Source organism: Hymenobacter translucens (genome assembly GCF_020685205.1).
Classification (GTDB): Bacteria; Bacteroidota; Bacteroidia; order Cytophagales; family Hymenobacteraceae; genus Hymenobacter; species Hymenobacter translucens.
The window spans coordinates 568066-679367 of the sequence record NZ_JAJERB010000003.1 but is presented as its reverse complement, the minus strand read 5'-3'; the positions used below and the strand labels follow the sequence as shown (position 1 = coordinate 679367).

The window sequence follows — 111302 nt, the reverse complement described above, 5'->3', positions numbered from 1 at the left end:
TGCAACACCTCGGGGTTGATGCTGTGAAAGGGCCGCTTGGTGATAAAGAACATCACTACGTTACCGTCGAGCCCGGCCTGCTGGATGCGGTAGTTAAGGCGGGCCAGGGCCTCCAGCGTCAGGTCGAAGCCCTTGTTGTGGTACTCGTAGCGGCCGGAGGTAAACAGGTACAGCGTTTTGTCGAGGTCGAAGGCGTAGCTCTGGAAGAAGTGCGCCATCACGAACTCGTTGATCTTGTCCTTGTACAGCTTGTGCAGGTTCTGAAACTCATGCAGGGCCACGAACCGCTCGATGTTGAGGCCGTTGGGCAGCACCGCGTCCGGAATCCGGTCGAGCAGGTAGATGCACTCCCGCACCGTCAGCTCGCTCACGGTGGTAAACACGTGGGCGCCGTGAGCGGCGGCCCGCTCTACCCGCACGGCCGTTTCAATGTTGAAGTGCCGGGCCTCGGCCATCCAGTCCACCAGCATCAGGTGCTCGTAGAAGGCCGCGTCGTTCATGGCCAGGTAGCGGCCCAGCAGGGTGGCGTGGGTGGTAAAGACGATGTGGACCGGCACCTGCTCCCGACGCAGGTCCGGAATGGCTACGCCGGTCATCCACTCGTGAAAGTGGGCCACTACGGCCTGCCCCGCCGCTTTTTCGGCTGCGAGAGTCTGAATAAACAGCTTGGCCAGCAGCCCGAAGGCTTCCACCTGATGCAGCAGGTCGTCGTGGTCGGGGGTGGGAATGCCGTGGTGCTGCCAGAGGTCGGCTTTTATCTGAGGCAGCCGGTCGTATGCCTGGAAAGGATTGATGAGCACAACCCGGGGGTTGCCGGTTACAATCCAGTGGCCGAGGCACACGTCGTAGCCCTGGGCGCGCATCCGGCGCACGGCGGCGGCAAACGGGTCGGTGGCCCGGTCCAGCTCGGCGTCGGAGAGGCCCTCAAACTCGCTCTGGGCCTGGTGGGCAAAGTAGGGGCCCAGCAGGCAGTACCGGTCGTCCCAGCCCTGCACCGTGGCCGGCACCTTGGAGCGAATGACGGTGTAGATGCCGCCCACCTGGTTGCAGACTTCCCAGGCGACTTCCACCAGCAGCGCGTCGGGGGAAACTTGTTCGGGGGTAGGGGCGGGGCGTTCCACGGCTGGAAAAGTTAGGTGTGGGGCGAAAGATAGATAAGTCGCCGGAAGTGGCGGCATGGGGCGGGAACCAACCGCACTGGGGAAGCGGGGAAATTTTCCGTGCTTCGCCGGCAGGAATACCGCGCCTGACCCTGCTTCGGATTCCCGCACTACCCTGTTCCACCGAAATCACGCCTGGCAGCGAATCACCGGCCTCCACGACGTCGTGCCGGGCGGAAGAAGCGCATCAGCTTCCGCATCGTTCACGACGGCGCTGCCCTACGTGTGCTGGCCCACGCTGCCAGCCGGGGGCTGCCCGCCCGTCCTGATCGGGTCCGGCGCAAACCAAAACCCGCCGCCCGGTGTTGGGTGGCGTATTTATCTGCTTTTTCGTGTCCCGACCCCGCCCCCAACCCGTCCGCTACGGCCTGTACTCCTGGACTCCCGACTACGGCCTGCGCTATATTCACCCGGCTAACCGCCGAACCTTCGAGTGGCTCGAGCCCCTGGGCAAGGTGTTCGAGAAAATTGACGAAGCCGAGGACTGGATCCTGCTGCGCTACGACGAGCAGCAGTTCAAGGTGAGCGGGGAACTGTTCAGCGAGCTGCCCGACAAGCCGCCCTACAGCTTCGGCGACCTGGTGGAGGAAGTGGGGGCCGAGCCGGGCCGCCCGCCCCACCGTGGCCTGATTTCCGACGTGTTCTGGAACGAGCGGACCCATACGGCCCGCTTTCAGATCGTGGAAAAGAAGCGCAAGATCAAGCGGGTCTTCGAGCCGGACGAGCTGCGCCTTGTTTAGCGGTCAGCCATTCGCTTTTTTGTGCCGGCAGCCTGATGTTAGGACAAAAGCTAACGGCTAGCAGCTATCAGCTAAGAGCTGACAAACTTACTGCAGGCCGATGGCAATGCCAATGACGACGGCCGTGGCGCCCAGGGCAAAAAGCAGCAGGTACAGCGGCAGCACAAACTTCCACCACTGGTCGAAGCGCACCCCGCAGGCGGCCACGATGGCGACCAGGGCCCCGTTGGTGGGCGTGATAAGCTCGCACAGCCCGGCTCCGTACTGGTAGGCCAGCACCGTCACCTGCCGGGGCAGCCCCAGCAGGTCCGACAATGGCGTGAGGATGGGCATGGTCAGCACCGCGTGGCCGCTGACGCTGGGCACGGGCAGGTGCAGGGCGGTGTGCACACCCATCATGCCCAGCGCCGACAATGCCACCGGCAGATGGGCCAGGGGGGCAGAAAGGCCGTTCACGAGTGTATCGACGATGTGGCCCTGCTCCAGCACCACGAAGATGGCCCGGGCAAAGCCGATCAGCAGGGCGGAAAACGCCAGGTCGCGGAAGCCGGTGATAAAGCCTTCGGCGGTGCCGTTCAAGCCCAGCCCGCCGAGGAGGCCGGCCAGCACGCCCAGTACGAAGAACAAGGCCCCCATCTGCTCGAACTCCCAGCCCAGGTTAAGTACGCCGTAGGTGAAAGCGGCAAAGGTGAGCAGCAACAGCAGCAGGACGATGCCCTGCCGGGCGGCGCTGCCCGGGGCCGCTTCCTCATCGGCGGCCAGCAGCTCCGGGGCCACCCGATGCCGGGCCGCGTAGCGCATTGTGCCCCCAATCCAGATAACCAGGGCCAACGCCAGAAAGATTAGCCGGAACCCGCTGCCCGACAACAGCGGCAGCTGGGCCAGCTTCTGGGCAATCTGCACCTGGAAGGGGTTCAGCGGACTAAACGATGCGCCCACGGCGGCGGCTCCGATACTGACGGCCGCCGCCGTGATGACCGGGTAGCCCAGGCGGCGCATCACCACCAGCAGCACCGGTATCAGCGGAATGATTTCCTCCTGCATATTTTCCAGGGCCCCCATGGTGGCAAACAGCAGGGAGATGATGGGAATCACGAACACCTCCCGCCCCCGCAGCTTGGTCAGCAGCCAGTCGACGCCCCGGCGCAGCGCCCCGGTCTGGTCGATGACGGTAAAGGCACCCCCGGTCAGGAACACGAAGAAGATAACGCCGGCCGCCTCGGCCATGCCTTTCGGAATGCCGACCAGCGCCTGGGCCAGGCTGACCGGCGACGCTGCCACGCGGTGGTAAGAGCCGGGTACGACCACGTCGCGGCCGGTGGCAGCGTCGTTTACCCGGGTGAACTCCCCGGCGGGCAGCACGTAGCTCAGCAGCATAGCCAGCAGGATAAAGCCCACGAGCAGCACCAGCGGGTGCGGAAAGCGAATCGTCTTCATGGCGGCAATATGCACACAGATGCCGGCGAAACCCGCGTTGCACGTTCCGGGGGCGTTTCCGGGCCGGCGCAGCCCTTTGGTAACCGGCTACTTGGCCCTGGTAGGGCTTGCCACTGACGGCGTACTTTTGACGGGCCGCGCCGGAACCCGAGCCCGGCTTCGTGGGGTTTACCTCCTCACATTCTATGAACCTTCTTGCCTTCAAACAGCTTCCGATGGGCCAGCAGGCCCGCTGCCTGCACCAGACAGGGCACCTGCTCGCCGAGCGCGGCCAGGACTCCTTCCGGCTGACTCTCTACGCCCTGAGCGACTTCTACGCGGAGGTCTGGCGCGTGCGGGACGAAGAGCACATTCTGTTTATTCACCTGTTTCAGCACCCGGCAGGGCTGGCCGGCTACCTGGACCGGATCCGGCTGCCGGAATTCTAGCCCGGTGCGCGCCAAGAAATAAAGGCGCATTGCAGGGCAGGCAGCAACGGGTAAGCCGCTAAGTGGAGCCGAGGGGCCGTCCCGGCGCGCATAAAAAAAGGCCGCTGAATTTTCAGCGGCCCTTTTCATGTGGCTGGCGGAGTCGGCTACGACTGCCGGTTGGTGTCATTGTCGGTGGAAGTGCGGCGGTTCACGTCGTCGCCGCGCAGCTGCTCGACTTCCACGTCGGTGCGGCGCACGGTGTCGCGGACGGTTTCGTCGCGCTCCTGCACTTCCTTGCCCAGGGTTACTTCGCCTACTACGCGGGCTTCCTTGGAAACCACGGGTACTTCGGCGTGCTCGGTGATTTCGATTTCACCTTCCTGGAAGTTGCGCAGGTCGGCCTCGGTAGCGGGGCGGTTTACGGCAGTGCGCTCCACGTGCACGTGCTCTTCGCGCAGACGGAGGTGCTCCTCTACGGGGCGCTCAATGATGCGGCTGCGCAGGCGGGCCCCGCCGGTTTCCACCACGCGCTTGCCCACCTGCAGGTTTTCCTCAATGATGGGAATAGCGCCGCTGGTCTGACCGGTCTGCGTGCCGGCGGCCAGGTTGTTTTGCTGACCACTGTTCTGCTGGTAGTACTGAGCCCGCTCGTTCACGTCCACGGCTCCGCACTGGTCGAGGATGTCGCGGGCATTTTCCGCCAGCTGGGGGCTTTGGGCGTGTACTGTGATTACCGTGCCGCGGCGGGCCACCTGGGAATAAGTGTTGGCTTCGTCGTCGGAATCGAACAGGTTACGGAAGAAGCCGCCGATGCTGTCGTCGGAGCTATGGCTGGTGGCATCGCCCGTGCTGCTCTGGCTCGACACGTCAATGTTGTCGCGCGTGATGCCTTTAGCGGTCAGCTGGTCAATGGCTTGCTGGGCGGTGCTGCCGCTTTCGAATACTCCAATTACGGTCTGTGACATGGTTGTTGGGGTTTTGGTTGTTGGGATGGATTGGAAATAAAAAGGGTACTCTAAAAATCAGCGGGTGGGCTGAGGGGCCGGGTTATCCGGTGCCGTGGGTGCAGCGCCGGCCCGCAGGTCGGTTCGCTCCACCACAATGTCTTCTTTAAGCAGGGTCACCTGCACCGCCTCAGTGGTCTGCACCTGGCGCTTGGTGACCCGGATTTCCTCGACGACCAGCAGGCGCTTGACAACCACTTCCTGCACAACGGGCATAATCATCGTCTCGCCTTCGTAGCGCACGGCCGGTGGGGCCACGTCCACGAACTGGTTGACGGGTACGCGCTCCACGTTTACTTCTTCGTGGGTGAGGGGCACCTGCAGGCTCTGGGGCTCTTCGCGCACCACTTTGGCGATGCGCACCCGGCCCGACTCCACCACTTCCTTGCTGAGCAGCGCCTGCTCCTCAATGAGGGGGATCGTGCCGTACTGGTGCTTGGGCTGATCGGGGATTGATTCTTCGGGGGTCGGCATGGCAGAATCGGTTAACGCAGCGGCGGGGTGCCGGCACGGGCAATTTCCACGGCCCCGGGCGGTCGGGGTGGGGTAAGCCTACGGTAAAATCACCGCAGTTAGTTACGTCCGGACCATGGGGTAGGGGCACTGTACGGACGAGCTTAACTGCCTTGAATACAATATTTTATAATTTTTATATAGCGTACCTGGTAATGCTTTTTTCAACCGTTGCCGGCTCATTCGCCCCTAAATGAGCCTGGCCCGCAACCCTGTCGGGCTAGGCAGGGTGCAGTTTGCAGAAACCTGCGGAATCCGTGTTTTTTCGGTTATTGGCTTTCCCCTATGTTTGTCAACCTGCTCTTTCCCACTTACCAATGAAGCGTCTGATCCCGCTGCTGCTGGCCTTGCTTAAGTTTTTCATCGGCTACCTGCTCGGCAGCGGCGCCTACGAGCTGCAGCGCGACGAATACCTCTACCTCAACATGGGCCACCACCTGGCCTGGGGCTTTATTGAGGTGCCGCCTTTGCTGGCGGCGCAGGCCTGGCTAACCCAGGCGCTGGGCGGGGGCTACGTATGGGTGAAGTTCTGGCCGTTTCTGTGGGGTGCCCTCACCATCTACCTGGTAGCCCGGCTAACCCAGAAGCTCGGGGGCGGCTGGTTTGCGGTGGTGCTGGCCGGCACCTGCTACCTGGCGTCCGGCTTTGCCCGGCTCAACTTTTTGTTTCAGCCCAACTCCTTCGAGGTGCTGGCCTTCACGGCCGTGAGCTACGCGCTGGTGCGGTACTGGCAGCGGCCCCGGCCCGGCTACCTGTATGCGGCGGGCGTGGTGCTGGGACTAAGCTTGCTGAACAAGTACACCACCTTCTTTTTCCTGGCCGCCGTGCTGGGCGCGGTGCTGCTCACGCCCCACCGCCGCCTGCTTACCACCCGCCCCTTCTGGAGCGCCGCAGCCCTCGTGCTGCTCCTGTTCCTGCCCAACCTGATCTGGCAGCTGCGCCACGGCATCCCGTTTCTCAACCACATGAGCGAGCTGCACGGCACCCAGCTGGTGCACGTGTCGGTGGCCGACTTCTGGAAAGACCAGCTGCTGATGTGCTTCCCGGCGGTGTGGGTGTGGGTGCCAGGGCTGCTGGCGCTGCTGCTCTACCGCAAGTTCCGGCCGTTTCGCGCGGTAGGCTGGCTTTACCTGCTGGGCCTGGGCATCCTGACGGTGCTGCACGGCAAAAGCTACTATGCCCTGGGCTATTACCCGCTGCTCTTCGCGTTCGGGGCGCTATGGCTGGAGCGGCAGCTAAGCCGGCTGCGGGGCGCGCGCTACGTGCAGCCGGTGGTGGCCGCCCTGCCCGTCCTGATCATGCTGCCCCTGCTGCCGTTTGTCTACCCGGTGCTGTCGCCGGCACCGATGCAGGAGTTCGGGGCCCGGTACCGCGACCTGGGTATGCTGCGCTGGGAAGACGGAGAAGACCACGCCCTGCCCCAGGACTACGCCGACATGCTGGGCTGGCAGGAGCTGGCCGACAAAACCTACGCGGCCTGGCAGGCCCTGCCTGCCGCCACCCGGCCCCGTACCCTGATTGTATGTGCCAACTACGGGCAGGCCGGGGCCATCAACTACTTTAACCGCAACCGGCTTATGCCGGAAGCCCACAGCCGGAACGGCAGCTACCTGTACTGGTGGCCCGACCTGACCGCCCTCGCCAGCTTCGAGCACGTTATCCTGGTGGACGACGAGCCCGATGACGATGTGCCTGCTCTGTTTGCCCGCTACAGCCGGGCCGGTACCATCGGCAACCCATATGCCCGCGAAAAAGGAACGGCTATCGGGGTGGGCACCGGGCCGGGGCCGGCCGTGCTGCCCCGGATCCGGCGGGAGCATCAGGCGGCCCTGGCGGTGTGGGAAGGAAAGAAGTGGTAGCAGGCTACAACCCGTGGTCCCGGGCAAACTGCGTGAGGGCGGCCACGTTGTGCAGCTCCAGCTTGTGCAGAATGTTGCGCCGGTGAGTTGTGACAGTAAACTCCGACAAGGACAGCTTGTCGGCAATGTCGCGGGTGGTCAGCCCCTCGCAGACCAGGCTGACCACTTCCCGCTCCCGGGCGCTCAGGCGGTGCAGCTTAAGCAAGGCCGTGGGGTCGGAGCTGGGCGTGGTGGGAGCGGGCCGCAACAGCGTCGGGAACGACCGGCCACCGGCTGCCACCGCCCGGATAGCCTCCAGCAGCTGCCCCGCGTCGGCTGACTTGGGCACGAACCCCCGGGCCCCACCGGCTTCCACGATATTCATGATTTCCGGCGTGGCCAGGGTGCTGAACACCAGCACGCGCAGCTCCGGCCACTGCTGCCGCAGCTGGGGCAATAGGGTGAGGCCGTCGGGCGGGGGCAGGTGCAGGTCCAGCAGCAGCACGTCGGCGGTAGCAGGGGTACCGGGTTTCGGCAGCCAGGCCAGCAGCTCCGACCCCGATGCCAGCTGCCCGACTACGTGCAGGTCCGGCTGCCCGTCGAGCAAGGCGGCCAGGCTTTGCGTCAGCATCTGGTGGTCGTCTACAATCAGCAGGCGGCAGGGTGAGATCATACGGCAGGTGGTTACGGTGGGAGGAGCGGGGTGTTGGCTGATTGTTAGCCTTGTTAAATGTTGATTGTTGGTGAAGGCGGGCCTTTCAACAATCAACATTTAACAAGGCTAACAGGGAATCTGAACGACGATGCTGGTGCCCTGGGTGGAGCTGTCGATGTGTACGTGGCCCCGCAGGTATTCAACGCGGGCCTGCACCCCACGCAGGCCGATGCCCCCGCCGGGTGCCCGGGGCTCCATACCCCGCCCGTTGTCTTCCACCAGCACTTCCAGGGTGCTGGGGTGGCGCAGCACCTGCACCAGCACTTTGGTAGCCCCGGAGTGGCGCACGGCGTTGTTGAGCAGCTCGGCGGCAATCCGATAGGTGGCCTGCTGCAGCGGGATGGGCAGCTGGTCCACGGTCTGGTCGCAGTAGGTGCGCACCTCGGGCCCGCCGTGCAGGTTGATGAGGCTGCCCAGCTGCTGAACCGACTCCGTCAGGCTGCCCTGGCCGAGCCGGGCGGGGAGCAGGGTGTGGCTGAACGTGCGCACGTCATCCCGCAGACGGCGCAAAAGCTGCTCGGCCTGCTGCCCGGCCCCGGCCGCCGCGGGCGAGGAAGCCAGGGCCTCGCGCACGGCCGGTCCCTGCCAGGCCAGGTGCAGGGCCATCAAATTAGGGCCCAGCGCGTCGTGCAGCTCCCGGGCGAGCTGCTCCCGCTCGTCTTCCTGGGCTGCAATCAGGCGGGCGCTCTGGGTGTTGCGCAGATGCAGCTGCCGGATGCGCAGGCGGGCAATCTGGCGCAACGTGTAGTGGAACCGGCCGGTGAGCAGGGCACTCAGCACCAGCAGCTCCAGAAACAGCCCCCAGGCCAGCGTATTCGGGTACACGGGGTTGAAGCTGGTGATGCCGAAGTGGTTGAGCCAGAACACCGCGAAGCCCGTGAAAAAGAAGAAGTAGGTCAGCGCGTAAAAGGCCGCCAGCTGCCGGCGCCGGCGGGTGAGCAGCACGGCCAGCAGCGTTGCCCAGCCGTAGCCGAACACGACCACCAGCAGGGCCTCCCGCACCCAGTTGAGCACCCGCACCAGCGTCAGGCTGTGGGCCACAGCCCAGGGAAACAGCGCCGCGTAAAAGACCACGAATACCACCGCCAGGCCCGCCAGCCAGTTGCCGGCCCGGTGCAGGCGGGGCCAGCCGCTGCGCAGGCGCAGAAACAGCTGCATGATCCGGATGCCGGCCGCCGCGGCCAGAATCATCAGGTTGTACTGCCCCACCGACCATACCAGGCGGTAAAGCCCGGCCGGCATCATCAGCGCATCGAGGCCGTCCTCCATCATCAGAAACAGGCTTACGCCCACCACGTAGCCCACGTACCAGAGGTGAATCCGGTCCCGCAAAAAGGCAAACAGCACCAGGTTGAACAGGGCGCTGCTCAGGTAGAAGCCCAGCAGCCACACCCAGTGCCGTTCAAACGGAAACCCCATTTCCCAGGCCAGGAAGTGCTCCACCGTTTCGATGTAGGTGGGCAGGTACACGCCCCCGGTGTGCACGTCGGCGCGCAGCAAAAGCACGGCCGACTCCCCCGGTTCCAGCGTGAAGGGCAGGCTGACTGAACGGGCCGGGAACTGCCGGTCGGCGGCCGGCACCCAGGAGCTGCCCGCGGCCAGGCGGGTAAAGCGGGTTTCGCCCTGCCGGCGGCAGTACAGCGCCGCGCTATCGGTAAAGTTGAAGATGCTCCACACGAAGCGCAGGCGCTGGGCTTCGGTGTTGCGCACGGCCAGCCGCATCCACACCCGCTCGTGCACGGTGCCCAGGTTCAGGGTTTTGTGCCAGGGCCCGGTTTTAAACTTTCCGTCCCGCCACCGGGCTTCTGCCTGCTCAGGGTTGGGAGCTACTTCGAACGGCTCGGTGTAGTAGCGGTAGGCTTCCGAGATGTGCGGGCCTTTGGGGTCTTTCAGCAGCAGCGTGTCCCGCACGACGTGGGGTGGGTCGGGATCCTGCGCGGCGGCGGAATGCACCAGCAGCCACCCCAGAAGCAGAGCACAAACGTAGCGGAACCGCATAGGCACAAAAGCTAGAATACCCCGCACTCGAGGCGGGCCCATCGGTACCCGACGGGTGGAGGGCAATACGTATCTTTTTTAAAATTAATTGTCGGATGCGGGGCTAAAACGGCCAGACAGGCCCCGCGCACGACAAAAACGGGCAGCCGGATCCGCATTTTCCGTATATCTACGCAGCCGGTCGGCTAAAAGAAACTGCGTCGGCCCCGGCGCTGGTACGGGAGGGGACTGACGGGCCGCTGCAAGGTCGTTGCGGAACGCACCCGGGCCAACCCCAACGCGTTCCGCAAGGCGGCCGGCTCCTGGGCGGGTCAGGACCAGCGGCTCAGGAACTGCATAAACGCTTCCTTGTACTGCTCACTCACAGTAATGGCCGCCGGGCCGATGTGCACGGTGTTGCGGCGCACCGCCTCGATCTTGTCGAGGGCTACGATAAAGGAGCGGTGGACGCGCAGAAAGCGCCGGGCCGGCAGCTTTTCCTCCATGGCCTTCAGGCTCATGAGCGAGAGCAGGGCGCGGGAGGTGCTGTGCAGGTGCACCTTCACGTAATCCTTGAGCCCCTCCACGTAGAGAATGTCGCTCAGCTCGACCCGCACCAGCTGGTACTCGACTTTCAGAAAGATAAAGTCGTCTTCCGCCGGGGCCGGCTCCGCGGGCGGGAGGGTGCGTTCGGCGTAGGCCCGGGCCTTGGTGGCGGCCCGCAGAAACTCCTGGTAGTTGAAGGGCTTCACCAGGTAGTCCAGCGCATCGACGCGGTAGCCGTCGAGGGCGTATTGGTGGTAGGCAGTGGTAAAGATTACCCGGGGGCCGGTGCCGGGCTGACCATTTTCGAGCAGCCGGGCCAGTTCCATGCCGCTCAGCCGGGGCATCTGGATATCCAGGAACAGCAGGTCCACGTCGGGGTGCTCGTGCAAACCCTGCAGGGCTTCCACGGCGCTGGCGTAGCGCCCGATCAGCTGCAGAAAGGGCGTCTGCTCGATAAACTGGCAGACCAGCCCCAGAGCCAGGGGCTCGTCGTCCACGGCAATGCACTTCAGTGTGGTCATACGTGCAGCAGTAAGTGAACCCGGAAGGTGCCGGTGCCAGGCTGCTCGCCCACCTGCAGGCGGTAGCTGCCCGGGTAAAGCAGCTCGAGGCGGCGGCGGGTGTTGGCCAGTCCGATGCCCGGCCCTTCGGCCCCGCCGCCCAGTTCGGGGCCAAAAAAGGAGTTGCGCACGTCCAGCTCTACGGTGTGGGGGCCGGGCTGGCGCACGGCAATGTACACGAAGCTGGGCTGCCCCGCGTCGACGCCGTGCTTGAAGGCATTTTCCACGAACGGCAGCAGCAGCATGGGCGCCACCGCCAGCTCTTCCTGGCCGGAAGCGGGCCGCTCAAACGTGACGGCGACTTTATCGCTCAGGCGAAGCTGCATCAGCGTTACGTAATCCTGCACGAAGTCCAGCTCCTTGCGCAGGGGCGTGGTGCCGGCCGGGGTTTCGTAGAGCACGTAGCGCATCATCCGCGAAAGCGTGTGCAGCGCCTGCCCGGCTTTTTCCCCGTCGATGACCGTCAGGGCGTAGATGTTGTTGAGCGTGTTAAAGAAAAAGTGCGGGTTGATCTGGGCCTTCAGGTACGACAGCTCGGAGGTAACCTTCTGCTGCTCCAGCTCCTGGCGGCGCTGGTCGTCGTGCTGCCACTTCCGCACCACCGACACCGCCGTGCTGATGCCCAGCACGAGCAGGATGGTCAGCATCCCCTTCATATCAACCCGGAACAAACTTTCCCCGCCGGCGCGGTAGGACGGGCGCCAGCCCTCGGCCGCCTTTTTCGCCGCAAAGGCCTGGTCAAGCAGGGCCCGCAGGTTCAGGGCCGCCTCCAGCAGCTGCGACAAAATCACCACCACCGCGGCCGTAATCAGCAAGACCACCACAAACCGTCCGCTGTGGCCCCGAAACAGCAGATTCGGTACGCTGACCCGGGCCGTGAAGTAGAAAGCCGCCACCCAGAGCCCAAACACCACGGCCTGCTTAACCCAGAACTGGGGCGGCACGGTGATGCGGCCCAGCAGGGGGTTAAGCAAAATCAGGGTGAGTCCGAACAGGCCCCAGACCAGCACATGAATCAGCGGTGTGATATGGCGCCGCAGGTTGAAGGTTGCCATCAGCAAGGGAAAGCGAAGTACAAACATACCAGCTCCCGCGCCCCCGGCCGCCGCTAACCGACTGCGGCCGGCAAAGTCTCGACCGGCGCTGCGCTTTCATCGGCGGGCGGGAGCACCGGCAGCCGGCGGCCCAACTTTTACGTTCCGGTTGAGTTTAACAGGTCACCGGATTTTTCCGGAAACCTAACGCCCCGACTTTGGCCGATCAGACCACTACCAACCCGCAGCAGCCCGACGCCGCGTCTGCCCTCATCATTCTGGCCGGCGCCACCGGGGATTTGGGAGGGCAGATTGCCGAGCGGCTGCTTGGCCACGGTGCCCGGGTGCGGGCCCTGGTGCGCAAAGGCAGCGCCGGCGCAAAGCCGGACGGGTTGCGCCGGCGCGGGGCTGAGGTGGTGGAAGTGGATTTTGGCAGCGTCGAGGACCTGACAAAGGCCTGCGCCGGCGGTACCTGCGTGGTGTCGGCGCTGTCGGGCCTGCGCGACGTGATTGTGGAAGCCCAGGGCCGGCTGCTCCACGCGGCCGTGGCCGCCGGGGTGCCCCGCTTTATTCCGTCCGACTACTCCATCGACTACACCAAGCTGGCCCCGGGCTCGAACCGCAACCTCGACCTGCGCCGGGAATTCAGCCAGCGTCTCGACCAGGCGCCCATCCGGGCTACCTCGGTGCTGAACGGCATGTTCACGGATCTGCTGACGGGACAGGCGCCGGTGGTTTTGTTTAACCTGAAGCGCGTCGTGTACTGGGGCAGCGCCGACCAGCCCCTGGACTTCACCACGACGGCCGATACGGCTGCCTTTACCGCAGCCGCGGCCCTGGACGCTACCACGCCCCGCTACCTGCGCGTGGCCGGCGAAGTGGCGACCATCCGGGACATGCAGGCCGCGGCTTCCGCCGCCACCGGCGAACAGTTCAAGCTGCTGCGGGCCGGCGGGCTGGGGTTTCTGGCCGCGATGATCCGGTTTACCCGGGCCGTGATGCCCAAGAGCGACGACGTGTTTCCGCCCTGGCAGGGCATGCAGTACCTGCACAACATGTTTACCGGCCTGCCCAAGCTGGCGCCCCTCGACAACGCCCGCTACCCCGCCATCCGCTGGACGCTGGTGCAGGAAGTGCTGGCCAGCCGGCCGGTGCAGTAAGTCCGCGCAGTTGCTGGAACCGATGGCGAACCTGTGGGACGGGAAGTTGACCCGAGCCCCGGGGGTGGCTTAGCGGCGCCCTCATTTTCTGTAACCAGCCCGGGCAATGACCGTTTAGAAAAAAGCCGGCTGCAGCGTCTGATGCCCGGGCAAGCTGCCTGATTCCGACCTCAGCCTTGTGGTATTCCTTGCAGACCGGAACGCTTTTCTACTAATGCACAACCTCATGAAAAACAAGAAAGGAAACCCCTACGCCAGCGGGGCCAGCTACGGCAGCCACGCCAACGCCGACAATTACGAAACCGGCAGCCCGGCCACGCCGACGGCCGGAAACATCGATACGAAGGCCCGCAAGTCGAAATCCGGCAACACGACCAAGATTCTGGTCGGAGCCTCCCTGGCCGTGCTCGGCGGAGCGGCCGTGCTCAGCTACCGCAAGAAAAGCTGGCCGTTCCAAGGCGGCAATGAGGGCGGCAACGGCCGGACCACTACGCCGGCCAAGAGCCCGGCATCGGCCGACAAGGGCCGTCCGGGGACGAAAGGCGGGCCGAAGGTAGACGTAGCCCTCACCAACGAGGTAGCCGAAAGCACCCAGTCCACCCCCAAAAGCGAGAAAAACTTCACCGACGAAGGCGCCACCGGCAACAACGATTAGCCGATCCGGGCACCACTACCCAGCTGCCGCTGTTGCGTATGGATCGTACGCGGCAGCGGCAGTTCTGCAAATGACCCGTCCGGCTATCCTCCTTATCTAACCTGATACTGCAATGCTAAATCCTGTGAAAACGTCTTTTTTGTTCCTGCTGCTGGCCCTGGCGGCGGCCTGCTCGCCAGTGCGTGTGAAGTCGGCGGAGCAGGCGCCGGGGGTTGACTTCACCGCCTACCGCACCTACAACTTTATGGATGCCGCCGCCCGCAACGAGGCCTTTTACCTGGCTCCCGGCACCGGCATCGACGAGCTCAAGGCGGCCGTGAGCCGGGAGCTGGAAAGCCGGGGCTACCGCCGTTCCGAGAAGCCCGACCTGTGGGTGAACATCGGGGTGGTAACCCAGGAGCGGGTCCAGACCCGCCAAACCAACTTCCAGGACGCGCCCCGCTACATGGGGCAGCGCAACTACCACTGGAAAAGCGAGGATGTGGTGGTAGGCCGCTACGAGGAAGGCACCGCCACGGTGGAGGTAGTGGATGCCGCCCGCAACGAGCGGGTGTGGCAGGGCGTGGCCAGCAGCACGCTGTCGAAGGACCCCGAAAAAGTGGCCCAGCGCATCGACGAAGGCATTCAGCGGATGTTTGTGAAGTTTCCCGTCCCCGTTCGTCCCTAGACTCAGAAGCAGCCGGGCTATCTGGTTTTGATGACCATCACGCCCGTGGCGTACTTCGGGTTTCCGTACTTGTCGGCGGCTTCCTTGCCCGAAATCAGGGTGCGGGTGCCGCCGGCTTTTAGGCGCAGGGCCTTAAACTCCTGGAGCGAATAGAGCGTGCCGTCCACGTCGTAGTACTGGATTTTACCGCCCGGCGCCCGAAACGCATGGGGCCTGCTGGCCACGTACTCTTCCCCGTACAGAATCACCTCCACGTAGTCGCCCAGCGCTTCGTCGGCGACATATTTGAGCCGGTCGACCCGGGCGGAGTTGATGCCGGGAATAACGTTGTGGTCGTAGTACTTGCCTTTGTAATACAGGCGGGCCTTGTTGGCAAAGTAGCGCAGCATGACGTGGCTCTTGTCCTTGACCTCAATCTTCATGGTCATCCGCTCCATGCTCTGGTTTGCCGAGCGGGGCGAGGTCATCACGATTTCCTCGGGCTTGAACAAGCCCAGCACGTTGGCTGAAGTCGGGTGCCCGTCCACGAAGGCATCGATTTTATCGTTGGTATAGCGTGGGCCCACCGCCCGGCGCGTTATCGTCGTACGGGAGCCACTTGGGGCCGGATCCGCGGTTTGGGCCAGGAGGGAAGTTGCGCCGAGCAGCAAAAGGGCGGCGGCACTGCCCAGGCGAAGTATCAAAGCAGGCATAGCTGGTAGCCGGATAAAGGAAGTTGTAAGCACAACGAAAGATAGGCCGGCCGGAACCGGGGCGGAGGTCAGGCCCGCAGCATGTAGATGTGGGGAATGCCGTCTTCCAGGTAGCCTTCCCCGAGCTGAGCAAAGCCGAAGCTTTCGTAAAAAGCCTTCAGGTACAGCTGGGCCCCGATTTTGATGGGCTGGGCGCCATACAGCCGCTCGCACTCCGCCAGGGAACGGCGCAGCAGCTCCCGCCCGTAGCCGAACCGCCGGAACGCCGGACTCGTCACGACCCGGCCGATGCTGACCTGCCCGTAGCTCAGCCCCGGGCCGAACAGGCGGGCATAGGCAGCCAGTTGCCCGGTTTCCGCGTAGCCCAGCAGGTGGTCGGCCTTTTCGTCGAGCCCGTCCATATCCTGAAAAGCGCAGGTCTGCTCCACCACAAACACCTCACTGCGCAGCTGCAGCAGGGCGTAGAGCTCGGGCACGGTAAGGTCGGAGTAAGGTTTGGTAGTCCAGGTAAGCGGCATGGCGGCAGGGTTTGCGTGAGGCCGGCAAAGGTACGGGCGGCCGCCACGCTCGGACGACTTTACACTTCATCCTCCTGATCCGACGGTTCGGCAACCTTTAGTTTCAGCGCGGGCGGCAGCCGGTGACTTTTGATCATCACTTCGCTGCTACCCCGATGAAACACCTTTTCCTTTCCCTGCTGCTGGCGCTGACGGCCCTGCGGCCCGCCGCCGCCCAAACCTCCACTACGCTCAGCGGCACCGTGCGCGACGCCGCGGGCCACCCGCTGCCAGGCGTGAACGTGTTCCTGAAAACCACGTTCGACGGGGCCAGCACCGATACGCTCGGCCGGTTTCGGTTCAGCACCCGGCAGACCGGCACCCTGCCGCTGGTCGTGACGCTGCTGGGCTTCCAGCCCCTGGAGCAGCCCGTGGAGCTTAACGGCACCGCCCGGCACCTGGCCCTGGTGCTGAAGCCCGTGCGCAACCAGCTGGGCGATGTGGTCATCACCTCCGGCACGTTCGAGGCCAGCGACAGTCGGCGCAGCACCGTGTTCAACGCCCGCGACGTGGTCACGACGGCCGGGGCTTCGGCCGACGTGGCCGGGGCGTTCAACACCATGCCGGGCACCACGCGCAACGGGGAGGAAGGCAAGCTGTTCGTGCGGGGCGGGGCCGCCGGCGAAACCCGGCAGTACCTCGACGGCGTGCCGCTGCAGTCGCCCTACAACGCTACGGTGTCGGGCATGCCGGCCCGGGGGCGGTTTTCGCCGATGCTGTTCAAGGGCATGGCTTTCAGCACCGGGGGCTACTCGGCCGAGTACGGACAGGCGCTGTCGGCCATCGTGGCCCTGAACTCCTCGGATCTGGTGGAGGAAACGCAGACGGGCATCTCCGTTTTCTCCCTGGGTATGCTGAGCTTGTCGCACCAGCAGCGCTACGAGCGGTCCTCGGTGGCCGTAACGGGCGACTACACCAACATGCGGCCCTACATCGGGCTGGTGTCCCAGCGTATGCTGACCGGATTTGAGACGGTGGGCGGGTCGGTGGCCTTCCGGCAGAAAACCGGCGACATGGGCATGCTCAAAACCTACGGCGCCGTAACGCAGCAGCGCATCGGGGCCCGTCAGGCCGAAGCGGGGTCCTCCGCCAACCTGCCCGTGGCCCTGCTTTCCCGCAATGCTTACCTGAATGCCACCTTCCGCAGCCCGCTCTACCGGGGCTGGTCGGTGCAGAGTGGCGTGGCCGCCACCCGCGACGTGCAGTCGGCCAGCGTGACGACCTGCGATGCGCAGTCGGGAGCCGGTCGGGAGCAGACCCGCCGGGACCTGGAGCAGTCGGTTGTGGGCCGGCTGGTGCTTATCAACGACTCGGCCAGCGCCTACTGGAACCTGAAGCTGGGTCTTGAAGGTCTGGCGCAGGGCAACGAGCAGCGCTACCTGGCCGTGCCGCGCGACACGGTGTTTCAGTTCGGGGAGCAGCGCCTGGCCGGCTTTGCCGAGTCCGACATCTCCTTCAGCAACCAGCTCGTAGGCCGGGTAGGGGGGCGGGCCGAGTACTCGGCCGTGCTCGGCCGCTGGAACGTGGCGCCCCGCCTGGCCCTGGCATATCAGCTAAACGAGCAAAACCAGCTTTCCGGGGCCTGGGGCTATTTCTATCAGACGCCCGGCACCGACATTCTGCTGCGCGCCGCTCATCCCGGACAGCTCCGGTTTGAGCAAGCCCAGCACGTGCAGCTCACCTACCTGCGCAGCCACGACAACCGCACGCTGCGCCTGGAAGCCTACGCCAAAAGCTACGCCCAGCTCGTGCGCTTCGACGTGAGCCCGCCCGCCAGCGCCCTGACGCCCTACGACCCGGCCAGCTACCGGAGCGGGGGCAGCGGCTACGCCCGGGGCGTGGACGTGCTGTGGCGGGACAAGAAGACGGTGAAAAACGGCGACTACTGGATCAGCTACGGCTTTCTGGACACCCGGCGGCAACAGCACCTCGACCCGGTGCGGGCCGTGCCCACCTTTGCCGCCCGCCACAACCTGAGCGTGGTCGGCAAGTACTGGGTGCCCCGCCTGCACACGCTGTTCGGCGCGACCTACACCTACAACAGTCCGCGCGCCTACCACGACCCCAACCGGGCCGGCTACAACCAGGGCCGCCTGCCCAGCTTCCAGGACGTCAGCCTGAACGCCAGCTACGTGACCACGCTGTGGAAAAACTTCACCATCGTGCACGTGTCGTGCTCCAACGTGCTGGGCCGGCAGAACGTGTTCGGCCACCGCTACGCGCCCACGCCCGGGGCCGACGGCAAGTACGCCAGCGTGGCCGTGCTGCCCTCCGCGCCGCGCTTGGTGTTCGTGGGCGTGATGGTGTCCATCAACAAGAAGCGCCCCGCCAATACCGACGAAGCTCCGGAGTAGCGGCCCCTACGCTTCATCCGCCTGATCTGACGCTTCGGCAACCTAAACTTTCCGCCGCCCGCGCCGCCGCCCACCTTTGCATCATCACGCCAACCCCCGTCTTCCTTTCCCCATCAACCTCTTTCCAACTTCCATGAAAAAGACCCTGCTTTTCCTCGCCCTGGCCTGTGCCTCCCTTTCGGCCACCGCCCAGCAAACCACCCCGGCCACTGCCCCTAGCGCTGCTCCGGCCGGCTACACCGACCTGATGGCCGCAGCCGTCAAGGAGCTGTACCGCACCGGCGACCCGGTGCAGTTAAAGGAACTGGCCAGCAAGTTTGAGCGGGCCAGCGCCGCCGCTCCCGCCGACTGGCTGCCCGCCTACCACCGCGCCTACGCCCTGCTCATAGCCACCTTCCAAGGTAAGGAAAGCAGTGACGTGAAAGACAAAAACCTGGACCAGGCCGAGGCTTCGCTGGCCCAGGCCCGCAAGCTGAAGGGCGACGAGTCGGAGCTGCTGGTGCTGCAGGCCTACATCCACCAGGCGCGGCTGGGCATCAACCCGATGGCTCGCTCGGGCAAGTATTCGCCCCAGATCAAGGAAGCCCTGGACCAGGCCAAAAAACTGAACCCGGCCAACCCGCGCATCTACCTGGTGCAGGGCAACCAGCTGTACTTTATGCCCAAGATGTTCGGGGGCGGGGCCGACGTGGCCAAGCCGGTTTTCGAGGAAGCCAAGGTCCGCTTCGCCGCCGCCCGGCCCGCCAGCCCGCTGCTGCCCGCCTGGGGCGAGCGGCAGGTGCTGAGCCGTCTGAAATCCTACGAAGCCCAGGCGGCGAAATAACGAGCCAGGAGTCGGAGCCGGGTCAAACGCGCCGCCTGATCCCGGGAGGCGTGTTTTACCAACTTGCTTTCTCCAGGCTTCCGGCTCCTGACTCCTGTATCCAGACCGTATCTTGCCCGTCTTCCCATGCCGGCCCTACCTCCTGATTCCTGCTCCATGCCTGCCCGACACGCTCCCACGATGCCGCCGCTCCGCGCTTTGCGTCCCTGGCTGAAAGTGGGGCTGATATTGCTGGGCGTGTCCGTGACGATGACGCTGCTCACCTGCCTGGAGTGCCTGAGCAGCCCACGGGAGCTGCTGCTGAGCTTTACCCTAACCACGATCTACACCTGCGGGCTCTGGCTGGCCAACGGCTACTCCGTGGACTGGCTCGACAAATACGTGCGCTGGAAGCAGTCGCCCGGCAAGCGTCTGGTGCTCACGGTACTGGTGTCGCTGGGCGGCTCCCTGGTGGTTATCTTCCTGGTACGGCTGGGGTTTGTGCTGTACCGGGGCAAGAGTCCGGCGGTGCTGTTCACGGCCCCCTACGTGCAGGGCTACGTGTTTCCACTGGTTATCACGGCCCTGATTTCGATGTTCATGCACAGCCGCTCGTTTCTGCTGGGCTGGCGGGAGGCCGTGGTAAGCAACGAGCGGCTGCAAAAGGAAAAAGCCCAGGCTGAGGCCGAGTCCCTGCGCCAGCAGCTCGACCCGCACTTCATGTTCAACGCCCTGAACGCGCTGACGTCGCTCGTGGAAGAAGAGCCCCAGCTGGCGGTGCGCTTTATCCGGCAGCTTTCCCAGGTGTACCGCTACGTGCTCGACGCCCGGCAGCGCGAGGTGGTGCCCCTGGCCGACGAGCTGGAGTTTGCCCGGTCCTACCTGTTTCTGCAGAACATCCGCTATGGCGAGGCCCTGCGCACCGAGTTGCCCGACCCGGCCGCCGTGCCGGCTAACTGCGTCGTGCCGCCTTTGAGCCTGCAGCTGCTGCTGGAAAATGCCCTCAAGCACAATGCCGCCAGCGTCGATCAGCCCCTGCACCTGCGCATCACCCTCGACCCGGAGGCCCAGACCCTGAGCGTCCAGAACACCTTGCGCCCCCGCCGCCTGGGCCCCGAAGAGTCGCTGGGAATCGGGCTGCCCAACCTGACGGCCCGCTATGCCCACCTTACCGACGAGCCCGTGCGCGTGGCGCGCACCGATACCGAGTTTACCGTGACCTTGCCGGTATTAAGTCTGATGTGAGGATAGCGTTAGGTTTAGCTATTCCACCGTTTTCCTGAACTAGTCCTATCCCCTACAAGCATTGCCGCTAAGTGCCGTATCTCCCAGCAGTCATTACGCTATTACATGTATGGTTGACTTAGTTAAGATGACCTGTTAGATAGATGACCTGTTGTAAGGGGTTGTCATTCCTCATCAGGTGCTTTCGATCGATCTGTAGATTTCCGACAATGTCGTCGATGAGGTCGCCTTGATAGGCTTTTAATCGGCTCTTCGCCAAAATGATGCGGAAGTGGTACAGGTTACGATCATTCACATACACTAAGCAATAGGCGTGAAAGTCCCGGCCCTTAGCACGTAAGCTTACATCTCGTTCGACGGCGAAATCATGCTGAAACATCAGCTTCTTGACTGTATCCCCTTCTGCCAGCTGGAAGCCGGGAAAGGGTGCATTTATTAGTTGCTGAGCCAGGGCTGGATAGTCCAACGAAGGTGTATCTTTCTCAAAGCGAGTGAAGCTGATCCGCTCCGTACTATCGGCGTTATCAGGCGCAAGGATGACGAGCGTTCCATCCTCTCGGTGAGGCGTCCAGCCAGGCGGGGTACAGATTATTTCCCGGCCAGCTTCCACTGCTGTCCATTTTGCCAGCGCCGGGCTGTTTTCCCGCTCGATGTCAAATGACGTGACGTCAATGGTGTCGTCATGCAACTGCTCAGCAGCCTGCCGTTCTTCTTCGCTGATAGTTGGGCCACAATATGTGCAAGTGACAATCAGAATGAGGTGCAGAAGCACGCGTAAGCACAAACGAGTAGGCATAGGGTGATCTATTATAGCGAAGCAGGACTTACCGGCAAAGGTCTATAAAAACAAACCCTCCTTTGAGTGAACTGCTGCCAAGGGGTGCTCACAAGACTACCAAAAGCCCGCTACGGTTCAGTTTGAGTTCAAAAAACTCGTTCACGAAATCAAAGTTCAATAAACGCGATGGGAGATGAGTTTCGTGAACTCGATGGAGAGGGGTTTTCGTGCCAAAGAGTAGCAATCCGCCATATTCCCCACCTTTGTCAGCGCAACCCCCTGTTCCCCATTCGATCGGAATGACAGCCTACGTTATCGAAGACGAGCCCCTGGCCGCACGACGGCTTACCGACCTGCTGCGCCGGCAGTACCCACCCGTGGACGTGCGCGGCACCGCCGACTCGGTGGAAGCCGCCGTGGCGTTGCTCCAGGGGGCTGCCGAACGGCCGGACGTGCTGTTTCTCGATATTCACCTGGCGGACGGACTGAGCTTTGAGCTGTTTGATCGGGTGGAGGTGCGCTGCCCGGTTATCTTCACCACGGCCTACGATGCCTACGCCCTGCGTGCGTTCAAAGTGAACAGCATCGACTACCTGCTCAAGCCCATCGACGAGCAGGAGCTGCAGGGAGCCGTCGACAAGCTGCGGGCCTTGCGGGCCTCGGCTCCCACGGCGCCGGCCCCGGCCTTCGACCCGGCTTTGCTGACTCAGGTGCTGCAGCAGCTTCAGCCCCAGAAACAGTACAAAAAGCAGTTCGTGGTAAAGGTGGGCGAGCACCTGAAGATCATTCCGGTCGAGAACATCAGCTACTTCTTCAGCCTCGAGAAAGCCACCTTCGTGCAGACCCGCGAGAACCGTCGCTTCGTGGTCGACCAGACGCTGGAGCAGCTGGAAAAGCTGCTGGACCCCCGTCACTTCTTCCGGGTCAACCGGGCGTACCTCGTGCACCAGGATGCCATCCAGGACATCATTCACTTCACCAACTCCCGCCTGAAAACCGTGCTTTCGCCCCCCGCGCCCGAGGGCGACGTGCTGGTCAGCCGGGAAAAGGTAGCCTCCTTCCGCGCCTGGCTGGACCGGTAAGGCTTGAAGGTGCTACTGTGAGCAACGTGCTGCTGGGTTGAGCTTTAATGCGCGGAACAGGAAACTTTCCTATCCAGCTTCATCAGCTCCCGGCCCCGCTCACCATTTCTTACACACTGCTCATCCAGCGTCAGTGTATTAGCTTCCTTCCAGCCAGGTTTTAAACGCCCCGGCTTTTTCGCGGCTGACCAGCACGTCTTCGCTGGGCGCGGGGGTGAGGTCGAGCTTGAGCTTTCCGTTGAAGTGGGGGTGCAGGCGCTGCACGGCCTGCAGGTGGGCAATGAACTGCCGGTTGAGCCGGAAAAACTGCTCGGGGCTCAGCAGCTGCTCGAGCTGTTCGAGCGGGTAGTCGACCACAAAGCGGCGACCATCGGTAGCCACCAGGGTCGTGACTTCGTGCCGGCTCTGGAACCACGCCACCTGGCTTACCGGGAGCGGTAGCAGCTGCTCCCCGCTGCGTACCAGAAACCGGTTTTTAAACTGGCGCTCGGGCCGGGGCAGACTGTCGCGCAGGGTTTCCAGACGCTGGGCCGGCGCCTGGGGCGTACGCCACTCGGCGAGCTTGCGCAAAGCTGCCGTCAACTCGGCCAGCTTCACGGGCTTGAGCAGGTAGTCGACGCTGTTGGCTTTAAAGGCGCGCAGGGCGTAGGCATCGTAGGCCGTGGCGAAGATAACCGGGCTGGGCACCAGCACCTGGTCGAATACATCGAGGCTCAGGCCGTCGGCCAGCTGGATGTCGGAGATGATAAGGTCCGGAGCCGGGTGCGAGGTCAGCCAGGCTACCGCGCCGGCCACGCTGTCGAGGGTGGCTACCACCTGAGCGTCGGGGGCGGCCTGGCTGAGCAGCCGCTGCAGCCGCTCGGCGGCGGGGTACTCATCTTCCAGCAGCAGGACGGTCATGGGTTTCAATTAAGAATTGATTTAAGGGAATCCGCCGCTATTTTCCTTAAACAACCAACAACCAACAACCAACAACCAACAACCAACAACCAACAACCAACAACCAGCCTAGGCCGGGAGCAGGGGCAGCCAGACGGTGAAGGTGGCCGCAGCGGCTTCGATGCGGACGGGGTGCGGCGCCTGCAGCAGCTCGTAGCGGTGCACGGTATTCTGCAAGCCCAGGCCCGTGCTGGCGCCGAGGCCACTGGCCCGGGGCCGAAACGAGTTCTGCACCCGCAGAAACCCGTCCTCGGCCGTAATGCTGACCGACAACGGGTGCTCCCGGCTCACTACGTTGTGCTTAAGCGCGTTTTCCACCAGCACCTGCACGCTCAGGGGCGCCACCCGGTGGCGGAGCAGCGCCGCCGGAACGTGCTGCTCCACCCGCAGGTTGTCGCGAAACCGAACCTTCTGCAGGGCCAGGTAGGCATCCACGAAGGCCAGCTCCTCGGCCAGGGGCACCGTGGGCTGGTTCCGGCTTTCCAGCACGTAGCGGTACACGTCGGCCAGCTGCTCCACAAACTGCTGGGCCGGCTCGTTCTGGGCGTCGATTAGCGCGGAGAGGGTGTTGAGGCTGTTAAACAGAAAGTGCGGGTCGAGCTGGTTCTGCAGGGCCTCGAGCTGACTTTGCACCCCGGCCCGGCTGAGCTGCTCGGCCCGGCGCAGGTTGTGCTCCCACTGCCCGAAGAAGTGCCGGCTTTCGTAGATCAGCTGCACAATCAGGGTCGGAATAAGGTCGAAGGCAATCTGGTTGAACAGAAACCGGGGCGTCAGTGAGAAATAGGCCGGCATCAGCTGATGAAGCAGCACCACCAGGGCCAGGGTGGCCACGCTGGTATACAGCAGGCAGGCCCCGACCAGCCACCACAGCCGGCGGGCCGTCTGCTCCACGCCCGGAAACCGCTGCAGCAGTACGCCCCACAGCGCCCGGTTGCCCAGCCACAGCACCAGGGTGAACAACAGCGAAATGGTAAACTGCAGCAGCACCATGCCCGCCCGGAGCGGATGAGCCTGGCCCGGCAGGGAAAGCAGCACAATCAGCACCGACAGCAGCGGAATGCCCAGCAGGCGCAGGCGACGGTCGTTCATGGCGGGCCGGGAAAAGGCGAAGCGGCGGAAAAGGAAGTTTACGCTTTGCGCGGCAGCTTGCTGATAAAGGTCCGCACGGCCTGATTAAACTCCGTGGGGTTTTCCAGCATCGGGTAGTGCCGGCCGGGCAGCACCACCACCTGCTGCCGGGCAAACCGGAAAGACTTGTAGTGGTCGGGCCCGGTGATGTAGTCCTCCTTGCCCGTCAGCACCAGCACGGGCATGGTCAGGCCGGCCGTGCCCTCGGTCTGGTCGGCCACGTAGGCGCCGGGCGAGCGGAACACGAGGCTGCCGAACTCCTGGTTGCGCGTTGTGCCTTTCGTAGCCCGGCCCACGCGCGCGGCGGTCGAGTCGTGGGCGTACTGCACCTTGTTGTAGAGACCCTGCTGGTGCAGCAGGCCCATTACCATTCCCCAGCGCTGGGGCAGGGGCGTGGCCGGGTCCAGGGGCGGGCGGGTGGCGGCGGGCAGCACGCCGTAGCCATAGGTCGTAAACGTCTCCATCGTGGCGGGCAGGTTCAGGATGCAGTTCGATAGAATCAGGGCCTGTACCCGCTCGGGGTGCTTTTTGGCGTAGGCCGTAGCCACGATTCCGCCAAACGAGTGCGCCATCACCACCCACTTGTCGAGGCGGAGCTGCTGGCGCACTTCTTCCAGGTCCTGCACCTGCCGCTCCAGGGAGTAGTCTTTTTTAGGGTCGCTGGCCGAGCGGCCGCTGCCGCGCGGGTCGAGGTAAATCATCTGCAGCTTTTCCTCCAGGGGCTTGCCCGCCAGGGCCTCGTAGGCGTAGGTGCCGGCGCCCGGTCCGCCCGGCACCAGCACGCAGGGCAGCCCCGAACCGGAGATTTTAACGTACAGGCTTACCCCGTCGGCCGTGGTAACCGCCGGGGTGCCGTTGGTTAGCGCACCTTTCCTTTGGGCCGCGGAGGGAAAGGACAGGTGCAGGGCAAAAAGCAGTCCGAAGAGGAAGAGCAGGGGGCGCGAAATAAAAAGCATGGCTTGGTAGAAGAAACGAATAGAAGCTGGAAAGATCAGGCAGAAGGAGACGACGTCCGGAACGAGTGGCGCAGCAGAGCCGGTACCACCAGGTGGTGAAAAAGCCGGACGAGCGCAAAATACAGGGTTCCGAACCAGTTGTGAAACCATACGGCCGTTGAAACCACTACCTCGGTGCCCTCCACCAGTACCGACACCCGAAAGTCAAGGTGCCGGTCGTTCTGCCCCAGCACTACTTCCTGCTGGCTAACGGAATAGACCCGAAAAGGCCCCACGATGGCATTCGGAAGCAGGGCTGCGCTGGGGAGGACCGCTTTATCTGCCGGATACGTACGCAGGCCGAACGGGCGAACCAGGGTGTCGCGCAGGCGCATCAGGGCGCCGACCCAGGCTGGCGAGCTGCCGAACAGCTGCCGGCCAGCGGCTTCCGCCGAGTCCACGCCGGAGCATTTCACCCGGTAGGCATCCACGTAGCCGGCCCGGGGGTGGGCGAGTCGGAGCGCACTGTTTACGGGCAGGGGGCTGGCGGTAACGACTGGCAGTTGTGACATGGGCACAAGGTTAGGAATTACGGTTGACTGAAAGGCTGACTGCTCCGGCCACTTTTACATGGGGCATCCGGAAAGGCCGGTGGGCGGGCTAGCGTAAGCGGGCGGCCGCTCCCTGACCTAGCGCAGCGCCAGCAGGGGCAGGCCGGACACGGCGCGCCAGTAAAGCAACCCCACTGCCCCGGCGTACAGCAGTGCGAACAGGAAAATAGCCAGGGTTTGCGCGGAGCGGGTGAGGTTGGGCCGCCAGCGCGCCAGTAGCCAGCCCGCCAGAGGCAGAACCTGCAGGGCGTGCAAACCCAGGAAGTGTGCGGCCCGCAGGTCGCCGTAGCGGGTGCTCCAGCCCAGAACGGGCAGGCCGGGGCCGCCGTCAGGGGCTCCCACGGTGTGGCCCATCCGGCTGACCATGCTGCTGCCCACGGCGCTGCCCACCAGAAACAGCAGCAAGCCCAGGCGCATTCCCCACACGTAGGCAGCCGGGCCAAAGGGCCGGTAGCGCAACATCAGCACCAGCGCCCAAAGCAGCAGACCAGTGCTCAGCGTAATGAAAATGCCCATTACGCCGAAGATCATCCCGTCGAAGGCCGAGCCCAGGTTGAAGTGCGACGTGGTGCCCCGGGCCGCCTGAATGAAAATGCAGACAATCTCGACTACCATGCTCAGCGCTACGCCCCGGCTGATCCAGCGGACGGCCCGCTGGGCGGCCCCCGGCAGGTCGGCCAGCAGCCAGGCCAGGCTCCAGAGAAAGACAATGCCGGCCAGCGCAAACTTGATAGGCTTGATCCACACGTTCAGGCCGGTTACGGTTCGGTCGTCGAAGGGCAGCAGCAGGAGCGCGGCCAGCAGCAGGGGCACGTGCACCCACCCGCCCCACGACAGTGCCGGGTTGCAGCGGTGCAAAACCAGCAGCCAGCTGCGCAGACCGGATGGCGGATCAGCTTCAATCGAAGCCGGGGACTGGGCCAGGGAAAGCTCAAGCGTTTTCATAAGGCAAGGCGTTAAGCGTGATTGGATTTTGCAAGGATCAGGCGGCCGTCGTCACGCGGCCGGCCGGGTTGAAGAAGGTTCGTAGTCCGCAGTAAAGCAGCAGCCCGATGGGACCGAGCAGGAAAGTGAGCAGCAGGGCCGGCACCAGCAGCATGTGGGGCAGGCCCCGGCGCTGGGCGTCGCGCACCTGCCAGGCTCCCACCGCGAGGTCGAAGCAGAGGTAGTGCACCCAGCCCGCCAGCAACGCCCACGGGTCGCGGAACAGCGCCGCCACCTCGCTCAGCGAGTTAAACCCGCCGGTGCCGCCCGCCGGGCTCAGGTAGTGCCAGCCAATGAGCAGCAGGTACAGCAGCGCCAGCAGCAGGGGCAGCGCGCCGCTCAGCACCAGCCGCCGCGTGCCTAGCCAGCGGGGCAGCAGCACCAGCAGCACCCAGCCCAGCGTGGCCAGGGCACCAGCCAGCGAAAACAGAAAGTCGGGAGTCAGCGAAGTCATAACCAGCAGTAGAGAGGACCTAAAAGTAGGCTGACGGCCAGGCGGGGCCTACCCAAAACCAGGCGAAGCGGAGCCCTGCCGGGGTGAACCGTAGCCGGAGCGGGGTGAGCTGACCTGGGAATGTGCCGACGCTAGAAGAAGGAGCTGGTCTTAACGCCGGCACCCCCGGGGTCCTGGCCTTGCCCCGACCAGCTGTTCCCCCGGGGTCATCCGACCCCTAATCCCCACTAAGCGGCACTGCTGCCACCAACCTCCCTTGCCGCCATGCGTAGGCGTAGTTCGTGCGTGCCCTGCTACTCCGGCTTGTTTTAGTTGCTTCCCTGCTGGCCGGGGCTGGCCACGCCATGGCTACCGGTGGCCGGCTCGGCCTGGTTCCCGACGATGATACCAGCCGGGTGTGGCAGCCCCACCGCCGGCCGGTGTTTCAGTTTGACAACCGCTACTCTATTCTCACGCACCGGCTTGTGGGCATCTACGGGCTCAAGCTTGGGCTGGAATGGCGGGGCCGGTGGCGGGCCGGGGCCGGCGGCTACCTGATGAGCAGCGGCATCCCGGCAGTGCGTCCGGTGCCGGCCGAGCTGCCGACCGGTTCGGTGGCCGAAGACCGGCTGCGCTACGTGGTGGGCTTCGGCGAATACGTGCTGGTGGGTACGCCCCGCTGGGAGGTTAGCCTACCGCTACAGGTAGGCGTGGGCACCCACTTTTCCCGCTACATTCTGCCCGACGGCAGCCGGACCAACTCCGAAAAGACCGTCATCTGGCTGCTGGAGCCCTCGGTATCGAGCCACGTGCGGGCGTTTCGGTGGTTTGCCGTGGGGGCCGGGCTGGGCTGGCGGCAGCCCGTGTTCGTCTCCGGCGAGCTGCAACGGGAGCTCAACGGACCCATCTTCTACGGCCGGGCCAAGCTCTTTCTCGGCGACCTGTACAAAGTGGTGCGCGGTCGGCAGCGGCTGTTCAGCCAGCAGGGCCTCGATCAGCCTTACGGCAATTAACGAAACCGCCCGCTCCAAACGCAAAACGCCAGCCCTTCCGGAAAAGAGGCTGGCGTGGTGGGTAACCCGATAAAGGCCGATTGCTAGCGCGGTCCGGAGGCCGTGGTCAGGCGGCGCAGCATAATGTGGGTGGTCTGCTGGTTTTTGTTGCCGTTGGGCAGGGAGTAGATCTGCACCACTTCCCAGCCCAGCTTGCCCATGTAGTTGAGCGTGCTCAGCGGGGTGCTCAGGACCTCGATTTTTCCGACCTCGCGCTTGGCCATGTCACTGTCGCTGAACTTCTCGAAGCCGAAGCCAAAGTCCACGTAGATGTCACTGCCCTTGGTGTTGGTCGGGTTGAGCAGGTTGTCGGTCTTGAGCAGCTCGCAGTACTCGTAGCGCGGGCTGGTGCCATTGGTTGTCTGCGCGAAGCTCAGGGCGGGGAACGCCAGCAGGCCGGTCAGCAGGGCAGGGAGGAGAAGTTTTTTCATAAGGGGGAAGGTTGCTGATTGTTAATGCTGATTGTTGATTGCTGGGAGGGTATGGTTGGTCGTTCTGATACGACCTGAAACAATCCGCAATCAACAATCAGCAACTAACAACGAGTCTAGTTCACGTTGGGCAGGTACTTGTACTTACGGCCGTAGTCCAGCATCTGCTGAGCAAAGTCGGAAGGGTATTCCACGCGCACGTCCACGATTTTACCCTCGCGCTCTACCGGCACCAGGCGGGGCTGAATAAAGCCGGCGTAGGGTGCGATGTTGAGCTTCTGGTAGCGGGCCAGCACTTCCTTGTGCAGCACGGGGTCTACTTTCACACCGTAGGTTTCAATCAGGTTTTTGGCCGCGTTGTAGTCGCCCTCACTGGTGATGCGCTGGGTTTCGCGCAGCAGCTGTCCGAACAGCACCCGCAGGCGGGCGTAGTCGTTGACGCGGAAAAAGGTTTTGCCGTCGCGCACTACCTTTTCAATCACCTTGTCCTTCTGGCCTTTCTCGTACGCCCACTTGGCCACCATCTGCCGGTTGCGCATGTGGGCTTCCTCGATGGATTCGCCTAGGGGCAGGCGGGTCAGCTGGGCCATCAGGCCGTTGCGGATATAGCTGTCGTACTGGGTTTTGCCTACTTCCAGGGAGGGCATCACGCCCAGCTGCACCAGCTTGGGGTCCATCAGGTAGTAGAGGGCTACCAGGTCGGCGCGGCCTTCCTCGATGGCAGAGTTGTAGCTTTTCAGGGTTTCCTTGGTAGTGCCCACGCCTTTGTTGATCTGACCCGAGGCGTGCCCGATTACCTCGTGCATGTCGGTGTGCAGCTTGCCGGCCAGGCCGGCGTGCTTGCGGGCGCGCTGCTTTTCCTCGTCGGAAAACGCAAACTCGTCGAGCATGCCGCCCGCGTCGGCCTTGCCGTTGGCCTCCACGATGTTGCCCAGGTTGACCGACTTCGAGCCGTGCTCCTTGCGAATCCAGGTGGCGTTGGGCAGGTTGATGCCGATGGGCGTGGACGGGGCCGCGTCACCAGCTTCTACCACCACAGTAATAACCTTGGCGGTGATGCCCACCACGTTTTTCTTTTTGTGCGCCGGCAAAATGGGCGAGTTGTCCTCAAACCACTGCGCCTGGTCGCCGATGGCCTTGATCCGCTTGCTGGCTTCGATGTCCTTGAACGATACCACCGACTCGTAGGCGGCGCGGTAGCCCAGCGGGTCGCCGTACGTCTCAATGAAGCCGTTTACCACGTCGGTGCGCGACTGCGTGTCGCGCACCCAGGCCACGTTGTACTCGTCCCAGGTTTTCAGGTCGCCGGTAGTGTAAAACTTAATCAGCTTGCTCAGCGCGGCCCGCTGCTGGGCATTCTCGGCCACGTCCACCGCCTTGCCCAGCCAGTAGACGACCTGCGTCAGCGCGCCGCCATACAGGCCGCCCACCTTCCAGACCCGCTCCGAGATGCGTCCCTGCTGGTCTTTTACCAGCCGGGAGTTGAGGCCGTGGGAAATGGGGCGCAGGTCGGCCTTGTTGATTTTCTTGGCGTAGAACTCCTCGGCTTCCTTCTGGGTCACGCCGGAGTAGTAGTTGTTGGCTGAAGTCGTGAGCAGATCCTGCCCGGCCGTCTGATTAACGCGCTTGGCGGCAATGTTGGGGTCGAAGATGATAGGAAGCATCGTGGTCAGGAACGAGCCTACCGACTCGCCCGACTCCAGCGGCAGGGTGCTCGAATCCACGCTTTTCACCAGGTCCCGGAAGTAGTCCATGGTGCACTCCGGCACAAATTTGCGGGTGGAGTAGTGGTGGTGAATGCCGTTGGAAAACCACACCCGCTTGGTGTACACATTCAGCTTGTTGGCCTGGTCGATCAGCTGGGAGTTCGACGTGCTGCCGAGCTTTTCCTGATTGGCAGCCCAGATGGCTTCCAGGGTGCGGCGCACCCGCAGGTTATACTTGTAGTTCTGGTCGTAAGCAATGTCGCGCCCGCTCAGGGCCGCTTCGTAGAGGTAGTAAAGCAGCTCTTTCTGCCGGGGCTCCAGCGTTTCGAAGCCGGGAACCTGGTAGCGCAGCACGCGCAGGTCGGCAAACTGCTCACTTACCACCTGAAATGGCTTGGCGGGGTCCTGGGCTGCTTCGGCTGCCGGGGCGGGGGCAGCAGCGGCCGAAACAGCGCCGGCATTCATGCTTTCGGCCGAGCTCGTGGCCACCGGGCTGCTTTCGGCCGGGTTAGCGGAGCGGGCACAGGCGCCCAGCAGCTGAGCGGCCACCAATAGTGCCGTGGCCGTGCTTGTTGTTTTAATCATGAAAGGCAACAGGGAATAGAAACAGAGGGTGGAGCAAGGTGGAATGCAAAGCAACGGCTTTTTTTACACTCTTGACTGAAAACAAGTTAGCTGCCGTCCGGTACCGGCCGGCACGGGGTTGCGGACCGTGAGTACGCATTTCCGGGGCAGACGTTGGCTCCGGCCGGCCAGCCCGGGCAGGGAAGCGAAACGGAGGGCCGGTACCGGTAGTATGTCCCCGGAGCCCGTACCCCCTGCCCGACTAGTGGTTGCCCGTCCACCGGGGGGCTTTGGCGATTGAGCGAATGGTCGTGAGGCGGTCGAGCTTGCCGGAAGCAGTGGTGCGGAACTGGGGCACGTACACCAGCTCCCTGGGCCGCTCGTAACGCTCCAGGCGCTGGTCCAGCAGCACCTTCAGCTGCTGGGCCTGGGTTTCCTTCAGGGGCTGTCCTTCGATAAACGCCGTTACCTGCTCGCCCAGGCGGGCATCGGGGCGGCCCGCCACGAAGGCCCGCCGGTCAGGCATCCCCAGCTCGGCCAGGGCCACTTCCAGCACCTGCTCTACTTTTTCGGCCTGCACTTTCACGCCCCCGGAGTTAATCACGAAGTCGGCCCGGCCCAGCCACTCGAAGGTATGGGCATCGATAAGCCGGATCCGGTCATTCGTAGTAATAAGCTTGTCGTCGGTGACGTCGGCGCGCACCGTGAGGCAACCCCGGTCGTCCTGTCCGATTTTGATGCCGGGCAGCACCCGGTAGTGGGGCGAGGCGTCCGGACCGTTGAGGCGGCGCAGGGCAATGTGGGAGGCCGTTTCCGTCATGCCGTAGGTCTGGTACACCGGCACGGTCAGCACCTGCAGGGCGCGCTCCAGGCTGCTTTCAACGGGCGCTCCACCCACCATAATAGCCTTCATCTGATTAAGGCGCTCGGCGTGCCCGGCCGTCAGCACCGCCCGCAGCTGCAGGGGCACGAAGGAGGCAAACGTAAATTCCGCTTCGGGCGGCACCAGCGCCAGGGGGTCGGCGTGGGGCTCCACGATGGTCAGGTGCATGTTCAGCGCCAGTCCCCGCACCAGCATCATCTGGCCGCCGATAAACTCGCAGTTCAGACACACCAGGGACCGGTCGCCGGGGCCCAGGTCGAAATAGTCGCCGGTGCGACGGGCACTGGCTTCAAGCTGCCGCCGCCGCATCCGGATCAGCTGGGGCGCCCCGGTGGAGCCGGACGTGCGGTGGCTGAACTCCAGCGCCCCGTTCAGCCACTGCCGGCAGAAGTCCAGCACCTTGGCTTCGTACCCGTTCACCTCCACCGGACTGCGGTAAGGGTACTTCCGCAGGTCGGCATAGTGGAATTCATTGCCGTTGAGGAGAAGGGAGGTGGGCAGCAGGGGCGTGGACATACGGAAAAGCGGAATGGCGCGGGGCAAAGATTCAAGGATACAACCAGAACGGCATACGAAGCTCCCGCGGGAAAGCTGGGCAAAGCCGGTTCGGCCTGATTTCAAGCCGGATAAAGTCGGGTAGCGGCCTACTGCTGCTGCCCCTGCCACCCGCCTGCGGCAGGCGAATGTCCGGGGGGCAGGCAGTTTTCGCTTATTAATGATGTGCCCCAGGTGAAGGAGAGACCAGTCAACAGATGCGCCAGCAGGCACCTCACAGACGTCTCTTTCACCAAACCTAAAACCGGAAACTCATCAGCGAGAGCACGTTGATCCGGGCTGGCAAGCGACTCGTCTGCAACGCGGAGGGCGTTGTCAACCCTGTAGATCAGCTCCTGCCGGGATACGCCTTTTACCGGGACCTCGGGCTCTCTGTTCTGACGTAGCCGGTTTAGATTTTTCGTTAACCGAGGGGCAAGGCCGGCTGACTATGCTTTGAACTGTCCTTCAAACGTAACCACCGCTTCGCCGTAAATCAGGACCTTGTCCGCCAGCAGCTCGGTTGTCATCATGCCGGTTCTGTGCGAAGACTGGAAGGCTCTCAGCCGGCTCTTGTTGAGCTTCAGTGCCCAGTACTTCGTCAGGAAAGTTTGTACTCCGCCGGTTACGGGGTCTTCATTTGTGCCCGCCCAGGGCCAGAAATACCGGTAATGAAAGTCGAATTCATCGTCGGGGGACCGGGCGGTAATCAGCACCCCGTTGATGCCACTGTAGGAAGCCACTAACGCGGGAAAGTCCGGCCGTAACCGGGCCAGCCGGGCGGTGTCGGCAATCTGAAGCAAGATAATCTTGTTTTTGGGGCTGTACCGGCAGTCAAGGGCTTCAACGATACCAAGGGCATCCAGCATCGGTTGCGGTACCTCTGTTTCCTGGGTATCGTAAACCGGAAACTGCATGACGATCTTCCCTTCCCGCTTCGTGATCTGCAGCTCAACGCCTTCCGTGTTCAGGAAGCTGATTTCTTCCAGACTTGTCGTGTCGAAGAGAATTTTTGAGGAAGCCAGCGTAGCGTGGCCACACAGCGGAATCTCCTGCTTGGGCGTGTAAAATCGGATGCCGTAGAAACCCTCCGCCTGCGGTCTGATAAATGCAGTTTCTGAAAACCCGATTTCAGTCGCTATGCTTTGCATCGTTGCGCTGTCCAGTTTCTGCTTAACGATACAAACGGCAGCCGGATTTCCTTTGAACTTCTGGTTTGTAAAGGAGTCGACGAAATAGGTCTTCATGCCAAATTGATTTGTGGCCGCGAAGCGTACGCGGTGAGAGACCTGCAATGGCCGCCAGCTGCCAAGAAAGGCCACCAAGCCCTGGTACGCAAGTATGCGCCATCAATTCGACTGCTACCTGGCGCTGGCGTCGCGCCCGTGCTACTTTGCCTTTACCGCATCCGGCAGCAGCCGGAAATAGGTAGCCTTGAACCGATTGTCTACCAACTCGCCCTGCACCTCGGCCTTGCGAATCGTCTGGCAAAGCCCGTCGGGGGCGTGCGCGTCGCCGTGGGAGTCAACCGTGGTGCCGTCCACGAAGTAGGCCTTGCCGTCGAGGCGCACGGCCAGGTCGCAGCTTTGGCCCGGCAGCCCCAGCCTGCACTGACCGCAGGAGGCGTCAACTACCATCGTCTTTTTCCCGGCGTCGGGCGAGTTAATCGAGCTAGTCGTGCCCTGCTGGGCATAGGCCGCGGCGGTCGGCAGGCTTAGCAGGAGAATCAGGATGAATTTCATCATAATGCTGGTCGGGATGAACGTAACTACTACCAGGTTAGCAGCATTTTGTTAGCCGGAAAACAGAGCAGCCCGCCCATGTAGGGCGGGCAGCTTGTCTACAGAGCTACCGCAACGGCTTACGGGAACTTGGGATACTTGTCGAAGTCGGGCTTGCGCTTTTCGATAAAGGCATTGCGGCCTTCCTTGGCTTCCTCGCTCAGGTAGTAGAGCAGGGTCGCGTTGCCGGCCAGCTCCTGGATACCGGCCTGCCCGTCCAGCTCGGCATTAAACGACGACTTGAGCATGCGCAGCGCCAGCGGGCTTTTCTCCAGAATCTTGCGGCACCAGGCCACGGTGGTTGCCTCGAGCTTTTCCAGCGGCACCACCTTGTTCACGAGGCCCATGTCGAGGGCTTCCTGGGCGTCGTACTGGTCGCACAGAAACCAGATTTCGCGGGCCTTTTTCTGCCCCACTACCCGGGCCAGGTACGAGGCGCCGAAGCCTCCGTCAAACGAGCCGACTTTCGGGCCGGTCTGCCCGAAGCGGGCATTTTCAGCGGCAATGCTCAGGTCGCAGACCACGTGCAGCACGTGCCCGCCCCCAATGGCCCAGCCGGCCACCATGGCAATGACGGGCTTGGGTATCGAGCGGATCTGCTTTTGCAGGTCGAGCACGTTCAGGCGGGGCACGGTGTCCTCGCCCACGTAGCCCCCGTGTCCGCGCACGCTCTGGTCGCCGCCCGAGCAGAAGGCCTTGCCGCCTTCGCCGGTCAGGATGACCACGCCGATGTCGGTGCGCTGCCGGCAGATGTCCATCGCCTCAATCATTTCCTCCACCGTGAGCGGGGTGAAGGCGTTGTGAACCTGGGGACGGTTGATGCTGATTTTGGCGATGCCCTCGTGAAAGGAGAACAGGATTTCGCGGAATTCCTTGATCGGTGTCCAGTTGATTTGGTCGGCCATAAGCGTGGGGTTATTCAGTTGTTCGTTGTTTGTTGTCAGTTGTCCGGGAAAGTTGTTCTGACAACAAACAACTGACAACGAACAACTAAAAAATCAGCGTCGGCTTCGCGAGGCCTTGCTCTACCTCGCGAAACCTTGCGCTCAAAGGGCACTACGCACCGCAGCGCGGTAGTGCTCAAAAAACGCGGCGTTGGTTTGGCTGTCGGTAAATACTTCCAGCAAAGCCGCGCCGCCGGGTGCAAAGAAAGTGGGTAGCGCCGATTTCAGCTCCGCAAAGGAGGAAACCGGCAGGTAGCGCAGCCCGAAGTCCCGGGCGGTATTCTCGGCCGTCAGGGGCTGGCGGGTCTCGAAAAACTCCTCCAGCTCGGGCTGCTGGCGCGGGCCATCAATCATGCGGAAGATGCCCCCGCCGTGGTTGTTGAAGAGCACCACCCGCAGATTCGGCACGGGGTAGTTGTGCCAGAAGGCGTTGCGGTCGTAGAAGAAAGCCACGTCCCCGGTCAGCAACACTACTGGCCGGTCGGGCTGGGCCAGGGCGGCGCCCACGGCGGTGGAGTTGCAGCCGTCGATGCCGCTGGTGCCGCGGTTGGCAAACACCTCGATCCGGCGGTTGCCGGGCAGGCCGATAATGTTGGCGTAGCGCACCGCCATGCTGTTGGCCAGGTGCAGCGCGGCGTGGTCGGGCAGGAGCTGCAAAACCTGGTGAAAGCCGCTAAACTCGTTGAACGGCTGATCCGCTTGCCCTAGGAATTCCTGTAAGAAGCCTTTGGCCCAGCTTTCGGCTTTGTACCAGGGCGTGGCGTAGCCGGTTTTGGCCTTTGCTTCCTGCTCGCTCAGGCCCCGGCCCAGGGCGGGCCACGTCAGCCGGGCCGGCGCGCCGGAAACCGGACGGTCGGCCGGAGTAGCGGCGGTAGAAGCCACCTCTGTGCCTGCCGGGCTGACGTATTCCGATTCTGCCGCAGCGGTGTCTTCCGCCGAAATCGACCCGCCTAAGGGAGCATTGTCGGTGGCGACGAGCTGCTCAAACAGCCAGGCTGGGTCGACGCGGATGATGCGGGTCAGGCTCTTGAACGTGTCGGCTACCGGCCCGGCCGCCTGGATGTGCCAGTGCTGGGCCGGGGCCGCCTCGCGCAGGTAGAGCTTCAGGGCCTTGGAAATCAGGGACTGCCCGAAGGTAATGAGCAGATCGGGGCGAAGGGGCGCCTTCAGTCCGGGTACCGACAAAAACACGTCCTGGTGCCCGATGGGCGCCGTGCGCTGGTCGAAGCTGTGGCCGGTGGGCTGGTGCACGTTGGCAATGACGTCGCCCACGACGGGAATCTGATAAGCGGCCGTGAACTGCCGCAAGGCCAGTAGCAGGCCATCGTCGTGCGGGTGCTGACCGGCTACCACGAGTACCCGGGGCGTTTGCCGGAGCGCATGGCGCAAGGTCACCAGCTCCGGACCCGGCAAAACCCGCTGCCCGGCTTCCTCCCGGATCACCTTTACCGGCTCGTAGCGCAGCGCTTCCCCGGCCTTGGGGTAAAACGGCTCCCGCAGCGGCACGTTGATCTGCACTGGTCCGGCCGGAAACTGCTGAGCCAGGTTGATGGCTTCCGATACCAGCCGGGTCGAGTGCCACTGGGCATCGGCATGGGTGAGGTCAGCGGGAAAAGTAAACGTTCCCTTCGCGTGGGCGCCGTACAGATCGGCTTGGCGGATGGTCTGCCCGTCGAGCTGGTCAATCCACTCCGGGGGACGGTCGGCGGTGAACACGACAAGGGGAATGTGCTGGAAATAGGCTTCGGCTACGGCAGGGGCGTAGTTCAGGCCCGCAGTGCCGGAGGTGCAGACCAAAGCCACTGCCCGCTTTTGGGCCTGGGCAATACCAAGTCCGATAAAGGCGGCGGCCCGCTCGTCGGGCACCGTGCGCACCGTGATTCGGGGGTGGCGGGCAAAGGCCAGGGTAAGCGGCGCGCAGCGGGAGCCCGGCGACAAAACCACGTCGGTAATGCCCAGCTGGGCGCAGATTTCGGCGATGTTGTGAACGGACTGCAGCGACATGAGAAACGAAAAAGTCGGTACCGGTTTACGCACCGGCGGGCGAGGCGAACGGGAAGAAAGCCGGAAAGGACGACAAATGTTTGGCTTGAGCAGTGACTGCACCGGTTGGGCTTCACCTAGTAAAAAGTTGGAAGCAGTCGTCTGACAAGTCCTAAAGCAAATATTTCTGTCCAAATTAACCAGCTGTCATCCTGAGCTTGCGAAGGACCTTATCCGGTTTGGACGACTGGCGTTAGAACGATTGAAGTAGCAACGACTCGTTCTGGGGTGGTAAGGTCCTTCGCAGGCTCAGGATGACATTTTGAGCAGTTGTGCTAAAAATGCGAGTTACCTGGCTTCCAGCACCGAGCCGATGGTCTGCATTTTCAGCTCGGTTTCCCGCCATTCCCTTTCCGGCTCGGAGTCGATGGTGAGGCCAGTGCCGGCGTAGAGTACCGCTTCCTCCCGCCGCAGCTGCAGGCAGCGCAGGTTTACAAACAGCCGGGACTGCCCGGCCTGGGGCAGGTTCACGGGGCCCAGGAAGCCACTGTAGTAGGCGCGGTCGTAGCCTTCGCGCTGGTGCAGAAACCGCAGGGCCGCCTCGCGGGGCATGCCGCCCACCGCCGAAGTCGGGTGCAGCAGGCGCAGCATGTCGGTAGCCAGGGTCGGGAAGGGCACCTGGCGCAGGTTCACGGCGAAGTCGGTGCGCAGGTGCAGCAGCTGGCCGGCTTCCACGGTGCGGGGGCCAGTTTCCTCGTACTCCCGCAGCCGCAGCTGCTTAAAGCAGCTCACGATGTAGCGGGCCACCAGGGCCTGTTCCTCAATGTCCTTCTGCCGCCAGATGGCCGTCCGCGGACTCAGACCCGGCGTCAGGGGCTGGGTGCCGGCCAGGGCCATGGTGCGGAACACGCCGTCGGCATCCACTTCCACCAGCACCTCGGGCGTAGCGCCCAGCCAGGTACCGGCGCCCGGCGCGCTCACCAACGACACAAATGCCCGGGGAAAGAGCGTCAGCAGCTGCTCGAAAGCGGCCAGGGCGTCGAACCCCGGGGGCAGGGGCCGCCGCGTGGCCCGGGAGCTGACCACCTTCAGTACCTGACCCTGCTCGATAGCCGCCACGCCGTCGGCTACCAGCGCCTCGTACTCCGCCCGGGTAGCGCAGTGGGGCGGGGTCTGGGGGCTTTCGTGCCAGCGCAGCGGGTCCACCGCGTTGGGGGCCGAAGCCAGGTAAGCATGCAGCGCCTCCAGCCGGGCCGCACTGCTGGGCTGGTGGGCAAACTGCAGCTCTCCGGGCCGGCTCAGGTCCAAGAGCACGTCGGCGGGCAGAAAGAGGGCGGGGTTGTGGTCGGAGTCGCGGAAGGGGAAAAAGGCAAAGCCGGCCGGGGCGCCGGGCTCCAGCGCCGGGGACAGTCCCGTCAGCGCGGCGTCGGCCGACAAGCTCATACACAGCTGGGGGGAGGCGGCGCCGGGCAGGCGCCACAAGGCTACCGGCAGGCCCGCGTGTAGGGCAAACGCCAGCAGCTGCCGGATCTGGGTGAGCGGGGCAGGAGCGGAGCCAGGCCAGGGCATCAGCACGGGCTCGGTCATGCCCTCGGCGCCGGGCCGGCCGGCAGGTCGATGACGGCCATGGTAATGCGGCTGATGCACACCAGCGCGTCGGTTTCCTCATGGGTGATGCGGATTTCCCAGACCTGGGTGGTGCGGCCCACGTGCACGGCCCGGGCCTCCCCCACGACGTAGCCGGAGCGGACGCCTTTGATGTGGTTGGCATTGATTTCCAGCCCTACGCAGGCCTGCTTCTGCGCATCCACTTGCAGCATGGCGCCGATGCTGCCCAGCGTCTCGGCCAGGGCCACCGAGGCCCCGCCGTGCAGCAGGCCCATCGGCTGGTGGGTGCGGTGGTCGACCGGCATGCGGCCTTTCAGCAGACGGTCCCCGACCTCCGTGATTTCCATTCCCAGGTGCTCACCCAGTGTGTTGCGGCACCAGGCATTGAGCTGGGCAAGGTCGGGCGAAGTGGGAGGGGCGGGGTTCATATGGTATCTTTGAACAGAAAAAACGACAGAGTGGCGCTGAAAACGCTATTTTGACCACCGGCAAACAAAACTAGCGGGAAATTGGCCGTCAAAAAAATATACCTGATCCGGCACGGACAAACCTACTTCAACGTGCGCGGCATCGTGCAGGGCAGCGGCGTTGATGCCCCGCTCAACGATGCCGGCCACGCCCAGGCAGCCCGGTTTCACGCGGCATACGGCCATCTGCCCTTCGATAAAGTCCACACCTCCACGCTGGTGCGCACCCACCAGTCGGTGCAGCCGTTTCTGGCGGCCGGCATTGCCCACGAGCAGCACCGCGCCCTCGACGAAATCAGCTGGGGCGTGCGCGAAGGCACGCACGTGACGGCTGAGGAAGACCGGGAGTACCACGGCATCCTGGAAGCCTGGCGCCGGGGCGAAACCCACCTGCGGATGCCCGGGGGCGAAAGTCCGGATGACGTGGCGGAGCGGCAGCGGCCCTTTATTGAAGTGCTGCGCAGCCGGCCCGAAGAGGAAACCGTGCTGGTGTGCATGCACGGGCGGGCCATGCGGGTGCTGCTCTGCCAGCTGCTCAACTACCCGCTCAGCTGCATGGACTCGTTCGAGCACCGCAACCTCTGCCTGTACAAGCTGCACTACACCGGCAGCATGTTCAGCGTGCGCAGCTTCCTCGACGTGCGCCACCTGGCCGACTAGCCCGCCTGTGCTTAGCCGCCCCGGCACGACCAGGCCGGTTCCGTACTATTTGGCTTTTGCGAAAGCGTAGCTGGCTGAGTTGCGGCAAAGTACCGCAGGGGCGAAAATTCGCTGAAAACACCACCGTTTCATTCGGGGGAGGATAGTTTGCGACACCGGATTTTCGGGCTAATTTTGACGCTCAACACAATTGCGACACGCTGATGGCCGAAATCATTAAAATGCCCAAGATGAGCGACACGATGACCGAAGGGGTCATTGCTGCCTGGCTCAAGAAAGTGGGTGATAAAGTTAAATCCGGCGACGTGCTGGCCGAAGTCGAGACTGACAAGGCCACCATGGAGCTGGAAAACTATGAAGAGGGTACCCTGCTGTATATCGGCCCGAAAGAAGGCGAAGCAGTGGCCGTCGATGGTATTCTGGCCGTGGTTGGGAAAGAGGGAGAAGACTTCTCTGCTCTGTTGAATGGCGGCGGTGCCGCCGCTGCACCCGCACCTGCTACGGCACCGGCCCCGGTGGCTGCCGCTCCCGCCCCGGCTCCGGTCGCGGCCCCTGCTGCTCCCGCACCCGCGGCTCCGGCCCCCGCTGCTGCCCCGGCCGCCCCGGCCAATGGCAAGCAGGCAACCGTGATTCGCATGCCCAAGATGAGCGACACGATGACGGAAGGCACCATTGCCTCCTGGCAGAAAAAGGTAGGAGACAAAGTAAAGTCCGGCGACATGCTGGCCGAAGTCGAGACCGACAAGGCCACGATGGAGCTGGAAAACTACGACGACGGCACGCTGCTCTATATCGGTCCAAAAGAAGGCGAGGCCGTCGCTGTTGACGGTATCCTGGCCATTATCGGCGAGGAAGGCGCCGACATCCAGGCCCTGCTCGGCGGTCAGTCGGGTGGCGCCCCGGCCGCCGCTCCCGCACCTGCTGCCGAAGCGGCTCCGGCGGCTGCCCCGGCAGCAGCTCCGACCACTGCAGCTGCCCCGGCTCCGGCCGCTGTGGCTCCGGCGTCCGGCAATGGCCGTTTGCTGGCTTCGCCTCTGGCTAAGCGCATGGCTAAGGAAATGAACATCGACATCAGCCAGGTGCGCGGTTCCGGCGAGAACGGCCGTATCGTGTCGCGCGACATCGAAGGCTTCCAGCCGGGTGCCGCCGCGCCTGCCCCGGCTCAGGCTGCCGCCCCGGCTGCTCCGGCCCCGGCGGCTGCTCCCGTTGCCGCTGCTGCCCCCGCCGCACCTACGCCGGCTGCCGCACCGGCCGATGGAACTTATACCGACACGCCGGTAACGCAGATGCGCAAAGTCATTGCCCGCCGCCTGTCGGAAAGCCTGTTCACGGCTCCCCATTTCTATCTGACGATGGAAATCCTGATGGACCGGGCCATGGAAGTGCGCACCCAGCTCAACACCCTGTCGCCGGTCAAGCTCAGCTTCAACGACCTCGTCATCAAGGCCGCTGCCGTGGCGCTCAAGCAGCACCCGGCCGTGAACTCCTCGTGGCTGGGCGACCGGATCCGTCAGAACCACGTGGTCAACATCGGCGTGGCCGTGGCCGTGGACGAAGGCCTGCTCGTGCCCGTGGTGCGCAACGCCGACGGCAAAGGCCTGTCGACCATTGCTACCGAGGTGAAAGAGCTGGCCGGCAAGGCCAAGAGCAAGAAGCTGCAGCCGAGCGAGTGGGAGGGCAGCACCTTCACCATCTCCAACCTGGGCATGTTCGGCATCGACGAGTTCACCGCCATCATCAACCCCCCGGATGCCTGCATCCTGGCCGTGGGCGGCATCAAGCAGACCGCTGTAGTTAAAGACGGTCAGCTGGCCGTCGGCAACATCATGAAGGTGACCCTGAGCTGCGACCACCGCGTGGTGGACGGTGCCACCGGCGCCGCCTTCCTGCAGACGCTCAAGAGCCTGCTCGAAGATCCGCTGCGGATGATGATCTGATTTTTAGAGTCTTAGGGTATTGGTTTTCGACCAACGAAACCCGCTAACACAGAAGCGCCTGCTGGATTATCCGGCAGGCGCTTCTCTTGTTATGGCCCTGCTGTTTGAGGAGGCGGTTTGGCGAACCAGGGTAACTGCCTTATTTTCTACTGTAACCCCAACGCTTGCCGCTTGAAGCCTACAGCTTGAAGCCCAAAACCCTTAGTCGCGGTGCCAGAGGCCGGCGCGCTTGGTCATGAAGCCGATAACGCCCTCGTAGCGGGAAATGTAGACGGCCGTGACGGTGTCGGTGGGGTGGGCCGTAATCGGGCCCCGGATGCGGCCCACGAACCGGTACTGGCGCCCGGCCAGGGTGGTATCCTCGGCCGCCATGCTGCCCGTGATGGTGGTAGCGTTGCGGTACGACTCGACATAGGTTTTGCGGCCGTTTTCGTGGGTGTTGATAGCGCCCCAGGCTACGCCGTGGTGGGAAACATTCACTTTGTTGGAGTTGCCTTCCAGGGACACGCTCAGCAGGGAGTCAGGGGCCGTATCTTCGATCCGGACATTGAGGACCTGGTAGTAGGATGTGCCTGTTCGGCCCGAGCTCGTCATCAGCTCTTCCCGGCGGCGGACGCGCAGGGTGCGCGTTTGCCCGGCACCGTTGCGAAACGTGAGCGTCTGGCCCTGCTCCCCGCGCAGCCAGTCGCGGGTGTAGCCGGGAATTTCGGATTCATCGAAGGAGTCAAAGAAATTTCCGCACGAGGATAGCAGCAAGGCCAGGGCGGCACAGGATAAGAATAGCTTCATGGATCTAAGGTAGGTAGAATAGAACCGGGGCGGGAAGGCGGCTTCGGGCCACCCGGGAGCAGAACTGCCTCTTTCAAAAGCCGAGTGGCCCGGCCGGGTCCAAACGAACCGTCCGCTCAGGTTCGGTTTCCGGAGCGGGTGGTGTAGCTTTGTACCCCGCCAGCAGACGGGTGTCCTCATTCCAACTACCGACTCATGACTAAAATCCGCTCTACCACCGTGCTTGGGGTTCGGCACAAGGGCCAGATTGCCCTCGGCGCCGACGGGCAGGCTACCATGGACAAGCACGTGGCCAAAAGCAACGTGCGCAAGGTGCGCAAGCTGCACGACGGCAAGGTCGTGACGGGCTTTGCCGGCTCTACCGCCGACGCGTTCATGCTGCTCGACAAGTTCGAGGAAAAGCTCGGCGGCTACGGCGGGCAGCTCCGCCGCGCGGCCATCGAGCTGGCCAAGGAGTGGCGCAAAGACCAGTACCTGCGCAAGCTCGAAGCCATGATGGTCGTCTGCGACAAAGACGAGCTGCTCATCATTGCCGGCACCGGCGACGTGCTCGAGCCCGACTCCGACGTGGCCGCCATTGGCTCGGGTGCCATGTTTGCTCAGGCGGCCGCGCTGGCGCTTAAAAAGCACGCTCCCCACCTCACGGCCCGGCAGATGGTAGAGGAAGCCCTTCACATTGCCGCCGACATCTGCATCTACACCAACCACAACCTGATGATTGAGGAGCCCGGCTAGGGCCGTAGTTGTGAGCAACCCAGCCGCAATGGTACGCTATGCAGAATCTTCGATATAGAAGCCCTGCCATGAACGATTTTCGGCTTTAAATTGATTGTAAACCGCACACCCCGACCAGGTTTTCTGGTCAACATTGTAACCCACTTCGATGACCGTAACCAACTTCCTCAAGCACCACTACCGCCACTTCAACGCTGCTGCCCTGATTGATGCCGCCGAAGGCTACAACAAGCACCTGGCCGAAGGCGGCAAGATGATGATTACCCTGGCCGGCGCCATGAGCACCGCCGAAATGGGCATTCAGCTGGCCGAGCTGATCCGTCAGGACAAAGTCCAGATCATCAGCTGCACGGGCGCTAACCTGGAGGAGGATATCTTCAACCTGGTAGCCCACGACTTCTACGAGCGGGTGCCCAACTACCGCGACCTGACGGCTGCCGACGAGCAGGCCCTGCTGGAGCGCCACATGAACCGCGTAACCGATACCTGCATTCCGGAAGAGGAAGCCATGCGCCGCCTCGAGCACTCGGTGCTCAAGTTCTGGGAGCAGGCCGACAAAGCCGGCGAGCGGTACTTCCCCCACGAGTTCTTCTACCAGATCCTGAAGTCGGGTGAGCTGGAGCAGTACTACCAGATTGACCCCAAGGACTCCTGGATGCTGGCCGCTGCCGAGAAGAACCTGCCCATCATCTGCCCCGGCTGGGAAGACTCTACGCTCGGCAACATCTTCGCCGGCCACGTCATTTCGGGCGACATTCAGAACGTGCACACCGTGCGCACGGGCATTGAGTACATGATCTACCTGGCCGACTGGTACACCAAGCAGGCCACCGAGGAAAGCAAGGTGGGCTTCTTCCAGATTGGCGGTGGCATTGCCGGCGACTTCCCGATCTGCGTGGTGCCGATGCTGCACCAGGATCTGGGCCGCACCTCGGTGCCGCTGTGGGGCTACTTCTGCCAGATTTCGGACTCGACCACCTCGTACGGCTCCTACTCCGGCGCCGTGCCCAACGAGAAAATCACCTGGGGCAAGCTGGGTCAGGACACGCCCAAGTTTATTATCGAGTCGGACGCTACCATCGTGGCCCCACTGGTGTTTGCCATGGTGCTGGGCCAGTAATTGCCGCTTAACACGTATAGAAAAGCCGCCGCTGGATTCCAGCGGCGGCCTTTTTCATTTCGGGCTGACGGCAAACGCGGTCTATTGATGCGCCGGAACCGTCCGGGGGGCGGGAGCAGGGGCCGATTTCGCCTGTTGCGCCTGTAGTTGCTGCTGTTTCCTGATGCTTTGCTTGATAGTGTCCCACTGCAGGCCCACGGCAACCATTCCGAGCAGCATAGGCGGGATAATAACTCCCAGCACGAAGGGAAAGAAGCCCCGCACCAGACGGCCGGCCAGGCTCAGGCCGGTATGGGCCAGCATGGCGCTATACGCCCAGGTAGCGTACCCAATGCTTATTACGCTGACTACGTAGGCTACTTTTTGAATTGCCGGAGTGCCGGAGTAGTAATACGACACGGGCAGGGAAAACAAAGTCAGGGCATTGCAGACAGCCGTAATAAATGCGGCAATGACGAGGCACTCGGCGTAGTTGTAGCCCCCACGGCGCAAAAACAGGCGCGCAAACCCGGCTATAACCGGCACCAGCCCCACATAGTACCAGCTCAGGTATTTTGACAGCGCTTCGATGGCCGACTTCTGCGTCTGCCACACGGCCTCGGGCATCGCAGGGTCGCGGGGAGGAAGCATGTCGATGTGCAGTACGGAGGCAATAAACGAGTACAGACCGGTCACGAGCAGCAGCAGGGACAAGGGCCGGAAGTGGTCGACCCGCTGCCCGGCCAGGTAGCTGCGAATGGTGGTTCCGGGACGCGTGACAATCGTGCGGATCGAGTACAGAATGCCTTTATCGACGTGCCACACCGAGTGCGGAATGTCGTGGAGCATGTGGGCCATCGTGAGCCGCTTGGTATGGTGCGCGTCCTGCCCGCACTTGCCGCAAAACCGGTCGGGAACGAGGTGGCCGCAGTTCAGGCAGGCAGTGGGTGCATGCCCGTGGGCCGGAGCATCCGTGGCCAGGCTGTGCACGGAGCGGGCCAGGGCGGGGTCAATGGTAACCGGTGAAGTAGTGGTTGACTGCATAGAGCGAGAAATATAAGGAGGGATAGGACCGCCCTGAAATAAAGACAGTTAATCGAGAATAGCAAGCCGTGGAGCCGGCCTTACAGAGTAGCATACTATCCAGGGAGCCGGTAACAACTACCGGGGATGAGCCACGGCAGGCGCCGTCTTCTGCCGGACCAGGGCCGTAAACTCCTTCCGGTTTACCAATACCAGGATGGTCAGAGCCGCTGCGAGGGTAATAAAGTAGGTGCTAAGCGTGGCCGCCAGCCCGCGCAGGTAGCGCCCGAACGTCGAAAGGCCGAAGGGTTCCAGCAGGCTGGCATAGGCCCAGGTCTTGTACCCAAACGAAACCAGCAGCACGCCCATCATCAGCTGCTGCCCGCCTCGGGTGCCATTGAGCAGGTACAGAAACGGCAGGGCCAGCAGGGCAAAGAAGTGAAAGGTGCCCGTCACGAAGCAGGCAATGGTGATGTACTCGGCGTAATTGTAGCGTGCCCGGCGCAGAAACAGCCGGAGCACCCCCGCCGAAAGCGGCAGCAGCAGTACCGCAAACCAGTTGATGTACTTTGAGAAGAAAGCCAGAAACCGCTCCTGCACGGCCCGCAGGGCCGGTGGTACCGCCGGGTCGGCTACGTTGTAGGGGCGCAGGCGCAGCACGACGTAGCACAGCGTGATAAGTCCGGTAATCAGCAGCAGGTAGGAGAGGGGCCGGAAATAGGGAGCCCGCTGCCCCGCCAGGTAGTTGCGCAGCGTAGCACCCGGGCGGCGCAGCATCTGCTTGAGCGTGTAAGGCAGCCCCCGGTCGACGTGCCAGATGCTGTGGGGAATATCGTGCAGCCAGTGACCCAGCGTGATGCGGTGGGTGGCTGCGGCCTGACCGCACCGGGCGCAGAACTGGTCGTGCAGCGGCTGGCCGCAGTTCAGGCAGGCCGCCGGGGGGTGGGCCTCCGGGGCGGGATGGGGCGTCGGAACCGGTGGGGCGTAGCTATCCATCAGATTGAATCAGCGGCAGCGCCGTACCCAAGCCAGGGTCCCGCCCGCTGCCAAATAGATGCGGCAGCAAGGTAGGCGGACAAACCGGCTTTTTCTACAGCCGCTTCAAAAGCAGGAGGTACAGGCGAGCAAAGCTACTGGCCGGGCAGCCAAGGCTTAGTGAAGCCGGGAAACGGGCTTGTTGGTTTTGTACGCTTCCAGACTGCGGCGCAGGGCCATCAGCACCGCGCTGTACTGGGGCGCGGTCGTGGTCCGGACTTCCAGAGTCTGTAGCTGTGCATCCATCAAATGGCAGAATTCCTCCCGCGAGAAACGGGGCTTTGGAACTGATTTTCGCACGGAATGGAAAAAGGAAAGGCAGTGGGCGGGAAGATGGCAATCTTAACCAGGCCGGCTGAGGGAAGCAGCCCCTGGCATAACGCTGTAATAATAATTAATTAACCCAACAACAGCCGGCAAAATTCAACTTCGCATCTCTTCAGACGACTCTACCAGCACAGCCCGGCTGTTCGCAACAGGCGGGGCAGGCTCTAAGGTATACAAAAAAGCCGACCCGCCGGGTGGGCGGGTCGGTGAATGCGGTGGGCAGCGGGGCCGGTTACAGCCGGAACAGGGGGCGGGCCGGGTTCCAGACTCCCCACGGAATCATGAGCAGCACCAGCACCAGGGCAATCAGAAACCAGATAAAGGCTTTCTTGTGCTTGACAACCGGGTCAGCTGCTTTCTTGGACAGGGTACGCCCTACCTGGGCCGCTATTACGGCCAGCACCATGGCCGCAATGTGCTCCACGCCCCAGAAGCGTCCGGCCGGGTCTTTCATCACGGCGCCGCCGGCAGTTTCAAAGGCTTTCATCCCGAATGGGCTCAGTCCGAAATACAAAATCAGGCCCAGCAGCATCTGCAGGTGCATCGAGCCGATAAAGGCGGCGCCCATGCCGTTGTCGGCCCCGGTGAAGGGACGGCGGCCCTGCCAGCCGCTAAAGGCCCGGAACAAAGCAATCAGACCGAAAAGGAGGACCAGCCAGCGCGTCCAGGAGTGCAGGATGAGTACGGTGGAGTACATAGCAGTTGGGTTGATGAGCGGGTAAAGGTCGGGTACGGGGCGGAAACGGCCACATCACCCACCGAAAAAAAGCCGCTGCCTGCCGGGCTTAGTCGCCGCCGGTAAACGCAAAGGCGTCCTCCCGCACGAACTGCTCCCCGTGCCGGCGCAGAATCGTGATGTTGTCGATTTCCAGCTTCAGGTTAAAGGTCTGCTGATTGAGATACGTCAGCACCGGGCCCAGCAGCTCCGGGGTGGTGTCGTGCAGGGCCAGGGAAACGTGGGGCAGCCAGCACTCCGGTCCGCTGTACTTGTCGGTGCGCAAACACAAGGGAGCCGTGGCGTCGAGCACGCGGTGGTGCAGGCGGTTAAGGGCGTCGGAGCGCAGCACCGGAATGTAGATAACCGGGTTGGGGCCCGGAAACAAGCCCAGCCCCGTGGTATGGGCCGTGAACGGCGCGGTGGTGCTGGCCACCCGGCGCAGCGCCGACTTCAGGGCCGGCAGCTTGGCTACGCCGGCCAGCTGGTAGGTGATGTGCGGATCGGGGGTGGCCTGCACGTCGTCGAGGCCGAACTCCTTTTCCAGGCTCTTGATGATACGGTTGATGCGGGCCGCGTTGGGGGCAATCAGCAGGGAGGTAATGGCAAGCATAGGTTGCTTAACTGTCTGCGGGCCCCGGGGGTTGGCAAAACCGGCGCAAACTTGCCGGCCCGGCGTTAGCCGTTGCCCCCGCCGCCCTGCTTGAGGTCGTCGTTGCGGATGCTCTTGACGGGCCGGGCGGGCTTGGTATCCAGGGAGCCGAACTTGTAATTGAAGGTGAGCCGGATCTGACGGTTGTAGAAGTAGCTGTCCGATACGTAGGCAAACTGGGGCGTGTCCAGCTCCTGATGAAAGGTGAGGCGGCGGTTAAAGGGGTTGATGAGCCCTACGGCTATACTGCCCTTCTTGTCGAATACCTCTTTCTTAATGGCCAGCGTGTAGGTGCGGTAGCCCGCCGAGCGGCCCTGCAGCTCGGTGCGGGGTGAGTTGAAGAAGCCGTTGAACTGGGCGCTGAGGCCCTTGCCGAACTGGTAGGACGAGCTCAGGTTGAAGTTGTACATCAGGCCTCCGTTGGCAAGCTGCAGGGCCTCGCTGCGCAGCCAGAGGTAGTAGAAGTTGGCGTTGCCGCTCAAACTCCACTTCGGCGTCAGCTTGGTTGAGCCGTAGGCACTCAGGCCGTAGGTGGCGTTGCGGGCCACGTTCTGGTAGGTGGTAAACAGCGTGCGGGTAGAGTCGGAAGAGGGCAGGGTCCGGGAAATGGCCTCGATGGCGTTGTTGGTCTGCCGGGTGTAGAGCGAGAGGTTCAGCGAGTTTTTACCGAAAAAGCCGCTGTAGCCCAGCTCGTAGGCGTTGCTCAGCTCGGCCTGCAGGTCGGGGTTGCCGCTGGTGATGTTGCGCGGGTCGCTCAGGTTCACGTAGGGGTTCAGGTAGTAAATGTCGGGGCGCTGAATGCGGCGGGTGTAGCTGAGCTTAAGCTTCTGGCTGGGTGTCACGTCCCAGGCCGCCACCAGGCTCGGCACCAGGTTGGTGTAGCTGCGCTGTAGCTGGGTTTCGCTCGACAAAAAGTTGCCGTCGATGCGGGTGTGCTCCACCCGGCCACCAAGCTTAAAGCTCAGGGTTTTGCGCAGCGAAAAGCCGTAGGACAGGTAGGAAGAGTACACCTGCTGGAAGTAGTCGAACTCGTTGGAGCGGGCCGGCTGGCGCTGGGGCCCGCGGCCGTCGAGCTGGTCGGCGTCAATCTGGTAGTTGCTGCCCACGGCCCGTAGGATAGTCTTCAGTCCCAGCTCCACGGTGCCGGTGCTGTCGGTGGGATGAGCGTAGTCGGCCTGGATGGTGGTTTCCTGGTTGCGGTTGTCGTTTAGGCTGGCTTCGCGGTAGTCTTCCCGCTCGGTCCGCCGCTGACTCAGGTCGTAGTCGCTGCGGCCCCGGTTGACGGTGTGCAGGGCCAGCACGCTCAGTTCCTGCCGGGGCCTGGGCAGGGTCCGGGTGTAACTGAAGTTGAGGTCCAGGTTCTGGTTGCGGTTCTTGGTGATGATGTCGCGGGTGAAGTCGTCGGTTCCGGCGGGCAGGGTGTAGAGGCTGCGTTGGGTGCGGTCCTGGGTGAACTGGAAGTGGTTGCCCCGCCCGCTCAGCGTCAGCGCGTCCTTGGGCGTGAGGTCGTAGTCGAGGCCCAGCTGCCCGAACACGCCCCCGCCCAGGTTGGTGAAGTTGCCGCGCTGGCTGAGCACGCTCTGCCGGTCGCCGGGCAGCCGGTCGGTGCGGGTGGAGGCGCTGGTGGCCACGTTGTAAAAGATGTTCTGACCCAGGCTGGAGCTGATGCCGAGCTTACCGCGGCGGCTGTTCAGGGAGCCGTTCACGTTGGTGCCCCGGTTGCCGGCCGAAGCAGCGGCCGTGCCGTTCATGCCTTCGAGGTTGTTTTTCTTCATCACAATGTTGACGATGCCGGCCGAGCCCTCCGCATCGTACTTGGCCGAGGGGCTGGTAATCACCTCCACGCTCTTAATCTGGTCGGCCGGAATCTGCTTTAGGGCTTCGGCCAGGTTGCTGGCCATAATGGCCGAGGGCTTGCCGTTGACGAGCACCCGCACGTTCGACGAGCCCCGCATCTGCAGGTTGCCATTGATGTCGACGGCCAGCATGGGCACTTTCTGCAGCACGTCGGCAGCCGTACCACCGGCGTTGGTGGCGTCCTTGTCGGCATTGTACACGAGGCGGTCGACCTTGTTTTCCACCAGCTCCCGCTCTCCCGTCACCTTCACCTCGCCCAGCTGCCGCACGGTGGGCTGGAGCAGCACCTCGCCCAAATCCACGGTGGCGTTGTCGGTGGCGAACTGTACGTTGTCGAGCGTTTTCTCCTCGAACCCCACAAAGCTGATCCGCACCCGGTACGTGCCGGCCGCAATCTTGCCAACCGTAAACCGGCCCCGCTCGTCGCCCATGCTGCCGTCCAGAGGCTTGTCACCCGTAGCTTCCAGCAAAGCAACCGTAGCAAACTCCACCGGCTTGCGGGTGCCCGCGCTGAGCACGACGCCGGTCAGGCGGCCGCTGCCGGTGCGGGCAGCGGCCGGCGCCGGAGTAGTCTGGGCGCTAACCGGCAGCGCGGCCGTCAGCGCCGCCGCCAGCAGCAGAAACCTGGCGTAGAAGCAGGGGCGGGAAAGCAGGGTTGGCTTCGGCACCATGGCCCCGTAAGCCGGGGCGGGGAGGAAATCTGCACACATGAAAATCGGCCGGTGAAGTAATACGAACTATTTCGTAGAGCAAACATATACGAAGGACTTCGTATAGTCAATGTGGATTACGAATTATTTCGTAATTAATTTGTGAAACCCCGGCCGGCCCGGGGAAAGAAAGCAGGACAAAGACTGTAGGCAGGTAGCTGAAGCTGCATCCCGGGCCGGCAGCCGTCGAATTTTCGGTTGCCGATGAGGAGCCGCATCCCAACTTTCCAGCGCCGGACAGGTTGGTTGGAAGCCCGTCAGTAGTAAGTCAGCCCACAATCTGCCGGAACCAGGCTGGCGAAGGCAACCGCCGGCCGGCGGTTTGCCGTTAACACCACCTCCCCGCCGTAACTGCCTTGTCACCTTCTCCCGTTGCCACTTCCGCCACCCCGGTCAAGCACCGCCCCCGTCCCTGGAAGTGGGGAGCCGGAATCCTGCTGGTGCTGGTCGGGCTGGGCCTGGCCGCTGCGCTGCTGCTGGACCCCTGGCTGAAGCGCACCCTGGAGCACCGGGTAGCCAGGCAAAGCGCGGGGCGGTACCAGCTGCAAATCAGCGGGCTGCGCACCAGTTTGTGGCAGCGCAGCCTTACGGCCCGGGGCATCAGTCTGCTGCCCGCCCCCGGCGCCCGTTTTACCGCTACCGACACGCTGCCCCACCTGGCATTGTACCTGGAGCGGTTCCGGGTAGAGGGAATTGGGGCGCTGGCGTTGCTGCGGCGCGGCGTTGTACCTATTGATAGTGTCGCGCTGGCAGGCATGCAGCTGCGGGTGTACACCCTGCCTGCCAGACCGGGCCGCGACACGTCCGGCCTGCCCCTACACCGGCGCCTGCCGTTCCGGCTGGCCGGCCTGCGTATTGCCCACTTTGGGCTGAGCCGGGTGGACGGGCAGTACGGACCTACCGGCCGCCCGGTGGGGCGGCTGGAGCAGGGAAGCCTGGCCCTGGATGATGTGCTTATCAGCGCTGCCGGGGCCGCCGACACCCAGCGGATTGCCTACGCTGCCGCGCTGCGCTTTGGCGCCCGGGGAGCCGGAGCTACGGTGGCGCAGCATCGGGCTGCTTTTCGGAAAGTTCAGTTCGCTTCAGGCCCGCAAAAACTCGTTCTGGATTCCCTCCGCATTATTCCGGTGGTAGGCCCGGCCGGTCGGAAAGGAAAGGTGCAGGTGGACCTGCGGCTGGTACGCCTTACCCTTACCGGTCTTCGTACGCCGGCGCTGCTGCGCCGCCGCTTTCAGGCTGATTCGCTGGTGCTGACCCGCCCGGCGCTGGTGATGACCCCCCCGGACCAGCCGCCCCCACCGCCGCATCAGCTGCTGGCGCCCTACCTCGACCGGGCCCACCTCCGGCACTTCGTCCTGCACGACGCCCGGGCCCGACTGGAAGGTATTGCGCGGGCACCACGGGTGGAAAATGCAATGGTCAGCGCCCGCGACCTGCGGGTGGATGCAGCGGGCTATGCCAACCAGAACCGCATTCTCTACGCCCACGCCTGGAGCGCCCGAACCGGCGTGGGCTCGCTGATGCTGGATGCGCCGTATTACCGCCTGCGCTTCGAGAAGATGCAGCTGGCCACGGCCTACGAAACGCTGCAGCTGGAAAACACCTCATTCACGCCCTCCTTTACCGTGACCGAGCAGAACCGCCGCAAAGGGCACCAGTCGGCCCACATTGCGGCGCGGCTGCCCCGGGTGCAGGTAACCGGCCTCGACTATGCGGCCCTGGCCCACCGGGGCGCAGTCCGGGCCCGGCAGCTGCTGATAAGCCGCCCCCTGCTCCGGTTTGCCGGCGATGGGCGGTTTCCCACCAACTCCAAGCCATCTATTGCCACGCCCGAAAGCTTTCGGAAGCTGCCCTTTCCGCTGGACCTGCGGGAGCTGAAGGTGACCGACTGCAATCTGTACTTCACCTACCTGTCGCCCGCGACCCTCCAGACCGGGTTTATGGCGCTGAACCGGGTGAATGGCACGATCCGCAACATCACCAGCAACCCGGCCCACATGACGGTCAGTAACCCGGCGGTGCTGCACGTGACGGGCTGGATTCAGAACCAGGTGCGGGCCGAGGCCACCTTTTGGGTACCCCTGCTCGACCCTCTGGGCCGGCACCGGGGCAAGGGCACCTTTGGGCCCGGCCCCATCACCATGCTCAACACCATCACCGAGCCCACCCGCCTCGTCCGCTTCGAGCGGGGCAACATCCGCCGGGCAAAAGTGGCGCTCCGGCTCGACCGGCGGCAGGCTACCGGCACCATGCAGGCCGAGTACGACAACCTCAAGCTGACTTTCCTCAGCAAAAAGGGCGGAGAGAATCAGAAAACGTTGTTTACCAAGGTGAAATCAAAGGCCGCCAATGTGCTGGTTATCCGCGACGAAAACCCCCGCAAGGGTGGGCGACTGAAAGAAGGCATTATCAAGAGCAACCGCAACCTGCGCTACTCGGTGTTTTCGCTGTGGCGGCAGGGTCTGGTCAGCGGGATGCTCAACAGCATTGGCGTGCCGCAGAAGATGGCTCAGAAGTTTAGTGAAGCGGAGTAGCTGATAGCTGTTGGCTTATGGTTTTTGCCTCTTCGTCTGACTACTCCACTTCTTAAACGCTTTATGCCGACCGACCTGCCCCGTAAGCTTACCAAAGGCAACCTGCCGACCAAGATCTGCCTGACCTGCGGGCGGCCGTTCGAGTACCGCAAGAAGTGGCGCAACTGCTGGGCGGAGGTGAAGTACTGCGGGGAGAAGTGCCAGCGCAACAAGGGCACGGCCGTTTCGGGCTGATGGGAGAGGGGTGGTAGCCTAGCCCCAACGCCTGGTGCGCCAACCTGCTTTGAGAGCCGAGCTGGTGCTCGTCCATTACAGATCATTGTATCCTGGGACTAGCCGCAGAACTGCCTGGCTAGAGAACACTCCTGCGCTTTCGGTCAAGCCACTCGGAGTAGGACGGCCCGACCAGCCGCCGGTTTACAGTGTTCGGCAACGTTGCCGGCATCGATTGCATAACTATATACGGACGTTACACTTTCTAAAGGCTCATTTACTGGAGTTTAACAGGTAGGTTTAGAGACTATTGCCACTGGTGCGCCGGCACGGCCCGCCTAATTATCTCCGCTTATGAAGCACTTGCTCTCTCTACTGTTGCTGTTCTTGCCGTTGGTTCTGCGGGCTCAGACCTTAACAATTCTCGAATCCGCCGGCTGGCTGGAGTCGGCGTACGTGCGGTGGCAGCCGGTGGCCGGGGCCCAGAGCTATAATGTGTACTACAGCGGTGCCGGCGTCGTCAACCAGCGGATCGACAACCAGCTTATCCGAAACTACGGCTCCTTTTACCGGGCTGATGCCCTGGGCCTGGCTCCCGGCGCGTACACGCTCCGGATTGTGCCCGTCCTCTCGGGAGTGGAAGGTACGGCTACGGTAACCGGCTCCCTTACCGTGCAGGCCCAGGACCGGGCCGGGTTTGCCTTCAGCGGCGGCCGGATTCCGGGGGGCTACAACCTCGACGGCACGGTGAAGCCCAACGCGGTGATTCTCTACATCACCCAGAACTCCAAGAATACGGTCTCCCTCAACGTAACCGGGGCCACGGTGAACCCGTGTGTGGGTTTGCAGGCCATTCTGGACGGATTCAAGAAGGGCCGCGATGCGCGTCCGCTGCTTATTCGAATGGTGGGGCAGATTACCGACCCGAGCTACCTGCTGGATGGCGACCTCGTTATCGAAAACGACAACCTGGCAACCAGCTCCATCACGCTGGAAGGCGTGGGCAACGATGCCGTTGCAAATGGCTGGGGAATCCGGGTGAAGAATGCGTCCAACATTGAGATCCGCAACATCGGCTCGATGAACTGCAACAGCAACGAGGGCGACAACATCGGCCTGCAGCAGGACAACGACCACGTCTGGGTGCACAACGTCGACTTCTTCTACGGCGCGGCGGGCAGCGACCCCGACCAGGCCAAGGGCGACGGGGCGCTGGATGCCAAGCGGTCAACCTACGTGACGTTCTCCTACAACCACTTCTGGGATACGGGCAAGTCGAACCTGCTGGGTTTGAGCGAAACCACGACGCAGGGGCTCTACATCACCTACCACCATAACTGGTACGACCACTCCGACTCCCGCCATCCCCGGGTCCGGTTTTACTCAGCTCACGTCTACAACAACTACTACGACGGCATTGCCAAATACGGGGCCGGCTCTACGCTGGGCTCCTCCGTGTTCATGGAAGGCAACTACTTCCGCAACTGCAAGTACCCAATGCTGACCTCCATGCAGGGCTCGGATGTCTACAATCCGGCTACGCGGGTTAATGACTATGGGAACATGCCGATTTTCTCGAACGAGAACGGGGGCACGATCAAGGCGTTCGACAACTACATGACCGGGCAGCTGCGCTTTGTGCCCTACGGCGCGGCCGGCTTTCCCAACTCCACCGTTGACTTTGACGCCTACGTGGCGACTACCCGGGGCGAGGTTATCCCAAGCACCGTCGTTTCGGCGTACGGGCGCAACACCTACAACAACTTCGACACCAACCCGGCCGTCATGTACGCCTATACGCCCGACAGCCCGGCGGGGGCTCAGGCCAAGGCCATCCAGTACGCGGGTCGCGTAAAGGGGGGCGACTTCCGGTGGACCTTCAACAATGCCGTCGACGATGCTGCGCATGCGGTGAACGTGCCTCTGCAGACTGCGCTGGTCAACTATACCACCGGACTCGTCTCGGTTCAGGGCGATGCGCCCGCTACGCCCGGTGGCCCCGGTACCACGCCCGGCCCTTCCGACATGGTGCATAACTTCACCCTGGACGGATCAACCAGCCTGTTTTACACCATCGTCGGAAACCTGTCGACTTCGCAGGGAACAGTCACCTACAACGGCCTGACGCTGACCAAGTGCCTGAAGATGGAGTCGTCCACCAGCGTTTCATTTACCACCACGGCTGCCGCCACCCTGACGCTGGTCTTCAACGATGCGTTCAGCGGCACGGTGAAAGTGGACAACGTCAACCAGAGCGTAAGTGCAGGCCGACTAACGATGACCCTGCCGGCCGGCCCTCATGAAATCCTTAAAGGCACCACGGCGAACCTGTACTACATGAGCACCGTCTACGCCGGCCCACTGGCGGCCCGCAATCAGCGGGAAGAGGTGTCGCTGAAGGTGTACCCCAATCCGGCCGCTGATGAGATAATGGTCGGGTGGAAAAGCCAGCGGGAGTTTTCACTGTATACCGCCACGGGCAGCCTGCTCAAAACCGGGCTCACCAATCAGGCAATTGACCTGAAAGACGTGAAGCCGGGCCTGTACCTGATTATAATCCGGGACGAGGACGGTCACCTGCGGACGAGCCGCCTGGTGAAGCAGTAGCGCGTCAGGCGCGGCCTTAGCCGGCTGAAGCCAAAACAGTGCGGTCTGGCCGCGAGGGAATCCAACAGGGGACTTTCGCCACCAGGCCGCTTGGCTTTTCGACACTGTCGGCCAGCCGAGCGCCGGGCCTGCTTCGATTGATAAGAAGCTGAGGTACTTAGAAATGTGCAGGTTCAGTAGGATTGCTGGGGGGGCAACCGGAGTGGTTTGCGTATAGGCAGTGTTTACCCACCCTTTACCCCCTCCGAAAGCAGCATCCAGTCAGAATACAAAACGGCCGACCCCCTGCAGGTTGCCGATAGGCGCCCGGCGCTTAACTTGGCGGGCCAAACCTTCCCGCTCTCATGAACCGCCGTATCTTCCTGCACACCGGCTCCCTGGCCGGCCTCACCCTCGCCACGCTTCCCTTCTCTGCCTGCTCCACCGAACCCGACCAGAAAAAGGCAGCTGCTGGCAGCGCCGGCCCGGCCGCGGAAGCCGACCGCTTTGAGCTGCAGGAAGCCACCATCGCCCAGCTCCAGGAAAAGATGCAGAGCGGGCAGCACTCGGCCCGCTCCCTGACCGAGTTGTACCTGCAGCGCATCGAGGCCATCGACAAGGGCGGGCCAAAGCTGAACTCCGTTATCGAGGTAAACCCCGACGCGCTCAGCATTGCCGATGCGCTGGATAAGGAGCGCAAGGCCGGCAGGCTGCGCGGCCCCCTGCACGGCATCCCGGTGCTTGTCAAGGACAACATTGATACCCGGGACCAGATGCAAACCACCGCGGGTTCCCTGGCGCTGGCGGGGCACAAGGCGGTGCAGGACGCGTTTATCGTGCAGAAGCTGCGGGCGGCGGGGGCGGTGCTGCTCGGCAAAACCAACCTGAGCGAGTGGGCCAACTTCCGCTCGTCGCGCTCCACCAGCGGCTGGAGCAGCCGGGGCGGGCAGACCAAGGGCGCCTACATCCTCGACCGCACGCCCAGCGGGTCCAGCTCCGGCTCAGGCACGGCGGTGGCCGCCAACCTCTGCGCCTTGGCCATCGGCACCGAAACCGACGGCTCGGTGGTGTCGCCGGCCTCGTGCGCGGGTATTGTGGGCGTGAAGCCGACTGTGGGGCTGCTCAGCCGCTCGGGCATCATCCCGATTTCCGCTACCCAGGACACTGCCGGCCCCATGGCCCGCACCGTGCGCGACGCGGCCATTTTGCTCGGTGCGCTGGCCGGCGAAGACCCCGCCGACGCCGTGACGAAGGAAAGCGCCGGCAAAGTCCAGCCCGACTACACCACGCTACTCGACGGCGCTACACTGCGCGGTAAGCGCCTGGGCGTGGAAAAGCAGCACCTCACCGGCACCTCCGACGCCGTGCCGCTTTTCAGGCAGGCCGTGGAGCTGCTCCGCGCCCAGGGCGCCATTATCGTGGAAGTCGAGCTGCTCAAGCAGACCGACCCGCTGGGCGGGGCCGAGTACGACGTGCTGCTCTACGAGTTCAAGGAGGGCGTCAACAAGTACCTCTCGACGGCCAATGCCCCGGTCAAGACGCTGACCGACGTTATTGCCTTCAACCGGCAGAACGAGGCCAAGGCCATGCCGTTCTTCAAGCAGGAAACCCTGGAGCTGGCCGACAAAACCGAGGGTTTGGGCAGCGCCAAGTACCAGGCGGCGCTGAAGAAAAGCCACCTCGGCGCCCGCCGCACCATCGATGCGGTGCTCGGCCAAAACAAGCTCGACGCCATCATCGGCGTCACCAACGGCCCCTCGCCCTGCATCGACCTCATCAACGGCGACTCCTGGAGCGGGCCCGGCTTTTCCTCGCCCGCCGCCGTGGCTGGCTACCCGCACGTAACGGTACCGATGGGCCTGGCGCACGGCCTGCCGGTAGGGCTGTCGTTCGTGGGCCCGGCCTATGGCGAGGCGCCGTTGCTGGCTTTAGCCTACGCCTACGAGCAGGCCTCGAAAAAGCGGGTCGCGCCGGAGTTCCGGGGGCCGCTGCTGGGGTAGGAGAGTAGCGCTGGCTTCGTGTGTCAGTGCAACTGTATAGGAGTGGGTGGTTCTCTCAGTGAACTGCCAGTCGAGCTGATTGGTAATTGGTAGTGGGCTCGAACTCATGCTGCTGATTTCGCTGTTTAAAACCCGTCTCCAAAGGGTGAGCGTGGGTTTGGCGAATGTAGGCTCATTGTTGAGCATTCCTCAGGTCTGAGCCCTGCAAACCCTTACCTTTGCGCTCTTATAGCAAAAGCAGGAAATGATTTCCATCAACGACTTAGACTTTCACTTCGGCTCCCGGACGCTCTACGACAAGGCCAGCCTTCACATCAAGCCCAAGGATAAGATTGGCCTGATCGGGCTCAATGGTACCGGCAAATCGACCTTGCTGCGCATTCTGGTGGGCGAGTACAAGCCCGACGGGGGCAGCATCCAGATGGGCAAGGACGTGAGCCTGGGCTTCCTGAACCAGGACCTGCTCAGCTACGACACGCACGAAAGCATCCTCAACGTGGCCCTGCAGGCTTTCGAGGAAGCCCTGGACGTGCAGAAGAAGATTGACCAGATCCTGGTGGAGTTCGAGAACAACTACCACGACGACCTCGTGCAGAAGCTGGCCGACTACCAGGAGCGGTTTGAGGCCCTGGGCGGCTACACGATGCAGGCCGAAGCCGAGGAAATCCTGGAAGGCCTGGGCTTCACGACCGAAGAGCTGCAGAAGCCGCTGAAAACCTTCTCGGGCGGCTGGCGCATGCGCGTGATGCTGGCCAAGATCCTGCTCCAGAAGCCTTCCCTGCTCCTGCTCGACGAGCCGACCAACCACCTGGACCTGCCCTCGATCAAGTGGATCGAGAACTACCTGGCCGACTACGAAGGCGCCGTTATCATCGTCTCGCACGACCGGGAGTTCCTGGACCGCACCATCACGAGCACTGTGGAGGTGTCGGGCGGCAAGCTGGTGCCCTACGCCGGCAACTATTCCTACTACCTCGAAGAGAAAGAAGAGCGCAACGCCATTCAGAAGGGTGCCTTTGAAAACCAGCAGGCCCAGATCAGGCAGGCCGAGCGGTTTATTGAGCGGTTCAAGGCCAAGGCTTCCAAGGCCAAGCAGGCCCAGAGCCGGGTGAAGGCCCTGGACAAGCTGGAGCGCATCGAGGACGTGGCCAACGACGCGGCCCGCGTGAACATCAAGTTCAACTTCACCGTGCAGCCCGGCCGCCACATCCTGCGCATGGAGCACGTGAGCAAGAAGTACGGCGAGAAGCTCATCTTCCGCGACACCCACGTGCACATCGAGCGGGGCGACAAAATCGCGCTGATCGGGGCCAACGGCAAGGGCAAGTCCACGCTGATGCGCCTCGTGGCCGGGCAGGAAGCGCCCACCACCGGCAACCACCAGCTGGGCCACAACGTGATTATGTCGTTCTACGCCCAACACCAGCTGGAAAGCCTGAACGTGGAGAACGAGATTCTGCAGGAGATGAACGAGGCCGGCTCCAAGCGCAACGAGATGGAGCTGCGCTCCGTGCTGGGCTCCTTCCTGTTTACCGGCGAGCAGGTCTATAAGAAAATCAAGGTGCTCAGCGGGGGCGAGAAAAGCCGGGTGGCCCTGGCCAAGACCCTGATTTCGGAAGCCAACTTCCTGCTGCTCGACGAACCGACCAACCACCTGGACATGCAGTCGGTAAACATCCTGATTCAGGCCCTGGAGCAGTACGAAGGCACGTTCATCGTTATCAGCCACGACCGTTTCTTCGTGGAGAACGTGGCCACCAAGATCTGGTTTATCGAAGACTACCAGCTCAAGGAATACCCCGGCACCTACGCCGAGTACGAGCAGTGGCAGGAAGACCGGGAAAAGGCCGCCAAGAAGGCCGGCCTGCCCAGCCCCTCGGCGCCCAAGCCGGCCCCGCAGGCAGTCAAGGAGGTCAAGGTGGATAGAGCGGACAAGAGCGCTAACCCCGTCAGCAGCCACGAGGCCAAAAAAGCGGCCCGTGAGCTGCAGGAGTTGGAGGCCCGCATCGAGTCCCTGGAAAAGGAGCTGGCCACCTACGAGGCCCAGCTGGCCGACCCGGCCATCTATTCCAACGCCTCCCAGCTCAAGGACGCGACGCTTAAATTGGAGGCGGTGAAAAAGGAGCTGGCCGCCCAGACCAGCCGCTGGGAAACCTTGGTGTAGCAGCTAGGGGAACGATAGTTAGAAAACAAAAGCGGCGCGGCTTCTCAAAGGAGGCCGCGCCGCTTTTGGTAAACGGTAGATTTTCCTGAAAAAACGGCCAGCAGGCAGTGCTTCAGCCGCAGCAGGAGTACTTACTGATACCGGTCAAATAGTGACTGCTTAAGCGTGCAGGTGGATTCATCGGTTGAGCCGTCGTAGTCCACGGTATCGACGTAGTAGAAATTGCCCTGGTGTACAACGGCTTCGTTCTGAAGCTTTCGGCCGGGTATCTTAACCGTTATGGCGGGCTGGGAGCCCAGAAAGGGGGAGGGGGGCGGACTTTCCCAGCCTGCCACGGTCCGGCGCTGTTCAAACTGGGACTCCGAGGGGTTCGTCGGATCCGGTGACTTCTTCATCCGTTTTACGGGCCTTTCGGAAGGAAACGAATTTACGGGTTGCTTGACATGGTTACGAAGGACCGTATGCTTCCTTTTTTTGCCATTCGTAACCTGCCCATAGCCGCTTGCTGATTGATTGTTGAAAACGAAAGCTTCTTCCGTTCCCGTGTTGCGGGTCAGTAGTCTGATTTCGTCCGTCATGGGAATACCCATGGGAGTAGCGACTTGGGGGGCGCTGCTGATATTTACCTGATTGAACGGGGTCATGCTGGTAATTGCCGGCTTCTCGATCTGGGAATAGCGAAAGGTTGAGAAACCGGAGTCTTTGGTACCATCCGACTCATTGGTGTACAGCATCGGGTTATCGTCGAACGTAGAGTTGTCGTTGGGGTCGGTAGCATGTTGGGTTTGCTCTACTGCAAGCGGATGGCCCCGTACTCTTCCTGTCTCGGTCTGCAGTCCTGCCAAAGTGGACTTAAATCCTGAGGAACGACTGTTCTTATCGGAATTGGTTGTGGTGGGCTGAACCCGCATTCCCATATTGAAAATACCCTGCGAGGTAAAGATCGATGGGTTGTTTGGGTTCCCATAGGTGCTGATCTGGGTTGGCAGCGTCGGTGGGTTGTGTTTGGTTTGCCAAAGGGTGGTTTCCTGGGTATTCCCATTTTGGGTCTTTGCCCAGGTGTGGCTGGGGCCCGAAGGGGGCAGCTGACCGTCCGGGACCGAATGGGCGCCGGGGGCATGGTCGCCGAACTGGCTGGGAGCCGGTTCGAATAGCATACTGTGGCGGATGGCTTCGGCGGATTCATGGCCGCTCTCAAGCTGCGTATCGGTGTGGGTTTCCTTGTGAGGAGCTGCTACCCCGGATTTGCCTTTCAGGAAGTCCACCAGGTGGGCTTCATCCGTGAACGTATAGGTTGCGTCACGTTGGCCATGCATCTGCTTTAGCGAATCAATTTCCTGTTGAGATAATCCCAGCTTATTGATTTTATCAGTCGGGAATGCACGCGGCATAATCAGGGTGCCGACCCGGACAGCTCGCTGTACAACACCGCGAGGAAGATGAGAAGCGAAAGGGCGGGTGCCATTGGCTGCGTGCTGGTTGCCGACGCCTGGTATCGATGCGACGGCACCGAGTGCCCGGGCGCCCATTACGTCCGCCTCCTTTTCCAGGCCGGCATCATCGTTCACGCTTACCTTGCCCTTGAGCTGCATGGTCGGCTTCACGCGTCCCTGCTTTTGCTGCACCACGTGCCAGGCCTCATGGGGCAGGTGCTGCTCCTGGCCCGGGGCCACGTGGATGTCGGTGCCCTGGGCGTAGGCGTGGGCCTGGAGCTGAGCCGGCTTAGCCGAGTTGTAGTGCACCCGAACGTCATCCAGCGAGTGGCCCGATAGGCTTTCCATACCAGCCTTCAGATTGTCGGACAGGCCGGTTCTATTCTCTTTCTTTTGCACGGGAGCCGGGCCAGCCGCCAGCGTGCCTGCCGCATTGCCGGGTGCAAAGCTGCCACTGCCGCCTTGTTGCGAGCGGGGGCTGTTGTTGATGGACTGCTGCAGATTTCGTTGCGCAACCGCCGTGGGGCGCTTGTCCATAAACTGCATTGTGCTGCCCGCATTCTGCCGGGTACCGGCGCTACTGGCCGCTTCGGTACTTTTATTTGCTTCTGCTTTATTCGCGTGAGTAGCCATAATTCACGTTCATTTAAAGTGACCCTTCTACCGGTTGGTCAGATGCACACAACCGGTTGCCGCCTGTTAATCAGCCGGAAGTCAGCAAGCTAACAGGATCATATAAATCAACCTAATCCATCTCGCCATTCCCGAAAACGCCTTATGCTGACCCTCAACTTCACGCCGTTCCCGGTCCTGACCACACCCCGCCTCATGCTGCGGCAGATGGTTCCGGCCGATGCCGAAGACCTGTTTGCCATGCGCTCCGACCCGCAGGTGATGCAATACATTCCGCGCCCCCTGGCTACGTCGGTCAAGGATGCTGCCGAGCATATCGAGATGATGGCCGGGCTGATTGCGAAGAATGAGCTGCTCAACTGGGGGATGGCCCTGCGCGACACCAACCAGCTGGTGGGCACCATCGGCTTTTTCCGCTTGCAGCCCGAGCACTTCCGGGCCGACGTCGGCTATATGCTGAATCCGCGCTGGCAGGGGCAGGGTCTGATGCAGGAAGCCGTCGGCGCGGCGCTGGACTACGGCTTTCAGACCCTGCGGCTGCACTCCGTCGCGGCTATCATTGATCCGCGCAACGGGGCCTCGGCCCGGGTGCTGGAGCGCAGCGGCTTCGTGCGGGAGGGCTATTTCCGGGAGAATGAGTTTTTCAACGGGCAGTTTCTGGACACCGTTTATTATTCGCTGCTCGAGTCGGGGCGCTCCTGACGGAAAGGAAACTCCGCTACTTTTGGGTTGTACAGAAGGCGAAGCACCCGCTTCGCACCCGAGCCTCATGCGCCTTTCCCTGCTCTTTGCCAGCCTGCTGGCCACCGCCTGCGTTCCGCTGGGTACGCCTATTACCGACCCCAACGCTGCCCGCGGCAGTCAGCAGCGCCCGGCCGAGTATTATGCCGACCGCGTGCTGCGCTATCAGGACTACATCTACGACCCCGACATCCGCTCGGTGCAGTGCTACGTGCCCACGGGCCAGCCCAACGAGGTATTTACCCCGCCGGTGGTGCCGCTTAGCCAGGAGCAGCCCGTGATGCTGGAGTTCGACCTGATCGGCTCCACTTCCCAGCGCCTTACTGCCAAGCTCGTGCACTGCGACATCGACTGGAAGCCTTCCGTGCTTACCGACATGCAGTTTCTCAGCGAGATAAACGAGTTTCTCATTACCGACTACCGCACGGCCGTGGGCACGGCCGTGCCTTACTTTCACTACAAGCTGCAGCTGCCCCGGGTAAAGCTCAGCGGCAACTACCTGCTGGTCGTGACCGGCACCGGCGGCACGCCCCTGCTCAGCCGCCGCGTGCTGGTGTACCAGAACACGGTGGGCGTGACCCTGGCCCCGGGTACCCTGGTAGCAGGGGCGGAGCGCTACACCATGCAGCAGCTCGACTTTGCGGTGCAGTACGGGGGCATGGAGCTGGTGAACCCGGCCCAGGAGGTAAAGGTGATTCTGCGCCAGAACTTCCGCTGGGACAATGCCAAGGCCAACCTGCGCCCGACGTTCGTACGCGACGCCGACCGTCGCCTCGACTACCAGTACTTCAACTTTGAGAATGCCTTTCCGGCCAGCAGCGAGTTTCGGTTTTTCGACCTCCGCTCCCTGCGGGCTCCCGGGGCCGGGGTTTCGCGCGTCGATGTTCAGGCAACCCCCCGGGAAGTGGAGCTGACGCTGGAAGGCAGCCGTGCCGGGCAGGGCTACAGCCAGTACGACGACATCAACGGGCAGCGCGTGTTTGAAAACCGCGAGTACGGCAACGGCGACACCAACGCCGACTACGCCAACGTCACCTTCCAGCTCCGGGCCGAGCAGCAGGCCCCCGGCCCGGTGTACGTGTTCGGCGCCCTCACCGACTGGCAGCTTAAGGACGAGTTCCGCCTCACCTACGATGTGGACCGGCAGCAGTACACCGGCCGGGCCCTGCTCAAGCAGGGCTACTACAACTATTACTACGTACTGGGCGGGCAGCCCGTAAACCAGGTGTACTTCGAAGGCAGCCACTACGAAACCGAAAACCAGTACGACATCCTGGTGTATTACCGCCCGCCCGGCACCCGCGCCGACCTGCTCATCGGCTACCGCAGCCTGAACGTGAATGCCCGCACGCGGTAGCGGAGGGAGCTGGTAAAGGATGTGGCTGGCCCGGTAGTTGAGAGCCGGATGGGAACCGCCTGTGCAACCGTCGTACCGTTGGGTTCGTTGCAGGGGCATCCACCGCGCCTTCGCAGCGCCGTTAGCCTTTCCTACTATGACATTCTCCTCTCTTTCCCGCTTCCGCCTGCCCGTGGGCGGTCTGCTGATCTGCCTGCTTCCCCTGGCCGGCTCCAAACCGGTGCAGGGCCCTAACCCCGACCCCCAGATCGTAGCCCAGTTTGGCCTGCTCAACAACGCCGCCCTGCAAAGCTACATCGATGAGAAAGGCCAGCAGATGGGCCGCATCTCCGACCGCCCGGACGACGTGAAGGGCTTTACCGTCGTTGACTCGCCCATTATCAACGCCTTTGCCACCCCCGATGGCCACGTGTACTTCACCCGCGGTATCCTGGCGCACTTCAACAACGAAGCCCAGTTTGCCGGGGTGCTGGGCCACGAAATCGGTCACATCACCGCCCGCCACGGCCGGAAGCAGCAGACGCGCTCCACCGTCGCCAATGGGGCCCTGATCCTGGGTTCCCTGCTTTCCAAGCGTGTAGCCTCTATTGCCCAGCCCGCCTCCCAGGTGGTAGGCCTGGGCCTGCTCAAATACGGCCGCGACGATGAGAACGAGTCCGACAAGCTGGGCGTGAAGTACTCCAGCAAAATCGGCTACGACCCGGCCTCCATGGCCGACTTCTTCCTCACGCTGCAGCGGACCTCCCAGAGCAGCGGCGCAGCCTCCATTCCCACTTTCCTCTCGTCGCACCCCAACTCGGCGGACCGCTACCAGAACGTGAAGCGGATGGCGGCGCAGGCCGAGCAGCAGTCGGGCCGGCAGCTGGCCGTGAACCGTGACCAGTACCTGCGCCGCATCGAGGGCCTGGCCTACGGCGACAACCCGCGGGAAGGCTACGTGGAAGGCAATGTCTTCTACCATCCCGATCTGAAGTTCCGGTTCCCGGTCCCGTCGGGCTGGAAGACCCAGAACTCGCCGAGCCAGTTTCAGATGGCTGAGCCCAGCGGCAAGGCCGTTATCGTACTGCTGCCCGCCTCCGGCAACTCGCTTGATGCCGCTGCCGAAGCGCTGGTGCAACAGCTCAAGCTGCAGTCGCCCCAGGCCAGCCGCACGACCATCAACTCATTTCCCGCCATTGCCATTCAGGCCGACCAGGTAGGGCAGGACCAGGCCGGTAATCAGGGCATTACGGCCCGTACCCTTACCTTCCTGATTCAGGACGGCAACTCGATCTACGCGCTGATCGGCCTGACCTCGCCGGCCGCCTTCAACACGTATGCGCCGGCGTTCAACAACACCGCCCAGGGCTTTGCCCGCCTCACCGATGCCAGCAAGCTGAACCGCCAGCCCGAGCGGATTCGCATCAAAACGGCCCGGGCCGGTCAGACGCTGGCCCAGGCTCTGGCTGCCAACGGCATTCCTTCGAAACGCTATGAGGAAATGGCCATCCTGAACGGGATGAAGACCACCGATAAAATGACGGCCGGCATGCTGTTTAAAGTAGCCGGAAGGTAAGCCCCGGCCACCAGGGTCAAAAAGCAACGCCCCGACCGGTATTCGGTTGGGGCGTTGTTGTTACAGGGGCAGTAGCATAATTACCACACCAGCAGCCGGCAGCCTAAACTTAGCTGACTAATCAGCTCGGTAAGGGCCCCGGCTGCCTGGTAAGCAGCGTCGGCTGCTAAGCCTTCTTCAGAAACTCGGTTTTGAGCACCATCGTGCTGCCACCGGCCCGGCCCTCGATTTCCTGGGCGCTGTTGGTCAAACGGATGTTCTTAACCACCGTGCCGCGCTTGAGCGTGAGCGACGAGCCTTTCACTTTCAGGTCCTTGATAAGCGTAACCGAGTCGCCTTCCGCGAGCAGGTTGCCGTTGCTGTCTTTAACGTCCATGAGTTTTTACTATTCGCTAACAGCCATCAGCTAATAGCTTAAAAAACCTATACGTTGAAGCGGAAGTGCATAATGTCGCCGTCCTGCACCACGTATTCCTTGCCTTCCACGGCCATCTTGCCGGCCTCCTTGATCTTGGCTTCGGTCTTGTACTCCTGGTAGTCGGCCAGCTTGATTACCTCGGCCCGGATAAAGCCTTTCTCGAAGTCGGAGTGAATGACGCCGGCCGCCTGCGGGGCTTTGTCGCCGCGGTGGACCGTCCAGGCCCGCACTTCCTGCACGCCGGCGGTGAAGTAGGTAATCAGGTTCAGCAACTCGTAGGATGCGCGGATCAGCCGGTTCAGGCCCGACTCCGTCAGGCCGTACTCGGCTAGGAACATCGTCTTCTCCTCGGGGTCCTCGATTTCGGCAATCTGCGACTCAATGGCGGCCGATACGAGCACCACCTGGGCGCCCTCCGCCTTCACGTGCTCCCGCAGAGCGTCGACGTGGTTGTTGCCGTTGGTAATGCTGGCCTCGTCCACGTTGGCCACGTAGATAACCGGCTTGATGGTGAGCAGCTGCAGGTCGGCCACGGCTTCGAGGTCCTCGGGCGAGGCCTGCAGGGCGCGGGCGTTCTGCCCGGCTTCCAGGGCCTCCTTGAAGCGCTGCAGCACGGCTACTTCCTTTTTGGCTACGGCATCGCCACCCTTGGCGCTGCGCTCCGACTTGGCCAGCTTTTTCTCCACGCTTTCGAGGTCCTTGAGCTGGAGCTCGGTGTCGATAACGTCCTTGTCGAACACGGGGTCTACGCCGCCGGCTACGTGCACGATGTTGGGGTCGTCGAAGCAGCGCACCACGTGGATGATGGCGTCGACTTCGCGGATGTTCGCCAGAAACTTGTTGCCCAATCCTTCGCCCTTGGAGGCGCCTTTTACGAGGCCGGCAATGTCGACGAACTCGATGATAGTCGGCAGCACTCGCTTGGGATTTACCAGCTGCTCCAGGATCTGGAGCCGCTCGTCGGGCACGGTAATCACGCCCACGTTGGGCTCGATGGTGCAGAACGGATAGTTGGCCGATTCGGCCTTGGCGTTCGAAAGAGCGTTGAACAGCGTGGACTTACCCACGTTCGGCAAACCGACGATTCCGCAGCGGAGACCCATATGGTGAAATGGTAAAGTTGGGATGAAGTGAAGCTACGCCCCGGGGCGCAATTCGAGGGGCAAAGGTACGGAGCTTCCGCCGGCATTGCGAACGGGCCGGAAATATTGGGCTGTTGACTTCTAACGGAAGCAGAAAGCCAGTTCCCCTCCTTTAATAAGGAGGGGTGCCCGCAGGGCGGGGTGGTTGACGTCGTTGGAGCTATTAGCTGATGGCTGTAAGCCTTTCGTGCTGCTGTTTATTCAGTGTCATCCTGAGCCCTGCGAAACGAAGTTCGACGTAGCCAAGGCCCCTAGCACCGAGGAACGAGTCATTGTTACATCATCCGTCCTGGCGCCAGACGTTCAATCCCGATAAGGTCCTTCCTTCGTCAGGATGACATTGCTTTTATTGAGGCACTTGGTATAAGCAAAACAGCGCGCCCGGAATGGAAATCCGGGCGCGCTGCGCATGTCTGGTGCCGATGCGAAAGCAGCGTAAGCGTGCTTCAACAGGCAGGCTAGAACTTGTCTTCGCTGTTGTACGGTTCCTCGCTGTAGGTGCGGGGGCGGTCCAGCTCGGCTACTTCCTCGGGGGTGAGCAGCTCTTCCCGTACGTACTCCACCGCATCCTGCAGGGCATCCACGAACTTGAGGAAGTCTTCTTTGTAAAGGAAGATCTTGTGCTTCTCGTAGGAGAAGGTATCGTCGTCACGAACCTTGCGCTTACTCTCCGTGATGGTGAGGTAGTAGTCCTGCCCCCGGGTAGCCTTCACGTCGAAAAAGTACGTGCGCTTGCCGGCTTTAATGCGTTGGGAGTAAATTTCTTCCTGATCGTGACGGTCTTCCACGGTAAATTTTGTTATTCCGAGATGATTGAATTTCAGGCTAAAGTATAGCTATGCTACGGGATTTAAAAATTTGGCTGGCAAGATTTTCGGCCGCGCCGACGGTATCTTTGCCTGGTCTCCGTCCCGCCGGGGCAGGCCACCGGAACTAACCCGGTCCGGCTTCCTTTATCAGCCAGGGAATCTGGCCGGGCGGGGCTGCTTTCACCGGGCTGAACCGAAGGAAGTCCTCCCTGTTTGAATAACGGCTGTCCCTAACCGGGGCTGGCAGCGCCCATCACCGGTCCACCTTACTACTTCACCTCTTTTCCACATGGCTCAACCCCTGGACCTGGCGGCTGTTCGCTCGTTTGAAAACCTCGAATTCCTGGCCCGGCAGCTGGTCGAAGGCTTTATCACGGGCCTGCACCAGTCGCCCTACCATGGGTTTTCGGTGGAGTTCTCGGAGCACCGCCTCTACAACCCGGGCGAAAGCACGCGCCACCTCGACTGGAAAGTGCTGGCCCGCACCGACAAGCTGTTCGTGAAGCGCTACGAGGAGGAAACCAACCTGCGCTGCCACCTGCTGCTCGACGTGAGCCCGAGCATGTACTACCCCAAGCCCAGCCACGACAAGCTGCGGTTTGCCATTCTCTGCGCGGCGGCCCTCACGACCCTGCTGCAAAAGCAGCGCGACGCGGTGGGCCTCGTCACCTTTGCCGACACCGTGGAGCTGCAGACGCCGGTGCGCTCGACCACCTCGCACCGCCACACGCTGCTGCTTACCCTGCAGCAGCTGCTCGACCGCCCCGCCGCCGAGCGTCGCTCCACCGACGTGGCCGGGGTTATCCACCAGATTGCCCAGCAGATTCCCAAACGCTCCTTGGTTGTGCTGTTCAGCGACATGCTGGGCCGCTCGCCCGAGGAGCAGACTGCCGGCCTGCAGGCCCTGCAGCACCTGCGCCACCAGCAGCACGAGGTGCTGCTGCTGCACGTGATGGACCGCGCCACCGAGGCCGACTTCGACTTTGCCGAGCGCCCGTATCTGTTCGAGGACATCGAAACCGGCGAGGAAATCAAGCTGCAGCCCAACCAGGTGCGCGACGCCTACCGCACGGCCATGAAAGCATATGAGCAGGAGCTGGTGCTGCGCTGCGGGCAGTACAAGATTGACTTCGTGCCGGTCGACATCCGGGAGCCATTCGACAAGGTGCTGTACGCCTACCTCGTCAAGCGCGGCAAGGTCCGCTAGGTCGTATGTGGAACTGTCGCGTATGCGGGCTCGACTACGACGCCTCGCCCTGGGGCCCCGCCGAAAACGAGCCCGACCACAGCAGCTGCGAGTGCTGCGGGGCCGAGTTCGGCTACCACGATTATTCCGTGGAAGCCGCCCGGCAGTACCGCCAGCAGTGGCTGGCCGGCGGGGCCCGCTGGTACTATCCCCGGCTCCGGCCCGAGGGCTGGCAGCCCGAAGCACAGCTACGTCAGGTGCCGGAAGCGTACTGGTAGGCTAAGGCCGGCACCTTGTCGTAACAACGCTTCCGGCACCTGCTTTCTACTTTCTTTTCCTGTTCGAACCCACGCCGAATGCTAATTGACGCTCTGTTCTTCGTGTTCATCCTGTGTATTCCGTCGTCGCTGATTACGGCCTACATTGCGCATATGAACGACCGTTCCCTGTGGCGGTGGCTGCTGATCGGGTTTTGCCTGCCGTTTGTGGGCATTTTCGTGGCTATGATTGTCACGTACTTCGACCAGAAGCGGGCCGAGGCCAACGGCCAGGAGCCGGAATAGCCGGGGCTATTTGGTCGGCGTGTTGTCCAACGACTGCCACAGGTACTTGCTGGCCACGGTCCGGTAGGGACGCCAGGCTTCGGCCAGCTGGCTCATGCGGGAAAGCAGGGCTTTGCCGGTTTCGGTGAGGCCGTAATACCGCCGCATTGCGTTCTGAATGCCCAGGTCGCCTTCGGGAAAAACATCGGGCTGGTCGAGGGCGAACATCTGCAGCATCTGCGCCGTCCAGCGGCCCACGCCCTTGATGGCGGTGAGGTGGCGGGTAAGGGCATCTTCGTCGAGGCCGTTGATAAACGTGTAGTCGAGTTGCCCCCGCAAAGCGAAGTCGGCAATGGCGCGCAGGTAGCCCGCTTTCTGCCGCGAGATGCCGGCGGCCCGCAGCTCCTCATCCGACATAGCCAGCAGTGCGGCTGGCTCGGGGTAGCCGTCGGGTGGAAACAAAGCCTGCACCTTTTTCCAGATGGCGGCCGCGGCCTTTACCGAAATCTGCTGCCCCACGATGGCGGTGAGCAGGGCGTGGTAGACGTCTTCGTGGGCACTGGGCTTTAGCGGTCGCCCGTCCCGGATGATGGCGGCCAGCACGGGGTCCGCCTGGCTGAGGTGGCGCAGGGCGGGGGAGAGGTCAGGCTCGGGCACGGTCGATGGGGTGAGTGGGAATTGAAATCAGCTCCCGGATCATTCCGGTGGGCGAGAGGCGGGCGGCGGACAGGCAGCGGCCATACACGGCCCCGGTGTCGAGGTTTAGGGTGCGGGATTCCGGGTCGAAGGCCGGGCGGCCGTCGGGCGTGGGCGTGTGGCCGATTACCTGCACCTTGCCCACGTCGAGCAACGGGCCGCGCCGCCACAGGATTCCGTCGGGGTTGTCTTCGTCGAGCGGGTTGGGCGTATCGGCAAACCCGGCGTGGCTGACTATCACGTCGTCGTTTTCCCACACAAGAGGCCGTTCGGCCAGCCAGGTCAGGTGGTCGGGCAGCAGCTCGGGGTAGCTGCGGTACTGCCGGATCGTGTGCTGCCCGCCCCACAGGAGCCAGTTGGGGTAGGGGCCCTGGGGCCCGTAGTAGCGCAGCATCCCGACTTCGTGGTTGCCTTTCAGAAACACGACCTGTTCGCCGTGCCGGGCTTCGAGCTGCCTGGCCAGCGCCACCGTTTCGGGGGCAAAGTTGCCCCGATCCATCAGGTCGCCGACCTGCACCAGCCGCTCCTGATCAGGCCGCCAGTATGTCAGGAGCTCTTCCAGCGTGTGAAAGCAGCCGTGCACGTCACCAATAACAAACAGGTTCATGGGCCAAGGCGGGAATAAGCAAGTAAGCAGGGGAGATCCTGCCACTACGGGGCGGGCAAAGATGCGGAAAGCCGTCCGGACGGTATATACGAGGAAGTAGCCGTAAGCAGTGCTGCCGCCTTCCCCGCTGCTTCCGTAAAAACCAGCCAACTTTGGGCGGCAGAGACTTCCTGCCCCTTCCGAATGCCCTTACGTCAAATTATCCTGCCGATCCGCGAACTTTCCGAAAGCGGCAAGCTGTCGGGCCTGCTGCTGCTGCTGGCCACGGCAGTGTCGCTGCTGGTAAGCAACTCTGCCTGGGGCGGCTCTTACCTGCACTTCTGGGAAACCCACCTGGGCTGGGGCCCTCTGGAGAAAACCATGGCCCACTGGGTAGACGACGGACTGATGGTCGTGTTCTTCTTTCTGGTAGGACTGGAAATCAAGCGTGAGGTATTGTACGGCGAGCTGGCCGACGTGCGCCACGCCCTGCTGCCGGTACTGGCCGCGGTGGGCGGCGTAGCGGTGCCGGCCGGTATCTACCTGCTCTTCAATGCCGGTACGCCCACCAGCCACGGCTGGGCCACGCCCACTGCCACCGACATTGCCTTTTCCCTTGGAATTCTGTCTTTGCTCGGCGACAAAGTGCCGTTCGGCCTGCGGGTGTTTCTCACCGCCCTGGCCATCATCGATGACCTGCTGGCCGTGGTCATCATTGCCCTGTTCTACACCGCCGAGCTGCACACGAGCTACCTGCTGGGCGCCGCTGGAATATTCGGGGCGCTGGTCGTGCTGAACCGCCTGAAGGTAAGCTGGCTGCCGCTGTACTTTCTGCTGGGGCTGGGGCTGTGGTTCTGCGTGCTCAAATCCGGCGTGCATGCCACTATTGCCGGCGTGCTGCTGGCCCTCACCATACCGACTGCTTCGATCGAGCAGCTGGAAGGCGCGCTGCACAAGCCCATCAACTACCTGATTCTGCCGGTTTTCGCATTGGCCAACACCGCTATTGTGCTTTCCGCCGGCACCTTTGGGGAGCTGCTCAGCCCCCTGGGCATAGGCATCGGACTGGGGCTGCTGCTGGGCAAGCCGCTCGGCATCTTCGGGGCTACCTGGCTGGCGGTAAAGGCCGGCATTTCAACGCTGCCGGAACGGGTAACGTGGTTTAAGCTGCTGGGGCTGGGCTTTACGGCCGGCATCGGCTTTACCATGGCCATCTTCATTGCCAACCTTTCCTTCACCGAGCCCGCCCGCGTCGACCTGGCGAAGCTGGCGGTCATCATCGGCTCCCTGCTGGCGGCCTTGGTCGGGCTGCTGGTGCTGCATTTAGCCGACAAAGCCGACGAGCGCCCGGCACCCGTCGGCTCTGCTGACTAGAGGCACTTAGGCCGACAACGCCACCAACGCCTGCTGTACGCGCCCGATCATGGCATCGTCCACGTCGAGGTGCGTGACGAACCGGATCATCTGGGGGCCGAACGACGAGGCCCGGATGCCATGCTGACCAAGATGGTTCAGGAAGCTTTCAGGCTTTACCTCGTCGCGGAGGCGGAAGATGACCAGGTTGGTTTCCACCGGCAGCACCTCCGCCACGTACGACTGCTCCTGCAGCGTGGCGCCCAGCTCCCGGGCGTGGCGGTGGTCATCGGCCAGCCGGTCCACGTTGTGCTCCAGGGCGTAGAGGCCGGCGGCGGCCAGGATGCCGGCCTGGCGCATGCCCCCGCCCATCACCTTGCGGATGCGGCGGCACTTGTGCACAAAGGCCTTGCTGCCCAGCAGCACCGAGCCCACCGGCGTACCCAGCCCTTTGGAAAGGCACACCGAAATAGAGTCGAAGTACTGTCCGTAGTCCTCAGCCCGCTGCCCGGTGGCCACCAAAGCGTTGAAGATGCGGGCACCGTCGAGGTGCATGGCCAGCTTGCGGCGCCGCGCTACTTCGGCAATGGCGGCAATGGTTTCCATGGAGTAGCAGCTGCCGCCCCCACGGTTGCTGGTGTTTTCGAGGCACACCAGGTTGGAGGTCGGGTAGTGCACGTTGTCGTCGGGGCGGATGGCGGCTTCCACCTGGGCGGCTGTTACGCGGCCCCGGTCGCCGGGAATCAGGGCTACCGAGGCGCCCGAGTGGAAGGCAATGCCGCCCACTTCCCAGAGGTACACGTGCGCCGTCTGCTCACAGATAACCTCCGACAGGGGCTCGGTGTGGGCTTTGATGGCAATCTGGTTGGTCATGGTGCCGGACGGGCAGAACAGGCCGGCTTCCAGCCCGAAGCGGGCCGCGGCGGCGTCTTCCAGGGCCCGTACCGTCGGGTCTTCCTCGTACACGTCGTCGCCCACGGGGGCCCGCAGCATGGCGTCGAGCATGGCGGCGGAGGGGCGGGTAACGGTGTCGGAGCGCAGGTCAATTATCGGATCAGGCATCAGGTCAGGGGAGAAGGAATGAAAAGCTGTTTCTGGTTTCAAAAATAAGACTTACTTTTGCCGTTCCTTTTAGGAGAAGACAAAGAAAAAGACAATAACCGACCCGGATATGAGCGTCACCCGACTGAAGCGGAAGCACCGCAAGAACATTGCCCGCGCCAACAACAAGCAGCGCATCATCAAGCAACTGCTGCTGACCCCCGTTCTGAAGAACGTGGACATCGAAGAGTTGAAATCCCGCTTCAACGGCGGCACCGCTCCGGCTCCCAAGGCTGCGGCTACCGAAACCGCCGAGTAGCACCGCCGTACTGCCGGCCCCGGCGGGCGGTACAAGGCTCCGTCTTCAGCGTCGGTTGCTGCCAATACGAAAGAAAGCGTCGTTCCTGCGGGAAGGACGCTTTTTTTATTGTCCGCTGCCCGCCTCGGTGCGCGGCCCCAGCTCCACTACCTGCAGCCCCTGCACCTTACCCTGGGCAACCTCGAAGCGCAGCAGGGTGCGGGTGTTGTGAAAGCCGTGCCGGCCGGCGGCCCCAGGATTGAGGTGGAGCAGCCGCAGGCGCGGGTCGGGCATCACCTTCAGGATATGGGAGTGGCCGGAGATGAACAGACCGGGCCGCTCCTGCTGCAGCAGCGTCCGGGCCGCCGGGGAATAGCGCCCGGGGTAGCCGCCGATGTGGGTAATGAGGACTTTCAGCCCTTCCAGCTCAAACGACTGCACCAGGGGCTGGGTCAGGCGTACGTCGCGCCCGTCGATGTTGCCGTACACGCCCCGCAGCGGAGCCACCTCCGCCAGCTGCTCGGCCACGGCCGCCGTGCCGAAGTCGCCCGCGTGCCAGATTTCGTCGCAGCCGCGCAGGTGATGCAGGATGCGGCTGTCGAGGTAGCTGTGGGTGTCGGAAAGCAAACCGATTTTCTTCATAGGGCAAAGGTAGGGATGCCGGGCCCAGGCAGGGGTTTTCCGGGTCCGGCGCTTAGTTTGCGCACGGCTCAGCCGTAGTGCTGCCTCAACCGTACAACGGAACTGCCGCCAACTCGTATCTTGCCCGTCCGTTCCTGGGTTTTGCGCGGCGTTTCGATACGCTGCCATCCGGCCCGAAGTTCTGCTTTTGCCTTCTCTTTCATTTTTCCTTCAGATTGCCCTGCGATGAATGTTTTCATCAACGACATCCCGCTGATCATTAAAAAGACCAGCGACAAAGTGTCCAAGCACCGTTACGACCTGATCCTGAACGCCGACGACGAGTTTATCTCGAAGGACCTGGCCGGGGACGTGCTCGTGCGCGATGTCACCGACGTGTTCGTGGACCGGCTGCTGCGCCTGATGGAGGTGAAAAAGCTGAAAAAGCTGAAGTCCCTGACCATGCTGGCCCGCAAGAAGAGCCGTCTGATCCTGCACCTCAAAGATCAGTTCCGCATTGCCAAAGCCGCCGGCGGACTGGTGGTAAAGGATGGAATGCTGCTGATGATCTACCGGCTCGGTAAGTGGGACCTGCCCAAGGGTAAGCTGAAAAAGGACGAGGACCCGGCCCAGGGTGCCCTGCGCGAGGTGGAGGAGGAGTGTAACATCAAGGTGGAGCTGGGCGAGAAACTGCCCAGCACCTGGCACTCGTATGCGTACAACGGCAACAAAATCCTGAAAAAAACGAATTGGTACATCATGCAGTGCCTCGACGACTCGCTTATGAAGCCCCAGGCGGAAGAGTACATCGAAGAGGTCCGGTGGATGACGCCCCAGGAAGCGCTGAACGTGCTGCCCGAGGCGTATGCCTCGATTGAGCTGGTGGTCCGCCATTACCTGGGCGAAACCGCCGGTACTTCCACCTCGAAGCAGTCTTCCGCCAAATAGGTGGTCTGCCCGTCGCGGCCGCTTTCGTTTCTACCCTTGCTTAGTAGTTCACCCTAGTTGTTGCGTATGCGCTCCTTCCGTCCCTTTCCTTTCCTGTTGCTCCTGGGCCTGGCTGCCTGCACCGGTACGCAGAATGCTTCTGAAAACCGCGACCCGATGGCCCAGCAGCCCACGGTCATCAATCCGAGCCCCATCGACATGCCGGCCCTGGTAGGCCGCAATATCGACCAGCTGCGCCGCTCCCTGGGAGCTCCGCTCGAAACCAAGGACGAAGCCATTGGCCTCGAACCGACGGCTGAGCAGATGAAAACCACCAAAGGCGAAGACTGGATCAACACGTTCGAGAAGAACGGCTCCACGCTGGTGGTCACCTTCAATGCCCGCACCCGCAAGGTGCTGGACGTGGTGCTGGTCGGCTCCGACGAAGACGAGCTGATGCGCCGGGGCAACCTGAGCCTGACGGCCCCCAACTACATTGTGCTACCCGTTTCGGACCCCAAGAACACCCAAAAGCTGGTGGGCGTGCGCATCGTGTCGCGCCGCTAGCCGCTACTGGATCGGGGGCGGAACCGGCAGCGGAAACGGCACGAAGTCGTCGACGTTGCCCCCGAACCGGTGAATTTCCCGGATGATGGTGGAGCTGATGGCTGCCAGGGCCGGGGCCGTGATCAAAAAGACGGTTTCCAGCCCCGGGTTCACGTGCCGGTTGGCCTGGGCAATGGTATTCTCGTACTCGAAGTCGGTGGTGTTGCGCAGTCCGCGCAGCAGAAACTGGGCGCCTACCTGCCGGGCAAAGTCCGCAGTAAGGCCCTTGTAGGTCTGTACCGATACCCGGGGCTCGTCTTCAAACAGCCGGGCAATCTGGCTTTGCATCTGCTCCACGGGCAGGTAGCGCTGCTTGCTGCTGTTGTTGCCGATGGCAATGATAACCTCGTCAAACAGCACTGCCCCGCGCCGCACCACGTCGAGGTGGCCGTTGGTGAAGGGGTCAAACGAGCCGGGAAAGAGGGCAATGCGCATCCTGGTTTGTGTACTGAGGTGGGAAATAGGCTGATGCCGGTACAGGCGCTGCCTGTCGCCCGGGACCGAGCGCAAAGAAAGCACTGATAAACGGAAAAGCCCCGGCGTAGCACTACGTGGGGCTTTTGAGTATAAAAGGCTTGCCTTTTCGCGCCGGCCCACGCCGCTGGCGGGGTCTTTCGTTAGAAGCCCATCTGCCCCTGGGAGAAGCCTACTCGCAGAGGTGGAGGCTGTAAAGCTCGAAGTAGCGGTATTCAAACACCTCGTTGAGCCGGTAGCTGTAGGTGAGGTCGAACGGGCGCATACCGAAGCGCACGTTGCGGATGTACTTGCGCAGAATCGTGAACAGCTCGGAGTCGTGGGTCAGGTCGCCCCACACGACCAGCGCATCCTGGTCGGGGTTGAGCTGTAGCTCCTGCATGGCCAGGATGGTGTAGTAGATCAGATCTTCAGGCGTGCTGAACGAGAAGACGTTGCAGAACTCGGGGCGCTTATGATGCACCGCCACCAAAGTCATTTCCTGCTGCCCGATGCTCAGGTAGAGGTGGCGGGGCACAGCCTGCTCGCTCTGGTGCACGGCGCCTTCCAGCAGGGCGCTGGTCTGGTGCAGCACCCGGCCGGTGGGGTAGGCCCGCTGAAACCAGCGCACCAGCTCCCGGTCGGCGGCAAACACGCTCACGATATCCTGGCTCCGGTGGCTGTGGTGCAGCACTTTCTCCTGCTCCGGATTGGGCGCGTAGTGCAGGCTCAGGTAGCGGGCTTCGTCGCCGGCGCGGAAAAGGGGCGCCGGCAGCAGCGTAAAGGCCCGGTTCTGCACCGCCAGCAGCACCCGGTTCCAGCCCGAGAGGCCCAGCAGGTCGTGCTGACTCCGCAGCGCCGCCAGCTGCGCGGCCAGGGGCTGGTCGGATGTCAGAACGTAGTCTTCGAGCAGCACGAACTTGTTGCGCTTGATATCCGCCAGCCCCACCCGGATACCGGCCGGGCCGGTCGTCAGGTACAGGTTGTAAGTCGCCGGATTGGCCGGGTCCAGCGTTTCGTCGCGCAGACGGGTCAGGGCAGCGGGTAGGGACGTGGCCGAAACCACAGCGGAAGCAGATGAAGACACGAACGAATCAGTAGGGGCGCGAAAACTCGTCGTTAAAGGTAGCAGTCAGTTGTCAGTTGTTCGTTGTCAGGTATCAGTGAAAATTCTTCTGACAACCGATAACGAACAACTGATAACTAAAAACCTACTTCTGGAACTGTAGGTGGGGAATGTAGACGTCGTCGGGGCTGATAATGTGACGCAGCACCGGGTGCAGCTGCTCGGGGTGCATGGCCCCGAACTGCCGGGGCGTCATGAAGGCCAGGCGGGTCAGCAGCTGGGCATCCACGGCGTGCTCGGGGTCGAGGCCCCGGCGCGGGCGGGCGGTGGCGTCCGTCGCCGTCACCTCGAAAAACAGCTCCAGGGCCTGCAGGTCGTCGCGCTTAAACTCGTGCAGGTGCAGAAAGCGCCCCACCTTGACGTCCAGCCCGGTTTCTTCCCGGAACTCCCGGGTCAGGCACTGCTGCACGGTTTCGCCAAACTCCCAGCCTCCGCCGGGCGGGGACCAGAACACCGAGCCGTCGGCCAGCAGCCCCCGGTGGGCAGCGAGGAGCAGCGCGCCCTCCTGCACCAGCAGCCCACAGACACGGACGCGGACCCGGTTGGCGTACGCGGCCAGCAGCGAAGCCGGGTCGGGGAGGTCAGGAAGCTCGGGGGAGTCAGGCATAAAACTAGCAGTACGCTTCAGCAACCGGGAAGGCCGGTTTTTAGTTGGCGCAGCCGGGGTCGGGGCCGCAAAGGAAAAACAAAGCACCCAACAAACAAGCCTTGCTCCACCGTCATTTTACTGGTTAACGACCCGAATTCCGGGTTGGTATGGCAAGGGGGCGCCGTACCTTTGGGCAATGACAACTCCCGACCAAGCCGCCCCCGACGCCGAACTCGTCGCCCGCATCCGCCGCAAGCTTACCCGTCAGCACTTCATGCACCTGATTGGCGCCGACCTCACCGTTATCGAGCCCGGCCGGGTGGAGGCCGAGCTGGCTTTGGCCCAGCAGCACCAGCAGCAGCGCGGTTTTGCCCACGGCGGCCTCGTCGCTACCATGGCCGACCTCGTGGCCGGTTTTGCGGGCGTCACCCTGATTCCCGACGACCATGGCATGGTGACGGCGGAGCTGAAGGTGTCGTACCTGAACCCCGGCGTAGGTCAGAAGATTGTGGCCAAAGGCTGGGTGCTCAAAGCCGGCCGCCGCCTGCATTTCTGCGAAGCCGAAGTCTGGTGCGACGACAAGCTCATTGCCAAAGCCACCGCGACGATGGCCGTGATTGAGCCGCAGTAAACTGACTTTAGCACATCATGCTGAGCTTGCCGAGTAACCGGAGGTCAGCGCAGCTAAGCTTGTGTGCTGACGTCGTGAAAAAGGATGTTATGCTGAGCGGAGCAAAGCGAAGTCGAAGCATCTCTACCGCTTCGTTGATTTACTAATGCTCGGAATGACCGGCTTTTTGGAAACTGAGCATAGACGTACGCTGTTCCGGTAGCAAGTTCATCGGTTAGTCAATACGTCTTTTTATTTCTTATACTACCCAACGTTCCTTCGCCCAATTTCCCGCTGAATGCTTTCCATTCGTACCAATTCCGTCCGCGACTATTTCCCCTACGAGCCTACCCAGGACCAGGCGGAGCTGTTCGGGCGGCTTGATGAGTTTCTGCGCGATGAGCTGCCGGGCCGCAAGGTGTTTGTGCTGCGCGGCTACGCCGGTACCGGTAAGACGACCGTCGTCAGCGCCCTGGTGCAGTGGCTGCACCGGATGCAACGCAAGTACACGCTGATGGCGCCCACCGGCCGGGCCGCCAAGGTGATGAGCACCTACTCGGGCGTGGCCGCCAGCACCATTCACAAGAAGATCTACCGGCAGACCTCGGGCTCCCCGTCGGAGAAGCTGTCCTTTCAGCGCCAGCCCAACCGTACGGCCGACATGCTTTACATCGTGGACGAGGCCTCGATGATTTCCGACGAAAAGGCCTTTGGCGAAAACGGCCTGCTCGACGACCTGATGGGCTACGTGTTTGAGAAGCCCACCAACCGCCTGCTCCTCATCGGCGACACGGCCCAGCTGCCGCCCGTGGGCCAGCTGCTCAGCCCCGCCCTCGACCCGGCCCAGCTGGCCCACCGCTTTCGCGCCAAGGTGGATGGGGTGGAGCTGCGCCAGGTGATGCGCCAGGCAGAGGAGTCGGGTATTCTGGTAAATGCCACCATTCTGCGCGAGGAGCTGCGCGAAGAGCAGCCCCACATCCAGTTTCACACCAAGGGCTACCCCGACATCTTCCGGATGAACGGCGACAAGCTCGAGGACGGCCTGCGCTGGGCGTACCGCAACTACGGGCACGAGAACACCACCATCATCTGCCGATCCAACAAAAACGCCAACCTCTACAACCAGATGATCCGGCGGACTTTGTTTGACGCGGAAGAGGAAATCGAGTCGGGCGACTACCTGATGGTGGTGCGCAACAACTACTTCTGGCTGCCCAAGGACTCGGAAATGGGCTTTCTGGCCAACGGCGACTTTGTGCAGATCAGCAAGATCGTGCGGCGGCAGGAGCTGTTCGGCTTCCGCTTCGCCGACGCCCGCATCCGCTTCGTGGACTACCCCGACGAGGAGGAAATCGAGATTAAGCTCCTGCTCGACACCCTGCACACCGAAAGCCCCGCCCTGCCGGCCGACCGCAGCAACGCGCTCTACCAGGCCGTGCTGGGAGACTACGCCCACCTGCCCACCAAGCGGGAGAAAAGCGCAGCCCTGCGCAAGGACCCGTTTCTGAACGCCCTGCAGGTGAAGTTTGCCTATGCCCTGACCTGCCACAAAGCCCAGGGTGGGCAGTGGCAGGCGGTGTTCGTGGACCACGGCTTTCTCAAGGAGGACATGGTGAACGCCGAGTTTGCCCGCTGGCTGTATACCGCCGTGACCCGCGCGGCCGAGCGGCTGTTCCTGCTAAACTTCAACCAGAAGCTGCTGGCCGACGCGGCCGAGCCCACTTAGCCCGTATCTTACCAGCCGCTGGGAATTCCGTAGTCGGGTAGGGGCCGCAGAGCCGGGCTTTGCCCGCGCTTTATTCCGCTTTGCCCCGGCGCCGGCAAAACTGGCCGTACATTTGCCAGGCCCGCTAAAACCTGTATTTTTGTTAACCCCAACCTTTTAACACCCTCCATCCATGAAAAAAGCACTTATTCTGGCCCTGATGCTCTCGACGGCCGGCTTCTCTGCTCAGGCTCAGTCAACGGCTGCCAAGCCTGCTACCGCGCAGGATAAAGTAGCTGGTCCGCAGATCCAGATTGACGAGATGAAGTACAACTTCGGCTCGATCAAGACCGGTGACATCGTGGAGCACACCTTCAAGTTCAAGAACGTGGGCACCCAGCCCCTGATTATCTCCAACATCGGCGTTAGCTGCGGCTGCACGGTGCCGGACTGGACCCGTGACCCGGTTATGCCCGGCAAGACCGGCACCATCTCGGCCAAGTTCAATAGCTCGGGTAAAATGGGTATGCAAAGCAAAGTCCTGACCATCGAGTCGAACTCCATGAGCGGCAACGCCATGGTAGAGCTGGTGGGCGACGTAACCGCCGCTACCACGACCGCCACGGCCTCGGACGTGAAGGGTGCCGAAGCCACCGAGAAGGAAACCAAGGTGAAAGCCAAAGCCGGCGAAACCAAGGTGAAGATGAAGCGCAAGGCTTCCTAGTCAGCTCTCCACTAAGCCAATAAAAAAAGCGGCCCGTCGTGCACGGGTCGCTTTTTTTATTGGGCCGATACGGGGCTTACTCTCGGCTGCCTGGTCAGGCTGCCGCAGTTAAGCACGAGGAGCTAAACTACAGCTGCCGGGCGGCCAGGAGCACACAGATCCAGCCGCCAATCAGGAGCAGCCCCCCGATGGGCGCCACGGCCCCGAGCTTGGTAATGCCGGTAAAGCATAGCAGGTAGAGCGAGCCGCTGAACAGCAGTACCCCGCCCAGCCAGCACCACGCTGCCCCGCCCAGGGTGCGCAGCTCGGGCCGCAGCAGGTACAGAATACCAATGGCCAGCAAAGCCAGGGCGTGGTAGAACTGGTAGCGCACCGCGGTTTCGAATGTTTCGAAGCGGCCCGAGGCTTCCAGCATCTTGCGCAGGCCGTGGGCGCCGAAAGCCCCGATGCCCACGCCCAGGCCCCCGAGCAGAGCAGCCAGCTGAATGATAAGTCGAGCGGTCATTTGTTGATTGTTGAAAGTTGATTGTTAAAAGCTGACTGTTGAATGGGTGTTGTTGAAATCGGGTCCGGGCGAGACTGAATAGCAATCAGCTCTTAGCTACCAACAATCATCAATCAACCTTCCCGTAGTTCCGGGCGCCAAAAATAGCGCTGCCGACCCGGATCAGCGTACTGCCTTCGGCCAGGGCCAGGCGGTAGTCGGCACTCATGCCCATGGACAACTCCCTAAACGCGGGCTCATCGGCGAAGTAGCGGGCCTTTAGTTTCTCGAAGATGCCGCGCAACTCCCGGAACTCCCGTTGCACCTGCGCCGCGTCGTCGGTGTTGGTGGCAATGCCCATAATGCCGGTCAGCTGCACGTGGCGGGCGTTGCGAAAAGCCTCCGAGCCGAGCAGCTCCTCTGCGTCGGCCAGGCTCAGGCCCGACTTGGTTTCTTCCCGGGCGACGTGAAACTGCAGCAGCCCCCGAACAACGCGGCTGTGCCTGGCCGCCTGCTTGTCAATCTCCAGCAGCAGGCGCAGGGAGTCGATGCTTTGAATGGTGTGCACGAAGGGCGCCACGTACTTCACCTTGTTGGTTTGCAGGTGCCCGATCAGGTGCCACTCTACGTCGGCGGGCAGCTCGGGCTGCTTGGCTACCATTTCCTGCACCTTGTTTTCCCCGAACAGCCGGGCGCCCGCCTCATACGCTTCGCGCAGCCGCTCCACGGGGTGGGTTTTGGTGACGACGACCAGCCGGGCCGGGGTGCCGTGCAGCTCATTCTGGAAAAAGCGGAGGTTATCGGCAATGGACATTTTAGGGAATGTGCTAATGAGTATCGGGAGAAATGCGCGGAAGAAGGGGGAATGTGGCCGGGGGCAGGAATCAGCCTGTCAACCACGTTCCGCATCGTGAAAAGCTAATCTTCCAGCGCGTTGGTGAGGAACGTGTTTTTAAGCGCCAGCCACAGCAGCCACAGGCCCACGCACCACCACAGGTAAACCCGGTAGTAGTCCCGGGTGTTGCGAAAACGGGTCTGCTTGATTTCGGATTTCTCGTACCGGTCGATGCGGCGGAACACCCGCTGCAGCGCGCCGTTGTCGGTAGCCCGGAAAAACTGGCCTTCGCCCACCTGGGCCAGCTGCCGCATGGTGGTTTCGTCGAGCTCGGTTTCCACAAAGCGGGGCCGGCCCTGCTCGTCGGTGCCGTAGGGCACGATGCCGTCCTTGCCCAGCCCGATGGTGTAGAGCTTGAGCCCGTAGGCGTGGGCCAGCTGGGCAGCGGTAAGCGGGTCGAGGGAGCCAGCCGTGTTTTCCCCGTCCGACAGCAGGATGCAGACCTTGGTCCGGCTCGGGGACTCCCGCAGGCGGTTGGTGGCCACGCCCAGCGCCGTGCCGATAGCGGTGCCGTCATTGGGAATCATGCCCAGCTTCAGCCGGCTCAGCTCCTGGCGCAGCAGCTCGTAGTCCGTGGTAAGGGGAATCACGGAGTAGGCGTCGCCGGCAAACACGACCAGGCCGATCCGGTCACCCACCCGGCCCTGGATAAAGTCGTGGGCCACGCGCTTAGCGGCCTCCAAGCGGTTGGGCCGCAAATCCTGCAGCTCCATCGAGCCCGACACGTCAATGACCAGCAGAATATCGATGCCCTCAGTGTTCTGCACCACCCGCTCGTCGGTGCGCTGGGGGCGGGCCAGCGCGACCACCCCAAACGCCAAACTCAGGCCCAGCACCAGGTTGGGCACGAAGCGCAGCAGGGCGGTCCAGTCGCGCCGGACCTGTCCGGGCACGAAGGCCACGCCCAGCCGCACCCGCCGCCGACTGGCCAGCAGCCAGCGCAGGCCAAACAAAAGCGGAATCAGCGGAATCAGCAGCAGCAGGCGCGGGTGCTCCCAGCTGTAGCTTGTCAGCGTGGCGTAGCGCAGCCCTTCCACAAGCGGGGCCAGAAACCGGAGCCAGAGCTGTTCAAGCATGCAGGGAAGGGAAAAATAGAAAGGCCGGCTTTCACCAACGGTTATTGCTGAAACGATGCCGTGACCAGAGCGTAGCGCCGCTCGGCGAAGGTACGCAGCCGGGCGAAGGCATCATCGGTTTCCACCTCGTCGTCGGTGAACTGGTTGCCGTAAATCACCCGGTCGGCCACCCGCAGCGCCAGGCTCACGTCCAGGTCGTTCTGGTAGTGCGCCACAATTTCCTTGGTCGTGAGGCTGTTGATGGCGTTGTCTTCGAGGCCGGTGAGGTAGTTTTTCCAGAGGGTAATGGCCCGCTCCATGTTGCTGAGCGAGCGGGACAAGGTGAACCGCTCAATGTGGCGGGCATACTGGGCCAGGAAGTACACGTGGTTTTTGCGCAGCTTGTAAAGCTGGTAGCGCTGCCGCAGCCGGCGGCCGAAGCCCAAAGCCAGCCCCGCTACCAGCAGCACCAGCAGGCCCGCCGCCGCCAGCCAGTAGGGGTAGTTGAACTGCTGCTCAACCGGCAGGGGCGCGGTGCTCTGCTGCAGGGCCGGCGGACCGTCGGGTAGGGTGAGGGGTGCGGTAGCCAGCAGCTGCAGCCGGGCGGGCTCGGCAGGAGCTACCGTGAGCGTATCCGTGCCCTGCAGCAGCGTTACCGGCAGGCGTAGCTGCTGCACCGAGTCGAGGGCAAAGGTGCGCAGGTAGTACACAGTCTGATCCAGGCTCACGCCCTTGCGCGTGCGGGTGGGGCGGGCCGTCTTGCGCACAAACTCAAACGGCCTGAACTCGGCGGAAGAGTCGGGAAAGATTATTTCCAGGTCGGGGCGGTGGCGGTAGGTCAGCTCGTAGCCCACCACGTCGCCGACCCGGGCCGTGGGCTGCAGAAACCGGCCCTGGGGCAGCTCCGTGGGCAGCTGGGCCACGACCGGCCCGGCGCCGAGCAGCAAACCAAGGCCGGCCAGCAGCCGGAAGTTGCGCGGTGCCCTCATGCTACGCCCGCCCTCCCCGCTGATTACGGCGCCGGAACAGGTGCACCAGCTGGCCCACGTAGTCGGCCTGCGTCGTGATGGAGAGGAACTCGGTGCGGTGGCGGCGGCAGATCTGCCCGATCTGGTCCCGGTTCTGGGCAAAGCTGGCCTGGTAGCGGTTCCGGAAAGCCTCCGACGAGGTGTTCACCCACACGGTGCGGCCGGTTTCCTGGTCGAGCAGCGGAATGATGCCCAGGGGCGGAAACTCCTTTTCCAGCTTGTCGAGCAACTGCACCACCACCAGATCGTGCTTGCGGGCCAGCATCGTCAGCTCGCGCTCAAAGCCCGTGTCGATAAAGTCGGAAAGCAGCAGCACGATGGTGCGGCGCTTGAGCATGCCCAGGGCCTGCTTGATGCCCGCGCCCACGGCCGTGCTCTGGGCCTTGGGCTCCAGCTCAAACAACCGCTTGATGAGGGTGTAGGCGTGACGAATACCCTTGCCCGGGGCCACGTACAGCTCTTTCTGGTTGGAAAACGCCAAGATGCCGAGCTGGGCTTCCTGCCGGGCAGCGGCCAGAGCCAGAATCCCGCAGATTTCCCGACCCACGTCGATTTTGCGCCGCCCCTCGGCCCCCACGCGCTGGGAGCCGCTCACGTCGAGCAGCAATAAAACCTGCTGCTCGCGTTCTTCCTTGTAGGTTTTGACAAACGTGCCGTGGCCCTTGCTCGATACGGCCCAGTCGATGGCCCGCACCTCGTCGCCATACTGGTAAAGGCGCACGTCGTCGAATTCCAGGCCGGTGCCCTTGAACACCGAGCCGAAGTTGCCCTGCAGCTCAGCGTCGACGGCCTTGAGGATGCGAATCTCAATCTGCCGAAGCTTGCGCACGAGCTGCTGAAACGGGGTGGCCGCGGGCGTATTCATAAAAGCTAAACTACTCGTTCCTGTTAACTTTACCACCGTGAAAACTCTCCCCACCCGCTTGGTGCTGCTGCTTAGCCTGTTGCTGACCCAGTGCCAGCGTCCCGAGGAAGCCCAGGCCCCGGATCAGCTGCTGACCAAGGAGCGGATGGTGCAGCTTCTGATCCAGGTGCACCTGAACGAAGCCCGCGTGGAAGCCTCCCGCCTGTCGGCCGACTCGTCCCGGGCCCTTTACAACAAGCTGCACCAGGAGCTGCTCTGGAACAAGGAAGTCACCGACTCGGTGTTTCGGGCCAGCTACCACTACTACGCCGTGCACGGCAAGGACCTGGAGGAAATCTACACCACGGTGGTCGACAGCCTGGCCATGCGGGAAGTGAAGATGACCGGCCAGCCCAAGCCCTGACATCGGCAGAACTGGCGCTCCTTGGCCTTGCGGCGTCGCAAACAACCGTTTGCGTGAAATGCGTGCAGCCGGAAGTCCTTCGTCTGCGCTAACCCAGCGCTGAGGAAACTAGCAGGTCCGGGACCCGTAACCGGCAGCGCAGATGGCTCTGAATTATCTCTCCGGCTGGTTAGCGGCTTCCAGTTGACGCTGGAATGAGCAGAACAGGAAATTCTGCACCGTGTTAAAAGGGGTACAGTGGTCCTCGGTCAGGCACCGAAGCTTGGCAAAGCCCCGGCGAAGTTGGCTGCTCAGCGTCAGCTCGCTGTACTGGCGCACTTCCAGACCACTGCATTTCGTGGGCCCATTCTCGGAGAAAGTACCGATGGTCAGGTACCCATTGGCGCGCACCGAGCGGCGGGCCAGGGCAAGGTAGGCGCGGATCTGGGCTGTGGTCGTCATAAAATGGAACGCTGCGCGGTCGTGCCAGACATCATAGGTCGTTTCCGGACGGAAGGTGAGCACATCAGCAACTATCCATTGTACCCGGTCAGCCAGGTTTCCCAGGCGCTGCTTCGCCCGGTTTAGCGCATGTTCGGAAATGTCAAGTACGGTGACATTCCCGTACCCTTCACCAACCAGAAAATCGACCAGGTGACTGTCCCCGCCCCCGATGTCGATGATGCGGGCCTGCTTATCCAGGCCAAAGGAGCGAAGGAAGTCCAAAGAGGTTTTGGGCACTGGCTGGGTCCAGCTGACTTCGTCGGGCTGCTTGGTAGCGTAAATACTTTCCCAATGGTGACGGGCCGATTCGGTAGACATAGCAGTGGTGAATGAGTCAGCAGGCAAGGTAGCAATTGTCTTCTGTTACCCGGGTGCTCATTTGCTGCGAGCCGCATGCCGCCATCCTCTGCTCGCTTATCTGCTGTGTGCCTTTTTAAACCAGAACAGGTGCTGCTTAGCAGGGGTACGACCAGTGTATAACAGATGGCAACACTGCGACGTTAGGTAGTTCACGAAACTCATCCCTCCTGGGGTTTATTGAACTTTGATTTCGTGAACGAGTTTTTTGAACTCAAACTGAACCGTAGCGGGCCTGCAGCAGCCTAGTGGATGCTCATCGGCGGCAGTTCACTCAAACGAGCCAATAATTGAACACGTAGTTGAGTTGGCTTAATAAGCCCGTACCTGCCGGGTATCGAGCGATACCACATAATTGCGGATGTCGACTTTGCACGCCTCGCAAAAGATGAGTACCACGTCGCACCGCAGGGCGTGGTCATAGTGCTTCATAAAACGTTTGGCGGGGCCTCGTCGAATCAAATGAACTAGCACTTGCCGGCTACCGTCCGAGCCGATGAAGCCCCAGTATTGCCGGTCGAATTGGTACAGCTCCAGCCGATTGCGAGCGAACGACCGGCTGGGTTGGGTAGGCAGTCCCGCCAACAAGAAGGAATCGGCGCGGGTGGCCTCGGCAAGGGTCAAGGCAAGGTATTGCTTGGGCAGAGGCAGAAATTCTGGGTTGGGAGGCTGCGCGAAGATGACGCCCGTGCCCCCAAAATAGGCTTTGTTACGAAAGCTGAGCGCGTGGCAGTCTGGTGGCGTTACCTGCCCCAAAGCCCCCGAAAGAGCGATTCCAACAAGCAAGGTGGCGAAGGGCATGGAGTACAGAATAGTAGAGAGTGACAAAGCACGGAAGAATGACGGTAGCCCGCTTCAGTGTTCAGGCAAACGGTGGTTGCTTAAACGCACTACGTTAAGGGAAAACGCTCCTATTGCTCTCGCAATACTATTGGGCCAGACTGGTCGTTCCCTGTCCTTTTACACCCGCTTACTTAATGAGTAACTACCAGAATGAGTAACTACCAGAAAAAAATGAGTATTGCGGCCACGGTGCTCCTGGTGGCAGGATCGTGCTCCGCCCAATCGGTTAGTCCTGCTTTCCTAAAGACCGGTTTGCCGCCCCGGGGCTTGGCCTTTGGCGTATCCGCAGTCAGTAATATCAATTTTTCAGTCCAGGCAGAACCGGCTCAGGGGGCATGGATGCTAAAGAATAGCGTAGCCTTTCCCACTGGCGAGCTGGTTGCATCCTTCACATGGCCACGCGGGTGGCGCCTGGAAAGCGGGCTGGGGCTGGGGAGCGTAGCCGCCGTGACCATCGACGCGCGTGAGCAAACCGGTCAAGGAGCCACCGTCTCGTTTGGCACTGCCCAGGTGCCGCTGCGCCTGTACCGGTACCTGCCCCTGGGCTCGGCCAGCCGCCTGAGCATCGGTCCCCACGTGGGGGTGCAAGTAGTTTCGCTCTCAATGGGCGAAAAAACAACGGAGCGTCACCCCATCTACTTCGGCAAACCCGAGTATGGCTCCCAGAGCAGGCGCTTTAGCTCCGTGCAGGAGCACACGCTTACCTACCAGGCCGGGGCTAGCCTCAACTACGTGGCGCCCAAAATCGAACTGAACCTATTTGTGCGCTACACGAATTCTTTCGGTAACCCGGTCGTGGCCGAGGGCCGGTGGGATTACGATCTGCAGGGCGCGGAGCAGCTGCCGCTCGTGTCAACGAGTCGCCTGGAGAGCGTCGCGGTGGGGATGGTCATACGGCGCACATTTTACTCCCGGTAGTGGACACACAGCGGGGTGATGGACGTGGTGACCTTCTGTTGTTTCATAGCCCGCGTCCAGGGTGCTTGCATCTGCGTTGACCACGATGTGGACAGCCTCTGGCGGGTTAGGCAGGAGATAGGCAGCACAAGCGCGGAGCAGTGAGAGCACATCGTCAGGGGAGTATGCAGTCACGCCAAGGTGGCGCGGATGCAACATGCCTTCGGGCAGCCGGACTTCCACCCAATAGCGGATGAGACGTACGGCCATAAGTGAAAGCCCCGACTTTAGGATAAGGGTCTATGGGCAAAACAGGCAGCCGGCTCCAGGCTCTTGCCCGGAAAAAGCACGCGTCTCTTCTCTTGGCCGCGAAGGGGTGGAAAGACGAGGCGTCAGCGCCACCGAAGCGACGCCTTTAGCTAACCTCTTTTTCGCGGGCCACGTTAAGCGTGCCTATGCTCCCTGCCGACCCTATCACAACGCTGGCCCAGCAGTTACGCGCGCTGGAAACGGTGCCGGACTCGTACATCGTCGTCACGCCCGGGTTTATTATTCTTACGGCGAGCGACGCGTACCTGGCCAACACCCTGAAACGGCGCGAGGAATTGGTGGGACGCTACCTCTTCGATGCCTTTCCCGATAACCCGGCAGCACCCGAGGCCAATGCCGTGCGCAACTGGCGCGCCTCCCTGGAGCTCGTCATTACCACGGGCCAGCCCCACCAGATGGCCCTGCAGCACTACGACGTGCTCGATCCGGAACGGCCGGGGCACTTCGTGGAACGGCACTGGCTGCCGCGCAATACGCCCGTGTTTGACGACCAGGGTCAGCTGCAGTACATCATTCACAGCTCAGTTAATGTAACCGAGGAAGTGAAGGCCCGGCGCGCTATGGTGCAGGCGCAGGGCCGTGAGCACGAGGCCCTGGCCCAGGCCGAGCGGGAGCGGCAGCGGCTCAGCCAGCTTGTGCTGCAGGCTCCAGCCGCCATGTGCCTGCTTCAGGGGCCTGACTTTGTATATGAGCTTGTCAATCCGGTCTACCAGCAGCTGTTGGCCGGTCGCGAGCTGCTGGGAAAGCCCTTGCTCGAAGCAGTGCCTGAGTTTCACGGGAGCGCCGTGTGGGAGCACCTGCGGAACGTATACCGCACGGGGCAGACCCACCAGGACCAAGAGGTGCTGCTATCCTTCGTGGGGACAGATGCGCACGGACCCAAAGAAGCATACTTCAACCACACCTTTCAGGCGCGCTACAACGAGCTCCAGCAGGTCGACGGCGTGTATGTGTTTGCCTTCGATGTAACTGAGCAGGTGAAAGCCCGCCAGCAGGTGCTTGACCTCAACCAGCAGCTTACCCGCGTGAACGCAGACCTCGACAGCTTTGTGTACATGGCTTCCCACGACCTGCGCGGACCCATCGCCAACCTGGAGGGACTCGTGCAGGCGTTGCAGGAGGAGCTGCCCGACCCGTCGGCGCCGACGGGTCCGTTGGTGCAAATGATGCACGACGCAGTGGTACGCTTTCAGCGGACGCTGGGGCAGCTCGGGGAAGTGCTGCAATTGCACCAGGCCGCGGATACGGCTGCCCCGCCCGTGGAGCTGGCAACCGTCGTGGATGACCTGCGCCAGGATCTGCTGCCTGCGCTGCAACAAACCGGTGGCGCGCTGGAAGTTGACGCGGCGGCCTGCCCGGTGGTGGCTATTCCGGCCAAGAGCCTGCGCAGCATCCTCTACAACCTGCTCAGCAACGCCCTCAAGTACCGCCACCCCGACCGGCCGCCGCATGTGCGCCTGACCTGCCGCACCGAGGGCGGGTACTGGTGCCTGACGGTACAGGACAATGGCCTGGGCCTGACAGCAGCCCAGCAGGCCGAGCTGTTTGCCTTGTTCCGCCGGTTTCACGACCATGTAGACGGCTCGGGTTTAGGGCTGTACACAGTTAAGAAAACCGCCGAAAATCTGGGTGGCCGGGTTGAGGTGCAGAGCGAGCCCGGCTTAGGCTCGACATTCCGGGTGTACGTACCGAGCCCGGCCCGCTAAGAAGCGGGACGAGCAGTCGGCCGCATTGCAGCGCGGTATCGCCGTAAACATTCAGTGGGGCACTTGACGCTGCGGAAGTTCGCTAGATCGCCTAGTCCGTTGTAGCGGCAAAAAAGAATCAGGCAGAACGAATACTCTTAGTTGACGTCATACAGCTCGTTTAGCCATATGGTAGGTTCGGAGGTCACGGTAGGCTAGTCTACTGGCTGGCCGTTCGTGTCGATTGTGAAGCGGCGGCGCTGCAGGGTGACCTGGGCCCGGCCGTCCTCAAAATCTGTGGCGGCCTCGTACAGCTGAAATACGGAGGGGCCTTGTCCGGCCAGGTTTCGCTTGGTGATGTAAGTGTAGCCTGGATCCAGGCGCACGCGGGCTAGGCCCTCGCGAAAGGAATATGCTTCGTGGAACAAGAATGGCGGAGTGTCCGGGTCCTCCGGTTCGGGGCCGGAGATGTACTGCCAGCCACGTTGGTCGCGCACGGCGGCGTGGCCTTCGGAAAAGTCCCGGGCTTCGAGAAAGGTGCGAGAGAAGGGCTGGCCATCCTGGTCCAGGAAGGTGTAGGCCCCGTTTTTCTTTACCCGGGTGAAGCCGCCTGCGGGAGGGAAGCGCACCTCATAGGGGTCCACAGCAGCAGGCTCAGTCTGAGGCTGACCAGCGGGGCTTGCACCAGCTGCCGGAGGGGAAGGCTGACGGACCCCGGCCGCTGGGTTTGGGCTCGATTCAGCAGTTCGGTTCGACTCTGTAGGCTCGTGCGCTTCCCCGACCGGGGTAGGAGTAGACGAGGTGCGGCCCAGGTGGCCGACGCCCCATGCTCCCGCCCCCAACAAGGCGGCAGCTCCAACCACAGCAGCGGCCCGCGGCAGGCGACCCCGGCGGCGCTGGTTGCCGGTTGCGGTAGTCGGACCGGCGGCACGGTTGTTTAGTTGCTCCACAAGCTGACCAAGCTGCCGAATCTTGGCGTCGAGGTCGCGGTTGTGGCGGTCGGACTCGGCCCGTGAGGCTTGAATGGCGGCCTCCAGCGCGGCTTTTTCCTGGCTTTCGGCAGCGAGTCGGTCGCGCAAGACCTGGGCCTCGGAGGCGACGGGCGGGGCCTGGGCCAGCTCGGCGCGCAGCTCCTCCATGCGCCGTTCACGCTCGGCTTCGCGGGCCTCGAGGGCCTGGAGCTGCTGCTGCAACTTGACTTGGGCGTCGCGCTGCAGCTGTTCAAGGCGCTGCATTTCGGCGGTGCTGGCGGCGGCCTGGGCAGCGGGGTGGCCATAGGGCGTGTCGGCCGGGATATCGTCAGCTCCGAGCCAGCTCCAGGCGCGACGAAGGAAACCGGGCGCGGGAACGGGCTCCGGCTCGCTGGGGAAAGCAGGGGAAGGTGCAGCCGGTACGGGTTGCATGTCGTCCGCCGCCAAGCTGTGGGCCCATTCGGTGAGGTCGGCCTGCGGGATATCAATCTCGGGGCGGGCAAGCCGGGCGAGGCGGCGGGGTAGCTGGTCGGCATTGGCCAACAGCTGAAAGCTGCCGTCGGGCAGCTGGCTTAGGCGTGCCTCAACTTCGGGAGCAAAAGTGACGGGCGCACCAAACACCACCAGGCCGGAAATGAAGTGCAGGTTGGCTTGGTCGGGACCAAACTGGGGCTGAAGCCAGGTGGCCAGCGCGGCTTTTTGGCGTTGGAACTGCGCGTAGGGATTGTCGGCTTCGGCGCTGGAGCCGGACAGGGTATGTCCGTCGAGGAGCCAATTGCCGTCGTCTAGGGCGGGCATCTGGAGCGGGCCGCCGTGGGGCACCAGTACCAGCACCGTGATACTGTGTGGACGGATAACGACGGCGTCCAGCGGCTCGCCGCCGGCTTCCACAGCAAAATGGCCGAGTAGCAGTGTCGGGCCGGCGCCAGAGTCTTCGCGTAGCGTGGCCACCAGTCGGTCATAGAGCCGGGCGGTGGCCGGGTCGGCGAAGGGCGTGTAAAGGAAATCGTGCAGCATGGCGGGCAAAGGAACTGACTTTGCAGGCTACGAAAAAGGAAGCATGCATGCCGAGAGGGGTTGAGGGTCGGCGACCGTGGGATGGTTGTGGCCCGAACTTTGACCAGGCCGGGACGTTAGCGTCGCATTACCTCATCTCTTCTCACTCCCTATGAAACTCGCTCATTACCTGCTCGCTGCTGGTTTGCTGCTTTCAGCCTCGGCGGCTTCGGCCCAAGACAATGGCAAAGGAAAGGACAAAGACAAATACAAGAAGGAATACAAGGACAAGGATAAAGACTACGACAAGGACCGTAGGAAAGAGGCCGAAAAAGACAGGAAGGAGTACGACAAAGACCGTGACGAGCGGTACAAAGAGGGCAAAGACGGCAGAGATGGTCGTTACGATGGCCGGAGCACGGGCGCGGCGGGTGGCATTCTGGGACGGGTAGTTCTGCCCCGGGCCGGCACGGCAGGTCCCCGGCAGTTAGCGGGCGTACCCAAAGGTCACTACCCGCCGCCCGGTGAGTGCCGGATATGGTACCCCAACCGTCCGCCCGGCCACCAGCCGCCGCCTACCAGCTGCAATAACCTGGCGGGCGTCCGCCTAGAGCCCGGCGCGTTCATCCTGCACGGCGACCGGGCGTACGACGCCGAGTATGACTGGCGCGAAGAAGACCGTCGCCGCCCCGGCACCGTGGGCCGCGACATCCTCGACATTCTCTTTCCCCGGCGCTAACGCGTAGTAAGCCCTGCGTTCAACACCGCCCGACGACTCCTGGAGTGGTCGGGCGTTTTAGTTTTTGGTCGTCTCGTGCCTGGGCTCCTTGGCTAGCGCCTTCGGCTCTACGCTACGGTCGGGCTAACACGTACCGGGCCCAGGCCGTACACGCCCTACTTACACCCCACGCCTTCTGGGCGTGATTTTCTTGCATCCAATGAAATACACTGTTCTCTCCCTCCTGTCGGCAGCTGTGCTGCTGAGTAGTTGCAGCCAAGAAGACCAAAAGCGGCGTGAAGCCGACGCCGCCATCGAAGAAGCCCGCGAAGCCCAGGCCGAAGCTGATGCCAAGCGGGCCCGGGCCGTGGCTAAAGAAGTGCGTGCCGATGCCGAGGCGCGCGCCAATGCGCTGGAGGACCACGCCGAGGCCGTAGAAAAAGGTGCCAGCGTAGACCCCGAGGACCGGCCCTACTCCGGAAACGACGACCGGGAAAGAATACGCTACGAGGCCGAACGCGAGTTGCACCGGGCTGAGCGGGAGCGGCTTCGCAATGCTGAGGAGCACCGCGGCGACCGGGACAAAGAGTATAAGCGGGACTAAGTCGCGCCGGTGGTGCCGGAGAGGGCTGAGTCAGCCTTTCGTACCTTTCTCTTCAACCCACTTCTGACAATGAAAAAGCAACTTTTCTCCCTGCGGCTGACGGGCCTGTTTTTCTCGGTCCTGGTGCTGTTCAGCGGCTGCCGCAAAGACGATGTGGACCCGGTTAACCAGGAACTGAACGTGGCCAGCTTCGAGGGCCTGGACGTGAAGGCCGGCTCGACGGTGGTACTGACCGAGGGGCCCACGCAAAAGGTGGAATTGCGCGGCGGCAATGCCGACGTGGCGCGGCAGCTGCGCACCGGCGTGGACAACGGCACCTGGACCGTGGAATTTGACGGCGACGTGCCCAACCAAGACCGAATGACGATCGAGGTAACCATGCCCCGGCTGCGGCGGCTGGTGCTGACTGGGCCGGGCACGGTGCGGGGCATAAATCCGTTTACATTCTCGGATGTCCTCATCGAAAACACCGGCTCGGGCAGCATCATCCTGGGGCTGAAGGCCACGTCTGTGAACGTTGAGGTGAAGGGCTCGGGGCCCGTGCAGCTGGCGGGTGCCACGGTTAACCAGACCGTGCGTATGACGGGCTCGGGTTTATATGGGGGCTTTGGCTTAAGCAGCACCAACGCGGACGTCACGGTATCGGGATCAGGATCGGCGGAAGTGTGGGCCACGTCGGCGCTAATGGCCAGGGTGCCGGGAAGTGGCAACGTGCGCTACAAGGGGCGGCCGGTTATTACCGCTACAACGCCAGGCTCGGGACGAGTGATTGACAGCAATTAGAACGGCCTGATGCGGCACTTTGGGTAAAAGTGCGGTATTGATTGTCTTAAATGAGCGGGACTTCTGTTCCGCTCGCTTTGCTTCCGGGCTGGTGGTCCAGGTTCGCGGCCGTCATTATGAGGGCGGACCCGTTGTGCGCAGCTGCAGGCGGAAAGTCAACCCAGGTTTCAGCTGTGCTTTTGGCCGGCGTATCACTGCGGTGTTCTAAGCCCCTCAGGCCAGACGGCTGCCGTTGGGCACCGGCGCGGCCACGGCCGTCAGCACGATGTCGCCGTTTTCGTCGGGCACCCCGGTCACCAGCACTTCCGAGAGAAATGGCCCGATCTGCTTGACCGGGAAGTTTACCACGCACAGCACCTGCCGGCCGGGCAGCTCGTCGGGCTGGTAGTGCCGGGTAATCTGGGCGCTCGACTTTTTCAGCCCGATTTCCGGACCCAGGTCGATGAGCAGCTGATAGGCCGGCTTGCGGGCCGCCGGAAACACCCGCGCCTCCACAATGGTACCCACGCGCAGGTCTACGCGCATAAAGTCAGCCCAGGAAATCAGCGGTTCAGCCATGGATGTGCGGGCAGGAAGGGCAGTGCGGGTTGTTCGGCCGGTCCAGACGAGGTTACTTCGGAGCCTGGGCAAACTGGTTGAGCAGCGCAAGGCGCTGCTTGACCTGGGCTTCCCAGAACTCCTGCTTGGCGGTGTTCAAACCGTGGTTGGTTTCGCCGTCGTAGCGGGACTCTTCCCGCTTCCAGGCCGCAAACGCCAGGTTGGTCATGTTGTTCAGGGCCGGCTGCAGCTTCATGCAGTTCATCTTGGTCAGGCTCAGCTTCTGGCGCAGCAGCCGGGCGTGCAGCTCCGTCAGGTCGAAGTGCAGCTGCTCGTGGCGCAGCAAAGCCGGGGACGCCCGTTTCACGTCCCGCACCCACGATTCCGACGGCACGAACACGGCCGACACCGTGGCGTGAAACTCGAAGTCGGTGCAGCCCACCTGCACGTCGAGGGTAGAGGACGTCAGCGCCGCCAGCTGCTCGGAGGCATGCGGCCTGGCCTGGAAGTCGGCCCAGGTCAGGGGGCGGTCCGGCAGCCAGCCGATGGTGGCTTTCACCGGGGCCGGCGCTTTGGCCGGGCCCTGAGCGGGGGCCGTAAGCAGAAAGGTAAGCGGGAGCAGGAAAGAGAAAAGCATCGGCGCAGGCCCGTTGGAATGCGAGGTGAACAGGATCTAAAGCTAAGTATCCGCGGGCAAATCGGCGGCGGATGTGGCTCAGCTTATTGCCAGCCTAACGCCGGACCACTGCTGGTTCGTTCACTGCCACCCGGCTGTGCTGGCGGAAGCGCCACAGCAGCGCCAGGGCAACCAGCGTCAGGCCCGTCAGCAAGCCCATCCATACCCCCGTAGCGCCCATGCGCAGGGGAAACGCCAGAAAGTAGCCGAAGGGCAGGCCCACGGCCCAGTACGCCAGCAGCGCCACCACCGACGGTATCTTCACGTCTTCCAGGCCCCGCAGCGCGCCCAGCCCCACCACCTGCAGCCCGTCCGACACCTGGAACAGCGCCGCAATCAGCAGCAGCGTGGCTGCCTGGGCTACCACCGCGGGGTCGTGGTTGTAGAACAGCGGAATGTACTGCCGGGCGGCAACGAGCACCAGCCCGGCCCCGCTCATCAGCAGGAAGATGAGCAGGTAGGAAGTGAAGCCGGCCTGCCGGGCGCCTTCCGGGTCGCCCAGGCCCCGCAGCCGGCCCACCCGGATGGTGGCCGCCGCCCCGATGCCGCTGGCGGCCATGTAGGTGATGGAGGCCACGTTGATAGCAATCTGGTGGGCCGCCAGGGACGTAGTGCCCAGCCAGCCGATCATGATGGCCGAAAAGCTGAAGGCGCCCATCTCAAACATCATTTGCACGCCGATGGGTGCACCCAGGCCCACCAGGCGGCGCAGACTCGGGCCGTGCAGCTCCAGCCAGTGACCGGCGGCTTCGCGGTAGGGCTGCAGCCGGGGCGCGCGCAGCACGTAGGTCGCCATCAGCGCCGCCATCAGCACCCGGGAGAACAGCGTGGCCCAGGCTGCCCCGATCATCCCCATGCGGGGGGCGCCCCAGTTGCCGAATACCAGCGCGTAGCACAGCACGGCGTTCAGCACGTTGGCCAGGATGGACAGGTACATAGCCTGGCGGGTCAGGCCCAGGCCTTCGGCAAACTGCTTGAAGCCCTGAAAAACCATCAGCGGCAGCATCGACATAAACAGTACCCGCACCCAGGGGCGGGCCAGCGCCACCACTTCGGCGGGCTGGTCGAGCAGGTGCAGCAGCGGGGCAATGGCAAAGCCCAGTCCGGCGAGCAGCAACCCCGCCAGCACGCTCAGCTGCACCCCGCCCACGAGCAGGTCCCCCAGTGCATTCACGTCGCGCTTGCCGTCGGCGGCGGCTACCAGGGGTGTTATGCCCATCGTCAGGCCCAGGCCCAGCACCATCACCACCGTGCCCACGCTCACGCTCAGCGACACCGCCGCCAGGGGCACCTTACCGGTCTGGCCTACCACCACGCTGTCGACCACGCTCACCAGAATGTGGCCCAGCTGACTGAGCACCACCGGGTAAGCCAGCAGCAGGGTAGGGCGAATGTGGGGGCGAATGGCAGTCAGCGGCATGGTCGGCAGAAATCGGGCCCGCAAAGGTACGACGCGGACCAGCCCCGGTAAGCGAAAACAGCAAATTAGCCGCTACCCCGGCCGGGACTTGATAGCCGGCCTAGCCCGTCGGTTTTTCCCGGCTTTGTCCAACTTCATGACCCGGCCTGTCACCCACCTGGTCTGGACCTTGAAGCCATCTTCACTTCTGGGCTGACTGAAAAAGTACAAGTCGAACTGCCGCGGACGCGCCGCCCGGCACTGCCGGAAAAGCAGCCCGAAGCCGGAGGCGCGGCCTACCGCTACGGGCGGGCCGCCGACCCGGTCAGGGTTGCCCGGAGCCGCCCCAGCGCTTCCCGCAGGTCAGCGGCCGGCACGGCGTAGGAGAGGCGTACAAACCCGGGCGCGTCGCAGCCGCTGCCGTCCACAACCTCCACGCCGCCCTCGCGCAGCCGCCCGACCAGGGCCGCCGCATCTGCCGGGGCAGGGTTGGGGGAAAGGTAGGCGGTCAGGTCGGCAAAGACGTAGTAGGTGCCCGTAGGCAGCACGTAGCGGACCCCGGGAATCGAGTTTAGCTCCTGCAGCATCAGCTCCCGGGTTTCCGCTAGCCGCTCCAGGATTTCACCGGCCACGGCCGGAGCCGCCAGCGTAGCCGCCAGAGCTGCCTGCTGGATAGGTGCCGGCACGGCGGAGCCCGTCGCGTGCTGCCAGGCCGCGCAGGCCCGGGCCAGCTCCGGCGGGGCTATCAGGTACCCGATTCCCCAGCCCACCAGCCCCAGGGACTTGGAAAAGCCGTTCACCACCAGGTGCTGACCGTGCGGATCGGGCCACTCCAGCAGAGACGGCACCCGCTCGTCGCTAAACACCATCAGGTCGTAAATCTCATCGGCCAGCACCAGCAGGCCAGGGTGCTGCCGGGTCACGGCAACCAGGCCATCCAGCTCGGCGCGCGTGTACAGGCGGCCGGTGGGGTTGTTGGGGTTGGAGTACAGCAAAAGCCGGGTCCGGGGCGTGAGGGCGGTGGCAATAGCCTCCGGGTGCAGGGCGTACCCATCCGCCGCCGACAGCGGCAAGCTGCGGAGCGTGCCGCCGGCCCGGGCCACCAGCTCGGCAAAGCCAAACCAGTTGGGCGTGAGCAGCAGCACTTCGTCGCCGGGTTGGAGCACCGCCAGCAGCAGGGCGTACAGCGCGGGCTTGGCGCCGGGCGTCACGATCACCTGTCCGGCTTCCACCGTGGCGCCCTGCTGCCGGAAGCGGCCGGCCAGGGCCTCGCGCAGGGCCGGCAGACCCGCCGCGGGCAGTACCGGCAGCGGGCCAGCCTGCACGGCCGCTACGGCCGCCTCGGTGGCAACGGCCGGGGCCGGGAAGGGAACATAGCCCGAGGCCAGGCTGATAGGGGATAGTGACATGGCAGCAGAAACGGCAGGCGCCTACGCAAGAGGAGCTAAGACCACATCGGCAAAATACGCCTGCTCGTCGGTAAAGAAGTGCTCGACCCGCAGGCCGGCCTCGGCGGCCAGGTCAGCAATGCCGGGCCCGGTGAACTTGTAGGAGTTTTCGGTGTGAATAACCTCCCAGGCCGCGAAGTCCACGCTCAGGTCCAGGGCTGCAAACCGCACCGTCTGGGCCCGGGCGCTGACCACAAAGGAGCGCACGGCCCCGCTCAGCGGGTCGTAGTCGGTGTAGTGTTGCCACTGGTCCAGGTCGAAGTCGGCGCCCAGCTCCTGGTTGAGGCGGGCCAGCAGGTTCAGGTTAAAGGCCGCCGTCACGCCCGCGGCATCGTCGTAAGCAGCCCGGATGACGCGGGGGTTCTTCTGCAGGTCGAAGCCGATCAGCAGCCGGTCGTCGGCCGTGAGGGGCCCAGTAAGCTGGCGCAGGAACGCCAGGCGGTCGGGCGGCAGGAAGTTGCCGATGTTGGACCCCAGAAACAGCACAGCCTTGCGGCCGGGCCGGGCCGCCATCAGCGCAAGGGCCGCGGTGTAGTCGGCCACCACGGGCTCGACCTGCAGGCCGGGAAGCTCGGCGCGCAGGCTGGCCGTGAGGCCTTCCAGCGCGGCAGCGGAGATGTCGACCGGCACGTAGGTGAAGCGGGCCCCGCTGTCGAGCAGGTAGCGGAGCAGGATCTTGGTTTTCAGCCCGTCGCCCGCGCCCAGCTCCAGCAGAAAGAACGGTTCCCCCGTCGCGGGCCGCAGCGCTTCGCCAATGGCGGCCCGGTGGGTGGTGAGCAGCGCAAACTCGGTACGGGTCGGATAGTACTCCGGCAACGCCATGATCTGCTGAAACAGCTCACTGCCCCGGTCGTCGTAGAAGTACATCGACGAAAGGCGCTTGGGCGTGCGGCCCAGGCCGTCGAGCACGTGGCGGCCCAGGTCGGAGGTGGCTTTGGTGATAGGAGCAGCTTGATTCATGGGAGGAAAGGGGAGCAAAGAATGGGGATACCGGATGTGGAATAAGGGATACTTCAGTAGGTTCCTTATCCCAGCTTTTACCGGGCCAGGCGGATGCCGGTGAACTGCCACCGCTTGTCGGGGTGGAAGAAGTTGCGGTAGGTGAGGCGGATATGGCTGGCCGGAGTGGCGCAGGAGCCCCCGCGCAAAACCATCTGGTTGAGCATGAACTTGCCGTTGTATTCGCCCAGGGCTCCGGCGGCCCGCTGGTAGCCGGGGTAGGGGTGGTAGGCCGAATACGTCCACTCCCAGGCGTGGCCCAGCAGCTGGTGGCACTCGTCGGGCGAGGCGTCGGCCGGCAGGGGTTGGGGGTCGAACCGCCCCGAGTCCATAAACTCCCCGGCTTCAACCGTGGGCTCGAAGTGGCGGGCGGCAATTTCCCACTCCTGCTCGGTAGGCAGGCGGTAGCCCGCCCAGTGGGCATAGGCATCCGCCTCGTAAAAGCTGACGTGGGTTACCGGCGCGGCCAGGTCGAGGGGGCGTAGGCCGTGGTGGGTAAACCGGAACCACGACTTGCCTTTCTTCACCCAATACAGGGGCGCCTCCCAGCCGGCACTCTGCACCAGCTCCCAGCCTTCGCCCAGCCAGTAGCGGAAGTCCTGGTAGCCGCCCGCTTCCACGAAGCTCAGATACTCGCGGTTGGTAACCAGGCGGTTCTGCAGAGCAAAGTCGGCCACGTACACGTCGTGGGCGCCCTGCTCATTGTCAAAGCAGAAGCCTTCTTCCTGGAAGCCGATCCGGTACACGCCGCCCGGCACCGACAGCCACGAGGCGGGCGGCTGCACCGAACCCGAAGGAGGCGGCAGCTCGCCGGCGGGGTGGTACGCCGGTAGCAGGGGGCTGGTGCTCAGGATATACTTGATGTCGGTAGCCAGCAGCTCCTGGTGCTGCTGCTCGTGCTGCAAACCCAGCTCAAACACCGTCGCAAACGAAGCCGGCTGCCTGGGCTGCCCGCCCAGCCGTTCCAGCAGCACGCCCATCTGCTCATCCACGTGGGCGCGGTAGGCATACACATCGGCCAGGGCGGGGCGCGACAGGGTGCCGCGGTCGGCGCGGTTTACCCGGCTGCCCAGGGAGTTATAGTAGGAGTTGAAGAGGAAGGCGTAGTCGGGATGAAACGGCTGGTAGCCCGGCAGAAACTCCCGCAGCAGGAAGGTCTCGAAAAACCAGGTGGTGTGGGCCAGGTGCCACTTGGGCGGACTCACGTCGATAACGGGCTGCACCACGGTGTCTTCGGGCAGCAGGGGGCGGCACAGGGACTGGGTTTGCTCCCGCACGGCCCGGAAGCGGGACAGCAGCTGGACAAAGTCGAGGGCCGGGGTGGGGGCGTTGGAAAGCGGGGTGGACATACGGGCGGTGGTCATGGGTCGGCAAGGTAACCTCTAAACCAGAGAGCAGGTTTTTTGGGCGGGCGGGGCCGTCAGCAACCGGGGGTGCGGGGGCTTTTTCGGGGATAAATGCGGAGACCGGGGCGGCAAGATACCGGCTCGCGGGCAGCCCGGCAAAAGGGCGGTATTAATCGCGCAACGTCCGGCTTAACTACGCAGAGCTCATCAGTACAAAGCGGTATTTTGGCCGGTTTAGGGCGTTTTTGTGGTCAGAAGCCCCATCTTCAGCTCAGGTACTCCCGTTCAAAGAACCAGAAGCAGACACCACCAAACTATTCCTTTCCAAACTAAAAACACTCCCATGAACAACTCACCACTTCAGCGCGGGGCAGCCAAGACGGCCGCTACCACCAGTGCCCGGACTACTACGACCGGAAAAAGCCTGCGGGGCTTTGCCGCCATGGACCCGGCCGAGCAGCGCCGTATTGCCAGCGAAGGCGGTAAGGCGTCGCACGAAAGCGGCCGTGGTCACCGATTTACATCAGAGGAAGCACGCGCTGCCGGCCGTAAGGGGGGCCAGGCAAGTCGCGTACGGAGCAACCAGGGCGGTGCCACCCGATAGTTTTTCCTGATGTAGCGGTGGGGCAGGTCGCTGACCTGTTCCACCGTATGTTTTGAAAGGTCTTTGCGCAGTGCGCAAAGACCTTTTTCGTTTCCGGCAACCAGCCCCGGGAATTCCGGTTATTTGTCGGGTCACTTATCCTGCTACCGCCCGATGCTTCAGCTTCGCCACTCCCGGCGCGTGTTGCGCTTCAACTTCCCGGCCCGCACCTCCCGCGGGGCCCTGACCGAGCACACCGCCTATTACCTGCACCTGCACGACGATACCGCCCAAGGCCCTGTCGGGACCGGGGAGGCGGCCCCACTGGCGGGCCTGAGCCCGGAGTATGGTCCAGGCTTCGAAGCACGGGTGCAGCGGCTGTGCGCGGCGTTTAACGAGCAGCAGTACGCTGCCGTGACGTGGGACGAAGCGTCGGCGCTGGTAGAGCCCGAGTGGCCGGCGCTGCGCTTTGCCCTCGAAACAGCGTGGCTCGACTTTCAGCGGGGCGGGCAGCACCAGTTGCTGGACAACGCCTTCAGCCGGGGCGAGGCGGGCATTCCCATCAACGGCCTGGTGTGGATGGGCGACGCCGCCTTTATGCGGGAGCAGATCGAGAAAAAGCTGGCGGCGGGCTATTCCTGCCTCAAGCTTAAAATCGGCAGCCTCGACTTTGCCACCGAGCTGCTCCTGCTGCGCGAAATCCGGGCGGTAGCCGACCCCGCCACGCTGACTCTGCGGGTGGATGCCAACGGTGCCTTTGCGGCAAACGAGGCCATGGCCCGGCTGGAGGCGCTGGCCCCGTTCGGCCTGCACTCCATCGAGCAGCCTATCCGGGCCGGGCAGTGGGCGGCAATGGCCGACCTGTGCCGGCAGAGCCCGATCCCCATTGCCCTCGACGAAGAGCTGATTGGCGTAACCGACCCGACCCGGCAGGCCGCGCTGCTCAACGAAGTCCGCCCGGCTTATATCATTCTCAAGCCCACGCTCGTGGGTGGCATCCAGGCCACGCGGGAGTGGGTGACCCAGGCAGAAGCCCGCGGCATCGGCTGGTGGCTGACCTCGGCGCTGGAATCCAACGTCGGGCTGAACGCCATCAGTCAGCTGGCGGGGGAGCGGGTGCAGCCGGGGTTGCCCCAGGGCCTGGGCACCGGGCAGCTCTACCACAACAACGTGGAGGCCCCCCTGCACATCCGGGCAGGAGAGCTGCACTACGACCCGCAGGGGCACTGGGAGAACCTTGGCTAAGAGGCCCGGCAGGTGGCGGGTTACGGCTTTTTTGCTACCTTCCCCCACTCTGCTTTTCCCCTCTATGCCCACGCGGTGGTCGTTTTTACCTTGCTCCCGATTCCGTACCGCCTGGAAGCTGGCGGTAGCTGTGGCCACGCTGCTGCTGCTGGCCGGCGGGGCCGGCGCGCAGGTGTCGCCTTATACGTTTGAGCGCAACGGGACGCGGCGGGTAAAGATGCCCTTCGAGTTTCAGCGCAACCTGATTGTGGTGCCCGTGTACCTCAACGGCCAGGGGCCCTACAACTTCCTGCTGGATACCGGCGTCGCGACGTCCCTGATTACCGACCCGAAGCTGCGCGAAACCCTGAACCTGAAGATTGGCGGGGAATTCCGGGTGGCCGGCCTGGGCGAGGACGAGCCCCTGCTGGCGTACCGCACCGACGGCGTGGCGGTAACCATGAACGGCGTGGTGGGCCCGAGCATTACCTTCCTGGTGCTGTCAAACGACGTGCTGAATCTGTCGGGCTACGTGGGCATGACAATTCACGGCATCCTGGGCTTCGACGTGTTCCGCAGCTTCGTGGTGGAGGTCGACCCGATGGAGCCGGCCCTGATCTTTCACGACCCCAAGCGCTACCGCCAGCCCAAAGGCCGGCGCTGGACCCGGGTGCCGCTGGAGCTGGAAGGCAGCAAGGCCTACATGACGGTTCCGGTGACGCTGCAGGATACGCTGACGTTGCCGCTCAAGCTGATTCTGGACACCGGAGCCGGCCACGCCCTGTCCATCGAAACGCATTCCGACCCCCGGCTGAAAGTGCCGGCCCAGCGCCTGCGCACCCAGCTGGGGCGGGGGCTCAGCGGCAACATCAACGGCTTTCTGGGACGGGTCGGCGGGCTGCAGCTTGGTCAGTACCGGCTGACGTCCCCGCTCACCTCGTTTCCCGACTCCAGCAACGTGGTGCTGCGCACCGATGCCAACCGCAACGGCAACGTGGGCTTCGAGATGCTGAAGCGGTTTCGCCTGGTTATCGACTACCCCCACAACCGCCTGCTGCTCCGGCCGAATGCCCTTTTTCACGACCCGTTCGAGCACGACATGTGCGGCTTCGAGCTGCTGGCCAGCGGGCCCGACTTTCGGCGCTACATCGTGCTGAAGGTGCACCCCAACTCGCCCGCCTCGGCTGCCGGCCTGCAAACCAATGATGAGATTCTGTCGGTAAACCTGCAGCCGGTGGCTGGCATGAACCTGACCCAGATCAGCCGGCTGTTTCACTCCGCCGACGGCCGCCAGCTCCTGCTGATTGTCCGGCGGGCCGACGGGGAGCTGCGGACGACTACCGTTAAGCTGAAGCGCCAGATCTAGCCCGGCAGCTGCCGACGCCCCGCCGCGGGAACCGGCCCGGTAAAATTCTTACATTAGAAGCCCTGCCTGCTTTGGCTGCCGTTTCACCAGTTGTCCTGCCCAATGCCCACGGCCTCCCCGCCCACGCTGCCGACTCCCACGCCCGCCATTCAGGCCAACCAGCACATCTACTCCGACTATTTTGACGAGGAGTTTGCCCAGACCCTGGACCGCAACATTCTGCAGATGCTCGACCGGATCTGGTTTCGGTCGAAGCTGGTGGGGTTTGAGCACTATCCGCAGCGCAACAACCCCGACCGGCCCCTGATTTTTGCCAGCAACCACTCGGGCATGGCGTTTCCCTGGGATGCCATGGTAGCCCTGGCTCACCTGATGCGCACCGTAGACCGCCCCCACGACCTGCCCCGGCCACTGTCGGCACCCATGTTGTCGCAGTCGGTGCTGATGAACCCGTTTCTGGTGCGGGACTTCTGGAAGAAGTGCGGCTGCGTGGATGCTACCACGCTGAACTTCGAAACCATGATGTTCTACAACGACCACAACCTGATGCTGTACCCCGAGGGCGTGCCGGGCATCGGGAAGGGGTTCAACAAAAAGTACGAGCTGCAGCGCCTGGCCACCAGCATTATCCGGCTGGGCATCCTGCACCGCACCGACATCGTGCCGTACTACACCATCAACGGCGAGTACCTCAACCCCTACACCTACAGCTGGCCCTGGCTGAATAGGCAGATGAAGAAAATCGGGATTCCGTTTCTGCCGTTGGGACCGATTATTCTGATGGTGCTGCTGCAGCCCTGGTTTTTCTACATGGCCTACCCGGCCAACCTTACCTTCGTGATGGGCACCCGGATCCGGCCCTACGAGCTGACCGACAAGCCCTACGAAGAGCTTACCCGCGCCGACTACGAGGCCCTCTCGGAGCAGGTGCGGGCCCGGATGCAGACGGAGATGGACGCCGCCGTGAAAGAGCACGGGCAGCAACCTTACCGGTGGACGCAGATGTGGCAGCGCATCCGGGAAAACCGACGCTACTTCCCCTTCTTCCTGCCCTTTGCCTGGCCGGCCATGTTCACCGAGTTTGAGCGCCTGTACGTGAAGGAGGGCCGCCGCGACTTTACCATGGACCTGACCAGCCCCGGGGCCTGGCTGCGCATGATTTGGCGCAACCCCTTTACCCTCACCTTCTTTATTCCCGTACTAGGCTGGATTCCAATTGCCATCCGCGGCTATAAGGGGAATAGAATCGGAGAAAAGAGCGTTTGATGAAGGATTAGGAATTACCCTGACTGATCACCTGTATCTATCATCCCTTACCCAAGTCCCCAGGACCCTAAGACCCAACCCACCACCCGAATGCCTTCTTCGCAGCACCTTTTGCTTAAGCAGTTTTTACTGGGTCTGTCCGGGTCGATAGCCCGCCGGCGGCCCACGTTGGCTTCAATGCGGCTGGCCATGGAAGTGGGGGCACTGGGGCAGTTTCTACCCTGGGGCGTACACCTGGAGGATACCAGCGTGGAAGGTATGCCGGCTGAGTGGCTGCGACCTGACGGGGCTCCGGCGCACCGGGTGCTGCTGTACTTCCACGGGGGCGGCTACGTGCTGGGCTCGATCAATACGCACCGCGCCCTGGTAGGTGCCCTGGCCCAGCGCTGCGGCCTTAACGCCCTCACCATCGACTACCGTAAAGCCCCCGAGTACCCTTTCCCGGCAGCCCTCGACGATGCCCGGCTGGCGTACCGCTGGCTGCAGGAGCAGGGCTACGAGCCTCAGAACATTATCCTGGCCGGCGACTCGGCCGGGGGCGGGCTGGCTTTGGCCCTGCTGGTTTCCCTGCGCGACGCCGGACAGGCCCTGCCCGCCGCTGCCCTGGGCCTGTCGCCCTGGACCGACCTGGTTTTACCGCTGACGACCCTGCGCCGGGTGGCCCACGAGGAAACCCAGCTGCTGGAAGCGCTGCAGATGCGGACTTGGGGGCCGCACTACGCCGGTGGCCTGCCTTTGTCGCACCCACTGCTGTCGCCGGTGCGGGCCGACCTGCACGACCTGCCGCCCCTGCTGATTCAGATTTCGGATGCCGAGGTGCTCTACGAGGATGTGTTGGGCTTTGCCGACAAGGCTCGTGCCGCCGGGGTGGCGCTCACCCTGCAAACCTTTGGGGGGCTCGTGCACTGGTGGCACCTGTTCTGGCGCGTTCTGCCCGAAGGCCGGGAAGCTTTGAACAAGGCCGCAGTCTTTGTGCACGGAATATGGGAAGCGCAGGCCGCTGCGCACCGTGCGGTTTCTCTGGCTGGGGTTGCTGTGCGTACTCCAAAATCGGCTGCCTTGCCGGACCCGCGCCTTTACCGCCGGGTAAGCAGGACTAGCCCTGGCTAGAACAGTTTTTCCGGCCCGGAAGGGCCGTCAGGCATATGGAACAACCGGGTGATCTGATTTTTTTAAGCCTAGCTGCCAACTATATAGACATGTTTTCGTAGGTTTGAGCAAAATAGTAGGCTTGCATAACACTTTTGGCGGCTCTCGGCTTCCAAGCGGCTTTTTCTCTTTTCCCCATCCTCTTTAACCCCCCTCAACCACCATGGAAGATTTGTTTAAAAAGTTCATCAATGCCGGTGTTGGCTTTGCCTCGCTCACCAGTGACCGGGTGCAGAACGCCATCGATGCCCTTGTGAAAGAAAGCAAGCTTTCGGAGCAGGAAGGCAAGAAGATCATGGATGACCTGAAGAAGAACTCCGAAACCAAGGCGAAAGAGCTGGAAAAGCAGTTCAACACGATTACTGCCAAGCTGATGAAGAGTGTGGGCGTCGCCACCAATGCGGACGTGGAAGAGCTGAAGCGCAGCGTAAAGGGCGGCTCCAAGTCTTCCTCGGGCTCGAAGTCGGGCAGCAGCAAGTCGGCCTCGGCTAAAGCTGCCCCCGCGGCCAAGGGAGCTGCCGCCAGCGCCACCAGCAAGGCCGCCACGGGTGCCAAGAAAGCTGCTGACAAAACCAGCACCGCCGCCGGCAAAGCTCAGAAGTCGGCTGCCGGCTCGGCCGGAGCTGCCAAGCGCACCGCCAGCGAGGGTCCGGGCCATACCGGCTCTACTTCGACAGGCAACAGCAATAGCTAAGCTTAGCGTACCCTGTCACAAACCCCGCCTGCATCCATGTGGGCGGGGTTTTCTGTATACTTGAAGGTTCAGCAGCGGCTCGGGCCTTTCGAAAAACAGAAGTCCGTGTAGATCGGTGGGGCCCGCTCAGCTGCCGCAAAAGCCCCAACGCAACCCTGCCACGGCATGGGTAGCCTCCTGACAGCAGCTAATAGCCAATTGCTAAAGGCCATTAGCTTACATATAACTTGCTCGGCATGTTTAAAAACACAATTTCCAACCTCGGACGCATCCGGCAGGTAGTGGAAGTGCTGGTGCGCTACGGGTTTGAGGATGTCGTGACGAGCACTGCCCTGCGGCGACTGGTGCCGCCCAAGCGGCGGCTGTCGTGGCAGCACGCCGAGCGGCCCGTGTTTGGCACCAGCCGCTGGGAGCGGGTGCGCATGGTGATTGAAGAGCTCGGGCCCACCTTTATCAAGCTGGCCCAGGCCCTGAGCAACCGTCCGGATATCCTGCCCGAAGCCCTCATCGACGAGTTTCAGAAGCTGCAGAGCGACGTGCCGCCCTTCGACGTGCAGGTGGCCCGGGAGATTATCAGCGCCGAGCTGGGCCGGCCCCTCGAGGAAGTATTCAGCGAGTTCGACGACAAGCCGCTGGGCTCGGCCAGCATCGGGCAGGTACACCGGGCGCGGCTCCACACCGGCGAAGAAGTAGTGGTGAAGGTGCAGCGCCCCGGCGTGCAGGAAAAGGTGCGCACCGACCTGAGTTTGCTGCACGAGCTGGTGCGCCTCACGGCCGGGTTTCTGCGCAACCACGGCCTTTCCAACCCCCAGGACATCGTGGACGCCTTTGAGCGGAGCATGACCAAGGAGCTGGACTATACCTCCGAGGCCCGCAGCATGGAGCAGTTTCGGAAGCTCTACGCCGAGTACAACACCTTCTCGATTCCGAAGCCCTATCGGGAGTTTTCGACGGCCCGCATCCTCGTTATCGAATTTGTGAGCGGCTGCAAGATTTCTGACAAAGCCCAGCTGCTGGAGTGGGGGCTGAGCCCCGAGACGGTGGCCGAGACGGGCATGGACATCTACCTGACCCAGATCTTCGAGTTCGGCATCTTCCACGCCGACCCGCACCCCGGCAACGTGCTCGTCCGGCCCGACGGCACGCTGGTGCTCATCGACTTCGGGATGGTGGGCAAGCTCACCAAGCAGCAGAAATATGCCTTTGCCGGCGTGTTTATCGGGATGGCCCGGCAGGATGCGCGCAGCATGGCGCTGAACTTCCGCCGCCTGGCCCTGACGGCCGACATTCCCGATATGCGCGCTTTCGAGGCCGACCTCAACGAGCTGATTGAAGACTTCACGGTGCTCGACGTGAAGGAGATGAGCATGAGCGACCTGGCCGACCGGCTTCAGACCGTCATCTACGACTACAAGCTACAGGTGCCGGGCGCGGTGTTCCTGATTTTGCGGGCCCTCGTGATTCTGGAAGGCATCGGCAAGGTGCTGCACCCGAGCTTCAACACGTTTGAGTTTGTGCGGCCCTACGGCGCCCGGATCGTAGCCGAGCAGTACTCACCCGAAAATCTGCTCAGCGAAGCCCAGCACACCGGCTCCCAGCTGCTGGCTTTGCTGTACACCCTGCCCGGCGACATTCGTCAGATCGTGCGCAAGGTCTCGCGCGGGGACCTGCGCCTGAAGATCGAGCTGAGCGGCTACCAGCCGTTGCTGCGGATGGCCGATCAGCTGGTAAGCCGCACCATCATTGCCCTGCTGGCCGCCGCCTTCCTGCTGTTTTCGGGCATCACGCTGCTGGGCCGTTACTCACCGGAAATGCCTTACCGCCACGGCCTGCCCCTGATCACCTGGTGGAGCCTGGGGGCCACCGCCTTCCTACTCACCATCCTGTTCATTCTGGGCTTACGCAAGCGGGAGTGAGGGTTGTAGCTGTTGCTATTGGCTGCTGGCAGTTCGCTTCTTTCCGGTCTTTATTCAGGTTGACAGAACAACAAAAAGGCTATGGGCCAACAGCTAATAGCTATCAGCTAAAAATAGAAGTTGCAACTCCGCTGGTCGGCAGGCAATTTTGTAGCTGATTGGCGGCTGAGTGTTTCAGCCGGTCTGCAGGCTTTGTCTGGTGCGTAGCTCTTCTCTTTTTCTGCTCAGCCTGCTGGCGGGCCTGTTCGCGGTGCTGCCGCAGGGGGCCAAGGCCCAGACCGAACCCGTTTCCCTGCTCCGCGACGTGGAGCTGCGCACCGATACGGCCCGCTACCAGCTGAGTCGCAACGCGGTAAACGTGCAGGGGGAGCGGAGCCTGTACTTCTGGTTTCGGCGCGACGACGAGACGGTGGAGGTCAAGCTGTTTCCCCGCGACTTCTCGCCCGAGCGGCCCCTGCGCCTGCTCCGCTCTGCCGACTACCAGCAGCTCGACTCCCTGACGGTCGAGAACTATGGCTACCGTACCCGCCTGCGGTTCCGCGACCTGACCGGCAGCCAGTTTGTGCGCCTGCTGGTAGAGCAGACCGGGCCTGCCGGCCAGCCCCGAAGCCGGGAAGACGTGGCCCTGCTGCCCCTGGCCCGCACCACCGTTACCCTTCGGCCTGCCGATGAGGAGCTGTATGTGGGCGAGGAAAAGGTCCTGGAAATCACCAGCTCCAACCCGCGCAACATTCGGGCAACCGGGGAGTGGACCCGCACCACCGAGTTCGACTACCGGATTGTGAGTGGGCCCAACGCCACGCTGCGCCTGCACCTCGTGCCCAATCAGCTCGGGCGCCGCAGCCTGGTACTGCGCCTGCAGGCCGAGCGCCCCACGCTGCTGCCCAATGGTAAGCTCAGCTACCTGCTGCCCGCCCTCCGCCAGGACTTCACGGTAAAAGCCAGCCGCCTGCGCTTTCTTACCCCGGACCGCCGCGACGTGACGATGGACGAGCTAAGCCGGCGCCGGGGCGTCGAAATTATTCTCGACAACGGCCGCTCGTTTGAGCTGCGCCGCACCTACCGGCTCGAAGACCAGGAAGAGCCCGGGGGGGCGCTGATGGCGGAAATCTTTACCCGCAGCTACCTGTCCAACGACCGGGTGCTGTGCTGGCTACGGCCCTACAACACGCACAAGCAAAGCGAAGGCTACCTCTACATCAAGGAAAATGACCAGGCCCGCTACGTCACCAACCTCGACATCAGCCCCAAAACCACGATTTCCGGGGTTAGCGTGCTGCATCGGGGTGGGGACTGGACGTCGTCGCTCAGCGTGAGCCCGGGCGAAACCGTGGACGTGCGCATCGAAGGGGAAGGGCTGCAGAAGGCCCGCTTCCACTTCGAGGACCTCCAGGTAATCCCGTCCGACTCTTCGGTGCGGACCGACGTGCGCGTGGTGTACCGCGTGCAGGTGCCCGTCACGTTCGACAAACGCAAAAGCGTGATTTACAACGGCGGGCAACCCACCGGCTTTGCCTTGTCGGTCCGCGAGTTTCAGCGGCCCCACCCGCTCGACTTTATTGGCGTGACCTACGGCGAGTCGGTCCGGGCCATTACCAAGCTCGGCGGGCCGGTCCTGTACGACCGCACCATCCGGGACGTGGTGTTTCAGTTTAACCCCAACGGACTCGACAACGGCAAGCAGCTTTTTGGCAAGCAGTACCTGTCGTTTGAGATCCGGACGCTGAACAGCAAGGGGGAGCTGATTGAAATCCGCAACGTCGACAACGTGGTGGTCTGTCCTGGTGACAACTCGCCCCGGGCGGCTTTCTACCAGGACAAAGCCTGCCGCACCGACCCGCTCAACCTGAACAGCATCCTGTCGCGCAAAACCTACGATCTGGACGAGTGGAGCCGGATTCTGGTCACCATCAAGCACCAGCCCGGACAGTACCAGGAGCCGGGCTACAGCCAGGTGGTGGAGCTGGTGCTAAAGCGCAACTTCAAGTTCGACATCGACGTGAGCTTTCCGGCCGGCCTGCTCACCAAACGCCAGGATGAGACCGGCTACGGCTCCTTCAGCGGCATTTCCCTGGCTACGCTCGCGCAGTTCAGCTTCTACAACCCCGAGAAAATCAACCGCCTGCGGCCGTACAAGATCGGGGCCGGCTTCGTGGCCCTCAACGCCTTTAACCTGACGTCCGACAGCAACGTGAAGCGGGACCTG

105 protein-coding genes (2 of these 105 only partly in view) are annotated in these 111302 nt (G+C 62.9%); 47 read left to right on the top strand and 58 right to left on the bottom strand.

Features of this window, described 5'->3' with window-relative positions; genetic code table 11:
- A protein-coding gene (locus LJY25_RS10015; protein WP_227608188.1) for a glycosyltransferase crosses the window boundary here: on the bottom strand, window positions 1-1121 show its 5' portion. It extends 760 nt beyond the left edge of the window; the window shows 1121 of its 1881 coding nt (coding positions 1-1121); its start codon is at window positions 1119-1121; its stop codon lies off the left edge, out of view.
- 371 nt (window positions 1122-1492) lie between these two features.
- Here LJY25_RS10015 and LJY25_RS10010 point away from each other — a divergent pair, with 371 nt between their 5' ends.
- On the top strand, window positions 1493-1900 hold the full coding sequence (locus tag LJY25_RS10010; RefSeq protein ID WP_227608187.1) for a DUF6960 family protein: 408 nt from the start codon (window positions 1493-1495) through the stop codon (window positions 1898-1900).
- An 87-nt stretch (window positions 1901-1987) separates the two neighbouring features.
- Here the strand turns inward: LJY25_RS10010 and LJY25_RS10005 are convergent, their stop codons facing one another.
- Complete coding sequence (locus LJY25_RS10005) at window positions 1988-3337, bottom strand: YfcC family protein (protein ID WP_227608186.1); 1350 nt, start codon at window positions 3335-3337, stop codon at window positions 1988-1990.
- A 185-nt stretch (window positions 3338-3522) separates the two neighbouring features.
- Between LJY25_RS10005 and LJY25_RS10000 the strand changes: the two genes are divergently transcribed.
- Window positions 3523-3765, top strand: coding sequence for a hypothetical protein (locus LJY25_RS10000; protein ID WP_227608185.1), 243 nt, complete (start codon window positions 3523-3525; stop codon window positions 3763-3765).
- A gap of 146 nt (window positions 3766-3911) precedes the next feature.
- Here LJY25_RS10000 and LJY25_RS09995 read toward each other — a convergent pair whose 3' ends face one another.
- Both LJY25_RS09995 and LJY25_RS09990 read right to left on the bottom strand, forming a co-directional pair.
- On the bottom strand, window positions 3912-4712 hold the full coding sequence (locus LJY25_RS09995) for a YsnF/AvaK domain-containing protein (protein WP_227608184.1): 801 nt from the start codon (window positions 4710-4712) through the stop codon (window positions 3912-3914).
- A 57-nt stretch (window positions 4713-4769) separates the two neighbouring features.
- Window positions 4770-5225 carry a YsnF/AvaK domain-containing protein gene (locus tag LJY25_RS09990; protein WP_227608183.1) on the bottom strand — a complete coding sequence of 152 codons (456 nt, stop codon included), beginning with the start codon at window positions 5223-5225 and terminating at the stop codon, window positions 4770-4772.
- Window positions 5226-5581: 356 nt separating this feature from the next.
- Between LJY25_RS09990 and LJY25_RS09985 the strand changes: the two genes are divergently transcribed.
- The gene (locus LJY25_RS09985) at window positions 5582-7123 is read left to right on the top strand and encodes a glycosyltransferase family 39 protein (protein ID WP_227608182.1); all 1542 of its coding nucleotides are present in this window, start codon (window positions 5582-5584) and stop codon (window positions 7121-7123) included.
- Window positions 7124-7127: 4 nt separating this feature from the next.
- On the opposite strand, the gene LJY25_RS09980 is transcribed toward LJY25_RS09985, so the two are convergent.
- The 4 genes from LJY25_RS09980 to LJY25_RS09965 all read right to left on the bottom strand — a co-directional run bounded on the left by LJY25_RS09980 (window position 7128) and on the right by LJY25_RS09965 (window position 11955).
- Entirely contained in the window at window positions 7128-7775 is a 648-nt protein-coding gene (locus LJY25_RS09980; protein WP_227608181.1) for a response regulator, read from the bottom strand.
- A 108-nt stretch (window positions 7776-7883) separates the two neighbouring features.
- Window positions 7884-9815 carry a sensor histidine kinase gene (locus LJY25_RS09975; protein WP_227608180.1) on the bottom strand — a complete coding sequence of 644 codons (1932 nt, stop codon included), beginning with the start codon at window positions 9813-9815 and terminating at the stop codon, window positions 7884-7886.
- Window positions 9816-10126: 311 nt separating this feature from the next.
- Window positions 10127-10861, bottom strand: a complete 735-nt coding sequence (locus LJY25_RS09970) for a LytR/AlgR family response regulator transcription factor (RefSeq protein ID WP_227608179.1) — start codon at window positions 10859-10861, stop codon at window positions 10127-10129.
- Window positions 10858-11955: a sensor histidine kinase gene (locus tag LJY25_RS09965; protein WP_227608178.1), complete on the bottom strand. Its 1098-nt coding sequence runs from the start codon at window positions 11953-11955 to the stop codon at window positions 10858-10860. Before LJY25_RS09965 ends, LJY25_RS09970 begins: the two co-directional genes overlap by 4 nt.
- A 197-nt stretch (window positions 11956-12152) precedes the next feature.
- On the opposite strand from LJY25_RS09965, the gene LJY25_RS09960 reads away from it, so the two are divergent.
- The 3 genes from LJY25_RS09960 to LJY25_RS09950 all read left to right on the top strand — a co-directional run bounded on the left by LJY25_RS09960 (window position 12153) and on the right by LJY25_RS09950 (window position 14416).
- Window positions 12153-13094: an NmrA family NAD(P)-binding protein gene (locus tag LJY25_RS09960; RefSeq protein WP_227608177.1), complete on the top strand. Its 942-nt coding sequence runs from the start codon at window positions 12153-12155 to the stop codon at window positions 13092-13094.
- Window positions 13095-13308: 214 nt separating this feature from the next.
- Entirely contained in the window at window positions 13309-13749 is a 441-nt protein-coding gene (locus LJY25_RS09955; protein WP_227608176.1) for a hypothetical protein, read from the top strand.
- Window positions 13750-13873: 124 nt separating this feature from the next.
- Window positions 13874-14416, top strand: a complete 543-nt coding sequence (locus LJY25_RS09950; RefSeq protein ID WP_227608175.1) for a DUF4136 domain-containing protein — start codon at window positions 13874-13876, stop codon at window positions 14414-14416.
- A gap of 17 nt (window positions 14417-14433) precedes the next feature.
- Here the strand turns inward: LJY25_RS09950 and LJY25_RS09945 are convergent, their stop codons facing one another.
- Together LJY25_RS09945 and LJY25_RS09940 are read right to left on the bottom strand one after the other, a co-directional pair.
- On the bottom strand, window positions 14434-15108 hold the full coding sequence (locus tag LJY25_RS09945) for a hypothetical protein (protein ID WP_227608174.1): 675 nt from the start codon (window positions 15106-15108) through the stop codon (window positions 14434-14436).
- A 68-nt stretch (window positions 15109-15176) separates the two neighbouring features.
- Window positions 15177-15626 (bottom strand): GNAT family N-acetyltransferase, encoded by a 450-nt coding sequence (locus LJY25_RS09940; protein ID WP_227608173.1) that lies wholly within the window; start codon window positions 15624-15626, stop codon window positions 15177-15179.
- A 155-nt stretch (window positions 15627-15781) separates the two neighbouring features.
- Here LJY25_RS09940 and LJY25_RS09935 point away from each other — a divergent pair, with 155 nt between their 5' ends.
- From LJY25_RS09935 to LJY25_RS09925, 3 genes are all read left to right on the top strand, one after another.
- Window positions 15782-18019, top strand: a complete 2238-nt coding sequence (locus tag LJY25_RS09935; protein WP_227608172.1) for a TonB-dependent receptor — start codon at window positions 15782-15784, stop codon at window positions 18017-18019.
- A 133-nt stretch (window positions 18020-18152) separates the two neighbouring features.
- A complete protein-coding gene (locus LJY25_RS09930) occupies window positions 18153-18842 on the top strand; it encodes a hypothetical protein (RefSeq protein WP_227608171.1) in 690 nt (229 codons plus the stop codon).
- Window positions 18843-18998: 156 nt separating this feature from the next.
- Window positions 18999-20066, top strand: coding sequence for a sensor histidine kinase (locus LJY25_RS09925; protein ID WP_227608170.1), 1068 nt, complete (start codon window positions 18999-19001; stop codon window positions 20064-20066).
- 118 nt (window positions 20067-20184) lie between these two features.
- On the opposite strand, the gene LJY25_RS09920 is transcribed toward LJY25_RS09925, so the two are convergent.
- On the bottom strand, window positions 20185-20838 hold the full coding sequence (locus tag LJY25_RS09920) for a hypothetical protein (protein WP_227608169.1): 654 nt from the start codon (window positions 20836-20838) through the stop codon (window positions 20185-20187).
- 305 nt (window positions 20839-21143) lie between these two features.
- Between LJY25_RS09920 and LJY25_RS09915 the strand changes: the two genes are divergently transcribed.
- The gene (locus LJY25_RS09915) at window positions 21144-21926 is read left to right on the top strand and encodes a LytR/AlgR family response regulator transcription factor (RefSeq protein WP_227608168.1); all 783 of its coding nucleotides are present in this window, start codon (window positions 21144-21146) and stop codon (window positions 21924-21926) included.
- Window positions 21927-22064: 138 nt separating this feature from the next.
- On the opposite strand, the gene LJY25_RS09910 is transcribed toward LJY25_RS09915, so the two are convergent.
- The 6 genes from LJY25_RS09910 to LJY25_RS09885 all read right to left on the bottom strand — a co-directional run bounded on the left by LJY25_RS09910 (window position 22065) and on the right by LJY25_RS09885 (window position 26977).
- On the bottom strand, window positions 22065-22826 hold the full coding sequence (locus LJY25_RS09910) for a LytR/AlgR family response regulator transcription factor (protein WP_227608167.1): 762 nt from the start codon (window positions 22824-22826) through the stop codon (window positions 22065-22067).
- Window positions 22827-22934: 108 nt separating this feature from the next.
- Window positions 22935-23954, bottom strand: a complete 1020-nt coding sequence (locus LJY25_RS09905) for a sensor histidine kinase (protein ID WP_227608166.1) — start codon at window positions 23952-23954, stop codon at window positions 22935-22937.
- A 38-nt stretch (window positions 23955-23992) separates the two neighbouring features.
- Complete coding sequence (locus tag LJY25_RS09900) at window positions 23993-24949, bottom strand: alpha/beta fold hydrolase (RefSeq protein WP_227608165.1); 957 nt, start codon at window positions 24947-24949, stop codon at window positions 23993-23995.
- Between the two features lie 35 nt (window positions 24950-24984).
- The gene (locus LJY25_RS09895) at window positions 24985-25500 is read right to left on the bottom strand and encodes a DUF2867 domain-containing protein (RefSeq protein WP_227608164.1); all 516 of its coding nucleotides are present in this window, start codon (window positions 25498-25500) and stop codon (window positions 24985-24987) included.
- A 117-nt stretch (window positions 25501-25617) separates the two neighbouring features.
- Complete coding sequence (locus LJY25_RS09890) at window positions 25618-26484, bottom strand: hypothetical protein (RefSeq protein ID WP_227608163.1); 867 nt, start codon at window positions 26482-26484, stop codon at window positions 25618-25620.
- Window positions 26485-26521: 37 nt separating this feature from the next.
- Window positions 26522-26977 (bottom strand): ABA4-like family protein, encoded by a 456-nt coding sequence (locus LJY25_RS09885; protein ID WP_227608162.1) that lies wholly within the window; start codon window positions 26975-26977, stop codon window positions 26522-26524.
- 281 nt (window positions 26978-27258) lie between these two features.
- Here LJY25_RS09885 and LJY25_RS09880 point away from each other — a divergent pair, with 281 nt between their 5' ends.
- A complete protein-coding gene (locus LJY25_RS09880; protein WP_227608161.1) occupies window positions 27259-27969 on the top strand; it encodes a hypothetical protein in 711 nt (236 codons plus the stop codon).
- A gap of 83 nt (window positions 27970-28052) precedes the next feature.
- On the opposite strand, the gene LJY25_RS09875 is transcribed toward LJY25_RS09880, so the two are convergent.
- The 9 genes from LJY25_RS09875 to LJY25_RS09835 form a co-directional block, all read right to left on the bottom strand.
- The gene (locus LJY25_RS09875) at window positions 28053-28439 is read right to left on the bottom strand and encodes a hypothetical protein (RefSeq protein ID WP_227608160.1); all 387 of its coding nucleotides are present in this window, start codon (window positions 28437-28439) and stop codon (window positions 28053-28055) included.
- A gap of 116 nt (window positions 28440-28555) precedes the next feature.
- The gene (locus tag LJY25_RS09870; RefSeq protein WP_227608159.1) at window positions 28556-30730 is read right to left on the bottom strand and encodes a dipeptidyl peptidase 3; all 2175 of its coding nucleotides are present in this window, start codon (window positions 30728-30730) and stop codon (window positions 28556-28558) included.
- 241 nt (window positions 30731-30971) lie between these two features.
- Window positions 30972-32108 carry an AMP-binding protein gene (locus LJY25_RS09865; protein WP_227608158.1) on the bottom strand — a complete coding sequence of 379 codons (1137 nt, stop codon included), beginning with the start codon at window positions 32106-32108 and terminating at the stop codon, window positions 30972-30974.
- Window positions 32109-32575: 467 nt separating this feature from the next.
- Window positions 32576-33373 (bottom strand): PhzF family phenazine biosynthesis protein, encoded by a 798-nt coding sequence (locus tag LJY25_RS09860; RefSeq protein ID WP_227608157.1) that lies wholly within the window; start codon window positions 33371-33373, stop codon window positions 32576-32578.
- Between the two features lie 141 nt (window positions 33374-33514).
- Entirely contained in the window at window positions 33515-33871 is a 357-nt protein-coding gene (locus tag LJY25_RS09855; protein WP_227608156.1) for a DUF6370 family protein, read from the bottom strand.
- A 116-nt stretch (window positions 33872-33987) separates the two neighbouring features.
- Complete coding sequence (gene menB, locus LJY25_RS09850; RefSeq protein ID WP_227608155.1) at window positions 33988-34812, bottom strand: 1,4-dihydroxy-2-naphthoyl-CoA synthase; 825 nt, start codon at window positions 34810-34812, stop codon at window positions 33988-33990.
- Window positions 34813-34953: 141 nt separating this feature from the next.
- The gene (gene menD, locus LJY25_RS09845) at window positions 34954-36855 is read right to left on the bottom strand and encodes a 2-succinyl-5-enolpyruvyl-6-hydroxy-3-cyclohexene-1-carboxylic-acid synthase (protein ID WP_227608154.1); all 1902 of its coding nucleotides are present in this window, start codon (window positions 36853-36855) and stop codon (window positions 34954-34956) included.
- A 327-nt stretch (window positions 36856-37182) separates the two neighbouring features.
- The gene (locus LJY25_RS09840) at window positions 37183-38421 is read right to left on the bottom strand and encodes a chorismate-binding protein (protein WP_227608153.1); all 1239 of its coding nucleotides are present in this window, start codon (window positions 38419-38421) and stop codon (window positions 37183-37185) included.
- A complete protein-coding gene (locus tag LJY25_RS09835; protein WP_227608152.1) occupies window positions 38418-38870 on the bottom strand; it encodes a hotdog fold thioesterase in 453 nt (150 codons plus the stop codon). Before LJY25_RS09835 ends, LJY25_RS09840 begins: the two co-directional genes overlap by 4 nt.
- 81 nt (window positions 38871-38951) lie before the next feature.
- Here LJY25_RS09835 and LJY25_RS09830 point away from each other — a divergent pair, with 81 nt between their 5' ends.
- A complete protein-coding gene (locus LJY25_RS09830; protein WP_227608151.1) occupies window positions 38952-39569 on the top strand; it encodes a histidine phosphatase family protein in 618 nt (205 codons plus the stop codon).
- 203 nt (window positions 39570-39772) lie between these two features.
- On the top strand, window positions 39773-41506 hold the full coding sequence (locus LJY25_RS09825) for a pyruvate dehydrogenase complex dihydrolipoamide acetyltransferase (protein WP_227608150.1): 1734 nt from the start codon (window positions 39773-39775) through the stop codon (window positions 41504-41506).
- Window positions 41507-41707: 201 nt separating this feature from the next.
- On the opposite strand, the gene LJY25_RS09820 is transcribed toward LJY25_RS09825, so the two are convergent.
- A complete protein-coding gene (locus LJY25_RS09820) occupies window positions 41708-42295 on the bottom strand; it encodes a hypothetical protein (RefSeq protein ID WP_227608149.1) in 588 nt (195 codons plus the stop codon).
- A 195-nt stretch (window positions 42296-42490) separates the two neighbouring features.
- Here LJY25_RS09820 and hslV point away from each other — a divergent pair, with 195 nt between their 5' ends.
- The gene (gene hslV / locus LJY25_RS09815) at window positions 42491-43030 is read left to right on the top strand and encodes an ATP-dependent protease subunit HslV (protein WP_227608148.1); all 540 of its coding nucleotides are present in this window, start codon (window positions 42491-42493) and stop codon (window positions 43028-43030) included.
- 148 nt (window positions 43031-43178) lie between these two features.
- Entirely contained in the window at window positions 43179-44150 is a 972-nt protein-coding gene (locus tag LJY25_RS09810) for a deoxyhypusine synthase family protein (RefSeq protein ID WP_227608147.1), read from the top strand.
- An 81-nt stretch (window positions 44151-44231) separates the two neighbouring features.
- Here the strand turns inward: LJY25_RS09810 and LJY25_RS09805 are convergent, their stop codons facing one another.
- The 6 genes from LJY25_RS09805 to LJY25_RS09785 form a co-directional block, all read right to left on the bottom strand.
- Window positions 44232-45173 (bottom strand): DUF3667 domain-containing protein, encoded by a 942-nt coding sequence (locus LJY25_RS09805; protein ID WP_227608146.1) that lies wholly within the window; start codon window positions 45171-45173, stop codon window positions 44232-44234.
- Window positions 45174-45290: 117 nt separating this feature from the next.
- Entirely contained in the window at window positions 45291-46148 is an 858-nt protein-coding gene (locus LJY25_RS09800; protein ID WP_227608145.1) for a DUF3667 domain-containing protein, read from the bottom strand.
- A gap of 156 nt (window positions 46149-46304) precedes the next feature.
- A complete protein-coding gene (locus tag LJY25_RS21250) occupies window positions 46305-46433 on the bottom strand; it encodes a hypothetical protein (protein ID WP_262908709.1) in 129 nt (42 codons plus the stop codon).
- A gap of 313 nt (window positions 46434-46746) precedes the next feature.
- A complete protein-coding gene (locus LJY25_RS09795; protein WP_227608144.1) occupies window positions 46747-47211 on the bottom strand; it encodes a hypothetical protein in 465 nt (154 codons plus the stop codon).
- Window positions 47212-47299: 88 nt separating this feature from the next.
- Window positions 47300-47842 (bottom strand): 2'-5' RNA ligase family protein, encoded by a 543-nt coding sequence (locus LJY25_RS09790; protein WP_227608143.1) that lies wholly within the window; start codon window positions 47840-47842, stop codon window positions 47300-47302.
- Between the two features lie 65 nt (window positions 47843-47907).
- Window positions 47908-50448, bottom strand: coding sequence for an outer membrane beta-barrel family protein (locus LJY25_RS09785; protein WP_227608142.1), 2541 nt, complete (start codon window positions 50446-50448; stop codon window positions 47908-47910).
- 356 nt (window positions 50449-50804) lie between these two features.
- On the opposite strand from LJY25_RS09785, the gene LJY25_RS09780 reads away from it, so the two are divergent.
- The 5 genes from LJY25_RS09780 (at window position 50805) to abc-f (ending at window position 59945) form a co-directional block, all read left to right on the top strand.
- Window positions 50805-52982, top strand: coding sequence for a hypothetical protein (locus LJY25_RS09780; RefSeq protein WP_227608141.1), 2178 nt, complete (start codon window positions 50805-50807; stop codon window positions 52980-52982).
- A 63-nt stretch (window positions 52983-53045) separates the two neighbouring features.
- The gene (locus tag LJY25_RS09775) at window positions 53046-53216 is read left to right on the top strand and encodes a DUF2256 domain-containing protein (protein ID WP_227608140.1); all 171 of its coding nucleotides are present in this window, start codon (window positions 53046-53048) and stop codon (window positions 53214-53216) included.
- A gap of 333 nt (window positions 53217-53549) precedes the next feature.
- Window positions 53550-55802, top strand: coding sequence for a pectate lyase family protein (locus LJY25_RS09770; RefSeq protein WP_227608139.1), 2253 nt, complete (start codon window positions 53550-53552; stop codon window positions 55800-55802).
- Window positions 55803-56146: 344 nt separating this feature from the next.
- Complete coding sequence (locus LJY25_RS09765) at window positions 56147-57781, top strand: amidase (protein WP_227608138.1); 1635 nt, start codon at window positions 56147-56149, stop codon at window positions 57779-57781.
- A gap of 244 nt (window positions 57782-58025) precedes the next feature.
- Window positions 58026-59945 (top strand): ribosomal protection-like ABC-F family protein, encoded by a 1920-nt coding sequence (gene abc-f, locus LJY25_RS09760; protein WP_227608137.1) that lies wholly within the window; start codon window positions 58026-58028, stop codon window positions 59943-59945.
- A gap of 131 nt (window positions 59946-60076) precedes the next feature.
- On the opposite strand, the gene LJY25_RS09755 is transcribed toward abc-f, so the two are convergent.
- Complete coding sequence (locus tag LJY25_RS09755; protein ID WP_227608136.1) at window positions 60077-62011, bottom strand: eCIS core domain-containing protein; 1935 nt, start codon at window positions 62009-62011, stop codon at window positions 60077-60079.
- A 144-nt stretch (window positions 62012-62155) separates the two neighbouring features.
- On the opposite strand from LJY25_RS09755, the gene LJY25_RS09750 reads away from it, so the two are divergent.
- The 3 genes from LJY25_RS09750 (at window position 62156) to LJY25_RS09740 (ending at window position 65664) form a co-directional block, all read left to right on the top strand.
- A complete protein-coding gene (locus LJY25_RS09750) occupies window positions 62156-62713 on the top strand; it encodes a GNAT family N-acetyltransferase (protein ID WP_227608135.1) in 558 nt (185 codons plus the stop codon).
- A gap of 67 nt (window positions 62714-62780) precedes the next feature.
- Window positions 62781-64109: a type IX secretion system plug protein gene (locus LJY25_RS09745; RefSeq protein WP_227608134.1), complete on the top strand. Its 1329-nt coding sequence runs from the start codon at window positions 62781-62783 to the stop codon at window positions 64107-64109.
- Window positions 64110-64245: 136 nt separating this feature from the next.
- Window positions 64246-65664, top strand: a complete 1419-nt coding sequence (locus LJY25_RS09740) for a M48 family metalloprotease (RefSeq protein ID WP_227608133.1) — start codon at window positions 64246-64248, stop codon at window positions 65662-65664.
- 166 nt (window positions 65665-65830) lie between these two features.
- On the opposite strand, the gene LJY25_RS09735 is transcribed toward LJY25_RS09740, so the two are convergent.
- The 3 genes from LJY25_RS09735 to LJY25_RS09725 all read right to left on the bottom strand — a co-directional run bounded on the left by LJY25_RS09735 (window position 65831) and on the right by LJY25_RS09725 (window position 68012).
- Window positions 65831-66040 carry a zinc ribbon domain-containing protein YjdM gene (locus LJY25_RS09735; RefSeq protein ID WP_227608132.1) on the bottom strand — a complete coding sequence of 70 codons (210 nt, stop codon included), beginning with the start codon at window positions 66038-66040 and terminating at the stop codon, window positions 65831-65833.
- Window positions 66041-66087: 47 nt separating this feature from the next.
- Complete coding sequence (gene ychF, locus LJY25_RS09730; protein ID WP_227608131.1) at window positions 66088-67185, bottom strand: redox-regulated ATPase YchF; 1098 nt, start codon at window positions 67183-67185, stop codon at window positions 66088-66090.
- Between the two features lie 497 nt (window positions 67186-67682).
- Window positions 67683-68012 carry a DUF3276 family protein gene (locus LJY25_RS09725; RefSeq protein WP_227608130.1) on the bottom strand — a complete coding sequence of 110 codons (330 nt, stop codon included), beginning with the start codon at window positions 68010-68012 and terminating at the stop codon, window positions 67683-67685.
- A 310-nt stretch (window positions 68013-68322) separates the two neighbouring features.
- Here LJY25_RS09725 and LJY25_RS09720 point away from each other — a divergent pair, with 310 nt between their 5' ends.
- The 3 genes from LJY25_RS09720 (at window position 68323) to LJY25_RS09710 (ending at window position 69782) form a co-directional block, all read left to right on the top strand.
- Window positions 68323-69240, top strand: coding sequence for a DUF58 domain-containing protein (locus LJY25_RS09720; protein ID WP_227608129.1), 918 nt, complete (start codon window positions 68323-68325; stop codon window positions 69238-69240).
- A 5-nt stretch (window positions 69241-69245) separates the two neighbouring features.
- Window positions 69246-69497, top strand: a complete 252-nt coding sequence (locus tag LJY25_RS09715; RefSeq protein ID WP_227608128.1) for a hypothetical protein — start codon at window positions 69246-69248, stop codon at window positions 69495-69497.
- A gap of 78 nt (window positions 69498-69575) precedes the next feature.
- A complete protein-coding gene (locus LJY25_RS09710) occupies window positions 69576-69782 on the top strand; it encodes a hypothetical protein (RefSeq protein ID WP_227608127.1) in 207 nt (68 codons plus the stop codon).
- A gap of 6 nt (window positions 69783-69788) precedes the next feature.
- Here LJY25_RS09710 and LJY25_RS09705 read toward each other — a convergent pair whose 3' ends face one another.
- Both LJY25_RS09705 and LJY25_RS09700 read right to left on the bottom strand, forming a co-directional pair.
- Complete coding sequence (locus LJY25_RS09705; RefSeq protein ID WP_227608126.1) at window positions 69789-70418, bottom strand: DNA-3-methyladenine glycosylase family protein; 630 nt, start codon at window positions 70416-70418, stop codon at window positions 69789-69791.
- The gene (locus LJY25_RS09700; protein WP_227608125.1) at window positions 70405-71064 is read right to left on the bottom strand and encodes a metallophosphoesterase family protein; all 660 of its coding nucleotides are present in this window, start codon (window positions 71062-71064) and stop codon (window positions 70405-70407) included. Before LJY25_RS09700 ends, LJY25_RS09705 begins: the two co-directional genes overlap by 14 nt.
- A gap of 183 nt (window positions 71065-71247) precedes the next feature.
- Between LJY25_RS09700 and nhaA the strand changes: the two genes are divergently transcribed.
- Window positions 71248-72417, top strand: a complete 1170-nt coding sequence (nhaA, locus tag LJY25_RS09695) for a Na+/H+ antiporter NhaA (protein WP_227608124.1) — start codon at window positions 71248-71250, stop codon at window positions 72415-72417.
- 6 nt (window positions 72418-72423) lie between these two features.
- On the opposite strand, the gene ltaE is transcribed toward nhaA, so the two are convergent.
- Window positions 72424-73458, bottom strand: a complete 1035-nt coding sequence (gene ltaE / locus LJY25_RS09690; RefSeq protein WP_227608123.1) for a low-specificity L-threonine aldolase — start codon at window positions 73456-73458, stop codon at window positions 72424-72426.
- A gap of 109 nt (window positions 73459-73567) precedes the next feature.
- Here ltaE and LJY25_RS09685 point away from each other — a divergent pair, with 109 nt between their 5' ends.
- On the top strand, window positions 73568-73756 hold the full coding sequence (locus LJY25_RS09685; RefSeq protein ID WP_227608122.1) for a hypothetical protein: 189 nt from the start codon (window positions 73568-73570) through the stop codon (window positions 73754-73756).
- Window positions 73757-73861: 105 nt separating this feature from the next.
- On the opposite strand, the gene LJY25_RS09680 is transcribed toward LJY25_RS09685, so the two are convergent.
- Complete coding sequence (locus tag LJY25_RS09680; protein WP_227608121.1) at window positions 73862-74377, bottom strand: metallophosphoesterase family protein; 516 nt, start codon at window positions 74375-74377, stop codon at window positions 73862-73864.
- 225 nt (window positions 74378-74602) lie between these two features.
- Here LJY25_RS09680 and LJY25_RS09675 point away from each other — a divergent pair, with 225 nt between their 5' ends.
- The gene (locus tag LJY25_RS09675; RefSeq protein ID WP_227608120.1) at window positions 74603-75304 is read left to right on the top strand and encodes an NUDIX hydrolase; all 702 of its coding nucleotides are present in this window, start codon (window positions 74603-74605) and stop codon (window positions 75302-75304) included.
- Window positions 75305-75370: 66 nt separating this feature from the next.
- Entirely contained in the window at window positions 75371-75850 is a 480-nt protein-coding gene (locus LJY25_RS09670) for a hypothetical protein (RefSeq protein ID WP_227608119.1), read from the top strand.
- A gap of 3 nt (window positions 75851-75853) precedes the next feature.
- Here LJY25_RS09670 and coaD read toward each other — a convergent pair whose 3' ends face one another.
- The 3 genes from coaD to LJY25_RS09655 form a co-directional block, all read right to left on the bottom strand.
- Window positions 75854-76324, bottom strand: coding sequence for a pantetheine-phosphate adenylyltransferase (coaD, locus tag LJY25_RS09665; protein WP_227608118.1), 471 nt, complete (start codon window positions 76322-76324; stop codon window positions 75854-75856).
- A gap of 211 nt (window positions 76325-76535) precedes the next feature.
- Window positions 76536-77429: a DUF3822 family protein gene (locus LJY25_RS09660; protein ID WP_227608117.1), complete on the bottom strand. Its 894-nt coding sequence runs from the start codon at window positions 77427-77429 to the stop codon at window positions 76536-76538.
- 124 nt (window positions 77430-77553) lie between these two features.
- Window positions 77554-78075, bottom strand: coding sequence for an NUDIX domain-containing protein (locus LJY25_RS09655; RefSeq protein WP_227608116.1), 522 nt, complete (start codon window positions 78073-78075; stop codon window positions 77554-77556).
- A 178-nt stretch (window positions 78076-78253) separates the two neighbouring features.
- Here LJY25_RS09655 and LJY25_RS09650 point away from each other — a divergent pair, with 178 nt between their 5' ends.
- The 3 genes from LJY25_RS09650 to LJY25_RS09640 all read left to right on the top strand — a co-directional run bounded on the left by LJY25_RS09650 (window position 78254) and on the right by LJY25_RS09640 (window position 81096).
- Window positions 78254-78688 carry a PaaI family thioesterase gene (locus LJY25_RS09650; protein WP_227608115.1) on the top strand — a complete coding sequence of 145 codons (435 nt, stop codon included), beginning with the start codon at window positions 78254-78256 and terminating at the stop codon, window positions 78686-78688.
- Window positions 78689-78965: 277 nt separating this feature from the next.
- Window positions 78966-80393 (top strand): ATP-dependent DNA helicase, encoded by a 1428-nt coding sequence (locus tag LJY25_RS09645; protein ID WP_227608114.1) that lies wholly within the window; start codon window positions 78966-78968, stop codon window positions 80391-80393.
- Between the two features lie 172 nt (window positions 80394-80565).
- Window positions 80566-81096, top strand: a complete 531-nt coding sequence (locus tag LJY25_RS09640) for a DUF1573 domain-containing protein (RefSeq protein WP_227608113.1) — start codon at window positions 80566-80568, stop codon at window positions 81094-81096.
- 127 nt (window positions 81097-81223) lie between these two features.
- On the opposite strand, the gene LJY25_RS09635 is transcribed toward LJY25_RS09640, so the two are convergent.
- The 5 genes from LJY25_RS09635 to LJY25_RS09615 all read right to left on the bottom strand — a co-directional run bounded on the left by LJY25_RS09635 (window position 81224) and on the right by LJY25_RS09615 (window position 85423).
- Window positions 81224-81601 carry a DUF423 domain-containing protein gene (locus tag LJY25_RS09635; protein ID WP_227608112.1) on the bottom strand — a complete coding sequence of 126 codons (378 nt, stop codon included), beginning with the start codon at window positions 81599-81601 and terminating at the stop codon, window positions 81224-81226.
- A gap of 109 nt (window positions 81602-81710) precedes the next feature.
- On the bottom strand, window positions 81711-82394 hold the full coding sequence (locus tag LJY25_RS09630; RefSeq protein ID WP_227608111.1) for a YggS family pyridoxal phosphate-dependent enzyme: 684 nt from the start codon (window positions 82392-82394) through the stop codon (window positions 81711-81713).
- Window positions 82395-82498: 104 nt separating this feature from the next.
- On the bottom strand, window positions 82499-83551 hold the full coding sequence (locus tag LJY25_RS09625) for a vWA domain-containing protein (RefSeq protein WP_227608110.1): 1053 nt from the start codon (window positions 83549-83551) through the stop codon (window positions 82499-82501).
- 41 nt (window positions 83552-83592) lie between these two features.
- Window positions 83593-84519 carry a hypothetical protein gene (locus LJY25_RS09620; RefSeq protein WP_227608109.1) on the bottom strand — a complete coding sequence of 309 codons (927 nt, stop codon included), beginning with the start codon at window positions 84517-84519 and terminating at the stop codon, window positions 83593-83595.
- A gap of 1 nt (window position 84520) precedes the next feature.
- Window positions 84521-85423 (bottom strand): DUF58 domain-containing protein, encoded by a 903-nt coding sequence (locus LJY25_RS09615; RefSeq protein WP_227608108.1) that lies wholly within the window; start codon window positions 85421-85423, stop codon window positions 84521-84523.
- A 37-nt stretch (window positions 85424-85460) separates the two neighbouring features.
- Between LJY25_RS09615 and LJY25_RS09610 the strand changes: the two genes are divergently transcribed.
- Window positions 85461-85826: a DUF4296 domain-containing protein gene (locus tag LJY25_RS09610; RefSeq protein ID WP_227608107.1), complete on the top strand. Its 366-nt coding sequence runs from the start codon at window positions 85461-85463 to the stop codon at window positions 85824-85826.
- Between the two features lie 153 nt (window positions 85827-85979).
- Here LJY25_RS09610 and LJY25_RS09605 read toward each other — a convergent pair whose 3' ends face one another.
- Both LJY25_RS09605 and LJY25_RS09600 read right to left on the bottom strand, forming a co-directional pair.
- Window positions 85980-86627 carry a class I SAM-dependent methyltransferase gene (locus LJY25_RS09605; RefSeq protein WP_227608106.1) on the bottom strand — a complete coding sequence of 216 codons (648 nt, stop codon included), beginning with the start codon at window positions 86625-86627 and terminating at the stop codon, window positions 85980-85982.
- A 351-nt stretch (window positions 86628-86978) separates the two neighbouring features.
- Complete coding sequence (locus tag LJY25_RS09600) at window positions 86979-87467, bottom strand: hypothetical protein (RefSeq protein ID WP_227608105.1); 489 nt, start codon at window positions 87465-87467, stop codon at window positions 86979-86981.
- Window positions 87468-87848: 381 nt separating this feature from the next.
- Here LJY25_RS09600 and LJY25_RS09595 point away from each other — a divergent pair, with 381 nt between their 5' ends.
- Window positions 87849-88427 carry a hypothetical protein gene (locus tag LJY25_RS09595; protein WP_227608104.1) on the top strand — a complete coding sequence of 193 codons (579 nt, stop codon included), beginning with the start codon at window positions 87849-87851 and terminating at the stop codon, window positions 88425-88427.
- A 434-nt stretch (window positions 88428-88861) separates the two neighbouring features.
- Window positions 88862-90442: a sensor histidine kinase gene (locus LJY25_RS09590; RefSeq protein WP_227608103.1), complete on the top strand. Its 1581-nt coding sequence runs from the start codon at window positions 88862-88864 to the stop codon at window positions 90440-90442.
- A gap of 194 nt (window positions 90443-90636) precedes the next feature.
- Here the strand turns inward: LJY25_RS09590 and LJY25_RS09585 are convergent, their stop codons facing one another.
- Window positions 90637-92409, bottom strand: a complete 1773-nt coding sequence (locus tag LJY25_RS09585) for a WG repeat-containing protein (RefSeq protein ID WP_227608102.1) — start codon at window positions 92407-92409, stop codon at window positions 90637-90639.
- A gap of 151 nt (window positions 92410-92560) precedes the next feature.
- On the opposite strand from LJY25_RS09585, the gene LJY25_RS09580 reads away from it, so the two are divergent.
- The 3 genes from LJY25_RS09580 (at window position 92561) to LJY25_RS09570 (ending at window position 94493) form a co-directional block, all read left to right on the top strand.
- Window positions 92561-93127: a hypothetical protein gene (locus tag LJY25_RS09580; protein ID WP_227608101.1), complete on the top strand. Its 567-nt coding sequence runs from the start codon at window positions 92561-92563 to the stop codon at window positions 93125-93127.
- A gap of 199 nt (window positions 93128-93326) precedes the next feature.
- A complete protein-coding gene (locus LJY25_RS09575; protein ID WP_227608100.1) occupies window positions 93327-93710 on the top strand; it encodes a hypothetical protein in 384 nt (127 codons plus the stop codon).
- A gap of 69 nt (window positions 93711-93779) precedes the next feature.
- On the top strand, window positions 93780-94493 hold the full coding sequence (locus tag LJY25_RS09570) for a head GIN domain-containing protein (protein ID WP_227608099.1): 714 nt from the start codon (window positions 93780-93782) through the stop codon (window positions 94491-94493).
- A 213-nt stretch (window positions 94494-94706) separates the two neighbouring features.
- On the opposite strand, the gene LJY25_RS09565 is transcribed toward LJY25_RS09570, so the two are convergent.
- The 6 genes from LJY25_RS09565 to egtB all read right to left on the bottom strand — a co-directional run bounded on the left by LJY25_RS09565 (window position 94707) and on the right by egtB (window position 100916).
- Window positions 94707-95051: a tRNA-binding protein gene (locus LJY25_RS09565; protein WP_227608098.1), complete on the bottom strand. Its 345-nt coding sequence runs from the start codon at window positions 95049-95051 to the stop codon at window positions 94707-94709.
- Window positions 95052-95103: 52 nt separating this feature from the next.
- Window positions 95104-95667 carry a DUF922 domain-containing protein gene (locus LJY25_RS09560; protein WP_227608097.1) on the bottom strand — a complete coding sequence of 188 codons (564 nt, stop codon included), beginning with the start codon at window positions 95665-95667 and terminating at the stop codon, window positions 95104-95106.
- A gap of 94 nt (window positions 95668-95761) precedes the next feature.
- The gene (locus LJY25_RS09555; RefSeq protein ID WP_227608096.1) at window positions 95762-97126 is read right to left on the bottom strand and encodes an MATE family efflux transporter; all 1365 of its coding nucleotides are present in this window, start codon (window positions 97124-97126) and stop codon (window positions 95762-95764) included.
- Between the two features lie 281 nt (window positions 97127-97407).
- Window positions 97408-98514 carry a pyridoxal phosphate-dependent aminotransferase gene (locus tag LJY25_RS09550; RefSeq protein ID WP_227608095.1) on the bottom strand — a complete coding sequence of 369 codons (1107 nt, stop codon included), beginning with the start codon at window positions 98512-98514 and terminating at the stop codon, window positions 97408-97410.
- 21 nt (window positions 98515-98535) lie between these two features.
- A complete protein-coding gene (gene egtD / locus LJY25_RS09545; RefSeq protein WP_227608094.1) occupies window positions 98536-99513 on the bottom strand; it encodes an L-histidine N(alpha)-methyltransferase in 978 nt (325 codons plus the stop codon).
- 77 nt (window positions 99514-99590) lie between these two features.
- A complete protein-coding gene (gene egtB, locus LJY25_RS09540; protein ID WP_227608093.1) occupies window positions 99591-100916 on the bottom strand; it encodes an ergothioneine biosynthesis protein EgtB in 1326 nt (441 codons plus the stop codon).
- 325 nt (window positions 100917-101241) lie between these two features.
- On the opposite strand from egtB, the gene LJY25_RS09535 reads away from it, so the two are divergent.
- From LJY25_RS09535 to LJY25_RS09500, 8 genes are all read left to right on the top strand, one after another.
- On the top strand, window positions 101242-101502 hold the full coding sequence (locus tag LJY25_RS09535) for a KGG domain-containing protein (RefSeq protein ID WP_227608092.1): 261 nt from the start codon (window positions 101242-101244) through the stop codon (window positions 101500-101502).
- A 153-nt stretch (window positions 101503-101655) separates the two neighbouring features.
- Window positions 101656-102726, top strand: coding sequence for an o-succinylbenzoate synthase (locus LJY25_RS09530; protein ID WP_227608091.1), 1071 nt, complete (start codon window positions 101656-101658; stop codon window positions 102724-102726).
- Window positions 102727-102790: 64 nt separating this feature from the next.
- Window positions 102791-104071, top strand: a complete 1281-nt coding sequence (locus LJY25_RS09525; protein ID WP_227608090.1) for an aspartyl protease family protein — start codon at window positions 102791-102793, stop codon at window positions 104069-104071.
- Window positions 104072-104173: 102 nt separating this feature from the next.
- Complete coding sequence (locus LJY25_RS09520) at window positions 104174-105337, top strand: lysophospholipid acyltransferase family protein (RefSeq protein ID WP_227608089.1); 1164 nt, start codon at window positions 104174-104176, stop codon at window positions 105335-105337.
- 90 nt (window positions 105338-105427) lie between these two features.
- Window positions 105428-106447, top strand: coding sequence for an alpha/beta hydrolase (locus LJY25_RS09515; RefSeq protein WP_227608088.1), 1020 nt, complete (start codon window positions 105428-105430; stop codon window positions 106445-106447).
- A 202-nt stretch (window positions 106448-106649) separates the two neighbouring features.
- Window positions 106650-107180, top strand: a complete 531-nt coding sequence (locus LJY25_RS09510; protein WP_227608087.1) for a phasin family protein — start codon at window positions 106650-106652, stop codon at window positions 107178-107180.
- 236 nt (window positions 107181-107416) lie between these two features.
- On the top strand, window positions 107417-109096 hold the full coding sequence (locus LJY25_RS09505) for an ABC1 kinase family protein (RefSeq protein WP_227608086.1): 1680 nt from the start codon (window positions 107417-107419) through the stop codon (window positions 109094-109096).
- A 199-nt stretch (window positions 109097-109295) separates the two neighbouring features.
- Window positions 109296-111302: the 5' portion of a hypothetical protein gene (locus tag LJY25_RS09500; RefSeq protein ID WP_227608085.1), read on the top strand. 141 nt of this gene lie beyond the right edge of the window; 2007 of the gene's 2148 nt are visible here — the first part of the coding sequence; its start codon is at window positions 109296-109298; the stop codon falls past the right edge of the window.

What these genes read in the sequence shown, in the direction of transcription:
- LJY25_RS10005 (WP_227608186.1), bottom strand. Translation starts at nt 3,337, where the DNA reads ATGAAGACGATTCGCTTTCCGCACCCGCTGGTGCTGCTCGTGGGCTTT.
- LJY25_RS10000 (WP_227608185.1), top strand. Translation starts at nt 3,523, where the DNA reads ATGAACCTTCTTGCCTTCAAACAGCTTCCGATGGGCCAGCAGGCCCGC.
- LJY25_RS09995 (WP_227608184.1), bottom strand. Translation starts at nt 4,712, where the DNA reads ATGTCACAGACCGTAATTGGAGTATTCGAAAGCGGCAGCACCGCCCAG.
- LJY25_RS09990 (WP_227608183.1), bottom strand. Translation starts at nt 5,225, where the DNA reads ATGCCGACCCCCGAAGAATCAATCCCCGATCAGCCCAAGCACCAGTAC.
- LJY25_RS09985 (WP_227608182.1), top strand. Translation starts at nt 5,582, where the DNA reads ATGAAGCGTCTGATCCCGCTGCTGCTGGCCTTGCTTAAGTTTTTCATC.
- LJY25_RS09980 (WP_227608181.1), bottom strand. Translation starts at nt 7,775, where the DNA reads ATGATCTCACCCTGCCGCCTGCTGATTGTAGACGACCACCAGATGCTG.
- LJY25_RS09975 (WP_227608180.1), bottom strand. Translation starts at nt 9,815, where the DNA reads ATGCGGTTCCGCTACGTTTGTGCTCTGCTTCTGGGGTGGCTGCTGGTG.
- LJY25_RS09970 (WP_227608179.1), bottom strand. Translation starts at nt 10,861, where the DNA reads ATGACCACACTGAAGTGCATTGCCGTGGACGACGAGCCCCTGGCTCTG.
- LJY25_RS09965 (WP_227608178.1), bottom strand. Translation starts at nt 11,955, where the DNA reads ATGGCAACCTTCAACCTGCGGCGCCATATCACACCGCTGATTCATGTG.
- LJY25_RS09955 (WP_227608176.1), top strand. Translation starts at nt 13,309, where the DNA reads ATGCACAACCTCATGAAAAACAAGAAAGGAAACCCCTACGCCAGCGGG.
- LJY25_RS09945 (WP_227608174.1), bottom strand. Translation starts at nt 15,108, where the DNA reads ATGCCTGCTTTGATACTTCGCCTGGGCAGTGCCGCCGCCCTTTTGCTG.
- LJY25_RS09940 (WP_227608173.1), bottom strand. Translation starts at nt 15,626, where the DNA reads ATGCCGCTTACCTGGACTACCAAACCTTACTCCGACCTTACCGTGCCC.
- LJY25_RS09935 (WP_227608172.1), top strand. Translation starts at nt 15,782, where the DNA reads ATGAAACACCTTTTCCTTTCCCTGCTGCTGGCGCTGACGGCCCTGCGG.
- LJY25_RS09930 (WP_227608171.1), top strand. Translation starts at nt 18,153, where the DNA reads ATGAAAAAGACCCTGCTTTTCCTCGCCCTGGCCTGTGCCTCCCTTTCG.
- LJY25_RS09925 (WP_227608170.1), top strand. Translation starts at nt 18,999, where the DNA reads ATGCCTGCCCGACACGCTCCCACGATGCCGCCGCTCCGCGCTTTGCGT.
- LJY25_RS09915 (WP_227608168.1), top strand. Translation starts at nt 21,144, where the DNA reads ATGACAGCCTACGTTATCGAAGACGAGCCCCTGGCCGCACGACGGCTT.
- LJY25_RS09910 (WP_227608167.1), bottom strand. Translation starts at nt 22,826, where the DNA reads ATGACCGTCCTGCTGCTGGAAGATGAGTACCCCGCCGCCGAGCGGCTG.
- LJY25_RS09905 (WP_227608166.1), bottom strand. Translation starts at nt 23,954, where the DNA reads ATGAACGACCGTCGCCTGCGCCTGCTGGGCATTCCGCTGCTGTCGGTG.
- LJY25_RS09900 (WP_227608165.1), bottom strand. Translation starts at nt 24,949, where the DNA reads ATGCTTTTTATTTCGCGCCCCCTGCTCTTCCTCTTCGGACTGCTTTTT.
- LJY25_RS09895 (WP_227608164.1), bottom strand. Translation starts at nt 25,500, where the DNA reads ATGTCACAACTGCCAGTCGTTACCGCCAGCCCCCTGCCCGTAAACAGT.
- LJY25_RS09890 (WP_227608163.1), bottom strand. Translation starts at nt 26,484, where the DNA reads ATGAAAACGCTTGAGCTTTCCCTGGCCCAGTCCCCGGCTTCGATTGAA.
- LJY25_RS09885 (WP_227608162.1), bottom strand. Translation starts at nt 26,977, where the DNA reads ATGACTTCGCTGACTCCCGACTTTCTGTTTTCGCTGGCTGGTGCCCTG.
- LJY25_RS09875 (WP_227608160.1), bottom strand. Translation starts at nt 28,439, where the DNA reads ATGAAAAAACTTCTCCTCCCTGCCCTGCTGACCGGCCTGCTGGCGTTC.
- LJY25_RS09870 (WP_227608159.1), bottom strand. Translation starts at nt 30,730, where the DNA reads ATGATTAAAACAACAAGCACGGCCACGGCACTATTGGTGGCCGCTCAG.
- LJY25_RS09865 (WP_227608158.1), bottom strand. Translation starts at nt 32,108, where the DNA reads ATGTCCACGCCCCTGCTGCCCACCTCCCTTCTCCTCAACGGCAATGAA.
- LJY25_RS09860 (WP_227608157.1), bottom strand. Translation starts at nt 33,373, where the DNA reads ATGAAGACCTATTTCGTCGACTCCTTTACAAACCAGAAGTTCAAAGGA.
- LJY25_RS09855 (WP_227608156.1), bottom strand. Translation starts at nt 33,871, where the DNA reads ATGATGAAATTCATCCTGATTCTCCTGCTAAGCCTGCCGACCGCCGCG.
- menB (WP_227608155.1), bottom strand. Translation starts at nt 34,812, where the DNA reads ATGGCCGACCAAATCAACTGGACACCGATCAAGGAATTCCGCGAAATC.
- menD (WP_227608154.1), bottom strand. Translation starts at nt 36,855, where the DNA reads ATGTCGCTGCAGTCCGTTCACAACATCGCCGAAATCTGCGCCCAGCTG.
- LJY25_RS09840 (WP_227608153.1), bottom strand. Translation starts at nt 38,421, where the DNA reads ATGACCGAGCCCGTGCTGATGCCCTGGCCTGGCTCCGCTCCTGCCCCG.
- LJY25_RS09835 (WP_227608152.1), bottom strand. Translation starts at nt 38,870, where the DNA reads ATGAACCCCGCCCCTCCCACTTCGCCCGACCTTGCCCAGCTCAATGCC.
- LJY25_RS09825 (WP_227608150.1), top strand. Translation starts at nt 39,773, where the DNA reads ATGGCCGAAATCATTAAAATGCCCAAGATGAGCGACACGATGACCGAA.
- LJY25_RS09820 (WP_227608149.1), bottom strand. Translation starts at nt 42,295, where the DNA reads ATGAAGCTATTCTTATCCTGTGCCGCCCTGGCCTTGCTGCTATCCTCG.
- hslV (WP_227608148.1), top strand. Translation starts at nt 42,491, where the DNA reads ATGACTAAAATCCGCTCTACCACCGTGCTTGGGGTTCGGCACAAGGGC.
- LJY25_RS09810 (WP_227608147.1), top strand. Translation starts at nt 43,179, where the DNA reads ATGACCGTAACCAACTTCCTCAAGCACCACTACCGCCACTTCAACGCT.
- LJY25_RS09805 (WP_227608146.1), bottom strand. Translation starts at nt 45,173, where the DNA reads ATGCAGTCAACCACTACTTCACCGGTTACCATTGACCCCGCCCTGGCC.
- LJY25_RS09800 (WP_227608145.1), bottom strand. Translation starts at nt 46,148, where the DNA reads ATGGATAGCTACGCCCCACCGGTTCCGACGCCCCATCCCGCCCCGGAG.
- LJY25_RS21250 (WP_262908709.1), bottom strand. Translation starts at nt 46,433, where the DNA reads ATGGATGCACAGCTACAGACTCTGGAAGTCCGGACCACGACCGCGCCC.
- LJY25_RS09795 (WP_227608144.1), bottom strand. Translation starts at nt 47,211, where the DNA reads ATGTACTCCACCGTACTCATCCTGCACTCCTGGACGCGCTGGCTGGTC.
- LJY25_RS09790 (WP_227608143.1), bottom strand. Translation starts at nt 47,842, where the DNA reads ATGCTTGCCATTACCTCCCTGCTGATTGCCCCCAACGCGGCCCGCATC.
- LJY25_RS09785 (WP_227608142.1), bottom strand. Translation starts at nt 50,448, where the DNA reads ATGTGTGCAGATTTCCTCCCCGCCCCGGCTTACGGGGCCATGGTGCCG.
- LJY25_RS09775 (WP_227608140.1), top strand. Translation starts at nt 53,046, where the DNA reads ATGCCGACCGACCTGCCCCGTAAGCTTACCAAAGGCAACCTGCCGACC.
- LJY25_RS09770 (WP_227608139.1), top strand. Translation starts at nt 53,550, where the DNA reads ATGAAGCACTTGCTCTCTCTACTGTTGCTGTTCTTGCCGTTGGTTCTG.
- LJY25_RS09765 (WP_227608138.1), top strand. Translation starts at nt 56,147, where the DNA reads ATGAACCGCCGTATCTTCCTGCACACCGGCTCCCTGGCCGGCCTCACC.
- abc-f (WP_227608137.1), top strand. Translation starts at nt 58,026, where the DNA reads ATGATTTCCATCAACGACTTAGACTTTCACTTCGGCTCCCGGACGCTC.
- LJY25_RS09755 (WP_227608136.1), bottom strand. Translation starts at nt 62,011, where the DNA reads ATGGCTACTCACGCGAATAAAGCAGAAGCAAATAAAAGTACCGAAGCG.
- LJY25_RS09750 (WP_227608135.1), top strand. Translation starts at nt 62,156, where the DNA reads ATGCTGACCCTCAACTTCACGCCGTTCCCGGTCCTGACCACACCCCGC.
- LJY25_RS09745 (WP_227608134.1), top strand. Translation starts at nt 62,781, where the DNA reads ATGCGCCTTTCCCTGCTCTTTGCCAGCCTGCTGGCCACCGCCTGCGTT.
- LJY25_RS09740 (WP_227608133.1), top strand. Translation starts at nt 64,246, where the DNA reads ATGACATTCTCCTCTCTTTCCCGCTTCCGCCTGCCCGTGGGCGGTCTG.
- LJY25_RS09735 (WP_227608132.1), bottom strand. Translation starts at nt 66,040, where the DNA reads ATGGACGTTAAAGACAGCAACGGCAACCTGCTCGCGGAAGGCGACTCG.
- ychF (WP_227608131.1), bottom strand. Translation starts at nt 67,185, where the DNA reads ATGGGTCTCCGCTGCGGAATCGTCGGTTTGCCGAACGTGGGTAAGTCC.
- LJY25_RS09720 (WP_227608129.1), top strand. Translation starts at nt 68,323, where the DNA reads ATGGCTCAACCCCTGGACCTGGCGGCTGTTCGCTCGTTTGAAAACCTC.
- LJY25_RS09715 (WP_227608128.1), top strand. Translation starts at nt 69,246, where the DNA reads ATGTGGAACTGTCGCGTATGCGGGCTCGACTACGACGCCTCGCCCTGG.
- LJY25_RS09710 (WP_227608127.1), top strand. Translation starts at nt 69,576, where the DNA reads ATGCTAATTGACGCTCTGTTCTTCGTGTTCATCCTGTGTATTCCGTCG.
- LJY25_RS09700 (WP_227608125.1), bottom strand. Translation starts at nt 71,064, where the DNA reads ATGAACCTGTTTGTTATTGGTGACGTGCACGGCTGCTTTCACACGCTG.
- nhaA (WP_227608124.1), top strand. Translation starts at nt 71,248, where the DNA reads ATGCCCTTACGTCAAATTATCCTGCCGATCCGCGAACTTTCCGAAAGC.
- ltaE (WP_227608123.1), bottom strand. Translation starts at nt 73,458, where the DNA reads ATGCCTGATCCGATAATTGACCTGCGCTCCGACACCGTTACCCGCCCC.
- LJY25_RS09685 (WP_227608122.1), top strand. Translation starts at nt 73,568, where the DNA reads ATGAGCGTCACCCGACTGAAGCGGAAGCACCGCAAGAACATTGCCCGC.
- LJY25_RS09680 (WP_227608121.1), bottom strand. Translation starts at nt 74,377, where the DNA reads ATGAAGAAAATCGGTTTGCTTTCCGACACCCACAGCTACCTCGACAGC.
- LJY25_RS09675 (WP_227608120.1), top strand. Translation starts at nt 74,603, where the DNA reads ATGAATGTTTTCATCAACGACATCCCGCTGATCATTAAAAAGACCAGC.
- LJY25_RS09670 (WP_227608119.1), top strand. Translation starts at nt 75,371, where the DNA reads ATGCGCTCCTTCCGTCCCTTTCCTTTCCTGTTGCTCCTGGGCCTGGCT.
- coaD (WP_227608118.1), bottom strand. Translation starts at nt 76,324, where the DNA reads ATGCGCATTGCCCTCTTTCCCGGCTCGTTTGACCCCTTCACCAACGGC.
- LJY25_RS09655 (WP_227608116.1), bottom strand. Translation starts at nt 78,075, where the DNA reads ATGCCTGACTCCCCCGAGCTTCCTGACCTCCCCGACCCGGCTTCGCTG.
- LJY25_RS09650 (WP_227608115.1), top strand. Translation starts at nt 78,254, where the DNA reads ATGACAACTCCCGACCAAGCCGCCCCCGACGCCGAACTCGTCGCCCGC.
- LJY25_RS09645 (WP_227608114.1), top strand. Translation starts at nt 78,966, where the DNA reads ATGCTTTCCATTCGTACCAATTCCGTCCGCGACTATTTCCCCTACGAG.
- LJY25_RS09640 (WP_227608113.1), top strand. Translation starts at nt 80,566, where the DNA reads ATGAAAAAAGCACTTATTCTGGCCCTGATGCTCTCGACGGCCGGCTTC.
- LJY25_RS09635 (WP_227608112.1), bottom strand. Translation starts at nt 81,601, where the DNA reads ATGACCGCTCGACTTATCATTCAGCTGGCTGCTCTGCTCGGGGGCCTG.
- LJY25_RS09630 (WP_227608111.1), bottom strand. Translation starts at nt 82,394, where the DNA reads ATGTCCATTGCCGATAACCTCCGCTTTTTCCAGAATGAGCTGCACGGC.
- LJY25_RS09625 (WP_227608110.1), bottom strand. Translation starts at nt 83,551, where the DNA reads ATGCTTGAACAGCTCTGGCTCCGGTTTCTGGCCCCGCTTGTGGAAGGG.
- LJY25_RS09620 (WP_227608109.1), bottom strand. Translation starts at nt 84,519, where the DNA reads ATGAGGGCACCGCGCAACTTCCGGCTGCTGGCCGGCCTTGGTTTGCTG.
- LJY25_RS09615 (WP_227608108.1), bottom strand. Translation starts at nt 85,423, where the DNA reads ATGAATACGCCCGCGGCCACCCCGTTTCAGCAGCTCGTGCGCAAGCTT.
- LJY25_RS09605 (WP_227608106.1), bottom strand. Translation starts at nt 86,627, where the DNA reads ATGTCTACCGAATCGGCCCGTCACCATTGGGAAAGTATTTACGCTACC.
- LJY25_RS09600 (WP_227608105.1), bottom strand. Translation starts at nt 87,467, where the DNA reads ATGCCCTTCGCCACCTTGCTTGTTGGAATCGCTCTTTCGGGGGCTTTG.
- LJY25_RS09595 (WP_227608104.1), top strand. Translation starts at nt 87,849, where the DNA reads ATGCTAAAGAATAGCGTAGCCTTTCCCACTGGCGAGCTGGTTGCATCC.
- LJY25_RS09590 (WP_227608103.1), top strand. Translation starts at nt 88,862, where the DNA reads ATGCTCCCTGCCGACCCTATCACAACGCTGGCCCAGCAGTTACGCGCG.
- LJY25_RS09585 (WP_227608102.1), bottom strand. Translation starts at nt 92,409, where the DNA reads ATGCTGCACGATTTCCTTTACACGCCCTTCGCCGACCCGGCCACCGCC.
- LJY25_RS09580 (WP_227608101.1), top strand. Translation starts at nt 92,561, where the DNA reads ATGAAACTCGCTCATTACCTGCTCGCTGCTGGTTTGCTGCTTTCAGCC.
- LJY25_RS09575 (WP_227608100.1), top strand. Translation starts at nt 93,327, where the DNA reads ATGAAATACACTGTTCTCTCCCTCCTGTCGGCAGCTGTGCTGCTGAGT.
- LJY25_RS09570 (WP_227608099.1), top strand. Translation starts at nt 93,780, where the DNA reads ATGAAAAAGCAACTTTTCTCCCTGCGGCTGACGGGCCTGTTTTTCTCG.
- LJY25_RS09565 (WP_227608098.1), bottom strand. Translation starts at nt 95,051, where the DNA reads ATGGCTGAACCGCTGATTTCCTGGGCTGACTTTATGCGCGTAGACCTG.
- LJY25_RS09560 (WP_227608097.1), bottom strand. Translation starts at nt 95,667, where the DNA reads ATGCTTTTCTCTTTCCTGCTCCCGCTTACCTTTCTGCTTACGGCCCCC.
- LJY25_RS09555 (WP_227608096.1), bottom strand. Translation starts at nt 97,126, where the DNA reads ATGCCGCTGACTGCCATTCGCCCCCACATTCGCCCTACCCTGCTGCTG.
- LJY25_RS09550 (WP_227608095.1), bottom strand. Translation starts at nt 98,514, where the DNA reads ATGTCACTATCCCCTATCAGCCTGGCCTCGGGCTATGTTCCCTTCCCG.
- egtD (WP_227608094.1), bottom strand. Translation starts at nt 99,513, where the DNA reads ATGAATCAAGCTGCTCCTATCACCAAAGCCACCTCCGACCTGGGCCGC.
- egtB (WP_227608093.1), bottom strand. Translation starts at nt 100,916, where the DNA reads ATGACCACCGCCCGTATGTCCACCCCGCTTTCCAACGCCCCCACCCCG.
- LJY25_RS09535 (WP_227608092.1), top strand. Translation starts at nt 101,242, where the DNA reads ATGAACAACTCACCACTTCAGCGCGGGGCAGCCAAGACGGCCGCTACC.
- LJY25_RS09530 (WP_227608091.1), top strand. Translation starts at nt 101,656, where the DNA reads ATGCTTCAGCTTCGCCACTCCCGGCGCGTGTTGCGCTTCAACTTCCCG.
- LJY25_RS09525 (WP_227608090.1), top strand. Translation starts at nt 102,791, where the DNA reads ATGCCCACGCGGTGGTCGTTTTTACCTTGCTCCCGATTCCGTACCGCC.
- LJY25_RS09520 (WP_227608089.1), top strand. Translation starts at nt 104,174, where the DNA reads ATGCCCACGGCCTCCCCGCCCACGCTGCCGACTCCCACGCCCGCCATT.
- LJY25_RS09515 (WP_227608088.1), top strand. Translation starts at nt 105,428, where the DNA reads ATGCCTTCTTCGCAGCACCTTTTGCTTAAGCAGTTTTTACTGGGTCTG.
- LJY25_RS09510 (WP_227608087.1), top strand. Translation starts at nt 106,650, where the DNA reads ATGGAAGATTTGTTTAAAAAGTTCATCAATGCCGGTGTTGGCTTTGCC.
- LJY25_RS09505 (WP_227608086.1), top strand. Translation starts at nt 107,417, where the DNA reads ATGTTTAAAAACACAATTTCCAACCTCGGACGCATCCGGCAGGTAGTG.